The organism is Leisingera sp. UBA4491 (genome assembly GCF_002388965.1).
Classification (GTDB): Bacteria; Pseudomonadota; Alphaproteobacteria; order Rhodobacterales; family Rhodobacteraceae; genus Leisingera; species Leisingera aquaemixtae.
Genome location: NZ_DGNN01000027.1, coordinates 1 through 81,674, shown reverse-complemented (window position 1 = coordinate 81,674; position 81,674 = coordinate 1). Strand labels below are relative to the sequence as shown.

79 protein-coding genes and 1 tRNA gene are annotated in these 81,674 nt (G+C 65.1%); 42 read left to right on the top strand and 38 right to left on the bottom strand.

The genetic code is table 11. The annotated features are described in order from the left end of the window. Nucleotides 1–461 precede the first annotated feature (461 nt). Both B2P87_RS16325 and B2P87_RS16320 read right to left on the bottom strand, forming a co-directional pair. Nucleotides 462–548, bottom strand: a tRNA-Leu gene (locus B2P87_RS16325). A gap of 310 nt (nucleotides 549–858) precedes the next feature. Beyond that, a complete protein-coding gene (locus B2P87_RS16320; RefSeq protein WP_141889767.1) occupies nucleotides 859–2,475 on the bottom strand; it encodes a peptidoglycan-binding domain-containing protein in 1,617 nt (538 codons plus the stop codon). Between the two features lie 129 nt (nucleotides 2,476–2,604). On the opposite strand from B2P87_RS16320, the gene lipB reads away from it, so the two are divergent. Then, nucleotides 2,605–3,255, top strand: a complete 651-nt coding sequence (lipB, locus tag B2P87_RS16315) for a lipoyl(octanoyl) transferase LipB (protein WP_141889766.1) — start codon at nucleotides 2,605–2,607, stop codon at nucleotides 3,253–3,255. Here the strand turns inward: lipB and B2P87_RS16310 are convergent. Together B2P87_RS16310 and B2P87_RS16305 are read right to left on the bottom strand one after the other, a co-directional pair. Further along, complete coding sequence (locus tag B2P87_RS16310; protein WP_141889765.1) at nucleotides 3,252–4,943, bottom strand: alpha/beta hydrolase; 1,692 nt, start codon at nucleotides 4,941–4,943, stop codon at nucleotides 3,252–3,254. The two genes, lipB and B2P87_RS16310, sit on opposite strands and share 4 nt — an antisense overlap. Nucleotides 4,944–5,311: 368 nt before the next feature. Then, nucleotides 5,312–5,737: an HIT family protein gene (locus tag B2P87_RS16305; protein ID WP_141889764.1), complete on the bottom strand. Its 426-nt coding sequence runs from the start codon at nucleotides 5,735–5,737 to the stop codon at nucleotides 5,312–5,314. A 234-nt stretch (nucleotides 5,738–5,971) separates the two neighbouring features. Between B2P87_RS16305 and B2P87_RS16300 the strand changes: the two genes are divergently transcribed. Further along, nucleotides 5,972–7,645 (top strand): cytochrome c oxidase subunit I, encoded by a 1,674-nt coding sequence (locus tag B2P87_RS16300; RefSeq protein WP_008555249.1) that lies wholly within the window; start codon nucleotides 5,972–5,974, stop codon nucleotides 7,643–7,645. A 151-nt stretch (nucleotides 7,646–7,796) separates the two neighbouring features. Beyond that, nucleotides 7,797–8,279, top strand: a complete 483-nt coding sequence (locus tag B2P87_RS16295; RefSeq protein ID WP_141889763.1) for a DUF2244 domain-containing protein — start codon at nucleotides 7,797–7,799, stop codon at nucleotides 8,277–8,279. 95 nt (nucleotides 8,280–8,374) lie between these two features. Here B2P87_RS16295 and B2P87_RS16290 read toward each other — a convergent pair whose 3' ends face one another. Beyond that, complete coding sequence (locus tag B2P87_RS16290; protein ID WP_058284474.1) at nucleotides 8,375–8,848, bottom strand: GatB/YqeY domain-containing protein; 474 nt, start codon at nucleotides 8,846–8,848, stop codon at nucleotides 8,375–8,377. A 182-nt stretch (nucleotides 8,849–9,030) separates the two neighbouring features. Between B2P87_RS16290 and carA the strand changes: the two genes are divergently transcribed. Next, nucleotides 9,031–10,191 (top strand): glutamine-hydrolyzing carbamoyl-phosphate synthase small subunit, encoded by a 1,161-nt coding sequence (gene carA / locus B2P87_RS16285; protein ID WP_058284249.1) that lies wholly within the window; start codon nucleotides 9,031–9,033, stop codon nucleotides 10,189–10,191. A 110-nt stretch (nucleotides 10,192–10,301) separates the two neighbouring features. Next, nucleotides 10,302–12,254, top strand: a complete 1,953-nt coding sequence (locus B2P87_RS16280; protein WP_141889762.1) for a glycosyltransferase — start codon at nucleotides 10,302–10,304, stop codon at nucleotides 12,252–12,254. Here B2P87_RS16280 and B2P87_RS16275 read toward each other — a convergent pair. Continuing rightward, a complete protein-coding gene (locus tag B2P87_RS16275; RefSeq protein WP_141889761.1) occupies nucleotides 12,214–12,858 on the bottom strand; it encodes a GntR family transcriptional regulator in 645 nt (214 codons plus the stop codon). The two genes, B2P87_RS16280 and B2P87_RS16275, sit on opposite strands and share 41 nt — an antisense overlap. A gap of 142 nt (nucleotides 12,859–13,000) precedes the next feature. On the opposite strand from B2P87_RS16275, the gene B2P87_RS16270 reads away from it, so the two are divergent. From B2P87_RS16270 to B2P87_RS16260, 3 genes are all read left to right on the top strand, one after another. Next, entirely contained in the window at nucleotides 13,001–13,645 is a 645-nt protein-coding gene (locus tag B2P87_RS16270; RefSeq protein WP_058284246.1) for a pyrimidine 5'-nucleotidase, read from the top strand. A 161-nt stretch (nucleotides 13,646–13,806) separates the two neighbouring features. Further along, entirely contained in the window at nucleotides 13,807–14,055 is a 249-nt protein-coding gene (locus B2P87_RS16265) for a hypothetical protein (protein ID WP_058284245.1), read from the top strand. 79 nt (nucleotides 14,056–14,134) lie between these two features. Next, nucleotides 14,135–15,331 (top strand): UbiH/UbiF family hydroxylase, encoded by a 1,197-nt coding sequence (locus B2P87_RS16260; RefSeq protein WP_141889760.1) that lies wholly within the window; start codon nucleotides 14,135–14,137, stop codon nucleotides 15,329–15,331. A 76-nt stretch (nucleotides 15,332–15,407) separates the two neighbouring features. On the opposite strand, the gene B2P87_RS16255 is transcribed toward B2P87_RS16260, so the two are convergent. From B2P87_RS16255 to B2P87_RS16245, 3 genes are all read right to left on the bottom strand, one after another. Beyond that, entirely contained in the window at nucleotides 15,408–16,532 is a 1,125-nt protein-coding gene (locus tag B2P87_RS16255; RefSeq protein WP_141889759.1) for an aminotransferase class V-fold PLP-dependent enzyme, read from the bottom strand. 198 nt (nucleotides 16,533–16,730) lie between these two features. Then, nucleotides 16,731–17,189: an Lrp/AsnC family transcriptional regulator gene (locus B2P87_RS16250; RefSeq protein ID WP_141889758.1), complete on the bottom strand. Its 459-nt coding sequence runs from the start codon at nucleotides 17,187–17,189 to the stop codon at nucleotides 16,731–16,733. Further along, a complete protein-coding gene (locus tag B2P87_RS16245) occupies nucleotides 17,186–17,641 on the bottom strand; it encodes an Lrp/AsnC family transcriptional regulator (RefSeq protein WP_058284242.1) in 456 nt (151 codons plus the stop codon). Before B2P87_RS16245 ends, B2P87_RS16250 begins: the two co-directional genes overlap by 4 nt. Nucleotides 17,642–17,773: 132 nt before the next feature. On the opposite strand from B2P87_RS16245, the gene ilvC reads away from it, so the two are divergent. The 3 genes from ilvC (at nucleotide 17,774) to B2P87_RS16230 (ending at nucleotide 20,943) form a co-directional block, all read left to right on the top strand. After that, on the top strand, nucleotides 17,774–18,796 hold the full coding sequence (ilvC, locus tag B2P87_RS16240) for a ketol-acid reductoisomerase (protein ID WP_058284241.1): 1,023 nt from the start codon (nucleotides 17,774–17,776) through the stop codon (nucleotides 18,794–18,796). Between the two features lie 239 nt (nucleotides 18,797–19,035). Next, nucleotides 19,036–19,944 (top strand): DMT family transporter, encoded by a 909-nt coding sequence (locus tag B2P87_RS16235; RefSeq protein ID WP_141889757.1) that lies wholly within the window; start codon nucleotides 19,036–19,038, stop codon nucleotides 19,942–19,944. Nucleotides 19,945–20,037: 93 nt separating this feature from the next. Further along, complete coding sequence (locus B2P87_RS16230) at nucleotides 20,038–20,943, top strand: DMT family transporter (RefSeq protein ID WP_141889756.1); 906 nt, start codon at nucleotides 20,038–20,040, stop codon at nucleotides 20,941–20,943. Between the two features lie 13 nt (nucleotides 20,944–20,956). On the opposite strand, the gene glmM is transcribed toward B2P87_RS16230, so the two are convergent. From glmM to B2P87_RS16190, 8 genes are all read right to left on the bottom strand, one after another. Further along, the gene (glmM, locus tag B2P87_RS16225) at nucleotides 20,957–22,303 is read right to left on the bottom strand and encodes a phosphoglucosamine mutase (RefSeq protein ID WP_141889755.1); all 1,347 of its coding nucleotides are present in this window, start codon (nucleotides 22,301–22,303) and stop codon (nucleotides 20,957–20,959) included. 25 nt (nucleotides 22,304–22,328) lie between these two features. Further along, nucleotides 22,329–23,324 carry a dihydropteroate synthase gene (folP, locus tag B2P87_RS16220; protein ID WP_058284237.1) on the bottom strand — a complete coding sequence of 332 codons (996 nt, stop codon included), beginning with the start codon at nucleotides 23,322–23,324 and terminating at the stop codon, nucleotides 22,329–22,331. Then, nucleotides 23,321–24,241 carry a dihydroneopterin aldolase gene (locus tag B2P87_RS16215; RefSeq protein ID WP_058284236.1) on the bottom strand — a complete coding sequence of 307 codons (921 nt, stop codon included), beginning with the start codon at nucleotides 24,239–24,241 and terminating at the stop codon, nucleotides 23,321–23,323. The genes folP and B2P87_RS16215 overlap by 4 nt, the downstream gene beginning before the upstream one ends. Nucleotides 24,242–24,369: 128 nt before the next feature. Next, nucleotides 24,370–25,023, bottom strand: a complete 654-nt coding sequence (locus tag B2P87_RS16210; protein WP_058284235.1) for a cell wall hydrolase — start codon at nucleotides 25,021–25,023, stop codon at nucleotides 24,370–24,372. A gap of 170 nt (nucleotides 25,024–25,193) precedes the next feature. Next, complete coding sequence (locus B2P87_RS16205; protein WP_141889754.1) at nucleotides 25,194–27,770, bottom strand: putative PEP-binding protein; 2,577 nt, start codon at nucleotides 27,768–27,770, stop codon at nucleotides 25,194–25,196. Between the two features lie 178 nt (nucleotides 27,771–27,948). Further along, nucleotides 27,949–30,048, bottom strand: a complete 2,100-nt coding sequence (glyS, locus tag B2P87_RS16200; RefSeq protein WP_141889753.1) for a glycine--tRNA ligase subunit beta — start codon at nucleotides 30,046–30,048, stop codon at nucleotides 27,949–27,951. Between the two features lie 76 nt (nucleotides 30,049–30,124). Beyond that, entirely contained in the window at nucleotides 30,125–30,658 is a 534-nt protein-coding gene (locus B2P87_RS16195) for a DUF6446 family protein (RefSeq protein WP_141889752.1), read from the bottom strand. A 17-nt stretch (nucleotides 30,659–30,675) separates the two neighbouring features. Next, entirely contained in the window at nucleotides 30,676–31,617 is a 942-nt protein-coding gene (locus B2P87_RS16190; protein WP_141889751.1) for a glycine--tRNA ligase subunit alpha, read from the bottom strand. A gap of 327 nt (nucleotides 31,618–31,944) precedes the next feature. Here B2P87_RS16190 and B2P87_RS16185 point away from each other — a divergent pair, with 327 nt between their 5' ends. After that, nucleotides 31,945–33,717 (top strand): trypsin-like peptidase domain-containing protein, encoded by a 1,773-nt coding sequence (locus B2P87_RS16185; protein ID WP_141889750.1) that lies wholly within the window; start codon nucleotides 31,945–31,947, stop codon nucleotides 33,715–33,717. A 334-nt stretch (nucleotides 33,718–34,051) separates the two neighbouring features. Here the strand turns inward: B2P87_RS16185 and B2P87_RS16180 are convergent, their stop codons facing one another. From B2P87_RS16180 to B2P87_RS16165, 4 genes are all read right to left on the bottom strand, one after another. Next, nucleotides 34,052–34,693, bottom strand: a complete 642-nt coding sequence (locus B2P87_RS16180; RefSeq protein WP_141889749.1) for an SDR family oxidoreductase — start codon at nucleotides 34,691–34,693, stop codon at nucleotides 34,052–34,054. A gap of 13 nt (nucleotides 34,694–34,706) precedes the next feature. After that, a complete protein-coding gene (locus B2P87_RS16175) occupies nucleotides 34,707–35,222 on the bottom strand; it encodes a DUF1178 family protein (RefSeq protein WP_141889748.1) in 516 nt (171 codons plus the stop codon). A gap of 67 nt (nucleotides 35,223–35,289) precedes the next feature. Continuing rightward, nucleotides 35,290–36,063: an EcsC family protein gene (locus tag B2P87_RS16170; protein WP_082649417.1), complete on the bottom strand. Its 774-nt coding sequence runs from the start codon at nucleotides 36,061–36,063 to the stop codon at nucleotides 35,290–35,292. Nucleotides 36,064–36,111: 48 nt separating this feature from the next. Beyond that, entirely contained in the window at nucleotides 36,112–36,600 is a 489-nt protein-coding gene (locus B2P87_RS16165) for a GNAT family N-acetyltransferase (RefSeq protein WP_141889747.1), read from the bottom strand. 99 nt (nucleotides 36,601–36,699) lie between these two features. Here B2P87_RS16165 and B2P87_RS16160 point away from each other — a divergent pair, with 99 nt between their 5' ends. Both B2P87_RS16160 and B2P87_RS16155 read left to right on the top strand, forming a co-directional pair. Next, nucleotides 36,700–37,305, top strand: a complete 606-nt coding sequence (locus tag B2P87_RS16160) for a flavin reductase family protein (RefSeq protein ID WP_058284226.1) — start codon at nucleotides 36,700–36,702, stop codon at nucleotides 37,303–37,305. A gap of 8 nt (nucleotides 37,306–37,313) precedes the next feature. Continuing rightward, the gene (locus B2P87_RS16155) at nucleotides 37,314–37,955 is read left to right on the top strand and encodes a CatB-related O-acetyltransferase (protein WP_141889746.1); all 642 of its coding nucleotides are present in this window, start codon (nucleotides 37,314–37,316) and stop codon (nucleotides 37,953–37,955) included. Nucleotides 37,956–38,050: 95 nt separating this feature from the next. On the opposite strand, the gene B2P87_RS16150 is transcribed toward B2P87_RS16155, so the two are convergent. Beyond that, nucleotides 38,051–39,694 (bottom strand): SulP family inorganic anion transporter, encoded by a 1,644-nt coding sequence (locus tag B2P87_RS16150; protein ID WP_141889745.1) that lies wholly within the window; start codon nucleotides 39,692–39,694, stop codon nucleotides 38,051–38,053. 170 nt (nucleotides 39,695–39,864) lie between these two features. Here B2P87_RS16150 and B2P87_RS16145 point away from each other — a divergent pair, with 170 nt between their 5' ends. The 3 genes from B2P87_RS16145 (at nucleotide 39,865) to B2P87_RS16135 (ending at nucleotide 42,790) form a co-directional block, all read left to right on the top strand. After that, nucleotides 39,865–40,419 carry an invasion associated locus B family protein gene (locus tag B2P87_RS16145; protein ID WP_141889744.1) on the top strand — a complete coding sequence of 185 codons (555 nt, stop codon included), beginning with the start codon at nucleotides 39,865–39,867 and terminating at the stop codon, nucleotides 40,417–40,419. 376 nt (nucleotides 40,420–40,795) lie between these two features. Next, nucleotides 40,796–41,659: an S-methyl-5'-thioadenosine phosphorylase gene (locus B2P87_RS16140; protein ID WP_141892037.1), complete on the top strand. Its 864-nt coding sequence runs from the start codon at nucleotides 40,796–40,798 to the stop codon at nucleotides 41,657–41,659. Between the two features lie 120 nt (nucleotides 41,660–41,779). Beyond that, nucleotides 41,780–42,790: a DUF418 domain-containing protein gene (locus B2P87_RS16135; protein WP_141889743.1), complete on the top strand. Its 1,011-nt coding sequence runs from the start codon at nucleotides 41,780–41,782 to the stop codon at nucleotides 42,788–42,790. Nucleotides 42,791–42,854: 64 nt separating this feature from the next. On the opposite strand, the gene B2P87_RS16130 is transcribed toward B2P87_RS16135, so the two are convergent. Then, entirely contained in the window at nucleotides 42,855–43,016 is a 162-nt protein-coding gene (locus tag B2P87_RS16130; RefSeq protein WP_167510238.1) for a hypothetical protein, read from the bottom strand. A 186-nt stretch (nucleotides 43,017–43,202) separates the two neighbouring features. On the opposite strand from B2P87_RS16130, the gene B2P87_RS16125 reads away from it, so the two are divergent. After that, nucleotides 43,203–43,742, top strand: a complete 540-nt coding sequence (locus B2P87_RS16125) for an adenine phosphoribosyltransferase (RefSeq protein ID WP_008556837.1) — start codon at nucleotides 43,203–43,205, stop codon at nucleotides 43,740–43,742. Between the two features lie 235 nt (nucleotides 43,743–43,977). Here B2P87_RS16125 and B2P87_RS16120 read toward each other — a convergent pair whose 3' ends face one another. The 11 genes from B2P87_RS16120 to coxB all read right to left on the bottom strand — a co-directional run bounded on the left by B2P87_RS16120 (nucleotide 43,978) and on the right by coxB (nucleotide 54,072). Next, the gene (locus B2P87_RS16120; RefSeq protein WP_141889742.1) at nucleotides 43,978–45,396 is read right to left on the bottom strand and encodes an FAD-binding oxidoreductase; all 1,419 of its coding nucleotides are present in this window, start codon (nucleotides 45,394–45,396) and stop codon (nucleotides 43,978–43,980) included. A 41-nt stretch (nucleotides 45,397–45,437) separates the two neighbouring features. Next, a complete protein-coding gene (locus tag B2P87_RS16115) occupies nucleotides 45,438–46,262 on the bottom strand; it encodes an MBL fold metallo-hydrolase (protein ID WP_141889741.1) in 825 nt (274 codons plus the stop codon). A 284-nt stretch (nucleotides 46,263–46,546) separates the two neighbouring features. Further along, nucleotides 46,547–47,137, bottom strand: a complete 591-nt coding sequence (locus B2P87_RS16110; protein WP_058284218.1) for a GNAT family N-acetyltransferase — start codon at nucleotides 47,135–47,137, stop codon at nucleotides 46,547–46,549. Then, nucleotides 47,137–48,399: a M16 family metallopeptidase gene (locus B2P87_RS16105; RefSeq protein ID WP_141889740.1), complete on the bottom strand. Its 1,263-nt coding sequence runs from the start codon at nucleotides 48,397–48,399 to the stop codon at nucleotides 47,137–47,139. Before B2P87_RS16105 ends, B2P87_RS16110 begins: the two co-directional genes overlap by 1 nt. After that, nucleotides 48,396–49,784 (bottom strand): threonine synthase, encoded by a 1,389-nt coding sequence (gene thrC / locus B2P87_RS16100; RefSeq protein ID WP_141889739.1) that lies wholly within the window; start codon nucleotides 49,782–49,784, stop codon nucleotides 48,396–48,398. Before thrC ends, B2P87_RS16105 begins: the two co-directional genes overlap by 4 nt. 19 nt (nucleotides 49,785–49,803) lie before the next feature. Next, nucleotides 49,804–50,472 (bottom strand): SURF1 family protein, encoded by a 669-nt coding sequence (locus B2P87_RS16095; protein ID WP_141889738.1) that lies wholly within the window; start codon nucleotides 50,470–50,472, stop codon nucleotides 49,804–49,806. 129 nt (nucleotides 50,473–50,601) lie between these two features. After that, complete coding sequence (locus B2P87_RS16090) at nucleotides 50,602–51,411, bottom strand: cytochrome c oxidase subunit 3 (protein ID WP_027243371.1); 810 nt, start codon at nucleotides 51,409–51,411, stop codon at nucleotides 50,602–50,604. Nucleotides 51,412–51,434: 23 nt separating this feature from the next. Then, nucleotides 51,435–52,022, bottom strand: coding sequence for a cytochrome c oxidase assembly protein (locus B2P87_RS16085; RefSeq protein ID WP_027243370.1), 588 nt, complete (start codon nucleotides 52,020–52,022; stop codon nucleotides 51,435–51,437). Then, entirely contained in the window at nucleotides 52,022–52,186 is a 165-nt protein-coding gene (locus B2P87_RS16080) for a hypothetical protein (RefSeq protein ID WP_008553467.1), read from the bottom strand. Before B2P87_RS16080 ends, B2P87_RS16085 begins: the two co-directional genes overlap by 1 nt. Nucleotide 52,187: 1 nt before the next feature. Beyond that, entirely contained in the window at nucleotides 52,188–53,129 is a 942-nt protein-coding gene (cyoE, locus tag B2P87_RS16075) for a heme o synthase (protein WP_008555323.1), read from the bottom strand. A 97-nt stretch (nucleotides 53,130–53,226) separates the two neighbouring features. Next, entirely contained in the window at nucleotides 53,227–54,072 is an 846-nt protein-coding gene (gene coxB, locus B2P87_RS16070; RefSeq protein ID WP_027243369.1) for a cytochrome c oxidase subunit II, read from the bottom strand. A gap of 193 nt (nucleotides 54,073–54,265) precedes the next feature. On the opposite strand from coxB, the gene tldD reads away from it, so the two are divergent. The 3 genes from tldD (at nucleotide 54,266) to topA (ending at nucleotide 59,879) form a co-directional block, all read left to right on the top strand. Next, nucleotides 54,266–55,687: a metalloprotease TldD gene (gene tldD, locus B2P87_RS16065; protein WP_141889737.1), complete on the top strand. Its 1,422-nt coding sequence runs from the start codon at nucleotides 54,266–54,268 to the stop codon at nucleotides 55,685–55,687. A 240-nt stretch (nucleotides 55,688–55,927) separates the two neighbouring features. After that, nucleotides 55,928–57,106 carry a DNA-processing protein DprA gene (gene dprA, locus B2P87_RS16060; RefSeq protein ID WP_141889736.1) on the top strand — a complete coding sequence of 393 codons (1,179 nt, stop codon included), beginning with the start codon at nucleotides 55,928–55,930 and terminating at the stop codon, nucleotides 57,104–57,106. Nucleotides 57,107–57,236: 130 nt separating this feature from the next. Then, on the top strand, nucleotides 57,237–59,879 hold the full coding sequence (gene topA / locus B2P87_RS16055; protein ID WP_141889735.1) for a type I DNA topoisomerase: 2,643 nt from the start codon (nucleotides 57,237–57,239) through the stop codon (nucleotides 59,877–59,879). Here the strand turns inward: topA and B2P87_RS16050 are convergent. Next, nucleotides 59,876–60,463: a TetR/AcrR family transcriptional regulator gene (locus tag B2P87_RS16050; protein ID WP_167510237.1), complete on the bottom strand. Its 588-nt coding sequence runs from the start codon at nucleotides 60,461–60,463 to the stop codon at nucleotides 59,876–59,878. The two genes, topA and B2P87_RS16050, sit on opposite strands and share 4 nt — an antisense overlap. 65 nt (nucleotides 60,464–60,528) lie before the next feature. Here B2P87_RS16050 and B2P87_RS16045 point away from each other — a divergent pair, with 65 nt between their 5' ends. The 3 genes from B2P87_RS16045 to B2P87_RS16035 all read left to right on the top strand — a co-directional run bounded on the left by B2P87_RS16045 (nucleotide 60,529) and on the right by B2P87_RS16035 (nucleotide 62,428). Continuing rightward, nucleotides 60,529–60,954, top strand: coding sequence for a VOC family protein (locus B2P87_RS16045; RefSeq protein ID WP_141889733.1), 426 nt, complete (start codon nucleotides 60,529–60,531; stop codon nucleotides 60,952–60,954). A gap of 139 nt (nucleotides 60,955–61,093) precedes the next feature. Next, on the top strand, nucleotides 61,094–61,798 hold the full coding sequence (locus B2P87_RS16040; RefSeq protein WP_027243363.1) for a CoA transferase subunit A: 705 nt from the start codon (nucleotides 61,094–61,096) through the stop codon (nucleotides 61,796–61,798). 3 nt (nucleotides 61,799–61,801) lie between these two features. Next, nucleotides 61,802–62,428, top strand: coding sequence for a CoA transferase subunit B (locus B2P87_RS16035; protein ID WP_141889732.1), 627 nt, complete (start codon nucleotides 61,802–61,804; stop codon nucleotides 62,426–62,428). A gap of 73 nt (nucleotides 62,429–62,501) precedes the next feature. Here B2P87_RS16035 and B2P87_RS16030 read toward each other — a convergent pair whose 3' ends face one another. Both B2P87_RS16030 and B2P87_RS16025 read right to left on the bottom strand, forming a co-directional pair. After that, nucleotides 62,502–62,978, bottom strand: a complete 477-nt coding sequence (locus B2P87_RS16030; RefSeq protein ID WP_167510236.1) for a hypothetical protein — start codon at nucleotides 62,976–62,978, stop codon at nucleotides 62,502–62,504. 288 nt (nucleotides 62,979–63,266) lie between these two features. Next, a complete protein-coding gene (locus B2P87_RS16025; protein ID WP_259938777.1) occupies nucleotides 63,267–63,389 on the bottom strand; it encodes a hypothetical protein in 123 nt (40 codons plus the stop codon). A 359-nt stretch (nucleotides 63,390–63,748) separates the two neighbouring features. On the opposite strand from B2P87_RS16025, the gene B2P87_RS16020 reads away from it, so the two are divergent. Next, entirely contained in the window at nucleotides 63,749–64,318 is a 570-nt protein-coding gene (locus B2P87_RS16020) for a TetR/AcrR family transcriptional regulator (protein ID WP_141889731.1), read from the top strand. Nucleotides 64,319–64,328: 10 nt separating this feature from the next. Here the strand turns inward: B2P87_RS16020 and B2P87_RS16015 are convergent, their stop codons facing one another. Continuing rightward, the gene (locus tag B2P87_RS16015) at nucleotides 64,329–65,135 is read right to left on the bottom strand and encodes a lytic transglycosylase domain-containing protein (protein WP_244940778.1); all 807 of its coding nucleotides are present in this window, start codon (nucleotides 65,133–65,135) and stop codon (nucleotides 64,329–64,331) included. Nucleotides 65,136–65,491: 356 nt separating this feature from the next. On the opposite strand from B2P87_RS16015, the gene B2P87_RS16010 reads away from it, so the two are divergent. The 17 genes from B2P87_RS16010 to B2P87_RS15930 all read left to right on the top strand — a co-directional run bounded on the left by B2P87_RS16010 (nucleotide 65,492) and on the right by B2P87_RS15930 (nucleotide 81,581). Further along, complete coding sequence (locus B2P87_RS16010) at nucleotides 65,492–65,671, top strand: hypothetical protein (RefSeq protein ID WP_058284201.1); 180 nt, start codon at nucleotides 65,492–65,494, stop codon at nucleotides 65,669–65,671. Nucleotides 65,672–65,960: 289 nt separating this feature from the next. Beyond that, nucleotides 65,961–66,140: a hypothetical protein gene (locus B2P87_RS16005; protein WP_058284201.1), complete on the top strand. Its 180-nt coding sequence runs from the start codon at nucleotides 65,961–65,963 to the stop codon at nucleotides 66,138–66,140. Nucleotides 66,141–66,222: 82 nt separating this feature from the next. Next, nucleotides 66,223–66,399, top strand: a complete 177-nt coding sequence (locus B2P87_RS16000; protein WP_167510235.1) for a hypothetical protein — start codon at nucleotides 66,223–66,225, stop codon at nucleotides 66,397–66,399. Nucleotides 66,400–66,546: 147 nt separating this feature from the next. Beyond that, nucleotides 66,547–67,404 carry a Flp pilus assembly protein CpaB gene (cpaB, locus tag B2P87_RS15995; protein ID WP_058284200.1) on the top strand — a complete coding sequence of 286 codons (858 nt, stop codon included), beginning with the start codon at nucleotides 66,547–66,549 and terminating at the stop codon, nucleotides 67,402–67,404. Between the two features lie 215 nt (nucleotides 67,405–67,619). After that, nucleotides 67,620–69,026, top strand: coding sequence for a type II and III secretion system protein family protein (locus tag B2P87_RS15990; protein WP_008556882.1), 1,407 nt, complete (start codon nucleotides 67,620–67,622; stop codon nucleotides 69,024–69,026). Nucleotides 69,027–69,041: 15 nt separating this feature from the next. Then, nucleotides 69,042–69,671 (top strand): OmpA family protein, encoded by a 630-nt coding sequence (locus B2P87_RS15985; RefSeq protein ID WP_141889730.1) that lies wholly within the window; start codon nucleotides 69,042–69,044, stop codon nucleotides 69,669–69,671. A gap of 155 nt (nucleotides 69,672–69,826) precedes the next feature. Then, nucleotides 69,827–71,056, top strand: a complete 1,230-nt coding sequence (locus tag B2P87_RS15980; protein WP_167510234.1) for an AAA family ATPase — start codon at nucleotides 69,827–69,829, stop codon at nucleotides 71,054–71,056. 24 nt (nucleotides 71,057–71,080) lie between these two features. After that, on the top strand, nucleotides 71,081–72,514 hold the full coding sequence (locus B2P87_RS15975; RefSeq protein ID WP_141889728.1) for a CpaF family protein: 1,434 nt from the start codon (nucleotides 71,081–71,083) through the stop codon (nucleotides 72,512–72,514). Continuing rightward, on the top strand, nucleotides 72,514–73,482 hold the full coding sequence (locus B2P87_RS15970; protein WP_058284197.1) for a type II secretion system F family protein: 969 nt from the start codon (nucleotides 72,514–72,516) through the stop codon (nucleotides 73,480–73,482). Before B2P87_RS15975 ends, B2P87_RS15970 begins: the two co-directional genes overlap by 1 nt. Before the next feature lie 11 nt (nucleotides 73,483–73,493). Next, nucleotides 73,494–74,474: a type II secretion system F family protein gene (locus B2P87_RS15965; RefSeq protein WP_141889727.1), complete on the top strand. Its 981-nt coding sequence runs from the start codon at nucleotides 73,494–73,496 to the stop codon at nucleotides 74,472–74,474. A gap of 2 nt (nucleotides 74,475–74,476) precedes the next feature. Then, nucleotides 74,477–75,067, top strand: coding sequence for a tetratricopeptide repeat protein (locus tag B2P87_RS15960; protein WP_141889726.1), 591 nt, complete (start codon nucleotides 74,477–74,479; stop codon nucleotides 75,065–75,067). Between the two features lie 29 nt (nucleotides 75,068–75,096). Beyond that, complete coding sequence (locus tag B2P87_RS15955; RefSeq protein ID WP_058284194.1) at nucleotides 75,097–75,945, top strand: tetratricopeptide repeat protein; 849 nt, start codon at nucleotides 75,097–75,099, stop codon at nucleotides 75,943–75,945. A gap of 3 nt (nucleotides 75,946–75,948) precedes the next feature. Further along, the gene (locus tag B2P87_RS15950) at nucleotides 75,949–76,446 is read left to right on the top strand and encodes a prepilin peptidase (RefSeq protein WP_058284193.1); all 498 of its coding nucleotides are present in this window, start codon (nucleotides 75,949–75,951) and stop codon (nucleotides 76,444–76,446) included. 156 nt (nucleotides 76,447–76,602) lie between these two features. Then, a complete protein-coding gene (locus tag B2P87_RS15945) occupies nucleotides 76,603–77,910 on the top strand; it encodes an ATPase (protein WP_141889725.1) in 1,308 nt (435 codons plus the stop codon). A gap of 76 nt (nucleotides 77,911–77,986) precedes the next feature. Next, nucleotides 77,987–80,404: a ligase-associated DNA damage response DEXH box helicase gene (locus B2P87_RS15940; RefSeq protein WP_141892034.1), complete on the top strand. Its 2,418-nt coding sequence runs from the start codon at nucleotides 77,987–77,989 to the stop codon at nucleotides 80,402–80,404. A gap of 37 nt (nucleotides 80,405–80,441) precedes the next feature. Continuing rightward, on the top strand, nucleotides 80,442–81,092 hold the full coding sequence (gene pdeM / locus B2P87_RS15935; protein WP_141889724.1) for a ligase-associated DNA damage response endonuclease PdeM: 651 nt from the start codon (nucleotides 80,442–80,444) through the stop codon (nucleotides 81,090–81,092). Nucleotides 81,093–81,173: 81 nt separating this feature from the next. Next, entirely contained in the window at nucleotides 81,174–81,581 is a 408-nt protein-coding gene (locus tag B2P87_RS15930) for a PaaI family thioesterase (protein WP_141889723.1), read from the top strand. Nucleotides 81,582–81,674 lie beyond the last annotated feature (93 nt).

The following is an 81,674-nucleotide window of genomic DNA, read 5'->3' as shown; positions in this document are numbered from 1 at the left end:
GACCAGCGGGGGGCAGGTCACAACCTCGATGCTTCACGATGCATTAGGGCAAAGCAAGGAACAGGCAGCACAGGCAAAATCTGCACTCAAACGCCAGATAAAGGAGCTGGATAAGCAGCAAGATGCGCTAGTCGAGCGTCTTGTTGACACCTCGAATCCAAAGGTCATTACCGCGCTAGAGGCTAAGGTCGCCAAGCTGGAAAACGACAAGCTTGTGCTGAACGACAAACTGTCTCAGGAGACACAATCGGTCTTCCCCCTAGGTGAAATTATCGAACTCTTGAGAGACTTCCTGTCAAACCCTTGGAATATCTACGAAAAAGGTTCGCTCTTGGTACGCAAAACCATCCTGAAAGCAGCCTTCAAAGCACCATTGACTTACGACCGAAAAAACGGCTATCGAACTCTGCAAGTGTCTGAAATTTTTGAATTTTTAGGGATATTCACATCAAAATGTGAAATGGTGCGGTCGAGAAGACTCGAACTTCCACTCCGGTTAAGGAACAGCGACCTCAACGCTGCGCGTCTACCAATTCCGCCACGACCGCACTGTCTTAGGCTTGGTGTAGGGGCGTATAGACCAGCGCGGAAGCGATGTGAAGACGAAAATCGCCTTTTCGCCGCAGAATGTTCGCCGCCGCCGCGCGCCCCGCCTAAGTGCAGGAAAACAGCCGTATAACCGGGCCGCGTTTGCTGTTCTCCGGGGCCCCGCCGCCGGTCAATTGGCCTTGGCAGCCGACTCGCGGCGCAGACCTTTCTCTCCGGGTGAGCGGCCGCAAGAGGCCGGCAGCGGGCCATGATTCACCAGTGGCACAGCTGCCGGCCTTTCGCGCTGCGAAGGCAGGACGCCTCCCCGCCTCAATCAGAGGAGAAGGAGGGCAGCGCCGCCGCGCCGCTGGAGGCCTGGACCGGCTGCACCCGGCCGCCCGCCAGCTTGGCCGATGCCGCCTTGATCAGCTCTGGTCGTCCGGGCTGTCCAGGGGCAAACACCGGCGCGGTGCCGTCTTCCAGCGAGATCACCGCCATGCTGTACCACTCCTGCGCCTTTTCGGCTGCGTTCGGGGCGCCGAAGCCCAGCGCCAGGTGGTGGCCGATCAGCTCCGCGTAGGGGCGCTTGCCGATGCCGGTCAGGATCAATGCCGCTCCCAGCGCCACTTCCATGTCATCGCGGCGGTAGCCGGAGAACAGGCAGATCCCGGCTGTATTGGCCAGCTGCTCCAGCGACATGCCGGATTGCAGCACGAATTTCTGCACATCGCCCATCACCTCGCCGCTGCCTGCGGTACCAAGCTTGGCCAGGAACGGCTGCACCGCCGGGCCGAAGGCATCGCACTGGCTGTCGATCTGCGCTTGGGTCACGCCCTTGACCTTGCCGGCCTGAGTCTCCCCTGCGTTGATGGCATAGGTCCGGGCCAGGCAGAACTGCTCGCCCAGCGCCAGTTCCGGGTCGGTCATGCTGTCCGCCGTCATGAAGCCGCCGTTGGAGCTGGTCAGCAGGCTGACCTTGCTGCAATAGCTGGTCAGCGAGGCACTTTCCTTGGGCTGATCAAACAGGGTGATCCCGCCCAGCGGCACGCTTGGCTGTGCGGCAGCGGCGGTCACCGTGCTGCGGGTCTCCTGCGCGGCCTGCACCGGGGCTTCGGTGCCGGCATCCAGGATGCGGCAGGTGCCCTGGTGGCAGGCAAAGCTGGCGGGCGTCACGCCGCGCGCCAGGAAGTCGTTGCGCTGATACCCCTGCGGGGTCGAGGCAAAGACCATCACCGAACAGTTGGAGGCACCGCACCAGAACGAGCTGCCGGAGACCGAGGTGTCCAGCACGTAGTCGTTGCGGCCGTCGCCGTTCAGATCTGCCAGCTGCATGAAGCCGGTGCGCTGCAACAGCTGCTCGCCCGAGGGTTCGGAGCTGGCGGCGACCTCATCCACCGCATGGCTGACTTCCGGCGGCAGACCGCCGTAGGTGTTGCCGCCATAGCTGCTGCCGGCGGTGCGCAGGCCCGCCGCCTCATCGCGCCAGCCGTGCAGCAGGCCGCGCACGCCCTGCGGGCCCTGCATCGCCTTGATCACCTGCGGGCCGCCGATCTGCGCGCGGTTATAGGAGCTGACAAGGAAGTTGCGCTCATACGGGGCCAGATGGCCGGTCGCCGGATAGCCCATGTGGATCTGATACTGGCTGATCGCCGCACGCGACCGGCGGCCCAGAACCCCGTCGGCAGAGCCGGCATTGAAGCCGAAATAGTTGAGCGCGGTCTGGGTCTCGCGGTTTTCAGTCCGCGCGGCGGAATAGGCCGGCGCCCGGCGGTAGGTCCGGGCAGTGCTGCGCTGGCGCTGTTTATTCTTGTGAATTTCATTGACGATAACACCGCCAATGACGCCCCCGACAATTGCGGCGCCCAATTCGTCCGCGATGGCAGGGCCCGTGGCCGAGGTTGCCAAAAATGCGGCCGCCAAGGCCGGCTTGAGCGGCTTGGTAAACATGATACTCGCCCCCTATGGATACTCGTTACGGAATCAGGATACTCCACAGGCGGCGCCTGCACCTAGGGGTTTTCCGGCCGATTTGCCGGCCTGCGCCTTGCGCACGGATGGAAAAGGACGGTTTCAGCCATGGTTGAGTGGATCACAGCAGACGGTCTTGTCGAGTATGATCAAGCGGTTGCCTTCATGGAAGCGCGCGCCGCGGCAATTGCTGCGGGAACGGCGGAGGAGTGCATCTGGCTGGTCGAGCATCCGCCGCTTTATACCGCCGGCACCTCGGCCAAGCGCGAAGACCTGACCGATCCGGACCGTTTCCCGGTCTATGAGAGCAAGCGCGGCGGCCAGTACACCTATCACGGGCCGGGGCAGCGGGTGGTCTATGTGATGCTGAACGTCGGCCAGCGCGGCCACGACGTGCGCCGGTTCGTGGAGCAGCTGGAAAGCTGGGTGATCGCCGCGCTCGAGGAATTTAACGTCAAGGGCCATATCCGCGACGGCCGGGTCGGCGTCTGGGTCGAGCGCCCGGACAAGCCGCGCACTGTCTCGGGCGGCATGGCAGAGGACAAGATCGCGGCCATCGGCATCCGCCTGCGCAAATGGGTGAGCTTTCACGGCATCTCGATCAACGTCGAGCCGGAGCTGGAGCATTTCACCGGCATCGTGCCCTGCGGGATCACCGAATACGGGGTCACCAGCCTGGTCGACCTGGGCCTGCCGGTCACCCTGGCGGATGTGGATGTCGCCCTTAGACGCAGCTTTGCGCAGGTGTTCGGAGGCTAGCAGGCGTCAGGTGCCGCTGCGGCGCAGTCCTGCAGGGCCGTCAGAACCAGCTCCGGAAAGGTGTAGAACACCAGCGCGCCCGCTTCCTGGCTGACGCACAGCTGGGCGCCGCCAAGCCCGTTCAGCGCATCCCGCACGTCACGCAGCGGCGCCACGTGATCCTCGCCGCCATGCAGGAAGACCGCCCGCGTCCCGCGCGGCAGCGGCAGTTTGGGGACGCCCCGCCGCATCATCTGCACATCCGTCAGGAACCCGGCCCCGCCCTGCTGCAGGAACAGGGCCTGGCTCTGCTGCAGCAGCGGCAGCAGCGCCATTTTGTGCAGCAGCGCCCTTTCGCGGCTGCCGCGGGCGGTCTGGAACCGCAGCAGCGCCTTGGGGCCGTACCAGCGCAGCGCCGCAGACCAGCCCTTCATCAGCACCGGCAGCAGCCAGTTGGCCCGCGCGGCGCAGGCGGCGGCAAGCCAGGCATACCCCCGCAGCCCGGAAAACTGCCGCGTCGAGGTGATGGAGCAATTCGGCGCCACCGCCACCAGCCCGGCGATCCGCTGGTGCAGGCGGTTGGCGGCGCGGCAGCCGTAAAGCGCGCCGCCGCGGTGGCTCAGCAGCACCGGGCGCTGCAGGTTTTCGCGGTGCATCAGCCCCTCCAGCTGCCGCACAAAAGCGTCCGCCGGATCCTGCCCGCGCGGCAGCGGCGCTGAGCCGCCGTAGCCGGCCCGCATCGGCGCATATACCCGGAACCCAAGCATCCGCAGCTGCGGCTGCAGCCGCTGCAGCGGCGCGATGCCGTCCAGCAGCCCGTGCACGAAGACCACCGGCTGGCCGGTTTCCGACCCCAGCCGGAAATACTGGCAGCGCAGCCCGCTCGTGTCCTGGAACTCCTCCGCAGGCGGCAGCAGCTCTCCGCGCGCAATCTTCAGATCCCGGGTATGTTCGGTCATCAGGAAGGCGGTCAGCCGGATCAGCTCCGCCGCGCCCGGCGCCCCGGCCCGTGCGGCGGCCTGCTGCAGCCCGCCAGCCACCCTGCCGCCGGGGCCGCTCAGCACCGCTTTCAGCGGCTTGAGGTCAGCTTTGCGCAGGCCAAAGGCCGCAGCAACCTGGCCCGCGGCTTCGCCGTTCCATTCCCACTCCAGAAGCTCCGCCATCACCGCCACCGCCGTGCCGCCTGCCGTGTCCAGCCGGACCGGGCGGCACAGAAAACGCTCGCCGGGGCGGCGGGTACGCAGCACCAGAACGTCCTGCCACGAGAACGCCCCCTGGCGCACTTGCTTCAGAAAGGTATGCCAGCGTCCGGCAGCCGCCCGGGTCAGCCCCATGGCTGCGGCAAGACCGCCGCGGCCCTCGATTTGCCCCGCCGCCCGCTGCGAAGCATTGAGCAGCCTGCCGCCGGTCCCGGTTCCGGTCCCGGCGAGCAGCCAGAACCGGCTCCCCATACTGCAGCAGCTGCTGGGATGCGGGCGCCCGGCCTGCTCCCATTGCTGTTCCTGAATCTCCGCGGCGCGGGCAAAATGCGCCCGCAGCACCGGTGCCCCCCGCGGGCGCTGCGGCATCTGGCCGCCCGCGGCGGCCTGCCCTGCCGCCGGCGGCCCGGAGAAAAACCGGTCGAACTGCTCCGGCCGGATCATGGTCTCGTAAATTGCGGCGGCGACCTGCTCCTGGGACATGGCCTGCGCGCGGTACAAGAGCGTCACGGCGCCCCTCCAATACTGCTATCCGGGCCAAAGAGACCACGCGCGCCGCAAGCATAGGACAGCGTGCAGGCGCAGCGGCCCGCACGGTTCAGGCAGTCAGCCTGTCATTCATGAAAACCCGGCATTTGCGCCCCTGAAAGAGCAGCCAATTGGTGCCGGACCACCCCAATTCTAGGGACCCTATACGCTTGGGCGCGTGCGCCCTCTCTGACTTACAACCAATCTGGGAAACAGCTATGATCAAATTCAACTGAAATTCAACATTTAATTCAAATGCGCTCAGCCGCGGATGATTTCACGGAAGAATTCGCTGTGAAAACGCCGCCTGAACCGGCGGCGTTCCCAATGCATTGCGCGGGCGGCAGCCGTCAGTCCCGGCCAAGGGCCGCGCGAATCTTCTCTGCCTGGGCCTGGATCTGATCCATATCGCCCATCTGCCCGGGCGGGCGCAGCCGGTCGCCCTCCTTGCGCGGCAGCACGTGCATATGCAGGTGAAAGACCTCCTGCCCGCCGGCCGCCTCGTTGAACTGCTGCACGGTGACGCCATCGGCGCCCAGCCCCTTGATCACCGCATGGGAGAGTTTCTGCACCGTCTGCATCACCGCTGCAATCTGCGCCGGGCTGGCATCCAGCAGGTTGCGGCAGGGCGTTTTCGGAATCACCAAGAGATGCCCGTCCGCCCGCGGCATGATATCCATGAAGGCCAGCGTCTCATCGTCCTCATAAACGCGGGTTGAGGGGATCTCGCCGCGCAAGAGCTTGGCAAAGATGTTGTCGGGATCATATGCGGGCATGCGCCTGGCCTCCTTCTCTGGCTTTTCCCGGTTGTGCGCGTGCCCGGACGCCAGGTCAAGCGCTCCCGGCCCCGGCCGCAGCCTGAGGATTCAAGGCCCTGCGGCAATAAATCTTGATCCAGATCAAACTCCGCCATTGAAGGCGCCGGCCGGCCATTCTAATACTCCCAAGGAATCCAGGCCGCCCGGAGTCCGTCTCCGGGGGCCTTTCGTTATGCAGCAGGAGGCACCTAAATGGCAGACGCAGCCATTCATGGTCACGGCCACGAGGACGAGCGGAGTTTTTTCACCCGCTGGTTCATGAGCACGAACCATAAGGATATCGGCATTCTTTACCTGATCGTTTCGGCGATCGCAGGTCTCATCTCCGTCATCTTCACCGTCTACATGCGGCTTGAACTGATGGACCCCGGCGTTCAGTACATGTGCCTGGAGGGTGCGCGCATGTTTGCCGACGCCTCCGCGGAATGTACTCCGAACGGCCATCTTTGGAACGTGATGATCACCGCTCACGGCATCCTGATGATGTTCTTCGTGGTGATCCCGGCGCTGTTCGGCGGTTTCGGCAACTACTTCATGCCGCTGCAGATCGGCGCGCCGGACATGGCGTTCCCGCGCATGAACAACCTGTCGTTCTGGATGTATGTCGCAGGCACCTCGCTGGCGGTTCTCTCGGTTGTCTCCCCGGGCGGCAATGACCAGCTGGGCTCCGGCGTCGGCTGGGTTCTGTACCCGCCGCTGTCGGTGAACGAGGGCGGCTACTCGATGGACCTGGCAATCTTTGCCGTGCACGTCTCGGGCGCGTCGTCGATCCTGGGTGCGATCAACATGATCACCACCTTCCTGAACATGCGCGCGCCGGGCATGACCCTGTTCAAGGTGCCGCTGTTCAGCTGGTCGATCTTCGTGACCGCCTGGCTGATCCTGCTGTCCCTGCCGGTTCTGGCAGGCGCCATCACCATGCTGCTGATGGACCGCAACTTCGGCTTCACCTTCTTTGACGCGGCAGGCGGCGGCGACCCGATCCTGTACCAGCACATCCTGTGGTTCTTCGGCCACCCGGAAGTGTACATCGTGATCCTGCCGGGCTTCGGCATCATCTCCCACGTCATCGCCACCTTCGCGCGCAAGCCGGTGTTCGGCTACCTGCCGATGGTCTGGGCGATCATCGCCATCGGCGTGCTGGGCTTTGTCGTGTGGGCGCACCACATGTACACCGTCGGCATGTCGCTGAACCAGCAGGCCTACTTCATGCTGGCCACCATGGTGATCGCGGTTCCGACCGGGGTTAAGGTGTTCTCCTGGATCGCCACCATGTGGGGCGGCTCCATCGAGTTCAAGGCACCGATGATGTTCGCCTTCGGCTTCCTGTTCCTGTTCACCGTCGGCGGTGTGACCGGCGTGGTGCTGTCGCAGGCGGCTGTCGACCGCGCCTATCACGACACCTACTATGTTGTGGCTCACTTCCATTACGTGATGTCGCTGGGTGCGGTGTTCGCGATCTTCGCAGGCGTGTACTTCTACTTCGGCAAGATGACCGGCCGCCAGTACAACGAGCTGGGCGCCCAGATCCACTTCTGGATGTTCTTCATCGGCGCCAACCTGACCTTCTTCCCCCAGCACTTCCTGGGCCGTCAGGGCATGCCGCGCCGGTACATCGACTATCCGGAAGGCTTCGCCTACTGGAACAAGATCTCCTCCTACGGCGCGTTCCTGTCCTTTGCATCGTTCCTGCTGTTCTTCGGCGTGGTGATCTATTCGCTGCTGCGCGGCGCCCGCGTCACCCAGAACAACTACTGGAACGAATACGCGGACACGCTGGAGTGGACCCTGCCCTCTCCGCCGCCGGAGCACACCTTCGAAATCCTGCCCAAGCAGGAAGACTGGGACCGCTCGCATTCGCACTAAGCGGCGTGAAGCAATGACATCAGAAAAGGCCCCGAAGCATCCGCTCCGAGGCCTTTTTCCTGACGCCCGCCCGCGGTATCAAGGCAGTGGAAATCCGGACTTTCCGCCACATCATTAAGAATGAAGCTTCCGTCACAGCAGACGCTATCCGATGCCTTACAACTGGACCCGACCGCAAACCGGTGCCGAACGCGAGCTGCACCTCTGGCCGCATCAGTCGCTGCCGCCGCAGGGCTATGCCCGGTTCCTCGGCCTCACCGCCGCACTGATCTGCGTGCCGCTGATCCCGGTCCTGGGCTCCGTCCTACTGTGGGGGCTGCTGCCATTCCTGCTGCTTGCAGTGTTTGGCATGAAGTGGGCGCTGGACCGCAGCCGCCGCGACCACCAGATCCTGGAGGTGCTGACCATCGGCCCGCAGGATGCCCGGCTGGAGCGGATCAACCCGGACGGCAAACGGCAAAGCTGGCACTGCAACCGCCACTGGGCGCGGGTCGAGATGCACGACCACGACGGCCCGGTGCCGCATTATGTCACCCTGCACGGCTGCGGCCGCGAGGTGGAGATTGGCGCCTTCCTGTCTGAGGAAGAGCGGGTCGCGCTTTACGGCGACCTCAAATCCGCCTTCACCCGCTGAGCCGCAAAAGAAAAGGCCCGCACTGCGGGCCTGCTCTCTTCATCTTTCCCGAAATACTCCCGCCGGAGGCCGCGCGCGCAAGCGCGCTCTCCCGGTCAGCAATCGCCTTTGCTGCAGAGCTGGTCCTTGACCATGGGCCCGGCTTTGCCGAAATCCATCTGGCCGGTGTATTTCGCCTTCAGCGCAGCCATCACCTTGCCCATGTCGCGAATCGATTCGGCGCCGGTTTCAGCCACCGCGGCCTTCACCGCATCCGCGGCTTCCTCGTCGCTCAGCTGCTGCGGCAGGAATTCCTCGATGACAGCGATCTCGCCCAGTTCCCGTTCCGCCAGGTCCAGCCGCCCGCCTTCCTCATAGGCGCGGGCGCTTTCCTTGCGCTGCTTGGTCATCTTGCCCAGGATGGCCAGAATTTCCTCATCGCCGATGCTGCTTTCCTCGCCATCGGCGCGGGCCGCAATCTCGCGGTCCTTGATGGCCGCATTGATCAGCCGCAGCGTGGCCAGCCGGTCGGCGGCCTTGTCTTTCATCGCCTGCTTCAGGGCCTGATTGACCCGTGTGCGCGTATCCATATTCAAAAGCATCCCCATGGTTGCCGGACACCGATGGTTATCCATTCTGCCGCCGCTGTGCAAGTTTACAGTAAATTTTCCATTCCGGACCCCGCGTCAGCCTGCCCGCCCCTTGCCGGGTTGACCCGCTGCCGCGCCCCCCTTACAAGCCCATGAATTTATCCCGCATGGAGACTCGCGCAATGGCCGCTTCCGCCCCGTCCAAGCCCACCGCATGCCTGGCGCTCGCTGATGGCACCGTCTTTTACGGCACCGGCTTCGGCGCCACCGGCGACACCGTGGCCGAGCTCTGCTTCAACACCGCGATGACCGGCTATCAGGAGATCATGACCGATCCCTCTTATGCGGGGCAGATCGTTACCTTCACCTTTCCCCACATCGGCAACACCGGCGTGACCCCGGAGGATGACGAGACCGCCGATCCGGTTGCCGCCGGCATGGTGGTGAAATGGGATCCGACCCTGGCCTCCAACTGGCGCGCCACCGAGGAGCTGAAGGACTGGCTCACCCGCACCGGCCGCATCGCCATCGGCGGCGTCGACACCCGCCGCCTGACCCGTGCGATCCGCCAGCAGGGCGCGCCGCATGTGGCGCTGGCGCATGACCCCGAAGGCAACTTCGACATTGAGGCGCTGGTCGCCAAGGCGCGCGCCTGGTCCGGCCTGGTGGGTCTGGACCTGGCCAAGGACGTGACCTGCGCGCAAAGCTACCGCTGGGACCAGATGCGCTGGGCCTGGCCCGACGGCTATGCCCGCCAGGAAGCCCCCAAGCACAAGGTTGTGGCGGTTGACTACGGCGCCAAGCGCAACATCCTGCGCTGCCTGGCCTCGGCCGGCTGCGACGTGACCGTGCTGCCCGCCACTGCCACTGCCGAGGAGGTGCTGGCGCACAACCCCGACGGCGTGTTCCTCTCCAACGGCCCGGGCGACCCGGCAGCCACCGGCGAATACGCGGTGCCGATGATCCAGGAAGTTCTGAAGGCAGACCTGCCGGTGTTCGGCATCTGCCTGGGCCACCAGATGCTGGCGCTGGCGCTGGGGGCAAAGACCGTCAAGATGAACCACGGCCACCACGGGGCCAACCATCCGGTCAAGGAGCACGCCACCGGCAAGGTCGAGATCACCTCGATGAACCATGGCTTTGCGGTGGACGCGCAAACCCTGCCCGAAGGCGTCGAAGAGACCCATGTGTCGCTGTTTGACGGCTCCAACTGCGGCATCCGGGTGTCCGGCCGCCCGGTGTATTCGGTGCAGCACCACCCCGAGGCCAGCCCCGGCCCGCAGGACAGCTTCTACCTGTTCGAGCGCTTTGCCGAGGCGATGGCCGAGCGCAAATCTGCGTAAAAAAGCTGTTAACCACGCCGCCCGGTGGCATGGTTAACGCCGCGTTTACCGTTTTTTAAGCCGCCGCCGCCAGCCTGAGGGCCTGACGGGTTTATTGGTGCGGGCAGGCGATGGGTTATGTGTCACTACCGCTGCGGCAGGTCAGGCTGCCGCAGCCTGCGGGGAAGCTCTCTCCGGGTCCGCGGCAGCCGCTGGATGGCACCAGCATGATGCGCGCGCTGGTGCTGCGCCAGCACCAGAAGGCAGCGCTGGGACGGGTGCTGGTGGCCGAAGGGCTGGCCAGCGAGGAGCAGGTGCAGGACACGCTGGCGCGGCAGTACCGGATGCCCCGCGCCGATCTGGCCGGCCAGATTGCCAACACCCGGCTGCTGGCCCGAAAACCTGCCCAGTTCTGGCTGCGCCATTGCGCCCTGCCCTGGCTGCAGCTGGGCCAGACCGTCACCGTTGCCATTGCCCACCCCGACCGGTTCGAGGCGCTGCAGCGCGAACTTCAGGACAGCTTCAGCAGCATCACGCCGGTGCTGGCCGGCGAGGCGCAGATCACCGCCCTGCTTACCCGCCATTTCAGCCCCGCCCTGGTGCGCCAGGCCAGCAGCAGCGTGGTGGCGCAGCTCAGCTGCCGCACCCTGCAGCCTGCCCGGGGCCGCGCTGTGGCAGCCGCCTGCGCCCTGCCCGCCCTGTACCTGTGCTGCACTGCTCCGGCGGCGCTGTTTACCGTCCTCAGCCTGCTGGCGCTTGCGTCGGTGCTGCTGTTCACGGCGCTGAAGGCCTGCGGGCTTGCGGCCTATTGGTCCGCCCGCGCCCGCCGCGGGCGTCCCGCCGCCCCGCCGCCGCTGCCTGCCCCCCGCCCGCAGCACGGGCCGGACCTGCCAGTCATTTCGGTCATGGTCCCGCTCTACAAGGAGGCTGAGATCAGCCGCGCCCTCTTGTCGCGCATCCGCAAGCTCAGCTATCCCCGGGCTTTGACCGACGTGATCCTGGTGCTGGAAGAACACGACAGCGTCACCCGCACGGCCCTGAAGAACACCCGGCTGCCGCCCTGGATCCGGGTGGTGGAGGTTCCGGCCTTCGGCGGCCTGACCACCAAGCCGCGGGCGATGAACTATGCGCTGAACTTCTGCCGCGGCGCCATCATCGGCGTCTGGGACGCCGAAGACGCGCCAGACGCGGACCAGCTTGCCAAGGTGGCGCAGGCCTTTGCCCGGGCGGACAGCAAGACCGCCTGCGTTCAGGGTGTTCTCGACTATTACAACCCGCGCACCAACTGGATCTCGCGCTGCTTCACGCTGGAATACGGCAGCTGGTTCCGCATTGTCCTGCAGGGCATCTCCCGGCTGGGCCTGGTGGTGCCGCTGGGCGGCACCACCATGTTTGTCCGCCGCCATGTGCTGGAGGAGCTGGGCGGCTGGGACGCCCACAACGTGACCGAGGACGCCGACCTGGGCGTCCGCCTGTACCGCGCCGGCTACCGCACCGAAATGCTGCCCAGCGCCACTTATGAGGAGGCCAACTGCCGTCCCTGGCCCTGGGTCAAGCAGCGCTCGCGCTGGCTGAAGGGGTTCATGCTCACCTACCTGGTGCACATGCGCCGGCCGCTGCGGCTGCTGGGCGATCTCGGCTGGAAACGCTTTCTGGGGTTTCAGGCGTTCTTTCTAGGCACGCTGGGGCAATTCCTGTTTGCGCCGCTATTGTGGTCGTTCTGGCTGATTGCCCTGGGACTGCCGCATCCCAGCGAAGGCGCGGGACCGCCGTTTCTGCTGCCGCTGGCGGCGGCGGCGCTGGTGTTTTTCGAACTGCTGGGCGTGCTTATCTGCATCACCGCTGCCCGGGACATGGGCCGCCCCTGGCTGGCGGCCTGGGCGCCCGTGATGGTCCTGTATTTCCCGATGGGCGCCCTCGCCGCTGCCAAGGCGGCTTATGAGCTGGTGGCCCGCCCCTTCTTCTGGGACAAGACCGCCCACGGCGTCAAACCCAACGCCAAACCCGGTGCCAAACCGCGCCGGAAATCCAGGCTCGGGCGGTTCAGCCCCGCCCGCTGGCGTCTTGTTTCAGCCTGGTCATGAAGGCAATGGAGATGTGATCTTTCAGCGCCTGGCCCGCGGCATCCTCATCGCGGCGGCTGATCGCGTCGACAATCCCCTTATGCTCGGACTGGGCAATCTCGCTGCGCCCTTCCGCCGCCAGCGAGGTGGTCGCCATCAGCGCCATGGTCCGGTGCACCAGGTCCAGCTGCTGCACCAGATACCGGTTGTGCGAGGCCAAGTGGATCTGCTCGTGAAAGCGGCGGTTGGCCTTGGACAGCGCCGCCGGGTCGCCGATCAGCTGGTCATCCGCCTCGACCATTTCCTGCAGGACACGGATCTCTTCCTCGGTGGCATGGCGCGCCGCCAGCCGGGCCGCCAGGCCCTCCAGCTCGCGCCGCACCACATAGAGCTCCGCCATCTGGTTGTGGTCCAGCGACGCGACGATCAGCGACCGCCCGTCACGCTCCAGCAGGGATTGCGTCTCCAGCCGCTGCAGCGCCTCCCGGATCGGGGTGCGCGAGACGCCAAAGCGCTCGGCCAGGTCGCTCTCCACCAGCCGGTCGCCCGGTTTGTAGACCCCTGAGTCGATCGCTTCGAGGATCAGCGCATAGGCGTCTTTCTGGTTGCTGCGGCTCTGGTTCATTGTCGTTCCTGTTCATTCCGGTGCGCCAATCTCTACAGGCCAAGGGGCAGCAATCAACCCTGATGGCGCCAATGTGCTGAAAACCCGCAGGCAAAATGCGCTTTTGATTGCAATCGCGGCCATCGCGCCCTAATCCGGCGGCATGCCCAAACACGCCTTTTCCCATGTCTCGCAATGGGTGTTCGACCTCGACAACACCCTGTACCATCCGTCCGCGCGGCTGTTCGACCAGATCGAGGTCAAGATGACCGCCTATGTGATGGACGCCCTCAGGGTGGACCGGGCCGAGGCCGACCGCCTGCGCAGCCAGTACTGGCGCGAGCACGGCACCACGCTTGCGGGCCTCATGCGCGAGCATGATCTGGATCCGGACCCCTATCTTGTGGCAGTGCATGACATCTCGATGGACCACCTGGAAGAGGACGCGGACCTGGCCGCAGGCATCCGCAACCTGCCGGGCAAGAAGATCGTCTATACCAACGGCTCCGCCCCTTATGCCGAGAGGGTGCTGGCCGCCCGCGGGCTGTCGGGGCTGTTTGACGGCGTCTTTGGCGTCGAGCACGCGGATTACCACCCGAAACCGGAGCGGCGCGCCTTTGACAGGGTCTTTGCCCGCGCGGGCATCGCGCCGCAGCAGGCCGCGATGTTCGAGGATGACGCACGCAATCTCGCCGCTCCGCATGAGATGGGCATGCGCACGGTGCATGTGGCGCCAGAGCCCGTGGACGCCGCCCACATCCATCATCATTCGGATGATCTGGCCGGTTTTCTGGCACGGCTGATCTAATTTTCCGGCTCTGACTGCGGCGCGTGCAGGGGGCAATGCCCCGTTTCTGCATGTGCACAATCGCATACCGGCGAATCTTCGCACCTGCGGCAAAATATACCTGTTTGCCGCATGTTTTCCTCCCTATATGCGCCGCGTACCCAAACGTAGGAGCCCGACCGATGAGCGCATATGCCCTTCCCGCACAACTGACCCTGTGGCAGCGAATCCTGTTTGCCGTGCCGCTCCTGGGCCGGATGATCAAAGAGGTTGCCTACGGCCCGGCAGAGAACCTCTATTACGCCATCGCCACCTTCGTCAGCCTGTGGGGCTGCTCGATCCTGCTGTTCGGCATTCCCGGGCTGTATCTCCCGGCGCTGGCGATGGTGCCGGTGATCTTTACCCTGCTGATCACCATCACCCGCGGCTAAGCGCCCTATCTGCCGGTATCGGCTTGTCTTCCCCCGCTGTCCGGGCCTATTTCTGGCCCCAGAACGGAGGGCTGACGAGATGGCCGATACCTGCGATATCCTGATTTCCGGCGGCGGCATTGCGGGACTGACCGCAGCCGCCGCTTTTGCGTCCAGCGGCTTCAGCGTGATCTGCGCGGACCCCGCCCCGCCGGTAACCGACCGCGACGCCGAAGGATCCGATCTGCGCACCACCGCGTTTCTGCAGCCCGCGCAGGCCCTGCTGGACCGCTGCGGCATCTGGACGCGGCTGGAAGAGCATGCGGCGCCCTTGCAGATCATGCGCATCGTCGATGCGGGCGGCGCCCGGCCCGAACCGCGGGTGGTCAAGGATTTCAACGCCGCCGATATTTCCGACCAGCCCTTCGGGTGGAACCTGCCCAACTGGCTGCTGCGGCGCGAGATGATTGCCCGGCTGGCGGAGCTGCCCAACGTCGACCTGCGCTTTGGCACCGGCACCACGGGCCTGTTCACCCGCACCGGTGAGGCGCGCGTCAGCCTCAGCGACGGCAGCCAGGTGACGGCGAAACTGGTGGTGGCCTGCGACGGCCGCAACTCCCCGATGCGCGCGGCGGCGGGCATTCCGGTGAAAACCACCCGCTACGGCCAAAAGGCGCTGGCTTTTGCCGTCACCCACCCGGTGCCGCACGAGAATGTCTCCACCGAGATCCACCGCTCCGGCGGCCCGTTCACCCTGGTGCCGTTGCCCGACTACCAGGGGCAGCCGTCTTCGGCCATTGTCTGGATGGAGCGCGGGCCGCGCGCGCAGGAGCTGTTGAACCTGGACCCCGCAGCCTTCGAGGCCGCGATGACAGAGCGCAGCTGCGGCTTGTTCGGCGATCTGAAACTGGCCTCGCGCCGCACCATCTGGCCGATCATCAGCCAGTCCGCGGAGCGGCTGAACGGCGAGCGGCTGGCGCTGATGGCCGAGGCGGCCCATGTGGTGCCGCCGATCGGCGCGCAGGGCCTCAACATGTCGCTGGGCGATCTGCGCAGCCTGCTGGAGCTGGCCGAAGCCCGCCCCGAAGGCCTGGGCGATGCGCAGATGCTGGCGGCCTACCACAAGGCCCGCCACAACGAGATCCTGCTGCGGGTGAAGGGCATTGACCTGTTGAACCGGACCTCGATGCTGGCCCCGCGCCCGTTGCGCGACCTGCGCGCTTTTGGCCTCAACGCGCTGTATTCTCTGGCGCCGGTGCGCAAGACGCTGATGCAGATGGGGCTGGGCGTAAAGTAAAGTAAAGCGGCTTTCCTAGTGGAAAGCCGCTGCCTCCGGCGGGAGTATTTTTTGGAAAGATGAAACGCCGGCGCGTTTACAGCACCTGATCCACGACCGTCTTCAGCCGTGCCAAGGTTCCATCCACATCATACAGCTTGTCGAGGCCAAACAGGCCCAGGCGGAAGGTGCGGAAACCGTCAGGCTCGTCGCATTGCAGCGGCACGCCCGCGGCGATCTGTGTCCCCAGCGCCAGGAATTTCTTGCCGTTCTGCACGTCCGGGTCGCTGGTGTAGCTCACCACCACCCCCGGCGCGCCAAAGCCGTCCGCGGCAACCGAGGTGATGCCCTTGTCCTTCAGCATCATCCGCACACCGTTGCCCAGCTCCCATTGCGCCTCGCGCAGGCGCTCAAAGCCGTACTCCTTGGTCTCCAGCATGGTGTCGCGGAAGGCACGCAGCGCATCGGTCGGCATGGTGGCGTGATAGGCATGGCCGCCGTCCTCATAGGCCTTCATGATGGCGCGCCACTGTTTCAGGTTCAGCGCAAAGCTGTCGGAGGCGGTCTCCTCCAGCCGTGCCAGCGCGCGGTCTGACAGCATCACCAGACCGGCAGAGGGCGAGGCGCTCCAGCCCTTCTGCGGGGCGGAGATCAGCACATCGACGCCGGTCGCCTTCATGTCGACCCAGGCGCAGCCCGAGGCGATGCAGTCCAGCACCATCAGCGCGCCAACCTCATGCGCGGCCGCCGCCATTGCGGTCACATAGTCGTCCGGCAGGATCACACCCGCAGCGGTTTCCACATGCGGGGCAAATACGATGTCCGGTTTCTGCTCCTTGATCGCGGCCACCACATCCGCAATCGGCGCCGGTTCAAAGGGCGAGGCCGGTTCATTGCCGGTGCGGCGTGCCTTCATCACGGTCGAGGACGCGGTAAAACCGCCCGCCTCGAAAATCTGGCTCCAGCGGTAGGAGAACCAGCCATTGCGCACCACCAGCGCGTTCGCATCCCGGGCAAACTGGCGCGCCACCGCCTCCATCGCATAGGTGCCGCCGCCCGGCACCAGCGCCACGGCTTCGGCGTTATAGACCTCTTTCAGCATCCCGTTGATGTCCAGCATCACCTGCTGGAAGGCTTTGGACATGTGGTTGAGCGAGCGGTCGGTGAACACCACCGAGAATTCATCCAGACCCTGCGGGTCGACGGTATCGAGCAATGCCATTGCGGCCTCCCTGAAATATTTCATGAAACGGCTAGCCGGTGCTGCGGGCTTTGGCAAACCCTGACTTGGCATACATCGGAACTGCCGTTCCCCGAAGGGGGATATTGACGCCAGCCCGGCAAAAAGACAGCCCAGGCACGACAGAAAGCCCCCGCATTTGCGCCAGGCGGGTTCCGGACCGGCAACAAAAGGGCGGCGTCAGCCCAGCGGCCCCGGCCTGCGCTCCTCGCTCAACAGCACATTGGCCTCCACATTGCCGACGCCCGGCAGGGTCATCACCCGGCGGCGCAGCACGCGTTCAAAGTCGGAAATGTCCCGCGCCGTCACCCGCAGGCGGTAGTCGTACATGCCCAGCACATGCTCCACCGTCTGCACCTCGGGAATGGCCGAGACCGCGCGCTCGAAATCCTCCAGGGAGACCCTTCCCTTGGCCGCCAGCTTCACCCCCAGAAAGACGGTGACGCCAAACCCCAGCTTTTCCTTGTCCAGCTCCAGCTTGCGCCCGGCAATGATGCCCGCCTCCTGCAGCCGCTTGATCCGCCGCCAGGTGGCAGGCTGGCTGAGGCCCAGCTGCCGCCCCAGCGCGCCCGCCGATTGCGTCGCATCCTCCGACAAGGCGCGCAGCAGGGCGAAATCGAGAGCATCCAGCGCGCTCATACCGGCAGCACCTCGTCCGACTTGATCCGCGCCACATGCATCAGCGCCTCGATATCGGCGATGTGCGGCAGCGTCAGGATGCCTGCGCGGTAGATCTGCTGGTAATGCGGCATATCCCGCGCGATCACCGAAAGCCGCACATCGACCTGACCCAGAAAGGTCTGGATCTCCAGAACCTCCGGAATGTCGCGGGCAGCGGCAATGAACTCGTCAAAGGCGCGCGGGTTGGTCTTGTCCAGCGTTACCCGCAGCGAGACCTCCACCGCGTACCCCAAGGCCCGCCAGTCGATCACTGCCCGCTGGCCCAGGATCACCCCGCCCTCGCGCAGCTTCTCCAGCCGCCGCGCTAGCCGCGAGGCGGTCATGCCCAGCCGGTCGGCCAGATCCGGAATCGATTGCTCCGGCTCGCTCTGCAGGTGGCGGAGAATGCGCCGGTCAAGATCATCAAGCATGAATTCTTCACTATCACTGCATTTCACGAATGACCATCGCAAAGAAACTGAAGAATATACGCGCAACCGCAATCGCTTTCCCCGCCCGCTTGCCTATGATGCCTTCAAACACCAAATGAAAGGACGTGGATCATGCGCGTTTATTACGACCGCGATTGCGATGTGAACCTCATCAAGGACAAGAAAGTGGCCATCCTGGGCTATGGCTCCCAAGGCCACGCCCACGCGCTGAACCTGCGCGACAGCGGCGCCAAGAACCTTGTCGTTGCCCTGCGCGAAGGCTCCCCTTCGGCCAAGAAAGCCGAAGGCGAAGGCCTGCAAGTGATGGGCATCGCAGAAGCGGCCGCCTGGTGCGACGTGATCATGTTCACCATGCCCGACGAACTGCAGGCGGAAACCTACAAGAAATACGTCCACGACAACATCCGTCCGGGTGCCGCCATCGCATTTGCCCACGGCCTGAACGTTCACTTCGGCCTGATCGAGCCGAAAGAAGGCGTCGACGTCATCATGATGGCGCCCAAGGGCCCGGGCCACACCGTGCGCGGCGAATACACCAAAGGCGGCGGCGTGCCCTGCCTGGTTGCGGTTCACACCGACGCCACCGGCAAAGCGCTGGAAACCGGCCTGTCCTACTGCTCCGCCATCGGCGGCGGCCGCTCCGGCATTATTGAGACCAACTTCCGCGAAGAATGCGAAACCGACCTGTTCGGCGAGCAGGCGGTTCTCTGCGGCGGCCTGGTTGAGCTGATCCGCTGCGGCTTCGAGACCCTGGTCGAAGCCGGCTATGCCCCGGAAATGGCCTATTTCGAGTGTCTGCACGAAGTGAAGCTGATCGTTGACCTGATCTATGAAGGCGGCATCGCCAACATGGACTACTCGATCTCCAACACTGCCGAGTACGGCCAGTACGTCACCGGCCCGCGCATCCTGAAGTACGACGAGACCAAAGCCCGCATGAAGGCGGTTCTGGAAGACATCCAGCAGGGCAAGTTCGTCCGCGACTTCATGCTGGAAAACGCGGTTGGCCAGCCGACCCTGAAAGCTTCCCGCCGAGCCAACGACGAGCACCTGATCGAGGAAACCGGCGCCAAGCTGCGCGGCATGATGCCGTGGATCTCGGCCGGCAAGATGGTCGACAAAGAGAAGAACTAAGGCGCCCGCGGGTACACCCGCTGACCTTACCTCTGCAGGGCGCTCCGTTTCGGGGCGCCCTTTTTTACAGGCGCAACTCAGTTGCGCTTACGTATTTTCGTCGAGCCATACGCCCAAGTCCGGATAACTGCATGTGATGCGCAAAAAGCCGCGCCCGACCCCGGGTGGGCGTGAAGTGCCCTCCCATATGGAGGGTCGGGCGCTGCCCGGCCTTCAGCCGGGCGATACAGGAGACAAAGATGAACCACTCCCCCGGCGCCGCCAATTGGGTCAAGCTTCTGTTTCTCGGCGTGATCTGGGGTGCTTCCTTCATGGCGGTGTCACTGGCGCTGCGGGGCTTTCCGCCGATGACCATCGCTGCGCTCCGCATCTTGATCGGCGCGATTTGCCTGCTGGCCGTCGTCTATGCCATGGGCATCGGCCTTCCGTCGCTGCGAGCGCGCGAGGGCCGGATCATCTGGGCCTGCGCGGCTGGGATGGGGTTCTTCACCAACGCCCTGCCCTTCACTCTGCTCAGCTGGGGGCAAACTTATGTGGCCAGCGGCTTTGCCGGGGTCTGCATGGCCGTTGTCCCGCTGTTTGTGCTGCCGCTCGCGCATCTTCTGGTGCCGGGCGAGCATATGACCCTGCGCCGCACCATCAGCTTCCTCATTGGCTTTGCCGGCGTGGTGGTGCTGATCGGGCTCGATGCGTTCCGCTCCGCCGGAACCGATTTTGAATCGCTGGCCCGCCTGGCCTGCCTGGGCGCGTCGCTGTGTTATGCCATCGGCTCGATCATCACCCGGCTCTGCCCGCAGGTGAACATGCTGTCGCTCTCCGCCGCAGCGCTGCTGTGCGGCGCTGGCATGATGACCCCTGCCGCGCTTTGGGCCGAAGGCGTGCCGGAGCTGCCCGCAGTTCTGCCGCTCGGTGCTGTCATCTACCTTGGGCTCCTGCCCACGGCGCTGGCGCAGGTGCTTCTTGTCCAGGTCGCCCGCAGCGCAGGCCCGGCCTTCCTGTCCACCGTGAACTACCAGGTGCCGGTCTGGTCGGTGATCTTTGGCGCGGCCCTTCTGGGCGAAACCCTGCCGCCGCAGCTGTTCGCTGCGCTGGCGCTGATCCTCGGCGGCCTTCTCCTCAGCCGCAGCCGCCGCCCGCGCGTTGCCTGAACCGCAAACCGTTCGATCGATAACAAAGCAATTGCCATTGACCCTGCCCGCCCGGCGGGGTCTTGTCGCGCGGTGAACCGGCAAGAGGGATCCATGCCCGATATCGCACCGCGCTACTGGCTAATGATTGCCATCCTGGGCTTTGTCTGGGGCGGGACCTTTCTGCTGATCAAGCTGGCGCTGGACGGCATCACCCCGTTCTGGCTCGCCGCCGGGCGGATCGGCTTTGCGGCACTTCTGTTGTGCGCGGTCTGGGGCTGGCGCGGGTTCAAGCTGTTCCGGGGCGAGACCAGCTGGCCCTCGCTGGTGATCATCGGCATCCTCAGCACCGCCCTGCCCTTCATGCTGATCTCCTGGGGGCAGCAGCATGTCTCTTCCGGCTTTACCGGCGTCAGCATGGCGGCGATCCCGCTGATGGTGCTGCCGCTGGCGCATGTCTTCGTGCCGGGTGAGCAGATGACCCTGCGCCGCTTGATTGGTTTTGCCATCGGCTTTGCCGGTGTTGCGCTGCTGATCGGCGGCAAGGCGTTTGAGACCAGCGGCGCCGAGCTGGAGGCCTATGGCCGCGCCGCCTGCCTGTCGGCAGCGGCCTGCTATTCGGTCAGCTCGATCCTGACCCGCCGCCTGCCGCCGGTGGACCCGGTGGGGCTGGCGGCCATCCTGCTGGTGATCGGCTGCTTCGTCATCTTCCCGGCCGCCTGGGCAGCCGAAGGCCCGCCGGTGATGCCGGACACGCAGACGCTGCTGATTGCCGCCATCCTCGGCCTGATCCCCACCGCCGCGGCCAATCTGCTGCGGGTGATCGTGGTGCGCGAGGCCGGGCCGACCTTCATGACCCTCACCAATTACCAGGTGCCGGTCTGGGCGGTGGTGCTGGGCGCGATTTTCCTGGGCGAAGAGCTGCCGCCCTCAATGCTGCTGGCGATGGTAATGATCCTGGGCGGCCTCGGCCTCAGCCAGTTCGGCAGGCTGAGCCGGCTGTTCGGCAAAGGGGGCTGACGCCCCCCCTGCCTTATTCGGACACAGCTGCCTCGACCGCGGCCACAACGCTGTCGACTGCCAGCGTCATCAGCTCGGCGTCTTCGCTTTCCGCCATCACCCGCACCAAGGGCTCAGTTCCGGACTTGCGGATCAGCAGCCGCCCCTGACCGTCCAGCATCTTCTCAGCCGCGGCAATCGCCTCCTGCACCTGCTCATCCTCCAGCGGCGCCTGGCCTGCCTCAAAGCGCACGTTGCGCAGCCGCTGCGGGACGGTTTCAAACTGATGCGCCAGGGCGGAGGCCTTCTGGCCGGTCTGAACCATCTCCGACAGGAAATGCAGCCCCGCCATCAGCCCGTCGCCGGTGGTGGCATAATCGCTCATCACGATATGGCCGGACTGCTCGCCACCCAGGTTAAAACCGCCCTCGCGCATCCGCTCCACCACGTAACGGTCGCCGACGGCGGTACGCTCCAGCCCCAGGCCCTTGGCCTCCAGATGCCGCTCCAGGCCCAGGTTCGACATTACCGTCGCCACCAGAGCGCCGCCCGCCAGCTGATCCTGCTCGGCCCAGCGGGTCGCCAGCAGCGCCATCAGCTGGTCGCCGTCGGCCACCGTGCCGGTTTCGTCAATCACGATCACCCGGTCCGCATCGCCATCCAGACAGATGCCTGCATGGGCGCCATGCGCCACAACCGCCTCCGCCGCGGTCTGCGGCTGGGTCGAGCCGCAGCCGCGGTTGATGTTCAGCCCGTCCGGGGACACGCCAACCGGGATCACATCGGCGCCCAGTTCCCACAAGACCTCCGGAGCCGTCCGGTGCGCTGCGCCATTGGCGCAGTCGATCACCACCTTCAGCCCGCTAAGGCTCAGGTTGCGCGGCAGCGAGCTTTTGACACGCTCGCCGTAGCGGAAGCGGGCGTCGTCGATCCGTTTGGCGCGGCCGATATTGGCGGCCTGCGCCAGTTCAACGCCGGTGTCGATCAGCGCCTCGATGTCCAGCTCGGCACTGTCGGACAGCTTGAAACCATCCGGGCCGAAAAACTTGATGCCGTTGTCCTCGGACGGGTTGTGGCTGGCGGAGATCATCACCCCGAGATCGGCCCGCATCGAGCGCGTCATCAGGCCCACCGCAGGCGTCGGCACCGGTCCCAGCAGCAGCACGTTCATGCCGGTCGAGGTCAGTCCCGCCGTCAGCGCGTTTTCAAACATATAGCCGGACAGCCGGGTATCCTTGCCGATCACCACCCGGTGCGCCCCGGTGCCATCGCGCCGGAAATAGCGCCCGACAGCAGCGCCGATGCGCAGTGCCATCTCGGCGGTCATGGGGTGGATATTGGCCGTGCCGCGCACGCCATCGGTGCCAAAAAGCTTTCGCATTATTATTTTCCTGCCCAATAAAGCCCTAGCGGACGGCCTGCCAGAGGCGCAGCGCCTGAACCGTCTCGGCCACGTCATGCACCCGCAGAAATTGCACGCCTTGCGCCAGCGCTGCAAGCCCGGCGGCAATGGACCCCGGCGCGCGGGCCTCCGCGCGCGGCTCTTCGCCGATCCTGCCGATAAAGCCCTTGCGGGACACGCCCAGCAGGATCGGGCAGCCAAGCCCGTGAAACAGGCTGAGATTGCGCAGAAGCGTCAGATTGTGCTCCTGCGTCTTGCCAAAGCCGATGCCGGGGTCGATCACGATCTGCTCGCGGATCACCCCGATGGCTTCCAGCCGGTCGATCTGCTGCTCCAGGAAATCATACACGTCCAGCAGCACGTTGGCATACTGGGGGTCCTGCTGCATGGTGGCGGGATCGCCCTGCGCATGCATGATGCAGACCGGCACGCTGGCCTGCGCCGCCAGCGGCGCCAGCGCGGGGTCGAAGGTGAAACCAGACACGTCGTTCAGCAGGTCGGCGCCCGCCTCCAGCGCTTCCAGCCCGACCGTGGCCTTGCGGGTGTCGATGGACACCGGCACCTGGCTTTCGGCCCGGATTGCCGCAATCACCGGAGCGGTGCGGGCGATCTCGTCGGCCTCAGCCACGTCCGCGGCCCCCGGACGGGTGGACTCGCCGCCCACATCAATAATCGTGGCGCCGTCGGCCACCATCTGCAGCGCCGCGGCCTTGGCGGCCTCGACGCCTGCATGTTTGCCGCCGTCGGAGAAGCTGTCAGGGGTCACATTCAAAATGCCCATGATCTGCGGCTGGGTCATGTCCAGCCCTGCGATCGAGGCGCGCCGCGCGCTCAGGCGGCGGCGCTCCTTCTCGGGCACCAGCCCGGCCGGGGCAATCCGCGGCGGCGCCTCGCGGCTCAGAATCTCAACCTCGGTGAACCACAGGGCACTGCCCGCCAGCGGAACCGCGCCCTCGGGGCGCGCCTCGCCATGTCGAACCAACGGCCGGTAATATGTCACAGTTGTGCTTGCTCCACGCTCACGCCCCGCAACGGGACGCCGGGATTATCAGGCAAATTCCCGCCAAGCACAATCATTTCACCCGCCTCGAATGTGGCGGCAAACCAGGCCGCCAGCGCCACCGAGTTCGACGGCGGCGCCGAGGGCCCTTCCACCGCGTCCAGCACGATCTTGGAGGGCGCCCAGACGCAGATTTGGCCGTTCTTCATCGCCCAGTCCAGTTCGGTCCGGGTCGACACCACAACGCAGCGGTCGTCCCTGGCCGCCAGCCGCCAGGCGTTTTGTTCAATCGCCAACAGGTCGATCCGCCGCTGCGTCCATTTGTGCCCGGTTGCGGGCACCGGCAGCGGATGGGTGCCGACGCACAGGATCAGCGGCCGCTTGCGGCACTGCATCTGGTCGATCCAGCCGGTCAGGTTCTCGCTGTCGATGGCGTCATTGGACAGATACATCAGGCGCGGATGCGGGCGCTCTTCCTCATTCACCAGATGGCTGATCTGATCCTTCGAGCGCACCACCTCGACACCCAGCGCGCCAGGACCGCGGTCCAGTTTCTCGATCCGCACAAAGGCGCGCACCGCCTGATGCTCCAGCAGGATCCGCTCGGCCACGCGTTCGGCCAGGGTTTCCAGCAGGTTCAGCCGCTCGGCCGCCAGCTCATGCGCAATCGCCTCCGTCACCTTGTCATAGGACAGGATGCGGTCAACATCGTCATCCAGGTCCTTGGGCAAGGGCGCCACTTCGACCACCACGTTGAAACAGATCCGCTGGGTGGTGCCGCGCTCCGCCTGAAAGGCGCCGATCTCCACCTCGACGGTGTGGTCCCGCAGGGAAATGCGGTCCAGCGGACCCGGTGCGGCGGTCGCCACGGAACGCTCAGAGGGGTGCGCAAAGGCGAGGCGGATTTCAGAGGGCATGGGAAACGGGCCTTTGGCTGGCTGTGTCGGGTGTGGGTCCCAACAATAGTCTTTTGGCGCCTTCATAACAGTCCCGCAAACGCCACGCCAGTAGCCGAAAGCGGCACGGATATGCCGCCTTCAGGCGTTCAGTTGCTCAGCGCGGTCCGGTAGCGATCGTCGCGGTAGAACACATGCACGCCGATGCGCGCGGTGTTTGTGAAGACCCGGCTCCAGCGCGGCCGCACCGCGGTGGTGTGATAGTAGGTCGCGCCATCCGTCAGCTCGGTCTTCAGCCCGTCCAGCGCCGCCCGCGCCACCTTCGACACCCGCTGATAGGCCTTCTTTTCGTTGATCACTTCCTTGTAGCCGTCGCAGGTGTAGGTGAACTGGCACTGGTACTTGCGCCCGGTGCCCTGTTTGATCACCCCGCACAGCGTATTCGGGAACTGGGCGCTTTTGACCCGGTTCAGGATCACCTCGGCCACGGCAAACTGGCCTTTCACGGTCTCGCCCCGGGCCTCGAAATACAGCGCCTCCGCCAGGCAGGCAAATTGCTCGCCGCCTGTCGCTTTTGGCCGCGAATCCAGCCACGCTTTGCTGTATTCGACTTTCGCCTGAGGCTTACGGCTATTGAGCGGATTTGAGCGGTATCCAAACAATCCGCTGAACTTTCGGGCAGGTACTGCGTTGAGACTGGCCTGTTCACGCTCGATCAGCGCATCCAGGCCGGTTTCGGCGGCAACACTTTTACCCATCGTGATGGTGGCAGCCATCACGGCAATCATAGTCAACAATTTCATTCAGGGTTCCCCCGTCCTAGCAGCTTGTGCCCGGTGTCCCCAGCACATGCGATCGCATCCCTTAATGGAATTGGCCCCAAACGTCCAGCTTTCGGGGGGCTGCCGCACGGTACAGGAAACACACGAGCCGCCGGTCTGACGCCGGCGGCCGCTGGATGCCCCAATTTTTCTTAATATTTTGTGTAGGTTGGTGCGACCTGGCCGGTTTGGCTGGAAATCGCCAATTGGGCTGCGGCCAAACGCGCAACCGGCACGCGAAACGGCGAGCACGAAACGTAATCAAAGCCCGCATCCCGGCAAAACGCAATCGATTCGGGGTTGCCGCCGTGCTCGCCGCAGATCGACAGGGTGATATCCGGATTCTCCGCCCGGCCGCGCTGCACCCCCAGTTTCAGCAGCTCTCCCACGCCGTCAGTGTCCAGCACGTGGAAGGGATCTTCAGGGAAAACGCCCTGGTTCACGTAATCCGACATGAACCGGCCCGCATCGTCGCGCGACAGGCCATAGGTCATCTGGGTCAGGTCGTTGGTGCCAAAGCTGAGGAACGCCGTATGCGGTGAAATCTCGCCCGCGCGCAGCGCCGCGCGCGGCGTTTCCACCATCACCCCCAGCCGGTAGGTAAAATCCTCGCTGCGCTCGGCCTTCACCGCGGCGGCCACCGCGTCAATACGGGTCTTGACCAGTTCCACCTCGCGCTTGGCCGAAACCAGCGGGATCATGATCTCCGGCACCACCGGCTCGCCCCATTTGGAGGCTTCCAAAGTGGCCTCAAAGATCGCCCGCGCCTGCATGTCGTAGATTTCCGGCACCGTGACCCCCAGCCGCACGCCGCGCAGGCCCAGCATCGGGTTGTACTCGCCCATCTCCTCCACCCGGCGCGTCACATCGCTGACCGGGATGCCCAAGGCCTCCGACAGCTCGCGCTGGCCGGATTTGGTGGCGGGCAGGAATTCATGCAGCGGCGGGTCGAACAGGCGGATGCAAACCGGCATCCCCTCCATGATCCGGAACAGCTCGCGGAAGTCATTGCGCTGCATCGGCAGCAAGCGCTCCAGCACCGCAGCCCGGCCAGAGGATGTCTCGGCAAAGATCATCTCCCGCATCACCGTCAGGCGGCCGGGATCAAAGAACATGTGCTCGGTGCGGCAGAGCCCAATGCCTTGGGCGTTGAATTTCCGTGCCGTTTCAGCATCTTCCGGCGTATCCGCATTGGCCCGGATGCCGATGTCGCGGGCACCGTCCGCCCAGGTCAGCAGGGTCAGCAGCGCGCCGTCCTCCGCCGCCTCCAGCATCTCCGGCTGGCCCGCCAGAACCTGGCCGCTGCTGCCGTCGATGGTGATGATCTCGCCAGCCTTGAACATCCGCCCATCCGCGGCCTGCAGCATCTTGAGCTTGGTGTGGAACTTGATGTTGGACGCGCCGACAATACAGGGCAGCCCCAGACCGCGGCCGATCACCGCGGCGTGGCTGGTCATGCCGCCCTTCTCGGTCAGCACCCCGGCAGCGGCGTGCATACCGCGCACATCCTCCGGCGAGGTTTCCCGCCGCACCAGGATGCAAGGCTCGCCGCGCGCCGCGCTGGCCTGCGCCCCGGCGGCAGTGAACACCAGCTTGCCGGTGGCCGCGCCCGGGCTGGCGGCAATGCCGCGCCCGATCACGTCGCGCTTGGCATAAGGCGCCACCTGGCGGTGCAAAAGCTCGTTCAGGATATGCGCATCGACCCGCATCAGCGCCTCTTGCTGCGGGATAATCCCGTCTTCCGCCAGCGCCACCGCAATCCGCACCGCCGCCCGCGCCGAGCGGACCACCCGCACCCCGTCCAGGATATGCACCCGGCCGTTGTCGACGACGAACTCCAGCTGCATCTCCTCGCGCAGCTTGCGGCGCATCAGCGCGGCGTGAGCCTTGAGATCCGCAAAGGCTTCCGGCGCCAGTTCCTCCAGCGACAGCCCGCGGGCGTCCTTGGCCAGATACAACGCCCCGGCCCCGGCCCCCAGCGCGTCGCGGCCCTGGCTTTGGCTCAGGTAGCGCCCGGTCAGCTGCGGCTGGCCGGTGGTGGAATTCACCAGCTGCAGCACGCCGGAGCCGCATTCGCCCTGCCCCACACCGGGGATCATCTCCTGCACCACCAGCCCGAGGCCGGCATCGGCCGGTGCGCCCTTGGCCTGGCGCAACAGCCGCGCCGAGGTGCCCTCCCACGCCCGCGCCATCGAGCGCAGCACCTCCGCCAGCTGCTCGCCCGGGTCCTGCGGGAACGGCTCGTCGGTTTCCGCCTCATAGGCATGCAGGATTTCGCTCAGCGCATCCGGGCCGCCGTCCTCGACATCGTCGAACACATCCGGGTCCAGCCGCGCCACATGCACTGCGTAGGATTGCACGAACCGCAGATACAGCGCCGCCGCCGCTTCCCGGCCCAGGGTGTCGCACAGGTCAACATAGCGCGCATCATTCATGCCGATGTTCAGGATCGCGCCGGGACCGCCCCAGTCCGGGTCCTCGGACGAGGGGCGCACGCACAGCAGCGCCTCCGGGTCGAACTCCCCCAGCACCGCTGACAGATCGGGCATCTGCCCTTCGGCGATGGCATGCACCGCATCAAAGGACAGCGCCACCGTGCGCGGCACCGGCAGGTCCAGCCGCACCAGCCGCTGCAAGCATTTTGCCCGCCCGCCATGGGTGGCGGTGGCAATTGGCGCGGTGGCGGTGATGAGGCAGGCCGGCGGGGTCTGTACGAAATCTTTCTGCACTGCAGCACGTCTCCTTTGCCAGTCACCATAAGGGGATGCGGCGATGGCGCAAGAGCCTTGTAGCGGCCTGCGGAGGCTGAAAGCGCTGCGGAAACGAAAAACCGGCCTTCCCTTGCGGAAAGGCCGGTCCCTGCGGGGCGAGTATTTCTTGGAAAGATGAAAGCGCGGCCGCGCCCTTTCAGCCCTCGACTTTGGTGAGGTCGGCCACCTGGCCGCAGACCTGGCGGATCTGGCTGAGGAGGTTGAGGCGGTTGCGGCGCAGCACCTCGTTCTCCGCGTTCACCTGCACCGCTTCAAAGAACGCATCGACCGGCGCGCGCAGAGCGGCCATGCCCCGCATGGCTGCCGCGAAATCTTCGGCCTCGATGGCCGGAGAGATCGCCGCCCCGCCTGCCTCCAGCGCAACGAACAGCGCTTTCTCCGCCGGGTCCTCGGCAAACTTGCGGTCGGCGCCAAAGGAGTATTCCACGCCGTCCTTTTCCTCCGCCTGGCTGAGGATGTTGTTGGCGCGTTTGAAACCCTGCAAGAGGTTTTCGCCATCCTCGGTCTTCAGGAAGTCTTCCAAGGCGCGGGCGCGTTTCACCAGCAGGGTCAGATCGTCGTTGCCGTCCATGGCGATACAAGCGTCGATCACGTCGTGGCGGATGCCCTGGTCGCGCAGGAACACCTTAAGGCGGTCGTGGAAGAAGCCACGCAAATCATTCACGTCAGCAAATGCTTCACCTGACGCACCTTCACGCTTGCCAGTAATCTCAGCGGCTTTGCCGAAGACCATATTGAGAGGCATCCGCACATCATTCTCCAGCACCAGCCGGATCACCCCCAGCGCGGCGCGGCGCAGGGCGTAGGGGTCTTTGGAGCCGGTGGGCTTTTCATCAATCGCCCAGAAGCCGGTCAGCGTGTCCAGCTTGTCGGCCAGCGCCACTGCAACCGAGACCGGCTCCGACGGCACATCGTCGCCCGGCCCGAGCGGCGAGTAATGCTGTTCGCAGGCGTTGGCGACTTCTTGCGGCAGGCCCGCGGCCTCGGCGTAGTAGCGGCCCATCAGGCCCTGCAGTTCCGGGAATTCATAGACCATTTCCGACGACAGGTCGGCCTTCGCCACCCGCGCTGCCTGCTCTGCCAGACCGGCATCGGCGCCGACCACCGGCGCGATCTCCCGCGCCAGCGCGGCGATCCGGTCGATGCGCGCCGCCTGGGTGCCCAGTTTGTTGTGGAAGGTCACGTTGGAGAGGTTCTCCACCCAGACGCCCATGCCCGCTTCGGACTTCGCCGTGCGCAGGTCGTTCTCCCAGAAGAACTTGGCATCCGCCAGACGCGCCGACAGGACCTTCTGGTTGCCCGCCAGGATGGTGGCGCCATTGTCCGCCGTTTCGCGGTTGGCAACGGTGATGAACTTCTCAATCCGGCCGGTCTTGGGGTTCTTCACCGAGAAGAATTTCTGGTGCTCGCGCATGCTGGTCTGCAGCACCTCCGGAGGCAGTTCCAGGAACTCCTCGCCGATCGCACCCATCAGCACCACCGGCCATTCGACCAGACCGGCGACCTCGGCCAGCAGGCCTTTATCCTCGACCACGTCCAGCCCGCTGGCGAAGGCCTGATTGGTCGCCTCCTGCCAGATCGCCTCCGCCCGTTCGCGGGCGTCGAGCACCACGTGCGCGCGCTTCAGCTTGGCCGCGTAGTCGTCAAAGCCGGTAACGGTGATTTTCTCCGGCGCCATGAAGCGGTGACCGCGGGTGGTGTTGCCCGATTTGATGCCGTCGATATCCAGGTCCACCACGGAGGTGCCGTTTTCATCCGACAGGATGCACAGAATCGAATGCAGCGGACGAACCCAGCGCAAGGATCCTGCGCCCCAGCGCATGGATTTGGGCCAGGGGAAGTTGCGGATACAGTCTTCCAGCACTTCGGCAATGATCTCCGCCGCCGGGCGGCCCGGCTTTTCGATCATCGCGAAATAGACCGCGCCCTTGGGGGTTTCACGCTCCTCCAGCTGGTCGCGGGTCAACCCCGCGCCGCGCAGGAAGCCCTCGATGGCCTTCTCCGGCGCGCCCACTTTCGGGCCTTTGCGCTCTTCGCGGATGGTCGGGCTTTGCGCCAGGAGGCCATCCACCGCCAGCGTCAGGCGGCGCGGCGTCGACAGCGCCGCGGCGCCGGCGTAGGTGAGGCCTGCCTCGACCAAACCATCGGTCACGCGCTTCTTCAGGTCCTCCGCCGCACGCGCCTGCATACGGGCCGGGATTTCCTCGGAAAACAGTTCAATCAGCAGATCGGGCATTGGATGTCCTCGGGCGTGGCCGCGCATACGGGCGCAGCAGTATTATTGAATAGGGCGGGCTTGCGGCGACGGCTCATCATTCGCTTCCGCCCACCTCGGGCCGCGGCGGGCATTCCTCGCCGACCACGGTGCCGTCATAGGCTTTCTGGCCGCAGTCGTTCAGCTCATGCCAGACATAGCCGCGGCCCTCCCCGGTGACGGCAACAATGCGGTCGACGCCATAGGAGATGTTCTTGACCGACAGGAACGACTTGGCCGAGCCATCCGCCAGTTTGGCACCGATGGCGGCAGCATCGAAACACTCGAACCAGTCCGGCGCATTGCGCGGCTCGGTCTTGTCCGACAGGGTGAAGACCTGCGCCAGCTCATCCGGCGACACCTTGGTGCTGAAACAGGCCCGGTAGCGGATCGGGGAGCTGCCGGCGTCAATCGCCTCGAAGTCCGAATAGGCAATCGGCTGCCCCTCGCCGCCGTCCAGCGGCACCAGCACAACATCGCGGCCCGGCTGCAGCGCGACCTCATCGTAGAAGCCGTAGACCTGCAGGTAATACATCGCGCCGCCGGCGGCGAGCGCGGAGACGATCAGGATCAGGGCAAGGAATTTCCCCATAACGTTCTGTCCCCTGCTCAGGCCGCGGTCTCTGCCGTGTGGCCGCCAGCCCCGGTCAGCACAAAGGCGTCGGCGCATTGCTTGGCCAGCGCCCGGACCCGGCCGATATAGGCCTGGCGTTCGGTAACGGAAATCACCCCGCGGGCGTCCAGCAGGTTGAAGATATGCGAGGCCTTGATGCACTGGTCATAGGCGGGATGCGCCATGATGATGCGTTTGCCGGTCTTGGGGTCGATATGCTCCTGCGCCAGGATCGCGGCGCATTCGGCCTCGGCCTCCTCGAAATGGCGCAGCAGCACATCGGTGCTGGCCACGTCAAAGTTCCAGCGGGCGTATTCTTCCTCGGTCTGCTTGAACACATCGCCATAGGTCAGCGGGATCATCGCGTCCGGATCGTTGAACGGCATGTCCATCACGTGATCGACGCCCAGCACATACATCGCCAGACGCTCCAGGCCATAGGTCAGCTCGCCGGACACCGGGTGGCAGTCATGGCCGCCGACCTGCTGGAAATAGGTGAATTGGCTGACTTCCATGCCGTCGCACCAGACCTCCCAGCCCAGGCCCCAGGCGCCCAGCGTCGGGCTTTCCCAGTCATCCTCGACAAAGCGGATGTCATGCAGCGCCATGTCAATGCCAATCGCCTCCAGCGAGCCCAGATACAGCTCCTGCAGGTTCGGCGGGCTGGGTTTGATCAGCACCTGGTACTGGTAATAATGCTGCAAGCGGTTCGGGTTCTCGCCATAGCGCCCGTCGGTGGGGCGGCGCGAGGGCTGCACGTAGGCCGCGGCCCAGGCCTTGGACCCCAGCGAGCGCAGCGTGGTCGCCGGGTGGAAGGTGCCGGCGCCGACTTCCATGTCATAGGGCTGCATCACCGCGCAGCCTTTGGCGGCCCAGTAGTTCTGAAGCCTCAGGATAATCTCTTGGAAAGAGCGCGGCGCGCCGTTGGTCTGGGTCATGTCTTATCCCTTTATGGGCGCAGTTGCTGTGAATTCGAGCATTTGCCGCCGCGGGGTCATAATCAAAGGAGACACCCGAAGCTGCCTAAGGATGCGTCCAAAGTTGTCTCTGGGGTCATATGCAAGGCTTTTGGCAGGGTCAACGCCCTGCGGCAGCTTGCCCGGCAGCTGCGGCCCGCTGCACGCAGCGGATCGGCAACAAAAGTGCGGGAATGCGGCAACGGGCCGGGAATTCCCCCTGCGATGAGGAGTTCCCTTTGCTGCTGCAAAATGCTTTACCTCCGCGGCAAAGAATTAAGAGTAATTCCGGGATACGAGGCCCTGACAATGAATAAACTGTTTGCCGCTCTGGCGCTGCCGCTGATCGCGCTGGCCATTGCGTTCGCTGCGCCTGTGTCGGCGCAAAGCAGCCGGGAAGCGGTCTGGATCCAGATTGCCGCCCGCCCCTCCCTGCGCGAAGCCGAAAGCGAGGCCCGCACCTATGCCGCGCGCCTGCCGGATGTGTCGGGCTACGCGCTTGGCGGCGGCTGGTACGGCGTGGTGCTGGGCCCCTATGCCCGCGAGGACGCAGAGCGGGTGCTGCAGGTCTACCGCGCCGAGGGCCAGATTCCGCGCGACAGCTTCATCGCCTTCCGCCGCAATCTGCGCAGCCAGTTCTACCCGGTGGCGGCAGATGCCACCCCGCCGGCGGAGCCAGCCCCGGCCCCTGCCCCGGCAGAGCCTGCGGTGCAGGAGCCTGAACCGCAGCAGCAGACGGCCCCGCAATCGGCCCTGCCCGACGAGACTCCTGCCCAGGCGCGCCGCAGCGAAAGCGCGCTCAGCCGTGAACAGCGGATGGATCTGCAAGTCGCGCTGAAAGCCGCTGGCTTCTACGAGTCCGCTATCGACGGTGCCTTTGGCCGCGGCACCCGCGCCTCGATGAGCGACTGGCAGGCGGCCCGCGGCTTTGAGCCGACCGGGGTGCTGACCACCGCCCAGCGCCAGGTGCTGATGGATGAATACAACGCGCCGCTGATCTCCGCCGGCATGGCACGGGTAGAAGACACCAAGGCCGGCATCGCCGTGCAGTTGCCCGCAGCTGAGGTGAGTTTCGACCGCTATGAATCACCCTTTGCCCATTACACCAGCAAGGGGGATGCGGGCGCCCGGGTGCTGCTGATCAGCCAGCCCGGCGACAAGCGCACCCTGTTCGGCCTCTACGACATCCTGCAGACGCTGGACATCGTGCCGCTCGAGGGTCCGCGCCAGCGCGGCAGCAACAGCTTCACCATCGAAGGCCGCAACGACCGGATCGTCTCCTTCACCCAGGCCAGCTTGGAAAACGGCGAAGTGAAGGGGTTCACCCTGATCTGGCCCGCCGGTGACGAGGACCGCCGCACCCGGGTTCTGGCCGCAATGCAAGCCAGCTTCACCCGCCTCGAAGGTGTGCTCGATCCGGCCGCGGGCGGCGACGCGGTGCAGGACATCGACCTGGTTTCCGGCCTGGAGATCCGCAAGCCGAAGTTGTCGCGCTCGGGCTTCTTTGTGGACGGCAACGGCAGCGTGCTGACCACATCGGACGTGGTGGCGGGCTGCACCCGGATCACCCTGGATCACGGCTATCAGGCCGAGGTCATGGCCAATGACGCGGCCGGCGGCATCGCCATCCTGCGCCCGGCAGAGCCGCTGGCCCCCGCCGCCGTGGCCGAGCTCAGCACCGCCTCCCCGCGCCTTCAATCCGAGATTGCGGTCTCCGGGTTCTCCTACGAGGGCGTGCTGGGCGCGCCGAGCCTCACCTGGGGCAAGATCGCCGATGTCAAAAGCCTCGATGGCAACACCGCTGTGGCGCGGCTCGACCTGACCGCCCAGGCCGGCGATGCCGGCGGCCCGGTGATTGACAGCACCGGCGCGGTGCACGGCATGCTTCTGCCGCGGCAGCCCGATGGCAAGCAGCTGCCCGAGGGCGTGAGCTTTGCGGTCAATGCCGAAGCCCTCCGCAGCGCGCTGAGCGCAGCCGGCGTAACCGCAGCCAGCAAGTCCCCCGCCGCCGGCAGCCTGCCCAGCGCGGCAATCTCCCGGCTCGCCTCCGGCATGACCGTCCTGGTCAGCTGCTGGGAGTAAGCGCCCGGCCCGGATACGGGCACCAAGGGTCAAAAGCATCAGCCGGCGCGCCCACCGCGCCGGCTTTTTTTTGCGGCCGGTGCCGCGCCGGAAAGAGGTCTATCCGCTTGTGGCGCACGGGGCTGCTCCCGCCCGGCGCCGGGCCCTGCCAGGCCCTCAGCCCGTTGGGCATGGCACCGCACCTCCGTGCGGTGCCGCGCCGCGCGCAGGCGCGGCGCCGGGCCCAAGGCCTCCAAGGCGGCATCAGCCCCGCTGAGGACGCCTGCGGGCGCGGGAGCCCCGCCGCTGCGTTTCAAGTACAGCGCCGGGAAGAACAGCAGGGCCGGGAGGTGTATCAGTACGGGTGAATGCGGCCGTCCCAGGTGTGGAAGCAGCCGGTGGTCTCCAGCGACAGCACGTCGAATTCGTTGATCAGCCCGGCAACCGACTCTGACACCGTGATGTCGCCCTCATCGCCGCCCATGTCGGTGCGCACCCAGCCCGGGTGGTATATGCCGACGGCAATCCCTTCGGCCTTCAGATCGGCGGCCAGGTTGCGGCCAAGGTTCAGCGCCGCCGCCTTCGACGCACGGTAGGCATAGCTGCCGCCCGGCGCCCGTGACTGGCTGGCCATTTGCGATGACAGGATGGCGATCTTCGGCTCCTGCGCCAGCCGCAGGTTGGGCATCATCGCCTGCACCGTCAGGAACACGCCCGTCACATTGGCCGCCAGCGTCTTGGCCCAGACTTCGGCCGAGTAATCCGCCAGCCCCATCGCCTTGTCGATATAAACCCCGGCATTGCAGACCAGCAGGTCCACCGGCCGGTTCCGGATCTGGGCGGCAAAACGCGCCTGCTGGCCGGGGTCGGAGACATCCAGCTTCACCCCCGAGGAGTGATCCCGCGAGGTGCCGGTCACATCGTGGCCTGCCTCCCGCAGCTGCTTCACCAGCTCCTTGCCGATGCCGCGGCTGGTTCCCGTCACGACTGCATGCATACTGCCCTGCCTCTCAATTCGCTTTGCGCCCGGGACGGAACGGCAGCGGCAGCACCGGCACACCTTCCTCGATCAGCTCCCGCGCGTCTTCAAGTTTGGCCTCGCCATGAATGGCCCGCTCCGGCGCCTCGCCCAGATGCATCGCCCGCGCCTCCCGCACAAAGCGGTCGCCCACATAATCGGAGTTCTCTTCCACCTTCCGGCGCAGCTCGGCAATGGCCTTCTCCACCTCGCCTGACGGACGGCTCAGCAGGCCCGGCCCGGCCTGCGCCGCCGCAGGTGCCGGCAGCGAAACGGAAGGTGCAGCGGCAGCGGGCGCGGCGGCCTGCGGTTCGGGCTCGCCAACAGCGGACACTGCCTTGCGCCCCGGGCGCACCCGCGGGGCCATGATCGCCTTTTTCACCCCGGTGCCGCCGCAAACCGCACAGGACACCATGCCGGCCGCCGCCAGCTTGTCAAACGCCGCCGCAGACTGGAACCAGCTGTCAAAGCTGTGGCCCTCTGCGCATTTGAGGCTGTATTGAATCATGTTTTCCCTCATAGCAGGAAGAGGCGATTAAATCTCCCTTTCCGGCAAGTGCAAGTGCTCTATGCGCTCAATCCGCCGCACCGGGGCGCTGCAGCCGCTGCCGCAGCCGCGCCGCAAGTTCCTCCTGCGGCGTTCCAGCCTCCACCGCCAGCCGCCGCAGGCCGAAATGCACATGCGCCATCTCCCGGTAATAGCCGGAGAAGACATAGTTCACCGCGGCCCCCGCAACCGCGCCGGCAAGCGGCACCGCCTGTGCCGCCAGCTTCTGCCCCAGCACCGCCCCCAGCTTGGGCGCCACCTGCGCAATCAGCTTATGCACCCCGCCGGGCAGCCCCAGCCGCAGCGAGACGAAGCCCAGATCGGCCCCGTCATCGCTGGCCAGCGGGCCCGCCGCGGCAAACACCTGGATGCAATCGAAGGTGACGCTCTCGGCTTCCGGGTCAAAGCCTTCGGCCGCTGCGGCGCTTTGAATGGTGCGCAGCAAAAAGGCGGTGGTGGCAGGCAGCTCGACCAGCGCCCCCGGCAGTCCCGCCGCGCCGCCCGCCGCGCCCATGGCGGCGCTGACAACCCGGTCGACGCCGGGCTTCTGGTCCGGCACCAGGCGGCGCGACGTGGTCGCGCCTTTCATGGCCAGCCGCAGCGCGGTTTCCGTGGCGCCGGTCAGCCCGGCGCGCACCGGCGCCGGCAAGCGTTCCAGCAGGCTCTCGCCGCTGCCGCCCAGCCGGGTCATCAGCTCCACGCCGAACCCGCCTGCCGCGTGATAGCGATTGGCCAGCGCGTCCAGCTCCGCCTCGACCTCTTGCGGGGTCAGCTCCCGCGCGTTGCTCAGAATGTCTGCCACATCCGTCTCCTGTACCTGCATAACAGATCGGCGGAAGCGGCGGCGATTTCAACCCTGCCAGCGGGTCACCTGGCCGCGGAGTCCGTCCCAGGCGCCATCCTGCAGGGCAAGCCCCAGAACCCGGTCCGGGTTGGTGGGCGGCGGCATCTCAACCCCCTCCAGCCGGGTGAAGCCAAAGCGCCGGTAATAGGGCGCATCGCCCACCAGCATCACCCGCGCCCAGCCGCTCTCCTGCGCCTTGGCCAGGCTGTCGCGAATCAGCGACCCGCCCAGCCCCTCGCCCTGCCGCGTCGGATGCACCGCCACCGGCCCCAGCAAGAGCGCCGGCGCGTCCCCGATCAGCACCGGCCAGAACCGGATCGCCGCAGCCAGGATACCGTCGCTGTCGCGCGCCACCTGACTGAGGCCCGCCACCGGCGGCACCCCTTCGCGCAGCCGGTACGAGGACAGCGCCTCGCGGCCCGGCGCAAAGCACAGGTCGTAAAGCGCCTCGACCTCCCACCGGTCGTCCGCCCGTTCCGCTTGCAATTCGATCACGCTGCCCTGCCTCCGCCAATATCTCCTGCAGGCTGGCATTTGGCCTAACACGGGCGTAAGGCTTGGGCAAACACCTAAGCCACAGAACAGGAAGCCAGAATGTTCTACCGCCCCGAGGACGGCCACGGCCTGCCCCACAACCCGTTCAACGCCATTGTCACGCCCCGCCCCATCGGCTGGATCTCTTCCCGTTCCGCCGACGGGGTGAACAATCTGGCGCCCTACTCCTTCTTCAACGCGGTCGCCTATACGCCGCCGCAGGTGATGTTTGCCTCCACCAGCGCCAAGCCCGACCAGGACGGCACCAAGGACAGCGTCGCCAACATCGAGGCCACCGGCGTCTTTTGCGTCAACGTGGTGTCCTATGCGCTGCGCGATGCGATGAACGCCAGCTCCGGCGCGCTGCCCAAGGACGTGGACGAGTTCGCCCATGCCGGCCTGACCGCCGTGGAGTGCGAAACCATCGCCTGCGCCCGTGTCGCCGAAGCCCCCGCGGCGCTGGAATGCCGGCTGACCCGAATCGTGACCCTCCCGGGCGAGGCCAACAAGGTCGTGTTCGGCGAGGTGACCGGCGTCCACATGCGCGACGAGTGCCTGAAGGACGGCGCCTTTGATGTCACCACCTTCCAGCCGCTCGCCCGCCTCGGCTACCGCGACTATTCGGTGGTGCGCGACCTGTTCCCGCTCACCCGCCCCGATGATTGAGACCCGCGATGCCGCTGCCTGACCCCCGCAAACGCAACCCCATCATCCTGCCGGATGGCACGCCGCACGCAGGCACCGTGATGCTGAGCCAGGTTCTGGACCACCCGAACATCCAGGCTGGCGATTACAGCTATGCCTCCGACTTCGACCCGCCGGACAACTGGGCGCAGCACTTGGCCCCCTACCTGTTTCCCGGCGCCCGCGAGCGGCTGGTGATCGGCCGCTTCTGCCAGATCGCCCACGGCGCGCGCTTCATCACCGCCTCGGCCAACCACGCGCAGGAAGGCCTCAGCTGCTACCCGTTCCCGGTGTTCGACCCTAGCCAGATGGCCGGCTTCCAGCCCGACACCCGCGACACGGTGGCGGGCAACGATGTCTGGATCGGCTACGGCGCCCTGATCCTGCCCGGCGCCCGCATCGGCGACGGTGCCATCATCGGCGCAGGCGCGGTGGTGCGCGGCACGGTGCCGCCCTACGCCATCGTCACCGGCAACCCCGGCACCGTGCAGGGCTACCGCTTCTCCAAGCCGCAGATCGCCCGGCTGCTGGCACTTAAATGGTGGGACTGGCCCGCGGACCTCATTACCCGTGCCGAACCAGCGCTTTTGTCTGGCGACCTCGACATGCTGGAGAGCATCGCGCCTGACTGAGCGTTTGCTGATATGGTGAGCCGGAAGCCACCTTCGAAATTAAAAAAGCCCGCAGTTCATTCGAACCGCGGGCTCTTTTGTCAAACCGTCAGCGATTAGTGGCCGCCCAGGATTCCGGTCCTGACCGAGTAGTCCACCGCCAGCTCATAGTCCGGGTCGTCGTCGCTATCGACCATCAGGTGGCCCGCCTTGGTCAGCAGCTGGTGGCAGTCGCGGCTCAGGTGGCGCAGCACCAGTTTCTTGCCCTCGGCTTCATACTTTCCAGCCAGCGCCTCGATTGCCTGCAGCGCCGACTGGTCCACCACCCGGCTGCGCGCGAAGTCCACGATCACATGGTCCGGATCGCCCGCCACATCAAACAGCTCGATGAACCCGTCGGTGGAGCCAAAGAACAGCGGCCCTTCGATCTCATAAACCTTGGCGCCTTTGTCGGATGCCGACTCGCGGGTATAGGCGTGGATGCGGCGCGCGTTGTTCCAGGCATAGGCCAGCGCCGAGACGATGACGCCCACCACAACCGCAATCGCGAGGTCAGTCATCACCGTCACCACGGTCACCAGCACGATCACGAAGGCATCCATCAGCGGCACCTTGGTCATGATCTTGAGGCTGTTCCAGGCAAAAGTGCCGATCACCACCATGAACATCACGCCCACAAGCGCGGCCAGCGGGATCTGCTCGATCAGCGGCGAGGCCGCCACGATGAACAGCAAGAGGAACAGCGCCGCGGCAATGCCCGCAATCCGCGTCCGCCCGCCCGATTTCACGTTGATCATCGACTGGCCGATCATCGCGCAACCGCCCATGCCGCCGAAAAAGCCGGTCACCACGTTGGAGGCGCCCTGCGCAATGCACTCCTGGCTGGCACCGCCGCGCTTGCCGGTGATCTCGCCCACCAGGTTCAGCGTCAGCAGGCTCTCGATCAGGCCGATCGCCGCCAGGATCACCGCATAGGGCAGGATGATCCACAGGGTTTCCAGCGTGAAGGGCGCCAGCGCGGTGCCATAAAGCCCCTCACCGGTGCCAAACGGGTTATGGAACGCCGGGAAGCCGCCCTCGATCGAGGCCATGTCGCCGACCCGCGGCACATCCAGACCCAGCGCAATCACCAGCACCGCGACGATGCCGATGCCCGCCAGCGGCGCCGGGATGATGCTGGTGATCTTGGGCGTCCCCCAGATGATCACCATGGTCAGCGCCACCAGCCCCAGCATCATGTAAAGCGAGGCACCGCTCAGCCACTCCGCGCCATCACTGCCCGGCACCTTGAACTGGGTGAGCTGCGCCAGGAAGATCACGATGGCGAGGCCGTTCACAAAGCCCAGCATCACCGGATGCGGCACCAGGCGGATAAACTTGCCCCAATGCATGACGCCCGCAAAGATCTGCAGGATCCCCATCAGCACCACTGTGGCAAACAGGTATTCCACCCCGTGCTGTGCCACCAGCGCCACCATCACCACCGCCAGCGCGCCGGTCGCGCCGGAAATCATCCCGGGCCGGCCGCCGAACACCGCGGTGATCAGCCCCACCATGAAGGCCGCGTACAGCCCGACCAGCGGATGCACCCCCGCAACAAAGGCGAATGCCACCGCCTCCGGCACCAGCGCCAGCGCCACGGTGAGACCGGACAGCAATTCAGTGCGCACGCGGGCCACGGTAAAGCCCTCGTCCTGCATGATGGAAAGGTTCGGAGGGGATATCTGCTTGGCCAGCAAAGCCATGGCTGCGCGTCTCATTGGGTGTACCTGTGCTCGGGAGGAGGAGTGTTCGCTGCCCGCCCCTAGCGGAAATACGCCAATGGGGCAAGGGCGCGGGGCCAGGCGGCCATCCATCGCGCGAACGTGAATTGCACCAGCCGCCCGCCATACACAGGTACAGCCGCAGTAAGCTCCCAGGGGAAAAGATGATGCGGATCCTGCTTGCCTGCCTTGCCCTCGCCGCCGCCCCTGCCCTTGCACAGGACCGGGCCGGAAATGACACCGCCAGCGACTGGCGGGTCAAGCATTATGAAAACTTTAGCATTTGGACCTCCGCCTGCGACGAGCGCGAGGAGGCCAAAGCCCTGGTGCAGCGCTGCTACATCCGCTGGGTGGATGTGTTCTCGCCGCGCCCCAGATTTGCGGGCCAGTTCCTTTTCCTCACCCCAGATGCGGAGGGCTGGAAGGTCAGCTTCGGCATTGAACCCGGAACTCTGTTCAGCCCCGGAGGCTTCCGCATCGAACGGCAGGGAGAGGTCGCATGGCGCAGCCTGCATCCCGGCTGCCTCACCGGTCTCAGCTGCAGCTTTACCGGCGCCGGCGCGGACAAGCTGATTGCGCAGATGCGTGAGGGCGGCGCCTTCCGCTTCACTTTCCGCGACCGGCACGGGCAGGCGCAGGATCTCACTTGGCCGCTGGAAGGGTTTGATGCGGCCTTTGCCGATTTCCAGGCCGCCGCCAAAACCCGGAGCCTTGTGAAATAGCCTGCGTGGAACGTCAGCAATCCCACTCTGCAAGGCTCAACCCGCCCCCCCCCGGCACTCAGGAGCCTCTTGCGGAATGCCCGGCTGGCCGGCTTCATCTTTCCTCAAATACTCTCGCCGAAGGCGAAACGTCATGGGAGCTCTGCCCGTCCGGTCCTGAAGCTTTGCCCTTGAAAGCCGCCAAGGCGGGCCTCACCCCGCCGCAGACTCCCGCCGTCTGCGGCACCCGCCCGGTGCACGGGGGGTGCACAGGGGGTGCACGCATGCCACTCCCTCATTTCGCACCTTGGGCTTGCCAAACCCCGGCCCGCTTGCGCATATCCCTTCAACAGCATCAGGAGGGCAGCACGTGACCGCATCAGAACCCCGCGAAACCATGATCGCCGTGATCGGCGGTTCGGGCATCTACGAAATCGACGGGCTCGAAAACGCCGAGTGGGTTTCGGTGGAAACCCCTTGGGGCGCCCCGTCCGATCACATTTTCACCGGCTCCCTGGGCGGCGTGAAGATGGCCTTCCTGCCCCGCCACGGCCGCGGCCATGTGCACTCCCCGACCGAAGTCCCCTACCGCGCCAATATCGACGCGCTGAAGCGGCTGGGCGTCACCGATGTGTTCTCCGTCTCCGCCTGCGGATCGTTCCGCGAGGAGATGGCGCCGGGAGATTTTGTCATTGTGGATCAGTTCATTGACCGGACCTTCGCGCGCGAGAAAAGCTTCTTCGGCACCGGCTGCGTCGCCCATGTGAGCGTCGCGCACCCGACCTGCGCGCGGCTCTCGGACGCGGCGGAGGCTGCGGGCCGGGACGCGGGCATCAAGGTCCACCGCGGCGGCACGTATCTCTGCATGGAGGGGCCGCAGTTTTCGTCCATGGCGGAAAGCAAGATGTACCGCGAGCACTGGGGCTGCGACGTGATCGGCATGACCAACATGCCCGAGGCCAAGCTCGCCCGCGAGGCCGAGCTGTGCTACGCCTCGATCGCCATGGTCACCGATTACGACAGCTGGCACCCGGAGCACGGCGCGGTGGAAATCACTGAAATCATTGCGACTTTACAGGGCAATTCGGCCAACGCCCGCGAGCTGGTGCGCCGTCTGCCCGACCTGCTGGGACAACAGCGCGCGGACTGCCCGCACGGCTGCGACAAGGCCCTGGAATACGCCATCATGACCGCGCCGGAGCGGCGGGATCCAGCGCTGCTGGCCAAGCTCGACGCGGTCGCCGGCCGGGTGCTGGGCTGATCCCCGGCAGCAACAGTTTTCAGGTTTCGGGGCGGGCCAGAGGGTGCCGCCCCTTTTCTTTGCCCAACAGGGTGCCTTTATCGGTCAACAGGATTTACCTCAGGATTTCAGGACTTTTTCATGCGCCTTCACGGATTGGACATCGCCCGTTTCCTCGCCTTCTGCGGCATGGTGCTGGTCAACTTCCGGATCGCAGCGCAAGTAAGCCCGGGGACAGATGCCATCTCGCTGTTCACCAACGCCCTGGAAGGCCGCGCCGCGGCGCTATTTGTCATCCTTGCCGGCGTTGGCTTGTCTGCCGGCAAGCCGGACCGGGCAACCCTGCTGCGCCGCGCGCTGTTCCTGTTCCTGATCGGTCTCTTGAACCTGACCATCTTCGAAGCCGACATCCTGCATTTCTACGCGCTCTACTTCCTGGTGGCGCTGCCGTTCCTGACGGCCTCCGGCCGGGTGCTGCTGCTGGCTGCCGCGGGCACGGTGCTGATCGGCCTGATCAGCCTGCTGGCACTGGACTACGAGGCGCATTGGAACTGGGCGACGCTGGCTTACGCGGACTTCTGGACGCTGGAAGGCTTCCTGCGCCATTCGTTCTTCAATGGCTGGCACCCCGTGTTTCCCTGGGCGGCCTTCCTGTTTCTGGGCATGTGGATCGGCCGCCTGAACCTGGCCAGCCGTACCGTGCAGGCGCGCCTGGTGCTATGGGGCGCAGCTGCCGCAGCGCTGGCGGCCTTGCCCGGGCTATTGGTACAGAACCCGGAACTGGCAGAGCTTTCGGGCACCAGCGCCATCCCCCCCGGGCCTTTCTACATCCTCGCAGCCTCTGGCAGCGCGATGGCAGTGATTGGACTGACGCTGGCCATCACCCCGGCTCTGGACAAGGCGGGCATTGCCGAATGGCTGGCCGCCCCGGGCCGGCAGGCCCTGAGCCTCTATGCGGCGCATATCCTGCTTGGCATGGGTACCCTGGAGGCCATGGGGCAGCTTGATGGCTCGCTGTCTGCCGAGCAAATCTTCGGCTACTCTCTGGGCTTCTGTGCCCTGTCCATGGTGGCGGCCTGGATCTGGAGCCTCTTTGCCAAACGCGGGCCGCTGGAGGCCTTGCTGCGCTGGAGCACCAGCTTTCCCAGGTGAAGCCCGCCAGCGGACCAGCCGCGGCGCAGAAGGAATAGTCCGCACGCCGCCAACGCTTGCCGCGTTACGTCAGAATCCTTTGGATAAAGCGGCGGATTTCGCGGGCCGCCGTCGTGTCCAGATCCCTGCACAGCCCGGCAAGGGCGCCCCGGTTCTCCTTGCCCAAGCGCAGGATCAGCTGGCTGGCCTTCTTGCCCAGCGCCGCCGCGACTGGCGACGTGCGCATCTGGCCCGGCTTCCATAAAGCCTCTACCGCAGCGGCCTGTCGCGGCGGGATACCCGGCACGGCAAGTGACGTCACCGGCACGGCTGCCGGTTCCCCCTTGCATGACAGCGCGGCTTCGGCCAAACCCCCTGTGCCCGGCGGCAGTGCCGGGCCGCCGGAACCGATGCGCCAAGGGGAGCCAAGCCGATGCCCAAGAAGACCGCTGTTAAGGATTACATCCGCACCATCGTCGACTTCCCGCACGAAGGGATCATGTTCCGCGATGTGACCACCCTGTTTGCCGATCCGCGCGGCTTCCGCATGGCGATCGACCAGATGCTGCATCCCTACGCGGGCGAGCAGATCGACAAGGTTGTGGGGCTTGAGGCGCGCGGCTTCATCCTGGGCGGCGCGATCGCGCATCAGCTGAGCGTCGGATTCGTGCCGATCCGCAAGAAGGGCAAGCTGCCCGGCACCACCATCAGCCAGGAGTACAAGCTGGAATACGGCGAGGCGATTGTCGAAATCCACGATGATGCGATTAAACCGGGCGAGAAGATCCTGGTGGTGGATGACCTGCTGGCAACCGGCGGCACCGCGGGGGCGGGCATCAAGCTGATCGAGCGGCTGGGCGGCGAGATCGTGTCCTGCTCCTTCATCGTGGATCTGCCAGAACTGGGCGGCCGCAAGCTGTTGGAGAGCATGGGCATGGATGTGCATGTGCTCTGCGAATTCGAAGGGCTCTGACGCCCGGCCTGCAGCACCTTCCCGCGATTGAGGCGCAGGCAGCGCGGCGCTCCCGCCCGCCATGCGCCATTTTCTGCGAAAACGGCTTTGCCGGTTGGGCATGGCCTTTCAGGTGCCCCGCAAGGGCACCTGAAAGGCACGCCGCGCGGATGCGCGGCGCCGGGCCCAAAGCCGCCAGGCGGTCCGGCGCAGCCGGGCAGCCGCGGGTGCGGGAGCCCTTCCTTTTTCAGAGAAATCAGACTGCCCTCAGCACCGCGCCCGGGTTCATGATCCCGTTCGGGTCCAGCGCCTGCTTGATCGCGCGCATGGCCGCCAGTTTGACCGGGTCGCCGTACCGCTCCAGATCACTGGTCTTCATCCGTCCGACGCCATGCTCCGCGCTGAAGGAGCCGCCGAAGGTGTGGACCAGGTCATGCACGGCCTCCTTCACGGCACCCCGCAGGTGGTCAAAGTCCTCCCGCCCGCGGCCTTTGGGCGGGAAGACGTTGTAGTGCAGGTTGCCGTCCCCCAGATGGCCGAAGCAGTTGATCCGGAACGCGCCCAGTCTCTCCACCACCTCATGGCCGCGTTTGATGAACGCCGGGATCTCTGAGATCGGGACCGAGATGTCATGGCTTGAAATCGCGCCGATCGCCTTGTTCGCCACCGGGATATGCTCGCGCAGCGACCACAGCGCCTGCCGCTGCGCCTCAGATTGGGCAATGACGCCATCCTGCGCGAGCCCGGCCTGCTCGGCCGCCTCGAACAGCTCCGCCAGGGCGGTTTCAGGATCCAGCCCGCGCGGCAGGCCAACGTCGATCAGCGCCGACCACTCCGGCGCCGGGGCGAACGGCTGGCGCACTTGCGGCTGGGTCTCGGCCAGGAACTCCAGCCCCTGCCGGTGGATCAGCTCAAAGGCGCTGACGGCCTCTCCGGCCTGATCCCGGGCCAGCGCCAGCAGCGCGATGGCCGCTTCCGGGTCCTTCACTGTGAACAGGGCCGTGCCCTGCCCCGCCGGGATGGGCGACAGTTTCAGGGCCGCAGCGGTGATCACCCCCAGAGTGCCCTCGGCGCCGATCAGCAGGTTCTTCAGGTCATAGCCGGTGTTGTCTTTTCGAAGGCGCGACAGCCCGTGCCAGACCTCTCCGGATGGCAGCACCGCTTCCAGCCCCAGGCACAAGTCGCGGGCGTTGCCATAGCGCAGCACGTTCACCCCGCCAGCATTGGTCGCGAGGTTGCCGCCGATCCGGGCCGAGCCTTCCGCCGCCAGCGACAGGGGAAACAGCCGGTCTGCCGCCTGCGCAGCGTCTTGCACATCCGCCAGAATGGCACCAGCCTCGGCGATAATCACGTTTTCCCGCGGGTGAACCGCGCGGATCGCCGTCATCCGCTCCAGTGACAGCAGAAGCGGTGCCGGGCCGTCCGGCATCACCTGGCCGCCGACCAGACCGGTGCCGCCGCCGTAGGGCACGACCGGCACCCGTGCGGCATTGGCCTCGCGCACCAGGGTTGCGGCCTGTTCCACGGTGTGCGGCAGCGCCAGCACGCCCGCCTGCCCGCGATAGCGCCCGCGCGGCTCCTCCAGGTGGCGCGGCTCAGGCTGGCGCAGCACGCCTTCGGGCAGCAGGGCAGAGAGGCGGGCGGCAAAGGCGGGATCGGCGGGGTTCAGGCTCATGCCTTATCCATGCCGCAAGGCCCGGCGGCTGGCAAGCAGGCTCACTCCTCTTCCAGCAGGTGCTTCGGCCGCAGCACATGGATCGTCGGGCGGCTGGGCAGGCTGCGCAGCGAAACGCTGAGTGTGCTGCTGCCGTCAGCGACCACATCGAACTCCGGGCCGATCCGGGCCAGGAAGCGGTCCAGGGAGTAGTCGCTGAACCAGTGCATCGGGATGATGACAGAGGACCGCAGCCGCCCCAGCACCTCCAGCATCTGATCGAGCGGCAGAGTGATGCCGCCGTCCACCGCTGCCATCACCACGTCCAGCCGCCCCAGCGCCGCGTATTGTTCCGGCGTCGGCACATGGTGCAGGTGGCCCAGGTGGCCGATGCAGAGACCCGCAGCCTCGAACACGAAAATCGAATTGCCCCGCTGCTCCACCCCGCCGAACATATTGCGGATATCGGTGGAGACATTGCGGATCAGCATCTCCCCAAGGTCGAGGTGATGGTCGATGCCCGCCCCGAAAGGGCCCCATCCTTCCAGCACATGCGGGATCGCCGGATCGGGGTGGGCCGTCCAATGGGTTTCATGGGCGTGGTTCATGGTCACGACATCGGGGATCAAGGGCGCGGCGCCGGTGAAGCCGGTGAAATCGGTGACCACATTCAGCCCGCCTTCGGTGCGCAGCAGAAAGGAGGCATGGGCGATATAGCGGATCAGCACGCTGTCCTTGGCCACCGGGTCCTGCCAGCTGGCCTTGTGCAGGTAATCCAGGCCGGGCGTGCCTTGTGCCAGCGCGATGCAATGGCTCGCCCGCCGCTCCTGTGCGGGGAGGGCACTGGCACAAAGGATCAGCCAAATGAAACAGCAAAGCGCGCGCATGGGGCAGGTTCTAGGGCGCAAACCACCGCTGTCAGCCCCGGGCGCGAAAGAATCTGCTGGGGCGCTCCCGCCCGCTCCGGCAGAATTGAAAAATTCCGCCTAGCGGTTGGGCCGGGCGCCGGGCCTGCGGCCCGGCGCGGACCCGGCAGACCGCCGCCGTCTCTCCCGGCCACTAGGCCGGAAGGCGCCGCGCCGCAGGTGCGGCGCCATGCCCAACGGTCGCGGTGCATGCCCTATGCACCGGCGGCGGGCGGGAGACTTTGCCTTTTGCGGGGCCGGAGCGCCTAGGCCTGGCCAGTCAGGGTCTTGCCGCGCCGATCGTGGCGCAGGGCGGCGTAGAGCACATGGGTGCGCCAGCGGCCGTTGATCTGCAGATAGGACTGGGCAACGCCTTCATACTTGAAGCCGGATTTTTCCAGCAGCCCGCGGGAGGCCTGGTTTTCCGGCAGGCAGGCGGCCTCGATCCGGCTGAGGTCCAGCTTGGTGAACGCATGATGCACCACCGCGCCGATCGCCTCGCGCATGAAACCTTTGCGGGCAAAGGGCTGGCCGGTCCAATAGCCCAGCGTGCCGGCCTGGGCGGGGCCGCGGCGGATGTTGTCGAGCGTGATCGCCCCGACCAGAACCTGGTCCGACCGGCGGATCAGGAACAGCGGCAAGGCTGAGCCCGAGGCGACCGAGCGGCGCGCCCAGTAGACCCGGTTGGTAAAGCTCTTGCGGCTGAGATGATCCGCCGCCCAGCTGGGCTCCCACGGTGTCAGATAGGGCTGGCTTTGCAGCCTCAACGCCGCCCAGCCGTGAAAATCCGCATGCACCGGCGGCCTGAGGGTCAGGCGCTCGGTTTCAATGCGGACCTTGCGGCGGCTGAGCAGCATCAGGCAGCGCGCCTCTCCTGCAGCCTCTCAAGCGCCGGGGCGTCCGCCACCGGGCCATAAAGCGCCAGCGCCGCCGGGGCGGTCACCGCCATGGTCTTTGCCAGTTCCCGCACGTCCCTGGTGGTCACCGCGTTGATGCGTTCCACCGTACGCTCCAGCGACGGCACCTTGCCCCAGATCTGCACCAGCCGCGCCAGCCGCTCCGCCCGGTTCGAGGGGCTTTCCAGCCCCATCAGCATCCCCGCCTTCATCTGGGCGCGGGCGCGTTCCACCTCGGCCTCGCTCATATCGTCCGCGGCGCGCTTCATCTCGTCGATTGTGATGCCCGCCAGTTCCGCCAGCTGCTCGCCGGAGGTGCCTGCGTAGACGGTCATCGAGCCGGTATCGGCATAAGACCCCGCCTGCGAGAAAATGGTGTAGCAGAGGCCGCGCTTTTCACGCACCTCCTGGAACAGCCGCGAGGACATGCCGCCGCCCAGGGCGCTGGCATAGATCTGCGCGGTGTACATCGACTGATCGCGGTAGCCCGGCCCCTCAAAGGCCAGCGCAAAATGCGCCTGCTCCAGGTCCTTGACCTGCCGCGCCTCGCCGCCGGTGAAGGTGGCGCCTTCGGCGGTGAAGTCCGGCTTGGCCTCCATATGGCCGAACAGCTGCTCCGCCAGTTTGACCAGCGCGTCATGGTCCACACCGCCGGCGGCTGCCAGGATCATCTGGCCGGGGCCGTAATGTTCGGCGACAAAGCCCTGCAGATCCTCGCGGGAGAAGCTGCGCACGCGTTCTGCGGGGCCCAAGATGGTCCGGCCCAGCGGCTGGCCGCGGTAGCTTTCTTCCTGCAGCCAGTCAAAGATCACATCGTCCGGCGTGTCCAGCGACTGGCCGATCTCCTGCAGGATCACCCCGCGCTCGACCTCAATCTCGCGCTGGTCGAACACCGGATTGAGCAGGATGTCCCCGATCACATCCACTGCCAGCGGCACGTCATCCTTCAGCACACGGGCATAATACGCCGTCACCTCGCGCGAGGTGTAGGCGTTGATATAGCCGCCAACATCCTCGATCTCCTCGGCGATCTGCAGGGCCGAGCGCCTTTTGGTGCCCTTGAAGGCCATGTGCTCCAGGAAATGGGCGATGCCGTTCTGTTCAAGCCGCTCGTGGCGGCCTCCGGCAGTGACCCAGATCCCGACCGCCGCGGATTCCAGACCCGGCATATGCTCGGAGACGATGCGGAACCCGTTGGCGAGTGTGTGCTGCTGAACTGTCAATTCGCGATGTTCTTTCTGATATGATCCTCAAGGGCAGCCAGATCGTTGGCAATCCGGGTCACCCGCTCCGGCCTGTCATACAGGTCTGCCATGCGCGGGGGAAGAGGCGGATGAATGCCGCTGGCCTCTTCCACAGCCGCCGGGAATTTCGCCGGATGCGCAGTGGCCAGGGTGATCATCGGCACATCCGCCTTGCGGTGCTCATTGGCGACTTTCACCGCAACCGCGCCATGCGGGCACAGCAACTCGCCGGAGGAGGCCAGTTCCGATTTGATGGTCGCCAGCGTCTCCTCCTCCGAGGTGCGGCCGGAGGTGTAGTTTTCGGCCAGCGCCTGCATCGCGCCTTGCGAGACATCAAAGCCGCCGTTCTTCAGCTCATCCATCAAAAGGGCTACGGCTTTGCTGTCCTGGCCGTAGGCGTAGAACAGGGCGCGCTCAAAGTTCGACGACACCTGAATATCCATCGAAGGGCTGATCGAGGGCTGGGTGTCCCCCTTGTAATACCCCTGCCCCGACAGGCAGCGGTGCAGGATGTCGTTCTGATTGGTGGCAACGACCAGCTGGTCGATCGGCAGGCCCATCTGCTTGGCGATGAAGCCCGCGAAGATATCGCCGAAATTGCCGGTCGGCACGGTAAAGCTCACCTTGCGCTGCGGCGCGCCGAGGCTCACGGCCGAGGAGAAATAATAGACCACCTGCGCCAGCACCCGGGCGATGTTGATCGAGTTCACGCCGGCCAGTTTTACCCCGTCGCGGAAATCGAAATCGTTGAACATGTCCTTGACGCGGGCCTGGCAGTCGTCGAAGTCGCCATCGATGGCCAGCGCGTGCACGTTCTTGTCCTGCGGCGTGGTCATCTGGCGGCGCTGCACCTCAGAGACGCGGCCATGCGGGTAGAGGATGAACACATCCACGTTGCTGAGGCCGCGGAACGCTTCCATCGCTGCTGAGCCGGTGTCGCCGGAGGTGGCACCGGCTATGGTCACCCGGTCGCCGCGGCGCTCCAGGGCAGTCTGGAACAGCTGGCCGATCAGCTGCATGGCGAAATCCTTGAACGCCAGCGTGGGACCGTGGAATAGTTCCAGCAGGAAATGGTTCGGGGCCAGCTGCTTCAGCGGCGCGCGGGCGGCGTGGCCGAAGCCCTCGTAGGCGCGGGCAATGATGGCGCGGAATTCCTCATCCGTGAAGCAGTCGCCGAGGAAAGGACGCATGACGCGGAAAGCGGTTTCCTCGTAAGACAGGCCCGCCAGCGCCGCGATGTCGTGATGGGACATCTGCGGGATGTCCGCGGGCACATAGAGGCCGCCGTCGCGGGCCAAGCCGGTCAGCATCGCGTCTTCAAAGGTCAGCTCGGGCGCTTGGCCCCGGGTCGAGATATATTTCATCGCCTTCAGCTCTTCAGGTTCAAGGGCGGCTGCGCCGCAGGAAGTAGAGGGTCATCGCCGCCCAGATAAAGGCCAGCGAAAACCAGGTGATCGCATATTGCAAGTGGTCATTGGGGATGCCCGCGGCAGAGACCGGGACCGGGCGCAAGCCTGCCTCCCCCTCGGGGTTTTCGCGCAGGACAATCATCACCGGTTCGGTGTCCAGCTGCGCCGCCATCTGTTCCGCGTCGCGGGCATACCAGATGTTGCCGGAGAGATCCGGTTCAGGCGTGTAGCTATCGACCTCCTGAGGCCAATGGATGTTGCCCTCGATGGCGGCGGGGCCGGCCAGACGCGCGGCCTGCTTCTCCTTAACCGGGATAAAGCCGCGGTCGATCAGCACCCGGCGGCCATCCTCCAGAGTGAACGGTGAAATCACCCGGTAGCCGGGGCCGACATCCTTGATCGAAGTGAGGACGTGCAGTTCCTGCGCGCCGATCTCGCCTTGCAGGCGCACGGGGCGGTACTTGTCGGTTTCGGGGTCCAGCTCTGCGGGCAGACCGGCGGCAGGCGCACCAGCAATCCGCGCCTCGATGGTGGCCAGAATGCCATCCTTCCAAGCCTTGCGCTGCAGCTGCCAGGTGCCCAGCCCGATCAGCACGGCCAAGCCCGCGCCGCTGATGATCAACAGGAAGATGACACGCCGCATCTGTGCCGCTCCGCTCCAAAAACAAAGGCGCGCAAGGTCTCCCCTGCGCGCCCTGTGTGTGACTTCATGAGTGCGGATAATCAACCGCAAACATGTAACCGGTACAAACCGCCCGCTACAGGCCGCCCGTTACAGGCCGGATGTGCCCCAGATGTAGACGGCGAAGAACAGGAACAGCCAGACAACGTCCACGAAGTGCCAGTACCAGGCCGCGGCCTCGAAGCCGACGTGCTGTTCCGGGGTGAAGTCGCCCTTGATCGCGCGGATCAGGCAGACGGTCAGGAAAATCGTGCCGATGACCACGTGGAAGCCGTGGAAGCCGGTAGCCATGAAGAAGTTCGAGTAGAACTCGTCTTCGCCGAACTTCCAGCCTTCGTGCAGCAGGTGGGCGTATTCATAGCCCTGCAGGAAGGTGAAGGCGACGCCGAAGGCGATACCGATGGCCAGGCCCTGGATCAGCGCCTTGCGGTCGTTATTGTGCACCAGCGCATGGTGCGCCCAGGTCACGGCACAGCCGGACAGCAGCAGGATCAGGGTGTTGATCAGCGGCAGGTGGAACGGATCAACCGGGTAGATCTCCGGCGCCACGTATTCGGTGCCGATATAGGTCTCCATCGGGTACATGGCGTGTTTGAAGAACGACCAGAACCAAGCGAAGAAGAACATCACCTCGGACATCACGAACAGGATGAAACCGTAGCGCAGACCGATGCGCACGACCGGGGTGTGATCGCCCTGGCGGCTTTCGGCCACAACTTCGGACCACCAGGCAAAGGCGGAGTACAGGACCGCAACAAAGCCGATCCAGAAGGCCCAGGCCGTGATGCCCTTCATCCAGAACACTGCGCCAACCAGCATGACGAATGTGCCCACAGAGGCGGCCAGCGGCCAGATCGACGGCGGCAGAATATGATAATCGTGATTTTTAGCGTGCGCCATTTAAGTGTCCCTCACCTAGCGGCCTAGTTCGTGGTTGCGCCTGCCCCGGTGTTACCCCCGGTGTCGAGAGCGGCATAGCCCTCGGGCAGATCGATTTGATGGAACGTGTACGAAAGCGTGATCGTATGCACGTATTTTGCATCCCGGTCGTCAATGATTTCGGGATCCACATAGAAGGTCACGGGCATCTGCACCCGTTCCCCCGGCTGAAGCACCTGCTCGGTAAAGCAGAAGCAGTCGATTTTCGAAAAGAACCCGCCGGCCTGATACGGCGCGACATTGTAGGACGCCTGACCCGCCACCGGGCGGTCAGTCGGGTTGTACGCCTCATAGAACGCCAGGCCAGTTTCGCCCAGGCGGATTTCCATCTCGCGCTGAAGCGGCTTGAACTCCCACGGCATGCCGCGCTCTTTAGAGCCATCGAAGCGCACCTTGATGGTCTGGTCCAGAATGGTGTCGGAGCCGCTGCTGGCCACGCCGGTGACGCCGCCAAAGCCGGTGACCCGGCAGAACCAGTCATAAAACGGCACCGAGGCCCAGGACAGGCCGCCCATCAGGACGACGACGCCGACCAGCTGGAGTACGGTTTTCCGGGGGCCCTTCAGCGCCATCAGTTCTGCTCCGCCTGAGTGTCAGGGAAAGAGAAGCCGTTGGAGGTGACCTTGACCATGGTCAGGGCCAGGATCAGCACCACGAAGGCCGCCAGCAGAATGCCCACGCCCATGTTGCGGCCCGACCGGCGCTTGTGGATCTCATGTTGCTTGCTCAGTGCCATGTTACCAGCCTCCCAGCCCGTAGGGCTTCAGCAGCGCCTCGGCCAGGATCGCGCCGAAGTGCAGGAACAGATAGAGCAGCGACAGTTTGAAGAAGCTGCGCTCCACCGTGAAATTGTCGGCCTCGGAATCGTCCTCGTCGCGGCGGGTGATCTTCCAGGCGCCATGCAGGAACAACGCGTTCATCACCAGCGCCGCGGCCAGATAGATCGGGCCGCCAATGCCGGAGAATGCGGTGCCGACGGCCAGCAGCGCCAGCAGCACGGTGTAAACCAGGATATGCACGCGGGTGGCGCGGCGGCCGTGGGTCACGGTCAGCATCGGCACGCCTGCGTCGTCATAATCGGAGCGCATGAACAGCGCCAGCGCCCAGAAATGCGGCGGCGTCCACATGAAGGTCAGCAGGAACATCAGCCAGGGTTCCACCGACATGGTGCCGGTGGCGGCGATCCAGCCAATGACCGGCGGGAAGGCCCCGGCGGCACCGCCGATGACGATATTCTGCGGCGTCGCACGCTTCAGCCACATGGTGTAAACCACCACGTAGAAAAAGATGGTGAAGGCCAGGAACGCGCCGGCAAAGACGTTGGCGGCCAGCGCCAGCATGATCACCGACAGGCCCGACAGCGCCAGGCCCAGCGCCAGCGCCTCGCCCGGCTCAACCTTGCCGGCGGGGATCGGGCGGGATTTGGTGCGTTTCATCACCTTGTCGATATCGGCGTCCCACCACATGTTCAGCGCCCCGGAGGCACCGCCGCCGATGGCAATGAACAGGATGGCGCAGAAACCGACGACCGGATGCACGGAGACGGGCGCGGCCAGCAGACCCACCAGAGCAGTGAAGACCACCAGCGACATGACACGGGGTTTCAGCAGGGCGAAATAGTCGCCAAAGCTGGCCTCGTCCTCGTATGCCCGGCTTGCGTTGATGCTTGCGTCGCTCATCTTGGGTCCTTTTGGCGGCAACGGGTGCGCATCGCTGCGCACCCTCATCTTAGGTCTGACCTGCAGGACGCCCGCTCAGGCACCCCGCAGCCAGCTATCAGTTGGAGGCGACCTGGTAGGCCTGCGGCAGCCCCGCGTATTCTTCCTTGGCACCTTCCAGCCAGGCGTCATATTCTTCCTGGGTCACGACCTTGACGGTGATCGGCATATAGGCGTGATCCTTGCCGCACAGCTCGGAGCACTGGCCGAAGTAGACGCCTTCCTTGCCCTCGTCGACCTTGAACCACAGCTGTGCCAGACGGCCCGGAACGCCGTCCTGCTTCACGCCGAAGGCCGGGATGGTCCAGGAATGGATCACGTCGGCGGCGGTCACGTTCATCACGATGGTCTTGCCCGACGGTACCACCACGGCGGTATCGGTGGCCAGCAGGTACTCGTCCTCGGCATAGCCGTTTGCAGCCAGCTGGTCCTTGGGCAGCAGGAAGCTTTCGAACCCGAACTCGTGGTCGGTGTACTCATAGCCCCAGTACCACTGGTAGCCGGTCACCTTGATGTTGATGTCGCCCTCGGGGATCTCCTGCTGGGCAAACAGCTGCGGCAGCGAGAAGGAGCCGATGAACACCAGGATCAGGATCGGGATCACGGTCCAGGCGATCTCGATCGGGGTGTAGTGGCTGAACTTGGCCGGGGTCGGGTTGGCGCGCTTGTTGAACCGCAGGATCGCCCACAGCAGCAGGCCCGCGACGAACACGCAGATCACGGTGATGATCACCAGGATCATATAGTCCAGGCGCTGCAGGCCTTCGGCCAGCGAGGTCGCCGCCGGCTGGAAGTTCAGCCCGCCGTCAACCGGCTTACCAATGGTTTCCAGACCTTCTTGCGCCATTGCTGGAAGGCTTGAAAGGCCGGCAAAAAGGCCCGAAAGCATCAAAGCGTTTTTCATGTTCTGTCCTGATCGGTTGATCGCATTTTTCTGCGGCAGCACGAATGGGGGGAATCAATGATTCCACAAAACGCACCAGCCCCGTTGTCTTTGACGCCGCTTAAAATCATATTCGGGCGTACAGATAAAGAGGCAGCCAAGCGTCAAACCGTCGCTTTCTTGATTTAGATCAAAAAAATCTGAGGACCGTGCCATGGAAAACCCAGCCTTCCGCCCCTTTGAAACCGCGCTTCCGCAGGATGAGGCGCTGGCGACCCTGCGCGATGCGCTGAATGGTGCGGAGGATGGAGAGATCTTTGCCGAGCGCCGCAAGTCGGAAGCGCTGTCGTTTGACGACGGGCGGCTGCGCAGCGCCAGCTACGATGCCTCCGAAGGCTTTGGTTTGCGGGCCGTGAACGGCGATGTGGCCGGTTACGCGCATTCCACCGATGTCTCCATCGCATCGCTGAAACGGGCGGCAGAGACCGCCAGGCTGGCTGTCGGAGCGGGCGGCGGCACTTACTCGGACCCGCCGCAGGCCACCAACAAGAAGCTCTATACCGATGCCGACCCGATCAGCGCCATGCCGTTCCCGGTGAAGGTGGAGACGCTGCGCGAAATTGATTCTTATGCACGTGATCTGGATCAACGCGTGGTCCAGGTCTCCGCGTCATTGGCCGCCTCGCTGCAGGAGGTAGAGATTCTGCGCGCCGACGGGGTGCGGGTGCGCGACACCCGCCCGATGGCACGGCTGAACGTGTCGGTGATCGTAGAAAAAGACGGCCGCCGCGAAAGCGGCTCTGCCGGCGGCGGCGGGCGGCTGGGCCTGGACGGGCTGGTCGACCCCAAGCACTGGCAGGCCCAGGTGCAGGAAGCGCTGCGTATTGCGCTGGTCAATCTGGACGCGGTCCCTGCCCCGGCGGGCGAAATGGACGTGGTGCTAGGCCCCGGCTGGCCCGGCATCCTGCTGCACGAGGCGATCGGCCACGGGCTGGAGGGCGATTTCAACCGCAAGGGGTCCTCTGCCTTTGCCGGTCTCATGGGCCAGCAGATCGCCGCCCGGGGGGTGACGGTGCTGGATGACGGCACCATCCCGGACCGGCGCGGCTCGATCACTGTGGATGACGAGGGCACGCCCAGCCAGAAGACCACGCTGATCGAGGACGGTATTCTGGTCGGCTTTATGCAGGACCGCCAGAACGCGCGGCTGATGGGGGTTTCCCCCACCGGCAACGGGCGGCGCCAAAGCTATGCCCATGCGCCGATGCCGCGGATGACCAACACCTATATGCTGGGCGGCGGCGCCGACCCCGGCGATCTGGTGGCTGGCATCAAGGACGGCATCTGGGCGGTGGGCTTTGGCGGCGGCCAGGTGGACATCACCAACGGCAAGTTCGTGTTTTCCTGCACCGAGGCCTACCGCGTGAAGGACGGCAAGGTCGGCGCACCGGTTAAGGGTGCCACGCTGATCGGCGACGGCGCCACCGCGCTGAAGCAGATTCGAGGCCTTGGCAACGACATGGCGCTGGACCCCGGCATGGGCAATTGCGGCAAGGCGGGCCAGTGGGTTCCGGTCGGCGTCGGCCAGCCCTCGGTGCTGATGGGCGGGCTGACTGTTGGCGGCTCGGCGGCGTGAATCACTGCGTCAAAAACCGGTAAAACCATGATACTGCCGCAAATTTCCGGGCCGGAAGCCAGCGCTTCCGGCCCCTTTTTCTGCTTCGGGCGGCGCGCGCTCTCTGCCGGATTTGTATTTCTTCATTTGTTCTCGACACTTAGGAAAATTTTCAGGGTATTGGTTAAAAACTGCGGGCTGTTCACCAACTGTTAACCGCCTAAGGGTTAATTCTAGTCCTGCAAACAGGCGGAGCTGCGGATGACTGAAGAAGCACATTCTTCCACTCACCCCCCACTCCCACCCACCACGGAAGATACTCAGTTTTCATGGCTTCGCCTGTTGCGCTCCAAGCGGGTCGGCCCGGTGACATTTCACCGGCTGCTCGCTGAATACGGTTCAGCGCAGAACGCGCTGGATGCGCTGCCCGAAGTGGCACGCTCCGCAGGCATCAAAGGGTATGAAACATGCCCTGCCAATGCGGTGGACGCCGAAATTAAGGCCGCAAAAGCCGCCAAAGCGCGGCTTTTGTGCTTTCCGGACCCTGACTATCCCAAACTGCTTGCCGGGCTTAAGGATGCCCCGCCCCTGCTGTGGGCCATTGGCGACCTCTCTGTGCTGGAGCGGCCGGTGATTGCCATGGTCGGGGCACGCAACGCGTCTTCGCTGGGCTTGCGGATGGCGCGGTCGCTGGCGCAGAACCTGGGCGAGGCAGGCTATACCGTGGTGTCCGGCATGGCGCGCGGCATCGACACCGCCGCCCACCAGGCAGCCCTGAAGACCGGCACCATCGCGGTGCTGGCCGGCGGCGCCGACGTGATTTACCCCGCAGAAAACGCCCGGCTGGCAGAAGACATCTGCAAAACCGGGCTGCGGCTGTCGGAACAGCCGATGGGCCTGACACCGCGGGCCCGCGACTTTCCCAAACGCAACCGGATCATTGCAGGCCTCGCCCGCGCCGTTGTCGTGGTGGAGGCCGCGGCGAAGTCCGGCACCCTGATCACCGCCCGCGACGCGCTGGATTACGGGCGCGAGGTCCTGGCGGTGCCGGGCCATCCCTTCGATGCCCGCAGTTCCGGCTGCAACCGGCTGATCCGCGACGGCGCCCAGCTGGTGCGCGATGCCGCCGATGTGCTGGAAGCCCTGCCGCCGCTCGACCCGCCCCCGCCCGCCGAAGCCCGGCCCAGCCTGCAGGAGGCCCTGGCGGAGCTGCCCCCGCCGCCGCCCCAGCGGCGCAGCTTGGCGCAGACTCACGCCCTGCACCAGCAGATCCTGGGCAGGCTGGGCCCCTCCCCCACTTCCGAGACCGAACTGCTGCGCGGCCTCGCCCTGCCGCCGCATGAATTGGCACCCGCACTTACGGATCTGGAGCTTGAAGGGGCGATCCTCCGCCAGCCGGGCGGGCTGCTGTGCAAGGCGTTTCCGGATGACAGCGAGTGACCGCAGGCGCCGCTGAAACGGCCCTCCCGGCACCGCGGCCAATGCACCCGGATTGACAATCGCCTCTTGCGCCCCACATGTTGCCCCGCCATAGAACCCGCAGAAGTGGTCCGAAGAGGTATCAGAATTTATGCCAGTCGTTGTTGTCGAATCCCCGGCCAAAGCAAAAACAATCAATAAGTATCTTGGCCCCGACTATACGGTTCTGGCGTCTTACGGCCACGTGCGCGACCTGCCGGCCAAAGACGGATCCGTCGACCCGGATGCGGATTTCGGCATGACCTGGGAGGTCGCCAACGATTCCCGCAAACACGTTAAGGCCATCGCCGACGCGCTGAAGGACGACAATGCGCTGATTCTCGCCACCGACCCCGACCGCGAGGGCGAGGCGATCAGCTGGCATTTGCAGGAAGCGCTGACCAAACGGCGGTCGATCAAGAAGGACACCGCCGTCAGCCGCGTCACCTTCAACGCGATCACCAAGGAAGCGGTAACCGAGGCGATGCGGAACCCGCGCGAGGTCGACATGCCGCTGGTCGAGGCCTATCTGGCCCGCCGGGCGCTGGATTACCTCGTGGGCTTCAACCTGTCGCCGGTCCTGTGGCGCAAGCTGCCGGGCGCGCGCTCTGCCGGCCGGGTGCAATCGGTCTGCCTGCGCCTGATCGTAGAGCGCGAGATGGAGATCGAGGCCTTCAACCCGCAGGAATACTGGTCGGTGCGCGCCCAGCTGGCCACCCCGCGCGGCCAGGAGTTCGAGGCGCGCCTGACCGTCATGGGCGGCGAAAAGCTCGACAAGTACAGCCTGAAAAACTCCACCGCAGCAGAGCTGGCAGTGCAGGCCGTGGCCTCGCGCAAGCTCAAGGTGCTGTCGGTCGAGGCCAAGCCGGCGGCCCGCAACCCCTCTGCCCCCTTCATGACCTCCACCCTCCAGCAGGAGGCCAGCCGCAAATTCGGCATGGGCGCACGCCAGACCATGAACGCGGCGCAGCGGCTTTATGAGGCGGGCTACATCACCTATATGCGGACCGACGGCATCGACATGGCGCCGGAAGCCGTGCAGGCCGCCCGCGCCGAGATCGAAAAGCGCTATGGCGCCGAGTATGTTCCCTCCTCGCCGCGGATCTACAAGAACAAGGCCAAGAACGCCCAGGAGGCGCACGAGTGCATCCGCCCGACCGATATGGGCCGCGATGCCAAGGCGCTGAAGGTGACCGACGACGACCAGCGCAAGCTCTATGACCTGATCTGGAAGCGGACGCTGTCGTGCCAGATGGAAGGCGCCCGGCTGGAACGCACCACCGTCGACATCGGCTCGGACGATCAGCAGGTTGTGCTGCGCGCCACCGGCCAGGTGGTGCTGTTTGACGGCTTCATGCGGGTTTACGAGGAAGGCCGCGACGATGTCGCGGATGAGGACGACAAGCGCCTGCCGCAGATCATGGAAGGCGAAGCGCTGAAATTCGCCTCCTCGCTGGCGGCACAGGCCGAAAAGGCCGGCAAGGAGGCTTCGGTCCTGTCGGACAACGGCGCCGTGCTGGCGCTGCAGCACCACACCCAGCCGCCGCCGCGCTATACCGAGGCGACGCTGGTCAAGCGCATGGAAGAGCTCGGCATCGGCCGCCCCTCGACCTACGCCTCTGTCATCACCACGATCCAGGACCGCGAATACGTCCGCAAGGACAAGAACCGCCTGTTCCCGGAGGACAAGGGCCGGATCGTCACCATCTTCCTGCTGAACTTCTTCCGCAAATACGTGGGCTATGAGTTCACCGCCAATCTGGAGGAAGAACTCGACGACGTGAGTGCGGGTGAACGCGACTACAAGGACCTCCTGGGCCGATTCTGGCGTGATTTCTCGGCGGCGATCGCTGAAACTTCCGAACTGCGCATCACCGAGGTGCTGGACGTGCTGGACGCAGCACTTGCGCCGCAGCTTTACCCGCCGCGCGAGGATGGCACCGATCCGCGCACCTGCCCGAAATGCGGCCAGGGCCAGCTGCACCTGAAGACCTCGCGCACCGGCGGCTTTGTCGGCTGCGGCAACTATCCCGAATGCAACTACACCCGCCCGATTTCCGGCGAAGGCGCCGAAGGGTATGAACGCGTCCTGGGCGAGGATGACGGCGACGAAATCCACCTGAAATCCGGCCGCTTCGGGCCCTATGTTCAGCGCGGCGAAGCCACGCCCGAGAACAAGAAGCCGCCGCGCTCCTCGCTGCCCAAGCAGGGCAAGGACTTCCTGCCCGGCTGGGGGCCGAATGAGATCACTCTTGAGCAGGCTCTGACCCTGCTCACCCTGCCGCGCGACATCGGCCAGCACCCGGACGGCGGTGCCATCCAGTCCAACCTGGGCCGGTTCGGGCCCTATATCGCGCATCAGCTGCCCGATGAGGAAAAGCCGGTGTATGTGAACCTCAAGGAGACGCTGGACGTCTTTGAGATCGGCATGAACCGCGCGGTGGAGATGCTGGCCGAGAAGCGTGCAAACCCGGGCCGCCGCGGCAGCCGGGCGGCCGCCAAGCCGCTGAAGGAGCTGGGCGAGCACCCCGAAGGCGGCGGCGCGGTCAACATCATGGACGGGCGGTACGGGCCTTATGTCAAATGGGAGAAGGTGAATGCCACCCTGCCCAAGGACGTTGAGCCCAAGGACGTGACCATGGAAATGGCGGTGGAGCTGATCGCCGAGAAATCGTCCAAGGGCGGCAAGAAGAAAGCCGCGGCGAAAAAGCCCGCTGCCAAGAAGAAGGCCGCCCCGAAAAAGGCCGCGTCCTAAGACCGGGGGCGGATGGCGGCACCTATCAGTGCCGCCATAGCCGCCTCGTAGGGCGCAGGCTCAGCGCCTTCGGCAATGGCAAGCGCCGCCCTGTCGAAGGCCGCTGACACCACCACTGCAAGCGCATCAAGCCCGGCTTCGTCCAGGCCGGTGCCCGCAGACGCAAGCCCCGTCCGCAGGGCCCTGCGCCCTCCTCCGGCGTCGATCTCATCCATTGCAGCAGCGCCGAGCACCGCGGGCCCGTCGACCAGCAGAATGCGGGCGCGCCCGGGAACGGCCATCGCGGCAAAATACGCCCTGCTGCCGGCTTCCAGCCCCTCCGCGCCCGGCACCCTGGCCGCGGCCTCAATCGCTTGGGTCACCGCTTGGGCCTCCGCCTCGGCGACGGCAGCGAACAGCGCCTCTTTCCCGTCAAAATGATGATACAGCGCCCCGCGCGTGACCTCAGCGGCCTTGACGATTTCGGGCGTCGACGTCTCGGCATAGCCTTTTTCCGCAAACAGAATTCGGGCGGCAGTGATCAGCCGCTCGAGCATGGCAGCCCGGCGGGCGGCGTTCGGGACCGGGGCTTTATTTTCTTGCATACATGCAGCCTGTATGTTTATTTCCACATACATACAGACTGTATGCTTTACAGAAGAGGTGCAAGATGAAAGTGACCCAATACTATCCGGTGCTGCAAACAAACGACGTCGCGGGCACCGCCGCATTCTACCAAACCCACTTCGGCTTCAGGCCAGCGTTTGAATCGGATTGGTACGTGCATCTCCAATCCTGCGCGGACCCCGCCGTGAACCTGGCCATTCTGGACGGAACCCACCCGACGATCCCCGAAGCCGGGCGCGGCAACAGCGCCGGCGTCATCCTGAACTTCGAGGTCGAGGACGCCGCCGCCGAATACGCCCGGCTGACCGGCGCTGGCCTGCCGGTGCTGAAACCGCTTGTGGACGAGGACTTCGGGCAGCGCCACTTCATCACCGCGGACCCGAACGGCGTGCTGATCGATGTCATCACACCGATCCCGCCCAGCGCGGCGTTTGCAGACCAGTACGCCGAAGACGCCCTGCCAGTATGACCTTCGGCCGTGGCGGATCGCCTGCCCGCGCAGGCCGCCACGGCCGCTCCGTAGAAATACGCAAACTTCTCCGTATCGTTGACTTGTGCCCGCCCCGGCGTCAGAACCACTGTCAAACGGTAGTTGTTGGGAGAGCTCCATGAAAAAGGTTTACGCCAACGCCGCCGAAGCGCTCGACGGGCTGCTTCACGACGGCATGCTGATCGCCGCGGGGGGCTTTGGCCTCTGCGGCATCCCCGAACTGCTTTTGCAGGCAATCAAGGACGCGGGCACCAAGGACCTGACCTTTGCCTCCAACAATGCAGGCGTTGACGATTTCGGCATCGGCATCCTGCTGCAGACCAAGCAGGTGAAGAAGATGATCTCCTCCTACGTGGGCGAGAACGCGGAATTCATGCGCCAGTACCTGTCGGGCGAGCTGGAGCTGGAATTCAACCCGCAGGGCACCCTGGCCGAGCGCATGCGCGCCGGCGGCTGCGGCATTCCGGGCTTTTACACCAAGACCGGCGTCGGCACCGTGATCGCCGAGGGCAAGGAGCACAAGGACTTCAACGGCGAGACCTATATCCTGGAGGAGGGCATCTTTGCCGATCTCTCCATCGTGAAGGCCTGGAAGGCGGATGACACCGGCAACCTGATCTTCCGCAAGACCGCCCGCAACTTCAACCCGCCCGCCGCAATGTGCGGCAAGATCTGCGTGGCGGAAGTGGAGGAAATCGTGCCCCGGGGCGCGCTTGACCCCGACCAGATCCACCTGCCGGGCATCTACGTGCACCGCATCATCCAGGGCGAGCACGAGAAGCGCATCGAGCAGCGCACCACCCGCAAGCGTGAGGAGGCTTGAACCATGGCTTGGGACCGCAATCAAATGGCCGAGCGCGCTGCGCAGGAGCTTGAAGACGGCATGTACGTGAACCTCGGCATCGGCATTCCGACGCTGGTGGCGAACTACGTGGGCGACAAGGACATCACCCTGCAGTCGGAAAACGGCATGCTGGGCATGGGCCCCTTCCCCTATGAGGGCGATGAGGATCCGGACCTGATCAACGCGGGCAAGCAGACCATCACCGAGCTGGCGCGCACCTCCTACTTCGACAGTGCCACCTCCTTCGGCATGATCCGCGGCGGCAAGATTGCAGCGGCGATCCTGGGCGCGATGGAAGTGGCCGAAAACGGCGACTTGGCCAACTGGATGATCCCGGGCAAGCTGGTCAAGGGCATGGGCGGCGCCATGGATCTGGTCGCGGGCGTCGGCCGCGTGATCGTGGTAATGGACCACACCAACAAGCACGGCGACAGCAAGGTGCTGAAGGAATGCACCCTGCCGCTGACCGGCAAGGGCGTGGTCGACCGCATCATCACCAACCTGGGCGTTCTGGATGTCGTCGATGGCGGCCTGAAGATCGTCGAGCTGGCCGAGAGTGTCAGCGAAGAGGAGCTGCGCAGCTCCACCGAAGCCACCATCGTCGGCTGATCCCGGATCAGAGCTGACAAGATAAGGCCCGCCGGTTTCCGGCGGGCCCTTTGCGTGCGGATCGTGCTGGCGCTCACACTCCGGCGGCAGCCCCCGGACGCGGCCGGGGCCGCAGCGTGTGCCAGACCGCGCCTTCCGGCGGGTTGATGATTTCCCACATATAGACGCGCTTATCGTGCCAGTTGACGATCTTTTCCCGCCCGTCCTCGAACACCACCACGCAATAGCTGCCCTGCGCCGGATCGCAGCTGTCGCGGCCCAGCACGGTGACAATGACCGGATCGACCAAATGGCTTTTGAACAGAACCATCGCCTTGGTTTGCTTGCCCGAGATGTAGAGCGCCCCTGCAAACAGCGCCACCGCCAGCAGGACAAATCCCAGACCCGAGAAATTCCGGAACGGGTTAAACTCCGCTAGCTGCGGCCCGAAGGCGGAAAAGACCAGCCGCCCAAAAAACCCGATGAACGCCAGCAAGGCGAACAGCAGAAGCTTTCCACTAACACCCTGCGCACCCACGGCAATTTCCGATGGGTTAAATCCCAAATCCAAATCCGTTCTCCAAAAAATTTAAGCTAAAAAATGTGCTTTACTGCCACCATACCGGCGTCTCGGGGCGGATGGCAGGCCCTTTGCGAAAAAACTCCGCAAATCGGGCCGCGGCGCAACGCCTGTTCAGAAGGTTTTCCGCCGAGGCGTTTCGGGCCCCGCAATCCCTGCAGATGCGCCGCCTGCCAGTCGCCGCCGGGCGGTGCGGCGCACCGGCACCGGCAGGTTTCTCTAGCCACTGCACCGGTTCGCTCAGGGGGCGCCCCCGTTACCGTGGGCAGACGCCCGGCTTCAGCCGCCGTTCGGAGCTTGCACCGCGACTGTCCCGGCAGCCGGCCGCGGCAATGTCACCGGCAGCAGAACGCCGCCGGCAAGAACAGCGGCCAGCGCCGCCATGAGAATATCCCGTTTCATGCCTTGGCCCCTCCCGCATTGAATTGCACGCCTGTCCCGGACGCCGAATCCGGGCGTGTGTCCGTGGCCGGTGCCGTCAGCGCAGCGGCAATGCATGCAGCCAGTATTACTGGCCCGAACGGTGAAGCCATCGGTTTGAAAAGACGTCTCATCCCAGCCCCCTAACAAAGTGTACCGATCTGTCAACTCGCGCAAACAAAGTGTACCGATCGGTACTTATAATCAAGGATTTTTTCACGCGCCCGGCGCTGCACGGCGGTGCCTCGCCCTAAGACCTTTTTGTTGCGGCAAAAATTATTTTGATTTGCAGGGCTGTCCCGGCGCCAATATGTACCGAACGGTACACTTGAGGACGAATCATGCGCCCCAACAAGCGAGACGAACTGGTCAGCAAAGCCCTGGACGTATTTTACCGAAGCGGGTTCCACGCAACAGGAATGGACACGCTGGTCAAGGAAACCGGCATCTCCAAGACCTCCATCTACAAGCACTTCCGCACCAAGGACGACCTGATTATTGCCGTGCTGCGCCTGCGGGACGAGAACTTCCGCTCTTGGCTGTTCAGCCGGATGGCGGCTTTGTCGGACGCACCCGCCGGGCAGCTGATTGCGATGTTCACGGCTCTTGGCGAATGGTTCGGCAAGCCGGAATTTGCAGGCTGCATGTTCATAAAGGCCAGCGCCGAGTTCCAGAACCGGGCTCATCCGGTGTATCAGCAATCGACGGAGCACAAGCAGATGCTGCTGGAGCATTTCACCGGCCTGGCCAAAGCAGCCGGCGCGTCTGACCCCGCAGGTCTGGCGCGGCAGCTTCTGACGTTAAAGGAAGGCGCAATCGTTCTGGCGGCCATGTCGGTGACCCCGGATCCGGCCGGGGACGCGCGGCACACTGCCCGGATGCTGCTTCAGCCCTACCTGGCGGAGGACTGAGCCCGGACGGCTAGTTCATCACCCGGAACACGCAGCCGTCGGAGATCAGCTGCGGCGGTGTCAGGCACAGGCCGCGGGCCACCTGATAGGCGGCCAGAACCTTGGGCACGTAATCCCGTGTTTCGGCAAAGGGCGGCACCCCCTGGTGGCTGCGCACAGCCCCCTCGCCCGCGTTGTAACCGGCCAGCACCAGGATCGGATCGCCGCCGAACTCCGTCATCAGCCAGTCGAGATAGCGGATGCCCCCCGAGATGTTTTGATGCGCCTCAAGCGAGTCCGTCACCCCAAAGCGCGCCGCAGTATCCGGCATCAGCTGCATCAGCCCCTGGGCGCCTGCGGAACTGATCGCATCAGCCTTGCCCGCGGATTCAACAGCAATCACGGCCAGCACCAGGGCAGGCGAAACCTGGGTGCTGGCGCTCTCGGTCAGGATCTGCACACCGCGGGTCTGGGCGATTTCCTGCATCAGCTGCAACCGCGGCGCCGCCAGTCCCTTGGCACCGGCCAGCGCCTGCAGGGCATCGTCCAGGCGGCCCGGCCCGCTCTCCTCCAGCCCGGGAGAGATCTTGTCCCAGAACCAGCCATACCGCCCGGCGGGCAGCTTTGCGCTCTCTGCCAGCTCCGGAACCGGTTCAGCCGCCCTGGGCTCCGGCTGCGGTTCGATCTGCACGGTGATGCGCTTGCCGGTGCCCGGCACAGGCGGTTTCACCCGCTTCGCCTCGAACTGGGGAAACGGTTGCGGCGGGGCTTCCTGCCCTCTTGCTGCCAGGGGCACGGCACAGGCCGCCAGTGCCAAAATCGCGTTACGGACTGCCATTTCCTTGCCTGCCAGTGGATTCTGCCACGAAAGACTCGGGAAAATGGCTGCTGAAAACCAGTCTCAGCCCCCCAGAATCTGGCGCAATCGCCATATTTTCCCGCGTCTGGCGCGGAAATGCCACGGACAGCAGACGGGTAACGAAAATTTAACGGAGCAAAATCATTCGGTTACGCAAATCATTGCCAAAAAGTAAAATTGGGGCGGCGATTTCCGGCTTTCAGCCCAAATCCTGCCACGCTGGGCTGGCTATATAGGCTCATCCAAGCCGGACAGAGGTCAAGCAGGTGAGAGAGCGGACCCTGGCGCGAAGGCGGGATAGTGCAAATTCTGAGATCCTTTGGAGGGACCAAGCCATGATCAAATTCTTCAAAAACTTCCGCAAAGACGACTCCGGTGCCGTGACTGTTGACTGGGTTGTGCTGACCGCAGCCGTGGCCGCTCTGGGCGGCGTTGTCTACACCGCCATCGAAGACGGCGCGTCGGACCTGACCAGCAAGACCGGTTCTTACCTGGGCACCCAGGCTCCGACCTAATCGCCTTTAGTGGTCTAACCGACCGCGTGACAGGCCGCCCGTTTCCGGGCGGCCTGTTTCGTTTGCAGGTTCCCCAAATCCCGCTGCCTCCCTCAGCTTTTTCCAGCACCAAGTAAAGCGTCAGGTTTCCCGGCAATAGGGCAGAAAACTCAGTATTACGCCCAATTAACGCCCCATTCATGAAGCTTAATAGACTCATCAACCGGCGGGCAGGCCAGAAGGAGAGAGCTGGCCAGATCGCCCGGCGGGTCAGATACAGCATTCCAGTTTCCTTTGGAGGGACCAAGCCATGATCAAATTCTTCAAGAACTTCCGCAAAGACGACTCCGGCGCCGTGACTGTTGACTGGGTTGTGCTGACCGCAGCCGTGGCCGCTCTGGGCGGCGTGGTCTACACCGCCATCGAAGACGGCGCGTCGGACCTGACCAGCAAGACCGGCTCCTATCTGGGCACCCAGGCTCCGACCTGATCACTGCCTGATTTCTGAGGCGGCACCGGGCAGTCCGGTGCTGCCTCTGCCCCGGAACCGTTCAGGCAGCGAGGTTCAGACTATGAAAAAGTTACGGTTATATATCGCAAGCGACGACGGTGCGGTTTCCGTCGACTGGGTTGTTCTATGCGCTGCAATCGTCGGGATGGCCGCAATGATTGCGGCGGCAATGGAAGATGGCGCCCTGGGTGCGGCACAAGCGATTGCCGCCTTCATGTCCAATTGGTCATTCAGCTGACAACGGCCGAAATGACCAGCTCCGGACCACTGCCTTCCAGGCGGCCGCGCTGACCAGGCCAACGCCCGGTTTCTTGTTTCAGTTTGAAACACCCAGCAGCCGGTTCCGATTGCGGAACGCCGGCTTAAGTTGATGAGAGGTAACACAATGCGTGCAGTTTTCGGACTAGTGCTGATTGTCGGTGTCGCCCTCGCCGGCGGCGCAGTCATGATGGCCAAGAACTATATCTCGGCCTACCAGAATGAACTGGCGCGCGAGCGTGCGGCCCGCGCCGAGGCGGTGCCGACGGTGGACGTGTTTGTCGCCACCAAGCCGCTGAAATACGGCGAGCGGCTGTCCCAGGACGCGGTGCGCGCCGTGCGCTGGCCTGAAAACGCCATTCCCGAAGGGGCCTATACCACCCTGGACGCATTGTTCCCGCCGCAAAGCGGCGACAAGCTGCGCGTGGTGCTGCGCGCCATGGAAAAGGATGAGGCGGTTATGGCCGCCAAGGTCACCGCCCCGGGCGAGGATGCGGGCATCACCTCGCGGCTGCAGCGCGGCATGCGCGCCTTTGCGATCAAGGTCGATGTGTCCTCCGGCGTCTCGGGCTTCCTGCGCCCCGGCGACAAGGTCGATGTCTACTGGACCGGTATGATGCCCGGCGCCGGCGGCTCCCGCGGGGAGGTCACCCGGCTGATCGAAACCAACGTGGAACTGGTGGCTGTGGACCAGAGCGCCGGCGGCGACATCAACGAGGCCATTATCGCCCGCACAGTTACTGTTGCGGCCAAGCCCGCACAGGTGGCGGCGCTGGCGCAGGCCCAGACCACAGGACGGCTGTCGCTGGCCCTGGTGGGCGCAGGCGACGACACCATTGCCTCAGTGGTCGAAGTGGACCAGCGCACGCTGCTGGGACTGGGCGCCCTGGAGGCGCCGCAAGAAGTGGAAAAGGAAAAGATCTGCACCATCCGCACCCGCCGCGGCGCCGAAGTTGTGGAAATCCCGATCCCGTGCACCAACTAGAAAACATACGCCCGCACAAACCGTTAACGCATTCAGCCGCTTCTTCCCTGCGAAGAGCGGCTGCTTTGCCTGTTGCGCAGGCCCCACATGGGCGTCCTGCAAGGAAAGGCCTCAAAGCCTTTGATTCTTGCAATATTTCGGGATCTGAACCACAGTGCCCGAAAGAGCGGGCAAAAAGACCCGGATTTTGAGGCGTGATCGGAAAGGCAGGTCACATGGCAATTCGACGGTTCGTGGCGGCGGCCCTGATGGGTCTATCGCTGATTGGCGTGCCGCAGGCAGATGGGGCCTGGGCGCAGTCTTTGCGTGTGGTGAAAAAGGGCACGGCGGCAACGCTGGACGTTCCGATGAACCGCGCGGTGGTGGTGGAAAGCGAAATCCCGTTTGCTGAACTCAGCATTGCCAACCCCAGCATTGCCGATATCTCCTCGCTGTCCGACCGCACCATCTATGTTCTGGGCAAATCGCCGGGCCTGACGACACTGACATTGCTCGACGGCTCCGGCCGGCTGATCACCAACGTCGACGTGCGGGTGGCCGCCGACGTGACCGAGTTCAAGCAGCGCCTGCGCCAGATCCTGCCCAACGAGAAAATCGAAGTGCGCACCGCCAATGACGGCATCGTGCTATCCGGCACAGTGTCCAGCTCGGCCCGGCTGCAGCGGGCGCTGGACCTGGCAGAGCGCTATGCGCCGGAGCGGGTCAGCAACCTGATGTCGGTGGGCGGCGTGCAGCAGGTGATGCTCAAGGTCCGCTTTGCCGAAATGCAGCGCTCGGTCTCGAAATCGCTCAGCGCCTCGCTGGGTTTCAACGGCGGCACCGGCAACGGCCGCACCGGCGGCTACAACACCCTGAACACCTCCGGCGCACTGGCCAACTCGCTGGCCGGCAACATCCCCGCCGCCAACGAAAACACCGGCGCCTTCCTGTTCGGCTTCAACGCAGGCTCCGTTCAGGTCAGCCTGCTGCTGGAAGCGCTGGAGCAGAAGGGCGTGGTCCGCACCCTGGCCGAACCCAACCTCTCTGCCCTCTCGGGTCAGGAAGCGAAGTTCCTGGCTGGCGGTGAATACCCGGTGCCGGTCGCCCAGGAAGGCGGCGTGATCACCATCGAATTCAAACCCTTCGGGATTGAGCTGAACTTCATTCCGCGGGTGATTGACGGCGATCTGATCAACCTCGAACTGAACGCCGCGGTGTCCGCCATCGACCCGACCAATTCGCTGGAACTCAGCGGCCTGACCATCGACGCCTTCTCCCGCCGCGAGACCTCCACCACGGTGGAAATGCGCGACGGCGAAAGCTTTGCCATTGCCGGGCTGATCCGCGACGAATTCCTCGACAACTCCTCGCAGCTGCCTTGGCTGGGCGACGTGCCGGTGCTGGGCGCGCTGTTCCGCAGCGCCGATTACCAGCGCGAGCAGACCGAGCTGGTGATCATCGTCAGCGCCCATCTGGTCACTCCGACCCGCGGCGAGGCGCTGACCCTGCCCACCGACCGCGTGGCACCGCCCAGCGAGAAGGATCTGTTCCTGTTCGGGCGCACGTCCCGCAACCGCGCCGGGCCTGCCGCCGAGGTCGCCAAGCAGGATTTCAACGGCTCTTACGGCTACGTGCTGGACTGATAGGGAGTGGCACAGATGATCAGAACCGCTGCAATTCTCGGCCTTCTCCTCACCGCTGCCGCCTGCGAGCGGGAAGCCGGGCGCGAGCTGAACCGCCAGGGAACCTTTGGCGAGGCCACCCTCAACAACGCGGCGGTGATGAGCGGCGAGCGCAGCTTTGCCATCCAGCTGGCCGGCCGGTTCGCCCAGGAAGTGCCCACCACCATCACCTTTGACTTTGACAGCGCCCGTCTGGACCAGACCGCGCTTGCGGTGCTGGACCAGCAGGCGCATTGGATCCGGCAGTTCCCCGAGGTGCGGTTCCGCGTCTTCGGTCACACGGATGCAGTCGGCAGCAACGCCTACAACCGCGCGCTAGGCCTGCGCCGGGCCCGGGCCGCGGTGAATTACCTGGTCTCCCGCGGCATCAGCCGCAGCCGCCTGGAAGCGGTGATCTCGCACGGGGAAACCCAGCCGCTGATCCCGACGCCGGAGCGCGAGCGCCGCAACCGCCGCACCGTCACCGAGGTGAGTGGCTTCCTCAAAAACCACCAGTCGGTGCTGGACGGCAAATATGCCCAGATCATCTACCGCGAGTATCTGGAGAGCGCGGTTCCGGCCACCACCCTGACCCAGCAGAAGTCGCTGGAGCGCACGCTGCAATAAGCCCGCCGCGCAGGCGGCCGGTTACGAAGTAGTAACAATTCCCCACATTTGGGGATTTTTGGCCCCAATATCGCCTAGATTGCCACCGACATTGTTTCCAAGAGGCGGACTGTGCCCATGGCCCGGTTCTGCCCATGTGAACAAGGATGATGGCGATGAGCAGCGGTATGCCGCAAACAGAAACACCAGCGATTGTTGCCTGCACAATCAGCCGCGATGTGCAGAACTTCGACCTTCTGATCGAGGATATGGAAGCCTCGCTGGGAGAGGCCTGGGGCGATCTGGGCTTTACCGAGGCGCTGGCGTTCTTTGGTCAGACCGAGGCGGAGCCGCTGCAATTTGTTGCCCTGGCCATCGACAGCGCCGACGAGGGGGATCTGCCGCTGATGGGGGAGATCATCACCCAGGCCAAGGCGCGCGGCATCAAGGTCATTCTGATCGCCGAAGACGTCACCCCGGCCGCGCTGCACACGCTGCTGCGCCAGGGTGCGGATGAGTTTGTCCCCTACCCGCTGCCCGAGCAGGAGCTGCAGGCCGCCATCGAGCGGCTGCAGGCACCGCCGCCGCCGGCGGCGCAGAAGCCGCATCAGCTGCAATCCGGCAGCCAGCGCGAAGGCGCGGTGATCGTTTGCCACGGGCTGGCCGGCGGCACCGGCTCGACCACCATGGCGGTGAACCTGGCCTGGGAGCTTGCCGCGCTCAGCGAGCAGGAGGAGCCCAGCGTCTGCCTGCTGGATCTGGACCTGCAGCATGGTTCGGTTTCCACCTACCTGGACCTGCCCCGCCGCGAGGTGGTGATGGAAATGCTGAGCGAATCCGAAAGCATGGACGAGGAGCTGTTCGGCCAGGCGCTGCTGCCGTTCCAGGAGAAGCTGCAGGTTCTGACCGCCCCGCTGGAGATGGTGCCGCTGGACCTCTTGTCGCCCGAGGACATCACCCGGGTGATCGAAATGGCGCGCAGCCACTTCGATTTTGTCGTCATCGACATGCCGCACACGCTGGTGCAGTGGTCCGAAACCGTGCTGACCACGGCGCATGTCTATTTCGCCCTGATTGAGCTGGACATGCGCTCGGCCCAGAACGCGCTGCGCATGAAACGCGCGCTGCAGTCGGAGGACCTGCCGTTCGAGAAGCTGCGCTTTGCGCTGAACCGGGCACCCAAGTTCACCGATCTTGCCGGCAAAAGCCGGGTCAAGCGGATGGCCGAGTCCCTGAGCATCTCCATCGACCTGCAATTGCCCGACGGCGGCAAGCAGGTGCTGCAAAGCTGCGACCACGGGCTGCCGCTGGCTGTTTCGGCGGCGAAGAATCCCTTGCGCAAGGAAATCGCCAAGCTCGCGGCCTCGCTGCATGCGCTGGGCCGCAGTGAAGCAGAAGCCGCCTGAACGGCTTGAATTGGGGGTGAGTTGATGTTTTCCAAGTATAAGAAACAAGCGCCAAAACCTGCCGCGCCGGCACCTGAACCGGTAACTGCGCCCGCCGCTGCCGCCCCTGCCGCCAGCCTGCGCCGCCCGGTGCAGCGCAAAGCGGCTGAGGCGCAGCCAATGGACAAGGAGCGCAAGCGCAAGGAGCGTCTGGGCGAGATCAAGGTCCAGCTGCACCGGGAGCTGCTGGAGAACCTGAACCTGGCCGCCCTGGAACGCGCCGGCGAAGCGGAACTGCGCTCCGAGATCGCCACCATCGCCACGGAGATCCTGGCCGAGAAAAGCATCGTCCTGAACCGCGAGGACCGCCAGCAGCTCACCAAGGAGCTGTATGACGAGGTGACGGGCCTGGGCCCTCTGGAGACGCTGCTGCAGGATGAATCGATCAGCGATATCCTGGTGAACGGCCCGCATCAGATCTTTGTCGAACGCAGTGGCAAGCTTCAGCTTTCCGACATCACCTTCAAGGATGAGAAGCACCTGATGCGGATCATCGACAAGATCGTCTCTGCCGTGGGACGCCGGGTCGATGAATCCAACCCTTACGTGGACGCCCGCCTCGCCGATGGCTCCCGATTCAACGCGATGGTGCCGCCGATCGCGGTGGACGGCTCGCTGGTGTCGATCCGGAAATTCAAGAAAGACAAGCTGGGCATCGACGACCTGGTGCAATTCGGCGCTTTCACCGAGGAAATGGCGGCCTACTTGCAAGCCGCCGTTTCCACCCGCCTGAACGTGATCGTCTCCGGCGGCACCGGCTCCGGTAAAACCACGACGCTGAACGCGCTCTCCTCCTTTATCGACAATTCCGAACGGATCCTCACCATCGAGGACACCGCGGAACTTCAACTGCAGCAGAGCCATGTGGGCCGGATGGAAAGCCGCCCGCCCAACGTGGAAGGCAAGGGCGAGGTCTCCCCGCGTGACTGCCTGAAGAACGCGCTGCGGATGCGCCCCGACCGCATCATCGTCGGCGAAACCCGCGGCGAGGAAGTGATCGACATGCTGCAGGCCATGAACACCGGCCACGACGGCTCGATGACGACGATCCACGCCAACTCCGCCCGCGACGGCATTTCCCGTCTGGAAAACATGATCGCCATGGCGGGGATCGAGATGCCGATCAAGGCGGTGCGCAGCCAGATTGCATCCGCTGTGAACCTGATCGTGCAGGCCTCCCGCCTGCAGGACGGCTCGCGCCGGATGACCTCGATCACCGAAATCACCGGGATGGAGGGCGACGTGATCTCGATGCAGGAAATCTTCCGTTTCCAGCGCGTCGGCCTGACCCCGGACAACAAGATCATCGGCCACTTCACCGCCACCGGCGTGCGCAGCCACTATTCCGAGCGCTTCCGCCTGTGGGGGTACGACCTGCCGCCCTCGATCTATGAACCCACCGTGATGGAGAAGCGCTGATGCAGCTGAGTGCGGAACCGCTTATCTACGGCCTGATCTTCTTCGGGGTGCTGGCCCTGGTCGAGGGCCTGTATCTGTTCACCTTCGGCAAATCCATCAGCCTCAACAGCCGGGTCAACCGCCGGCTGGAGATGATGGAGAAGGGCAGCAATCGCGAGCAGGTGCTGGAGCAGCTGCGCAAGGAACTGGGCCAGCACGCAAAATCGCAGTCGATCCCGCTGTACTCGCTGCTGTCGGAACGGGCGCAGAAAGCGGCCATTGCCTTTTCACCGAAACAGCTGATCCTGATCATGGCCGGGCTGGCCGTGCTGGCCTTCGCCGGCCTCAGCATCGGCACGTCGGCCCCCCTGCCCGTCCGCATTCTGGGCTCTGTCATCATCGGCGTCGGCGCGGTGTTCTTCTGGGTCAACAAGAAGGCCGCCAAGCGGATGGCGATGATCGAGGAGCAGCTGCCCGACGCGGTGGAGCTGATGGTGCGCTCCCTGCGTGTCGGCCACCCGTTCACCTCTGCCGTGCAGATCGTCGCCAACGAGGTCGAGGACCCGCTGGCCACTGAATTCGGCATTATCTCCGATGAATGCGCCTATGGCCGCGATGTCGGCGAAGCGCTCAAGGAAATGGCGGAGCGGCTGGACATGCAGGACATGCGCTTCCTTGCGGTCGCGGTGACGATCCAGCAGCAGTCGGGCGGCAACCTGGCCGAAGTGCTGGCAGGCCTTGCCAAGGTGATCCGCGCCCGCTTCCGCCTGTTCCGCCGGGTGAAGGCCATCACCGCAGAGGCGCAATGGTCGGGCAAGTTTCTGTCAGGCTTCCCGCTGTTCTGTCTGGCTGGCATCCTGGTCAAGGACCCCAACTATTATGACAAGGTGCTGGATCACCCCTGGTTCATTCCCGCCTGCTTCACGGTTGGCGTGATGCTGACGGCCAACCTCTTTGTCATGCGCATGCTGACCAACATCAAAGTCTAAGGAGGCGGACCGTGGGTTTTCTGACCGGAATAAACGACTACCTGACCTCGCACTTCGGCGAATTCGGCCCGCTTCTGGCGCTTGGCATTGCCGGGCTGTTCATGATCCTGCTGGCGGTTCCGCTGCTGCTGAACCAGCCCGAAGACCCGCTGAAGAAGCTGCAGAAGAACATCAAGCCGGAAACCCGCAACGTCCCCAAGAAGGAGCGTCTGCGCCAGGCCAACCGCAACGAGCAGCTGCAGAAATTCGCAGGCTTCCTGGAACCGCAAAACGCGGATGAGCTGTCGGCGATGGAGCTGAAGCTGCGCCAGGCGGGCTATCACTCCAAGGACTCGGTGCGCCTGTTCCACTTTGCCCAGTTTGCCCTCGGCCTGCTGGGGCTGATGGGCGGGCTGTTCTTTGTCTATGTGCTGAAGGCCGACATCGACTATGACAGCCAGCAGATGGCCATCCGCATCGTCGGCCCTGGCGCGGCCGGGTACTTGCTGCCGAAATACTGGATCACCCGCCGCATCGAAGAGCGCAAGCAGAAGATCACCGAAGGCTTCCCGGACGCGCTGGACATGATGCTGGTCTGTGTCGAAGCCGGCCAGTCGCTGGACCAGGCGATTGTCCGCGTCGCCAAGGAGCTGCACGCCTCCTACCCGGATCTGGCCGAGGAATTTGAAGTCGTCGCCTATGAGATGAAGGCGGGCAAGGAAAAGGACAAGGTGCTGCGCGACATGGGCACCCGCTGCGGGGTGCAGGATATCTCCTCCTTCGTGACGGTGATGATCCAATCCGCCAGTTTCGGCACCTCGATCGCCGATGCGCTGCGTGTCTATGCCGGTGAAATGCGTGACAAGCGCGTGATGCGCGCCGAGGAGGCCGCAAACAAGTTGCCCGTGAAGATGACCCTTGCCACAATGGGCCTGACGGTGCCGCCGCTGCTGATCATTCTGGTTGGCCCGTCGATACAGGGCATCATGAATATGGGCAACGCAGGCAACTGAACATGACATCACAAGGACGGGCCGCGCCTGTCCGCCTCAGCTGCGCTCTTGCCGCCGCCAGCGTTCTTGCGCTGGCGGCGGCCTGCGCGCCGGGCGGTCTGAAACAGGACACGGGCAGCCCCTGGGCGCCGGGCGCCGATCACCGCAAAACCGCAGAGGACGGCTTGCAGGTCGGCCACCGGCTGATGGCCGCAGGCGAGCACGAGCTGGCGCTGGAGGCCTTCACCCGCGCCGCCCTCGACCAGGGCCTGACGGCCGAGGTGCTGTCCGGCATGGGGTCGGCCAAGCTGGGCCTCCGGCGGCTGGGGCAGGCAGAGGATCTGCTGCGCCAAGCGGTCGATGCCGACCCGGCCTGGCCCGAGCCGATGAACAACCTTGGCGTGGTTCTGATGGAACGGGGCAAGACCGCCGAAGCCGTGCAGGTGTTCCAGCGCGCCTATGCGCTCGACAATGGCGAAAGTGACGCAATCCGCGATAATTTGCGCCTGGCCCTCGCAAAACTGGACGATCCTGCGCATACTGAGCCGCAAAACCAAGATTACAAATTGGTGCGGCAAGGCGGTGGCAGCTACCTGATTCGCCCGACACCATGACAGAGGCAGAGCAGTAAAAGGACGCACAAATGCGCCAGCAGTTTTTCCTATCCGCTTCTCTGGCAGGGGCGCTGGTCTTGTCGGCCTGCGCAGAGAAAGCCGACGAAACCGTGGAACGGGCCTTTCAGGAAGTGAATGTCATCGACGAGAGCAATCTCAACGATGTCATGATGACCGTGGCCGACCCGAATGAGGCGGTGGCCCATTTCCAGCGCACCCTCAAGACCGGTCCGGACCGGATCGAGCTGCAGCGCGGCCTCGCCTACTCGCTGATCCGCGCCAAGCGCACCACCGAGGGCACAACCGCCTGGAAAAAGGTGGTGTCGATGAAAGGCGCCACCAGCGAGGACCAGGTGCAACTGGCGGGCGCTCTGGTGCGCAGCGGCGAATGGGACGCGGCCAAGGGCATTCTGGACAAGGTGCCGCCAACCCATGAAACCTACGAGCGCTACCGGCTTGAGGCCGTGGTGGCGGACGCGAACAAGGACTGGAAGCGGGCGGACAGTTTCTACGAGATTGCCACGGGGCTGACCACCAAACCCGCCAAGGTGATGAACAACTGGGGCTATTCCAAGCTGACCCGCGGCGATTTCACCGGGGCTGAGCGGCTGTTCGGCGAAGCGATCCGCCAGAACCCGGGCCTGTTCACCGCCAAGAACAACCTGGTGCTGGCCCGCGGCGCACAGCGCAACTACACCCTGCCGGTGATCCCGCTGGACCAGACCGAACGCGCGCTGCTGCTCCACACACTGGCGCTGTCGGCGGTCAAGCAAGGCGACGTCAAGGTGGGCGAGAACCTGCTGCGCGAAGCCATCGACACCCATCCGCAGCACTTCGAGGAAGCCTCGCGCTCGCTGGCGGCACTGGAAAACGGCTGATCCATGCAGTTCCCGGCCCATGCCGCCCTGTGGTTCCTGCCCTTCGTGCTGCCGCTGTGCTACACGGTGGCGCTGACCGACCTGCGCGGCATGCGCATTCCCAACTGGGCGGTGGACCTGCTGGCAGTGATCTATGTGGCTGTGGGCGCCTTTGCGATGCCCTCCTGGGCAGACTACGGCTGGCACCTGCTGCATCTGCCGGTGGGGATCGGCCTGGGCTTCCTGTTCTATTCCGCTGGCGCCGTCGGCGCCGGCGATGCCAAGTTTGCCGGCGCCGCCGCGCCGTTCTTTGCGCTTGGCGATTTGCGGCTCTTGATGATCATCTTTGCCGCCACCCTGCTGGCGGGCTTCACCGCCCACCGGATCGCCAAATACACGCCGCTGCGCCAGCTGGCGCCGCAATGGCAAAGCTGGGAAACCGGCAAGAGCTTTCCCATGGGCCTGTGCCTCGGCGGAACCCTCGCGCTCTATCTGATCCTGGCCGCCCTGTTCGGCAGCTAAACGCCGCCGACGCCTGAACAGGCCGCGGATTTTCCCGCCGCCTCCGCGGAAATGCTGCAGCTCTGCCCCGCTGTTGCCACAGTCCTGAATAGTCTGTTTCCAAGGCCGCCTCCCGAACCGGGGGCGCAAACCCGGAATTCAGGAACAGGCACCGCCATGAACATGCAGAACCTCACCGTGACGGCCCCGCCCGCCCCCAAGGGGCTGGAGCAGATGCAGCTGCCGCTGGTGATGATGCGGGACATCCTGCTCAAGACCATCTTCCGCAAGAATGCGGAAACGGTGACGGAGATTGCCGAGGCACTCTGCCTGCCCGGCGCCGTCACCCAGGAACTGGTGGACATGGCCCGCGAGCAGAAACTGCTCGAAGCCACCGGCACGCTGAACGCCAACAGCGGCAACGAGATGGGCTACCAGCTGACCGATGCAGGCAAGGCGAGGGCGCTGGATGCGCTCAGCCAGTCGGAATACTTCGGCGCCATGCCGGTGCCGCTGGCGGTCTACCGCGAGCAGGTCAAGCGCCAGTCGATCCGCAATATCCAGGTGACCCGCGACCAGCTGATCAGCGCCATGGGCCACCTGATCCTGCCGGGCAGCCTGCTGGACCACCTGGGCCCGGCGGTCAGCGCCGGCCGCTCGATCCTGATGTACGGCCCGCCGGGCAACGGGAAATCCTCGATCTCCAACGGCATCCGCGACGCCCTTGGCGATCATGTCTACGTGCCGCGCGCCATCGAATACGCGGGCCAGGTGATCACCGTCTACGACCCGATCGTGCACACCATGGTCGAGCAGGAGCCGGAAGACCCCAACGCCCTGCGCCGCCGCCGCCGCTTTGACGAGCGCTACGTGATGTGCGAACGCCCCACCGTGATCACCGGCGGCGAGCTGTCGCTGGACATGCTGGACCTGGTCTACAACCCCACCGCACGCACCTATCAGGCGCCCTTGCAGCTGAAATCCACCGGCGGCATCTTCATCGTCGACGACCTTGGCCGCCAGGCCGAGCCGCCGCAGGCGCTGGTCAACCGCTGGATCGTGCCGCTGGAGGAAAGCAAGGACATCCTGGCGCTGCAGTCGGGCGAGAAATTCGAAGTGCCCTTCGACACGCTGGTGATCTTCTCCACCAACTTCCACCCGAACGAGATCTTTGACCAAGCCGCCCTGCGCCGGATCTTCTTCAAGATCAAGATCGACGGCCCGGATCAGGAGAACTTCCTCAAGATTTTTGCCATGGTGGCCCGCAAGAAAGGCATCCCCTTGGATGAACGCACGCTGGTCCACCTGCTCAAGAACAAATACCCAACCATCAGCAACGTTTACGCGAATTATCAGCCGGGGTTCCTGATCGACCAGATGATCGCGATCTGCGAGTTCGAGGGCATCCCCTATCAGATGTCGCCGGAACTGATCGACCGGGCCTGGGCCAACATGTTTGTCAGGGACGAGCAGATCGTGAAATGACCCGGCCCCAAAGTTTTTTGAAAACTTTGGGCCACCCTTTTCTAAAAAGTTTTGCGGCAGCACCTACATGGGACGGATGAGCATTCTGCCGCCCGTCATCGAGAACTGGTTCGCCTCCAAGGGCTGGTCCATCCACCCGCACCAGCACGCCATGCTGGAGCGGGCGTCTCAGCCCTGCACCCTGCTGATCGCCCCCACCGGCGGCGGCAAGACCATGGCCGGTTTCCTGCCCACCCTGGCGGAGCTGGCGGACGGCAGCCATAAAGGGCTGCACACTCTCTACATCTCCCCGCTCAAGGCGCTGGCTGCCGACATCAAGCGCAACCTGCGCACCCCGGTGGAGGAGATGGGCCTGCCTATCCGCATCGACGACCGCACCGGCGACACCCCCTCCAGCCGCAAGAAACGCCAGCGCGCCGACCCGCCGCATATCCTGCTGACCACCCCGGAAAGCCTCGCCCTGCTCACCTCCTACGAGGACGCCGCCCGCACCTTCAAGGGCCTGAAGCGCGTAGTGGTCGACGAAATCCACGCCCTGGCCGAAAGCAAGCGCGGCGACCAGCTGATGCTGGCGCTGGCGCGGCTGCAGACCCTCTGCCCGGATCTGCGCCGGATCGGGCTGTCGGCCACCGTGGACGACCCGCAGGCCATCGCCAGCTACCTCGCCCGCCATCCGGACCCCTGCGAGATCGTGCAGGCCGATCCCGGTCCTGCCCCCGATATCCGGATGCTGGAAACCGCTGAGCCGCCGCCCTGGGCCGGGGGCGGCGCGGCCTATGCGATCCCGGCGGTGATGGAACAGATCAGGGCCCACAAGACCACGCTGATATTCCACAACACCCGCGCCCAAGCAGAGATTTTCTTTCACAATCTCTGGCTCGCCAACGACGACGCCCTGCCGATTGGCATCCACCACGGCTCGCTCGACCGGGTCCAGCGCGAGCGGGTCGAGGCGGCGATGGTCCGCGGCGAGCTGCGCGCCATCGTCTGCACCGGCTCGCTGGACCTCGGCATCGACTGGGGCGACGTGGACCTGGTGATCCAGATCGGCGCGCCCAAGAACGTGAAACGCCTGGTCCAGCGCATCGGCCGGGCCAATCACCGCTACAACGCCCCGTCCAAGGCGCTTCTGGTGCCTGCCAACCGGTTCGAAGTGGTCGAATGCCGCGCCGCGCTGGAGGCGGTGCGCGCAAACGATCTGGACGGCGCGCCGCGTGGCCCCGGCCCCCGCGACGTGCTCTGCCAGCACATCCTGATCGCGGCCTGCGCGGGTCCCTTCGACGCCGACCAGCTTTACGCCGAAATGACCCAGGCCGGCGCCTACGCCGCTCTCACCCCTGCCGAATTCGATGCCTGCCTCGATTTCTGCGCCACCGGCGGCTACGCGCTGAAAGCTTACGACCAATGGCAGCGCCTGCGGCAGCGCCCGGACGGCAAGTGGCAGCTGCGCGACCCCCGCGCCGCGGCCCGCATCCGCATGAACCTGGGCACCATCCAGGACACCGATCTGGTCAAGGTCCGCCTGAAACGCAACCGCGGCGGCAAGCCGCTGGGCGAAATCGAGGAAGCCTTTGCCGCCACCCTCACCCCCGGAGACACCTTCCTGATCGGCGGCCAGACCGTGCGCTACGAGGGCCTGCGGGAAATGACCGTGGAGGTCAGCCGCAACCCCGGGAAAAAACCCAAGATCGCTGTCTTCTCGGGCACCAAATTCGCCACCTCCACCCAGCTCAGCGCCCGCATTCTGGAGATGTTCAAGCAGGACAGCTGGCCCAGCCTGCCGCGCCATACGGCAGAGTGGCTGGAACTCCAGCGCGAAGTCTCCGAGCTTCCCCGCGCAGGCAGTCTGCTGATCGAAAGCTTCCCGCATGACGGGCGCGCGCACGCGTGCGTCTATGGCTTCGCCGGCCGCAATGCCCAGCAGACGCTGGGCCTCTTGCTGACCAAGCGGATGGAGGAACTGGGCCTAGATCCCCTGGGCTTCGTCTCCACCGATTACGCCACGCTGATCTGGGGGCTGGAGGAGTTCACCGACCCCGCGCCGCTGTTCGACATCGGCGCCTTGCGCGAGGGGCTAGAGGGCTGGCTGGCCGGCAACGCGGTGATGAAACGCGCCTTCCGCGGTGCCGCCACCATCGCCGGGCTGATCGAGCGCAACACCCCGGGGCAGCGCAAGAACGGGCGGCAGGCGACCTTCTCCTCTGACATCCTCTATGACACGCTGCGCAAATACGACCCGGATCACCTGCTGCTGGACATCACCCGCGAGGAGGCCCTGCGCGGGCTGGTGGATTTCGGCCGCATCGAGGAGATGATCGCCCGCATAGACGGCCGCATCACCCTCCGGCGGCTGCAGCGGATCTCCCCCCTTGCCGCGCCGCTGCTGCTGGAGGCAGGCAAGGTCCCGGTCAAAGGCGCCGCCGAGGAGAAACTGCTGCTGCGGGAAACCGAAGCGCTGATGCAGCAATCCGGTCTCAGCGCCCTGCCGCAATAGGCCTTGCCAGCGCCGCTGGCACCGTTAAGAACGCATCATGAACGGCTTCGATTTCACCCTCGCTGGCACCCGCCTGACCGCCCTCGGCAGCGGTGCGCTCTGGTGGGCGGAGCAGCGCACCCTCTGCGTCTCCGACCTGCACCTGGGCAAATCCGAACGCCACGCGCGGCGCGGCGGCAGCGCCCTGCCGCCCTATGAAACCCGCGACACGCTGGACCGCCTCGACGCCGCGCTCCAGATCACCGGCGCGCACACGCTGATCTGCCTTGGCGACAGTTTCGACGATGACGCGGCCTGCCGCGCGCTGCCGCAGGCAGACCTGGGCCGCATCACCCGGCTGATGCAGACCCGTCGCTGGATCTGGATCGAGGGCAACCACGACCCCGCCCCGCCGGCCCTGGGCGGAGAGCACGCCGCCGCTCTGACACTGGGCCCGCTCACCTTCCGCCACATTGCCGACCCGCAGTCCAGCGCCGAAATCTCCGGCCACTACCACCCCAAGGCGCGGGTCCGCAGCACCTCCCGGCCCGCTTTTCTGGTGGACGCCGCCCGCGTGATCCTGCCCGCCTTCGGCACTTACACGGGCGGCCTGCGCAGCAGCGATCCGGCGTTCGCGCCGCTGATGGCGCCCGATGCCCTGGCCATCCTGACCGGGCCGCGGCCGCTGCCGGTGCCAATGCCGCGCTGACCGGGCAAATGGCGCAGCGTCACCTGCGCAAGGGTCCCGCGCTCCTCTATGCTGCGGGCAGACCAGCAGAAGGACACCGCCATGGACCACCGCATCCGCAGCAGCTTCGCCAGGCAAAGCATGATGCAAACCCTGGGCGCAGAGATTGAACGCGTCGCAGCCGGTGAAGTGGTGATCACCGCCCCCATCCTGCCCGGCAGCCGCCAGCAGCACGATGTGGCCCATGCCGCCCTCAGCTTTGCCATCGGCGACACGGCGGCAGGCTACGCCGCGCTCACCGTGATGCCCGAGGACTGCGAAGTGATGACCGCAGAGATGAAGATCAACCTGCTGGCCCCCGGCGCCGGAGACCACCTGCGCGCCACCGGCAAGGTCATCAAGCCGGGCCGCCGCCTGGTCATCGTCACCGCGGAGGTCCACGTCGTGACAGCGAAAGAAGAAAAACTGATCGCGCTCCTGCAAGGCACCATGGTGCCGGTCACCGCCTGACCCCCAGCTCATTCATCTTTCAAAAAGGGGCTCCGCCCGTTCCCGGGCGAAACGCTCACCCCTTCATCTTTCAAAAAATACTCCCGCCGGAGG

What these genes read in the sequence shown, in the direction of transcription:
- B2P87_RS16320 (WP_141889767.1), bottom strand. Translation starts at nt 2,475, where the DNA reads ATGTTTACCAAGCCGCTCAAGCCGGCCTTGGCGGCCGCATTTTTGGCA.
- lipB (WP_141889766.1), top strand. Translation starts at nt 2,605, where the DNA reads ATGGTTGAGTGGATCACAGCAGACGGTCTTGTCGAGTATGATCAAGCG.
- B2P87_RS16305 (WP_141889764.1), bottom strand. Translation starts at nt 5,737, where the DNA reads ATGCCCGCATATGATCCCGACAACATCTTTGCCAAGCTCTTGCGCGGC.
- B2P87_RS16300 (WP_008555249.1), top strand. Translation starts at nt 5,972, where the DNA reads ATGGCAGACGCAGCCATTCATGGTCACGGCCACGAGGACGAGCGGAGT.
- B2P87_RS16295 (WP_141889763.1), top strand. Translation starts at nt 7,797, where the DNA reads ATGCCTTACAACTGGACCCGACCGCAAACCGGTGCCGAACGCGAGCTG.
- B2P87_RS16290 (WP_058284474.1), bottom strand. Translation starts at nt 8,848, where the DNA reads ATGGATACGCGCACACGGGTCAATCAGGCCCTGAAGCAGGCGATGAAA.
- carA (WP_058284249.1), top strand. Translation starts at nt 9,031, where the DNA reads ATGGCCGCTTCCGCCCCGTCCAAGCCCACCGCATGCCTGGCGCTCGCT.
- B2P87_RS16280 (WP_141889762.1), top strand. Translation starts at nt 10,302, where the DNA reads ATGGGTTATGTGTCACTACCGCTGCGGCAGGTCAGGCTGCCGCAGCCT.
- B2P87_RS16275 (WP_141889761.1), bottom strand. Translation starts at nt 12,858, where the DNA reads ATGAACCAGAGCCGCAGCAACCAGAAAGACGCCTATGCGCTGATCCTC.
- B2P87_RS16270 (WP_058284246.1), top strand. Translation starts at nt 13,001, where the DNA reads ATGCCCAAACACGCCTTTTCCCATGTCTCGCAATGGGTGTTCGACCTC.
- B2P87_RS16265 (WP_058284245.1), top strand. Translation starts at nt 13,807, where the DNA reads ATGAGCGCATATGCCCTTCCCGCACAACTGACCCTGTGGCAGCGAATC.
- B2P87_RS16260 (WP_141889760.1), top strand. Translation starts at nt 14,135, where the DNA reads ATGGCCGATACCTGCGATATCCTGATTTCCGGCGGCGGCATTGCGGGA.
- B2P87_RS16255 (WP_141889759.1), bottom strand. Translation starts at nt 16,532, where the DNA reads ATGGCATTGCTCGATACCGTCGACCCGCAGGGTCTGGATGAATTCTCG.
- B2P87_RS16250 (WP_141889758.1), bottom strand. Translation starts at nt 17,189, where the DNA reads ATGAGCGCGCTGGATGCTCTCGATTTCGCCCTGCTGCGCGCCTTGTCG.
- B2P87_RS16245 (WP_058284242.1), bottom strand. Translation starts at nt 17,641, where the DNA reads ATGCTTGATGATCTTGACCGGCGCATTCTCCGCCACCTGCAGAGCGAG.
- ilvC (WP_058284241.1), top strand. Translation starts at nt 17,774, where the DNA reads ATGCGCGTTTATTACGACCGCGATTGCGATGTGAACCTCATCAAGGAC.
- B2P87_RS16235 (WP_141889757.1), top strand. Translation starts at nt 19,036, where the DNA reads ATGAACCACTCCCCCGGCGCCGCCAATTGGGTCAAGCTTCTGTTTCTC.
- B2P87_RS16230 (WP_141889756.1), top strand. Translation starts at nt 20,038, where the DNA reads ATGCCCGATATCGCACCGCGCTACTGGCTAATGATTGCCATCCTGGGC.
- glmM (WP_141889755.1), bottom strand. Translation starts at nt 22,303, where the DNA reads ATGCGAAAGCTTTTTGGCACCGATGGCGTGCGCGGCACGGCCAATATC.
- B2P87_RS16215 (WP_058284236.1), bottom strand. Translation starts at nt 24,241, where the DNA reads ATGCCCTCTGAAATCCGCCTCGCCTTTGCGCACCCCTCTGAGCGTTCC.
- B2P87_RS16210 (WP_058284235.1), bottom strand. Translation starts at nt 25,023, where the DNA reads ATGAAATTGTTGACTATGATTGCCGTGATGGCTGCCACCATCACGATG.
- glyS (WP_141889753.1), bottom strand. Translation starts at nt 30,048, where the DNA reads ATGCCCGATCTGCTGATTGAACTGTTTTCCGAGGAAATCCCGGCCCGT.
- B2P87_RS16195 (WP_141889752.1), bottom strand. Translation starts at nt 30,658, where the DNA reads ATGGGGAAATTCCTTGCCCTGATCCTGATCGTCTCCGCGCTCGCCGCC.
- B2P87_RS16190 (WP_141889751.1), bottom strand. Translation starts at nt 31,617, where the DNA reads ATGACCCAGACCAACGGCGCGCCGCGCTCTTTCCAAGAGATTATCCTG.
- B2P87_RS16185 (WP_141889750.1), top strand. Translation starts at nt 31,945, where the DNA reads ATGAATAAACTGTTTGCCGCTCTGGCGCTGCCGCTGATCGCGCTGGCC.
- B2P87_RS16180 (WP_141889749.1), bottom strand. Translation starts at nt 34,693, where the DNA reads ATGCATGCAGTCGTGACGGGAACCAGCCGCGGCATCGGCAAGGAGCTG.
- B2P87_RS16175 (WP_141889748.1), bottom strand. Translation starts at nt 35,222, where the DNA reads ATGATTCAATACAGCCTCAAATGCGCAGAGGGCCACAGCTTTGACAGC.
- B2P87_RS16160 (WP_058284226.1), top strand. Translation starts at nt 36,700, where the DNA reads ATGTTCTACCGCCCCGAGGACGGCCACGGCCTGCCCCACAACCCGTTC.
- B2P87_RS16155 (WP_141889746.1), top strand. Translation starts at nt 37,314, where the DNA reads ATGCCGCTGCCTGACCCCCGCAAACGCAACCCCATCATCCTGCCGGAT.
- B2P87_RS16150 (WP_141889745.1), bottom strand. Translation starts at nt 39,694, where the DNA reads ATGAGACGCGCAGCCATGGCTTTGCTGGCCAAGCAGATATCCCCTCCG.
- B2P87_RS16145 (WP_141889744.1), top strand. Translation starts at nt 39,865, where the DNA reads ATGCGGATCCTGCTTGCCTGCCTTGCCCTCGCCGCCGCCCCTGCCCTT.
- B2P87_RS16140 (WP_141892037.1), top strand. Translation starts at nt 40,796, where the DNA reads ATGATCGCCGTGATCGGCGGTTCGGGCATCTACGAAATCGACGGGCTC.
- B2P87_RS16135 (WP_141889743.1), top strand. Translation starts at nt 41,780, where the DNA reads ATGCGCCTTCACGGATTGGACATCGCCCGTTTCCTCGCCTTCTGCGGC.
- B2P87_RS16130 (WP_167510238.1), bottom strand. Translation starts at nt 43,016, where the DNA reads ATGCGCACGTCGCCAGTCGCGGCGGCGCTGGGCAAGAAGGCCAGCCAG.
- B2P87_RS16125 (WP_008556837.1), top strand. Translation starts at nt 43,203, where the DNA reads ATGCCCAAGAAGACCGCTGTTAAGGATTACATCCGCACCATCGTCGAC.
- B2P87_RS16120 (WP_141889742.1), bottom strand. Translation starts at nt 45,396, where the DNA reads ATGAGCCTGAACCCCGCCGATCCCGCCTTTGCCGCCCGCCTCTCTGCC.
- B2P87_RS16115 (WP_141889741.1), bottom strand. Translation starts at nt 46,262, where the DNA reads ATGCGCGCGCTTTGCTGTTTCATTTGGCTGATCCTTTGTGCCAGTGCC.
- B2P87_RS16110 (WP_058284218.1), bottom strand. Translation starts at nt 47,137, where the DNA reads ATGCTGCTCAGCCGCCGCAAGGTCCGCATTGAAACCGAGCGCCTGACC.
- thrC (WP_141889739.1), bottom strand. Translation starts at nt 49,784, where the DNA reads ATGAAATATATCTCGACCCGGGGCCAAGCGCCCGAGCTGACCTTTGAA.
- B2P87_RS16095 (WP_141889738.1), bottom strand. Translation starts at nt 50,472, where the DNA reads ATGCGGCGTGTCATCTTCCTGTTGATCATCAGCGGCGCGGGCTTGGCC.
- B2P87_RS16090 (WP_027243371.1), bottom strand. Translation starts at nt 51,411, where the DNA reads ATGGCGCACGCTAAAAATCACGATTATCATATTCTGCCGCCGTCGATC.
- B2P87_RS16085 (WP_027243370.1), bottom strand. Translation starts at nt 52,022, where the DNA reads ATGGCGCTGAAGGGCCCCCGGAAAACCGTACTCCAGCTGGTCGGCGTC.
- B2P87_RS16080 (WP_008553467.1), bottom strand. Translation starts at nt 52,186, where the DNA reads ATGGCACTGAGCAAGCAACATGAGATCCACAAGCGCCGGTCGGGCCGC.
- cyoE (WP_008555323.1), bottom strand. Translation starts at nt 53,129, where the DNA reads ATGAGCGACGCAAGCATCAACGCAAGCCGGGCATACGAGGACGAGGCC.
- coxB (WP_027243369.1), bottom strand. Translation starts at nt 54,072, where the DNA reads ATGAAAAACGCTTTGATGCTTTCGGGCCTTTTTGCCGGCCTTTCAAGC.
- tldD (WP_141889737.1), top strand. Translation starts at nt 54,266, where the DNA reads ATGGAAAACCCAGCCTTCCGCCCCTTTGAAACCGCGCTTCCGCAGGAT.
- dprA (WP_141889736.1), top strand. Translation starts at nt 55,928, where the DNA reads ATGACTGAAGAAGCACATTCTTCCACTCACCCCCCACTCCCACCCACC.
- topA (WP_141889735.1), top strand. Translation starts at nt 57,237, where the DNA reads ATGCCAGTCGTTGTTGTCGAATCCCCGGCCAAAGCAAAAACAATCAAT.
- B2P87_RS16050 (WP_167510237.1), bottom strand. Translation starts at nt 60,463, where the DNA reads ATGCAAGAAAATAAAGCCCCGGTCCCGAACGCCGCCCGCCGGGCTGCC.
- B2P87_RS16045 (WP_141889733.1), top strand. Translation starts at nt 60,529, where the DNA reads ATGAAAGTGACCCAATACTATCCGGTGCTGCAAACAAACGACGTCGCG.
- B2P87_RS16040 (WP_027243363.1), top strand. Translation starts at nt 61,094, where the DNA reads ATGAAAAAGGTTTACGCCAACGCCGCCGAAGCGCTCGACGGGCTGCTT.
- B2P87_RS16035 (WP_141889732.1), top strand. Translation starts at nt 61,802, where the DNA reads ATGGCTTGGGACCGCAATCAAATGGCCGAGCGCGCTGCGCAGGAGCTT.
- B2P87_RS16025 (WP_259938777.1), bottom strand. Translation starts at nt 63,389, where the DNA reads ATGAAACGGGATATTCTCATGGCGGCGCTGGCCGCTGTTCTTGCCGGC.
- B2P87_RS16020 (WP_141889731.1), top strand. Translation starts at nt 63,749, where the DNA reads ATGCGCCCCAACAAGCGAGACGAACTGGTCAGCAAAGCCCTGGACGTA.
- B2P87_RS16015 (WP_244940778.1), bottom strand. Translation starts at nt 65,135, where the DNA reads ATGGCAGTCCGTAACGCGATTTTGGCACTGGCGGCCTGTGCCGTGCCC.
- B2P87_RS16010 (WP_058284201.1), top strand. Translation starts at nt 65,492, where the DNA reads ATGATCAAATTCTTCAAAAACTTCCGCAAAGACGACTCCGGTGCCGTG.
- B2P87_RS16005 (WP_058284201.1), top strand. Translation starts at nt 65,961, where the DNA reads ATGATCAAATTCTTCAAGAACTTCCGCAAAGACGACTCCGGCGCCGTG.
- B2P87_RS16000 (WP_167510235.1), top strand. Translation starts at nt 66,223, where the DNA reads ATGAAAAAGTTACGGTTATATATCGCAAGCGACGACGGTGCGGTTTCC.
- cpaB (WP_058284200.1), top strand. Translation starts at nt 66,547, where the DNA reads ATGCGTGCAGTTTTCGGACTAGTGCTGATTGTCGGTGTCGCCCTCGCC.
- B2P87_RS15990 (WP_008556882.1), top strand. Translation starts at nt 67,620, where the DNA reads ATGGCAATTCGACGGTTCGTGGCGGCGGCCCTGATGGGTCTATCGCTG.
- B2P87_RS15985 (WP_141889730.1), top strand. Translation starts at nt 69,042, where the DNA reads ATGATCAGAACCGCTGCAATTCTCGGCCTTCTCCTCACCGCTGCCGCC.
- B2P87_RS15980 (WP_167510234.1), top strand. Translation starts at nt 69,827, where the DNA reads ATGAGCAGCGGTATGCCGCAAACAGAAACACCAGCGATTGTTGCCTGC.
- B2P87_RS15975 (WP_141889728.1), top strand. Translation starts at nt 71,081, where the DNA reads ATGTTTTCCAAGTATAAGAAACAAGCGCCAAAACCTGCCGCGCCGGCA.
- B2P87_RS15970 (WP_058284197.1), top strand. Translation starts at nt 72,514, where the DNA reads ATGCAGCTGAGTGCGGAACCGCTTATCTACGGCCTGATCTTCTTCGGG.
- B2P87_RS15960 (WP_141889726.1), top strand. Translation starts at nt 74,477, where the DNA reads ATGACATCACAAGGACGGGCCGCGCCTGTCCGCCTCAGCTGCGCTCTT.
- B2P87_RS15955 (WP_058284194.1), top strand. Translation starts at nt 75,097, where the DNA reads ATGCGCCAGCAGTTTTTCCTATCCGCTTCTCTGGCAGGGGCGCTGGTC.
- B2P87_RS15950 (WP_058284193.1), top strand. Translation starts at nt 75,949, where the DNA reads ATGCAGTTCCCGGCCCATGCCGCCCTGTGGTTCCTGCCCTTCGTGCTG.
- B2P87_RS15945 (WP_141889725.1), top strand. Translation starts at nt 76,603, where the DNA reads ATGAACATGCAGAACCTCACCGTGACGGCCCCGCCCGCCCCCAAGGGG.
- B2P87_RS15940 (WP_141892034.1), top strand. Translation starts at nt 77,987, where the DNA reads ATGAGCATTCTGCCGCCCGTCATCGAGAACTGGTTCGCCTCCAAGGGC.
- pdeM (WP_141889724.1), top strand. Translation starts at nt 80,442, where the DNA reads ATGAACGGCTTCGATTTCACCCTCGCTGGCACCCGCCTGACCGCCCTC.
- B2P87_RS15930 (WP_141889723.1), top strand. Translation starts at nt 81,174, where the DNA reads ATGGACCACCGCATCCGCAGCAGCTTCGCCAGGCAAAGCATGATGCAA.